Source organism: Paraburkholderia jirisanensis (genome assembly GCF_054782355.1).
This window is the reverse complement of record NZ_BAAGSQ010000025.1, coordinates 711667-827009: the sequence shown is the minus strand read 5'-3', so window position 1 is coordinate 827009 and position 115343 is coordinate 711667. Positions and strand designations below refer to the sequence as shown.

95 protein-coding genes (1 of these 95 running past the window's edge) are annotated in these 115343 nt (G+C 64.8%); 55 read left to right on the top strand and 40 right to left on the bottom strand.

The window, feature by feature from the left end; all coding sequences use genetic code 11:
- The 5 genes from ACYVNQ_RS15360 to ACYVNQ_RS15340 all read right to left on the bottom strand — a co-directional run.
- Window positions 1–512, bottom strand: partial view of a DEAD/DEAH box helicase gene (locus ACYVNQ_RS15360; protein ID WP_460903355.1) — the beginning only. 4081 nt of this gene lie to the left of the window's left edge; the window shows 512 of its 4593 coding nt (coding positions 1–512); it begins with the start codon at window positions 510–512; the stop codon falls past the left edge of the window.
- 137 nt (window positions 513–649) lie between these two features.
- The gene (locus ACYVNQ_RS15355) at window positions 650–3949 is read right to left on the bottom strand and encodes an autotransporter outer membrane beta-barrel domain-containing protein (RefSeq protein ID WP_460903354.1); all 3300 of its coding nucleotides are present in this window, start codon (window positions 3947–3949) and stop codon (window positions 650–652) included.
- A gap of 252 nt (window positions 3950–4201) precedes the next feature.
- A complete protein-coding gene (locus tag ACYVNQ_RS15350; RefSeq protein ID WP_460903353.1) occupies window positions 4202–4573 on the bottom strand; it encodes a DUF3175 domain-containing protein in 372 nt (123 codons plus the stop codon).
- Window positions 4570–5076 (bottom strand): PRC-barrel domain-containing protein, encoded by a 507-nt coding sequence (locus ACYVNQ_RS15345; RefSeq protein ID WP_460903352.1) that lies wholly within the window; start codon window positions 5074–5076, stop codon window positions 4570–4572. Before ACYVNQ_RS15345 ends, ACYVNQ_RS15350 begins: the two co-directional genes overlap by 4 nt.
- A gap of 161 nt (window positions 5077–5237) precedes the next feature.
- On the bottom strand, window positions 5238–5912 hold the full coding sequence (locus ACYVNQ_RS15340) for an HAD family hydrolase (RefSeq protein ID WP_460903351.1): 675 nt from the start codon (window positions 5910–5912) through the stop codon (window positions 5238–5240).
- 269 nt (window positions 5913–6181) lie between these two features.
- Between ACYVNQ_RS15340 and ACYVNQ_RS15335 the strand changes: the two genes are divergently transcribed.
- The 3 genes from ACYVNQ_RS15335 to ACYVNQ_RS15325 all read left to right on the top strand — a co-directional run bounded on the left by ACYVNQ_RS15335 (window position 6182) and on the right by ACYVNQ_RS15325 (window position 7258).
- Window positions 6182–6499 (top strand): hypothetical protein, encoded by a 318-nt coding sequence (locus ACYVNQ_RS15335; RefSeq protein ID WP_460903350.1) that lies wholly within the window; start codon window positions 6182–6184, stop codon window positions 6497–6499.
- Between the two features lie 51 nt (window positions 6500–6550).
- Entirely contained in the window at window positions 6551–6763 is a 213-nt protein-coding gene (locus tag ACYVNQ_RS15330) for a hypothetical protein (RefSeq protein WP_460903349.1), read from the top strand.
- A gap of 201 nt (window positions 6764–6964) precedes the next feature.
- Complete coding sequence (locus ACYVNQ_RS15325; RefSeq protein ID WP_460903348.1) at window positions 6965–7258, top strand: hypothetical protein; 294 nt, start codon at window positions 6965–6967, stop codon at window positions 7256–7258.
- A gap of 36 nt (window positions 7259–7294) precedes the next feature.
- Here the strand turns inward: ACYVNQ_RS15325 and ACYVNQ_RS15320 are convergent, their stop codons facing one another.
- Window positions 7295–8560 carry a DNA topoisomerase IB gene (locus ACYVNQ_RS15320; RefSeq protein ID WP_460903347.1) on the bottom strand — a complete coding sequence of 422 codons (1266 nt, stop codon included), beginning with the start codon at window positions 8558–8560 and terminating at the stop codon, window positions 7295–7297.
- Window positions 8561–8859: 299 nt separating this feature from the next.
- Here ACYVNQ_RS15320 and ACYVNQ_RS15315 point away from each other — a divergent pair, with 299 nt between their 5' ends.
- From ACYVNQ_RS15315 to ACYVNQ_RS15305, 3 genes are all read left to right on the top strand, one after another.
- Window positions 8860–9408: a type 1 glutamine amidotransferase domain-containing protein gene (locus ACYVNQ_RS15315; RefSeq protein WP_460903346.1), complete on the top strand. Its 549-nt coding sequence runs from the start codon at window positions 8860–8862 to the stop codon at window positions 9406–9408.
- Window positions 9409–9478: 70 nt separating this feature from the next.
- On the top strand, window positions 9479–9823 hold the full coding sequence (locus tag ACYVNQ_RS15310; RefSeq protein WP_460903595.1) for a DUF1488 family protein: 345 nt from the start codon (window positions 9479–9481) through the stop codon (window positions 9821–9823).
- Window positions 9824–10432: 609 nt separating this feature from the next.
- Window positions 10433–10882 (top strand): PA2169 family four-helix-bundle protein, encoded by a 450-nt coding sequence (locus tag ACYVNQ_RS15305; RefSeq protein ID WP_460903345.1) that lies wholly within the window; start codon window positions 10433–10435, stop codon window positions 10880–10882.
- Between the two features lie 71 nt (window positions 10883–10953).
- On the opposite strand, the gene ACYVNQ_RS15300 is transcribed toward ACYVNQ_RS15305, so the two are convergent.
- Window positions 10954–11298, bottom strand: coding sequence for a BON domain-containing protein (locus tag ACYVNQ_RS15300; RefSeq protein WP_460903344.1), 345 nt, complete (start codon window positions 11296–11298; stop codon window positions 10954–10956).
- Between the two features lie 415 nt (window positions 11299–11713).
- Here ACYVNQ_RS15300 and ACYVNQ_RS15295 point away from each other — a divergent pair, with 415 nt between their 5' ends.
- The 6 genes from ACYVNQ_RS15295 (at window position 11714) to ACYVNQ_RS15270 (ending at window position 17580) form a co-directional block, all read left to right on the top strand.
- Window positions 11714–13222: an RNA polymerase factor sigma-54 gene (locus ACYVNQ_RS15295; protein ID WP_460903343.1), complete on the top strand. Its 1509-nt coding sequence runs from the start codon at window positions 11714–11716 to the stop codon at window positions 13220–13222.
- Between the two features lie 315 nt (window positions 13223–13537).
- Window positions 13538–13981, top strand: coding sequence for a universal stress protein (locus ACYVNQ_RS15290; protein ID WP_460903342.1), 444 nt, complete (start codon window positions 13538–13540; stop codon window positions 13979–13981).
- A 185-nt stretch (window positions 13982–14166) separates the two neighbouring features.
- The gene (locus ACYVNQ_RS15285; protein WP_460903341.1) at window positions 14167–14649 is read left to right on the top strand and encodes a cupin domain-containing protein; all 483 of its coding nucleotides are present in this window, start codon (window positions 14167–14169) and stop codon (window positions 14647–14649) included.
- Between the two features lie 16 nt (window positions 14650–14665).
- Window positions 14666–15358, top strand: a complete 693-nt coding sequence (locus tag ACYVNQ_RS15280; protein ID WP_460903340.1) for a response regulator transcription factor — start codon at window positions 14666–14668, stop codon at window positions 15356–15358.
- Between the two features lie 660 nt (window positions 15359–16018).
- Window positions 16019–16552: an RNA polymerase sigma factor gene (locus tag ACYVNQ_RS15275; protein WP_460903339.1), complete on the top strand. Its 534-nt coding sequence runs from the start codon at window positions 16019–16021 to the stop codon at window positions 16550–16552.
- Between the two features lie 11 nt (window positions 16553–16563).
- A complete protein-coding gene (locus tag ACYVNQ_RS15270; RefSeq protein WP_460903338.1) occupies window positions 16564–17580 on the top strand; it encodes an anti-sigma factor in 1017 nt (338 codons plus the stop codon).
- Between the two features lie 107 nt (window positions 17581–17687).
- Here the strand turns inward: ACYVNQ_RS15270 and ACYVNQ_RS15265 are convergent, their stop codons facing one another.
- Complete coding sequence (locus ACYVNQ_RS15265; protein WP_460903337.1) at window positions 17688–18242, bottom strand: VOC family protein; 555 nt, start codon at window positions 18240–18242, stop codon at window positions 17688–17690.
- Between the two features lie 469 nt (window positions 18243–18711).
- On the opposite strand from ACYVNQ_RS15265, the gene ACYVNQ_RS15260 reads away from it, so the two are divergent.
- Window positions 18712–19623 (top strand): LysR family transcriptional regulator, encoded by a 912-nt coding sequence (locus tag ACYVNQ_RS15260; RefSeq protein ID WP_460903336.1) that lies wholly within the window; start codon window positions 18712–18714, stop codon window positions 19621–19623.
- 27 nt (window positions 19624–19650) lie between these two features.
- Here ACYVNQ_RS15260 and ACYVNQ_RS15255 read toward each other — a convergent pair whose 3' ends face one another.
- From ACYVNQ_RS15255 to ACYVNQ_RS15230, 6 genes are all read right to left on the bottom strand, one after another.
- Window positions 19651–20529: an MBL fold metallo-hydrolase gene (locus ACYVNQ_RS15255; protein ID WP_460903335.1), complete on the bottom strand. Its 879-nt coding sequence runs from the start codon at window positions 20527–20529 to the stop codon at window positions 19651–19653.
- A 221-nt stretch (window positions 20530–20750) separates the two neighbouring features.
- Window positions 20751–22055, bottom strand: coding sequence for a sugar efflux transporter (locus tag ACYVNQ_RS15250; protein WP_460903334.1), 1305 nt, complete (start codon window positions 22053–22055; stop codon window positions 20751–20753).
- Window positions 22056–22173: 118 nt separating this feature from the next.
- Entirely contained in the window at window positions 22174–24141 is a 1968-nt protein-coding gene (locus ACYVNQ_RS15245; RefSeq protein ID WP_460903333.1) for a beta-galactosidase, read from the bottom strand.
- Window positions 24142–24170: 29 nt separating this feature from the next.
- A complete protein-coding gene (locus ACYVNQ_RS15240) occupies window positions 24171–25022 on the bottom strand; it encodes a carbohydrate ABC transporter permease (RefSeq protein WP_460903332.1) in 852 nt (283 codons plus the stop codon).
- A gap of 9 nt (window positions 25023–25031) precedes the next feature.
- Window positions 25032–25943, bottom strand: a complete 912-nt coding sequence (locus ACYVNQ_RS15235) for a carbohydrate ABC transporter permease (protein ID WP_460903331.1) — start codon at window positions 25941–25943, stop codon at window positions 25032–25034.
- A 59-nt stretch (window positions 25944–26002) separates the two neighbouring features.
- Window positions 26003–27244, bottom strand: a complete 1242-nt coding sequence (locus ACYVNQ_RS15230; protein WP_460903330.1) for an ABC transporter substrate-binding protein — start codon at window positions 27242–27244, stop codon at window positions 26003–26005.
- Between the two features lie 311 nt (window positions 27245–27555).
- Here ACYVNQ_RS15230 and ACYVNQ_RS15225 point away from each other — a divergent pair, with 311 nt between their 5' ends.
- The 3 genes from ACYVNQ_RS15225 to ACYVNQ_RS15215 all read left to right on the top strand — a co-directional run bounded on the left by ACYVNQ_RS15225 (window position 27556) and on the right by ACYVNQ_RS15215 (window position 32964).
- Complete coding sequence (locus ACYVNQ_RS15225; protein ID WP_460903329.1) at window positions 27556–28575, top strand: LacI family DNA-binding transcriptional regulator; 1020 nt, start codon at window positions 27556–27558, stop codon at window positions 28573–28575.
- 215 nt (window positions 28576–28790) lie between these two features.
- A complete protein-coding gene (locus ACYVNQ_RS15220; RefSeq protein ID WP_460903328.1) occupies window positions 28791–30074 on the top strand; it encodes a vWA domain-containing protein in 1284 nt (427 codons plus the stop codon).
- Between the two features lie 55 nt (window positions 30075–30129).
- Window positions 30130–32964, top strand: a complete 2835-nt coding sequence (locus ACYVNQ_RS15215) for a hypothetical protein (RefSeq protein WP_460903327.1) — start codon at window positions 30130–30132, stop codon at window positions 32962–32964.
- Window positions 32965–33113: 149 nt separating this feature from the next.
- On the opposite strand, the gene oxlT is transcribed toward ACYVNQ_RS15215, so the two are convergent.
- The 3 genes from oxlT to ACYVNQ_RS15200 form a co-directional block, all read right to left on the bottom strand.
- Complete coding sequence (oxlT, locus tag ACYVNQ_RS15210) at window positions 33114–34412, bottom strand: oxalate/formate MFS antiporter (protein WP_460903326.1); 1299 nt, start codon at window positions 34410–34412, stop codon at window positions 33114–33116.
- A 631-nt stretch (window positions 34413–35043) separates the two neighbouring features.
- A complete protein-coding gene (locus tag ACYVNQ_RS15205; RefSeq protein ID WP_460903325.1) occupies window positions 35044–35958 on the bottom strand; it encodes a S66 peptidase family protein in 915 nt (304 codons plus the stop codon).
- A 189-nt stretch (window positions 35959–36147) separates the two neighbouring features.
- Complete coding sequence (locus ACYVNQ_RS15200; RefSeq protein ID WP_460903324.1) at window positions 36148–36396, bottom strand: hypothetical protein; 249 nt, start codon at window positions 36394–36396, stop codon at window positions 36148–36150.
- Window positions 36397–36852: 456 nt separating this feature from the next.
- On the opposite strand from ACYVNQ_RS15200, the gene ACYVNQ_RS15195 reads away from it, so the two are divergent.
- From ACYVNQ_RS15195 to ACYVNQ_RS15160, 8 genes are all read left to right on the top strand, one after another.
- Window positions 36853–38475, top strand: coding sequence for a complex I subunit 4 family protein (locus ACYVNQ_RS15195; RefSeq protein ID WP_460903323.1), 1623 nt, complete (start codon window positions 36853–36855; stop codon window positions 38473–38475).
- Between the two features lie 265 nt (window positions 38476–38740).
- Window positions 38741–40384, top strand: a complete 1644-nt coding sequence (locus ACYVNQ_RS15190; RefSeq protein WP_460903322.1) for a methyl-accepting chemotaxis protein — start codon at window positions 38741–38743, stop codon at window positions 40382–40384.
- A gap of 357 nt (window positions 40385–40741) precedes the next feature.
- Entirely contained in the window at window positions 40742–42343 is a 1602-nt protein-coding gene (locus ACYVNQ_RS15185; protein ID WP_460903321.1) for an MFS transporter, read from the top strand.
- 191 nt (window positions 42344–42534) lie between these two features.
- Entirely contained in the window at window positions 42535–44463 is a 1929-nt protein-coding gene (locus ACYVNQ_RS15180; RefSeq protein ID WP_460903320.1) for a VRR-NUC domain-containing protein, read from the top strand.
- Window positions 44460–46742 carry an ATP-dependent DNA helicase gene (locus tag ACYVNQ_RS15175; RefSeq protein WP_460903319.1) on the top strand — a complete coding sequence of 761 codons (2283 nt, stop codon included), beginning with the start codon at window positions 44460–44462 and terminating at the stop codon, window positions 46740–46742. The genes ACYVNQ_RS15180 and ACYVNQ_RS15175 overlap by 4 nt, the downstream gene beginning before the upstream one ends.
- 341 nt (window positions 46743–47083) lie before the next feature.
- Window positions 47084–47842 carry an acetoacetate decarboxylase gene (locus ACYVNQ_RS15170; RefSeq protein WP_460903318.1) on the top strand — a complete coding sequence of 253 codons (759 nt, stop codon included), beginning with the start codon at window positions 47084–47086 and terminating at the stop codon, window positions 47840–47842.
- Window positions 47843–47884: 42 nt separating this feature from the next.
- Entirely contained in the window at window positions 47885–48667 is a 783-nt protein-coding gene (locus ACYVNQ_RS15165; RefSeq protein WP_460903317.1) for a 3-hydroxybutyrate dehydrogenase, read from the top strand.
- 17 nt (window positions 48668–48684) lie between these two features.
- Window positions 48685–49944, top strand: a complete 1260-nt coding sequence (locus ACYVNQ_RS15160) for a DUF3734 domain-containing protein (RefSeq protein ID WP_460903316.1) — start codon at window positions 48685–48687, stop codon at window positions 49942–49944.
- Window positions 49945–50016: 72 nt separating this feature from the next.
- Here the strand turns inward: ACYVNQ_RS15160 and ACYVNQ_RS15155 are convergent, their stop codons facing one another.
- Window positions 50017–51126: a phytoene/squalene synthase family protein gene (locus ACYVNQ_RS15155; protein WP_460903315.1), complete on the bottom strand. Its 1110-nt coding sequence runs from the start codon at window positions 51124–51126 to the stop codon at window positions 50017–50019.
- Between the two features lie 357 nt (window positions 51127–51483).
- On the opposite strand from ACYVNQ_RS15155, the gene ACYVNQ_RS15150 reads away from it, so the two are divergent.
- Entirely contained in the window at window positions 51484–51885 is a 402-nt protein-coding gene (locus ACYVNQ_RS15150) for a DUF3597 domain-containing protein (RefSeq protein WP_460903314.1), read from the top strand.
- A gap of 196 nt (window positions 51886–52081) precedes the next feature.
- On the opposite strand, the gene ACYVNQ_RS15145 is transcribed toward ACYVNQ_RS15150, so the two are convergent.
- The gene (locus tag ACYVNQ_RS15145) at window positions 52082–52219 is read right to left on the bottom strand and encodes a DUF3563 family protein (RefSeq protein ID WP_460903313.1); all 138 of its coding nucleotides are present in this window, start codon (window positions 52217–52219) and stop codon (window positions 52082–52084) included.
- A 106-nt stretch (window positions 52220–52325) separates the two neighbouring features.
- Complete coding sequence (locus ACYVNQ_RS15140; RefSeq protein WP_460903312.1) at window positions 52326–53465, bottom strand: porin; 1140 nt, start codon at window positions 53463–53465, stop codon at window positions 52326–52328.
- A gap of 398 nt (window positions 53466–53863) precedes the next feature.
- Here ACYVNQ_RS15140 and ACYVNQ_RS15135 point away from each other — a divergent pair, with 398 nt between their 5' ends.
- Both ACYVNQ_RS15135 and ACYVNQ_RS15130 read left to right on the top strand, forming a co-directional pair.
- Window positions 53864–54580, top strand: coding sequence for a response regulator (locus ACYVNQ_RS15135; RefSeq protein WP_460903311.1), 717 nt, complete (start codon window positions 53864–53866; stop codon window positions 54578–54580).
- A gap of 5 nt (window positions 54581–54585) precedes the next feature.
- A complete protein-coding gene (locus ACYVNQ_RS15130; RefSeq protein ID WP_460903310.1) occupies window positions 54586–56061 on the top strand; it encodes an ATP-binding protein in 1476 nt (491 codons plus the stop codon).
- A 134-nt stretch (window positions 56062–56195) separates the two neighbouring features.
- Here ACYVNQ_RS15130 and ACYVNQ_RS15125 read toward each other — a convergent pair whose 3' ends face one another.
- The 4 genes from ACYVNQ_RS15125 to ACYVNQ_RS15110 form a co-directional block, all read right to left on the bottom strand.
- A complete protein-coding gene (locus tag ACYVNQ_RS15125) occupies window positions 56196–59171 on the bottom strand; it encodes a mechanosensitive ion channel family protein (protein WP_460903309.1) in 2976 nt (991 codons plus the stop codon).
- Window positions 59172–59793: 622 nt separating this feature from the next.
- Window positions 59794–61638, bottom strand: a complete 1845-nt coding sequence (locus ACYVNQ_RS15120) for an MFS transporter (protein WP_460903308.1) — start codon at window positions 61636–61638, stop codon at window positions 59794–59796.
- Between the two features lie 170 nt (window positions 61639–61808).
- Window positions 61809–63293, bottom strand: a complete 1485-nt coding sequence (locus ACYVNQ_RS15115; RefSeq protein ID WP_460903307.1) for a sigma-54 dependent transcriptional regulator — start codon at window positions 63291–63293, stop codon at window positions 61809–61811.
- A gap of 1 nt (window position 63294) precedes the next feature.
- The gene (locus tag ACYVNQ_RS15110; RefSeq protein WP_460903306.1) at window positions 63295–63528 is read right to left on the bottom strand and encodes a hypothetical protein; all 234 of its coding nucleotides are present in this window, start codon (window positions 63526–63528) and stop codon (window positions 63295–63297) included.
- A gap of 833 nt (window positions 63529–64361) precedes the next feature.
- Here ACYVNQ_RS15110 and ACYVNQ_RS15105 point away from each other — a divergent pair.
- The 14 genes from ACYVNQ_RS15105 (at window position 64362) to ACYVNQ_RS15040 (ending at window position 79152) form a co-directional block, all read left to right on the top strand.
- On the top strand, window positions 64362–64553 hold the full coding sequence (locus ACYVNQ_RS15105) for a Flp family type IVb pilin (protein ID WP_460903305.1): 192 nt from the start codon (window positions 64362–64364) through the stop codon (window positions 64551–64553).
- A 102-nt stretch (window positions 64554–64655) separates the two neighbouring features.
- Complete coding sequence (locus tag ACYVNQ_RS15100) at window positions 64656–65192, top strand: A24 family peptidase (RefSeq protein ID WP_460903304.1); 537 nt, start codon at window positions 64656–64658, stop codon at window positions 65190–65192.
- 260 nt (window positions 65193–65452) lie between these two features.
- A complete protein-coding gene (locus ACYVNQ_RS15095) occupies window positions 65453–66949 on the top strand; it encodes an ATP-binding protein (RefSeq protein ID WP_460903303.1) in 1497 nt (498 codons plus the stop codon).
- Window positions 66950–67025: 76 nt separating this feature from the next.
- A complete protein-coding gene (cpaB, locus tag ACYVNQ_RS15090) occupies window positions 67026–67847 on the top strand; it encodes a Flp pilus assembly protein CpaB (RefSeq protein ID WP_460903302.1) in 822 nt (273 codons plus the stop codon).
- 198 nt (window positions 67848–68045) lie between these two features.
- Window positions 68046–70082 (top strand): type II and III secretion system protein family protein, encoded by a 2037-nt coding sequence (locus tag ACYVNQ_RS15085; RefSeq protein ID WP_460903301.1) that lies wholly within the window; start codon window positions 68046–68048, stop codon window positions 70080–70082.
- A gap of 34 nt (window positions 70083–70116) precedes the next feature.
- On the top strand, window positions 70117–70410 hold the full coding sequence (locus ACYVNQ_RS15080; RefSeq protein WP_460903300.1) for a hypothetical protein: 294 nt from the start codon (window positions 70117–70119) through the stop codon (window positions 70408–70410).
- Window positions 70411–70483: 73 nt separating this feature from the next.
- Window positions 70484–71683, top strand: coding sequence for an AAA family ATPase (locus ACYVNQ_RS15075; protein WP_460903299.1), 1200 nt, complete (start codon window positions 70484–70486; stop codon window positions 71681–71683).
- Window positions 71684–71733: 50 nt separating this feature from the next.
- On the top strand, window positions 71734–73116 hold the full coding sequence (locus ACYVNQ_RS15070; RefSeq protein ID WP_460903298.1) for a CpaF family protein: 1383 nt from the start codon (window positions 71734–71736) through the stop codon (window positions 73114–73116).
- 24 nt (window positions 73117–73140) lie between these two features.
- On the top strand, window positions 73141–74118 hold the full coding sequence (locus ACYVNQ_RS15065; RefSeq protein WP_460903297.1) for a type II secretion system F family protein: 978 nt from the start codon (window positions 73141–73143) through the stop codon (window positions 74116–74118).
- Window positions 74119–74170: 52 nt separating this feature from the next.
- Window positions 74171–75148: a type II secretion system F family protein gene (locus ACYVNQ_RS15060; protein ID WP_460903296.1), complete on the top strand. Its 978-nt coding sequence runs from the start codon at window positions 74171–74173 to the stop codon at window positions 75146–75148.
- A 73-nt stretch (window positions 75149–75221) separates the two neighbouring features.
- Entirely contained in the window at window positions 75222–75719 is a 498-nt protein-coding gene (locus ACYVNQ_RS15055; protein ID WP_460903295.1) for a TadE/TadG family type IV pilus assembly protein, read from the top strand.
- A 1-nt stretch (window position 75720) separates the two neighbouring features.
- A complete protein-coding gene (locus ACYVNQ_RS15050) occupies window positions 75721–76404 on the top strand; it encodes a TadE/TadG family type IV pilus assembly protein (RefSeq protein WP_460903294.1) in 684 nt (227 codons plus the stop codon).
- A 24-nt stretch (window positions 76405–76428) separates the two neighbouring features.
- A complete protein-coding gene (locus ACYVNQ_RS15045) occupies window positions 76429–77778 on the top strand; it encodes a vWA domain-containing protein (RefSeq protein WP_460903293.1) in 1350 nt (449 codons plus the stop codon).
- Between the two features lie 183 nt (window positions 77779–77961).
- Window positions 77962–79152: a patatin-like phospholipase family protein gene (locus tag ACYVNQ_RS15040; protein WP_460903292.1), complete on the top strand. Its 1191-nt coding sequence runs from the start codon at window positions 77962–77964 to the stop codon at window positions 79150–79152.
- 187 nt (window positions 79153–79339) lie between these two features.
- Here the strand turns inward: ACYVNQ_RS15040 and ACYVNQ_RS15035 are convergent, their stop codons facing one another.
- Window positions 79340–79762: a response regulator gene (locus ACYVNQ_RS15035; RefSeq protein ID WP_460903291.1), complete on the bottom strand. Its 423-nt coding sequence runs from the start codon at window positions 79760–79762 to the stop codon at window positions 79340–79342.
- A 470-nt stretch (window positions 79763–80232) separates the two neighbouring features.
- Here ACYVNQ_RS15035 and glgX point away from each other — a divergent pair, with 470 nt between their 5' ends.
- Window positions 80233–82434, top strand: coding sequence for a glycogen debranching protein GlgX (gene glgX / locus ACYVNQ_RS15030; protein WP_460903290.1), 2202 nt, complete (start codon window positions 80233–80235; stop codon window positions 82432–82434).
- 167 nt (window positions 82435–82601) lie between these two features.
- On the opposite strand, the gene glgA is transcribed toward glgX, so the two are convergent.
- The 3 genes from glgA to ACYVNQ_RS15015 all read right to left on the bottom strand — a co-directional run bounded on the left by glgA (window position 82602) and on the right by ACYVNQ_RS15015 (window position 85976).
- A complete protein-coding gene (gene glgA, locus ACYVNQ_RS15025) occupies window positions 82602–84287 on the bottom strand; it encodes a glycogen synthase GlgA (protein ID WP_460903289.1) in 1686 nt (561 codons plus the stop codon).
- 528 nt (window positions 84288–84815) lie between these two features.
- Window positions 84816–85406 carry a BPSL1445 family SYLF domain-containing lipoprotein gene (locus ACYVNQ_RS15020; RefSeq protein ID WP_460903288.1) on the bottom strand — a complete coding sequence of 197 codons (591 nt, stop codon included), beginning with the start codon at window positions 85404–85406 and terminating at the stop codon, window positions 84816–84818.
- Window positions 85407–85508: 102 nt separating this feature from the next.
- Window positions 85509–85976 (bottom strand): response regulator, encoded by a 468-nt coding sequence (locus tag ACYVNQ_RS15015; RefSeq protein WP_460903287.1) that lies wholly within the window; start codon window positions 85974–85976, stop codon window positions 85509–85511.
- Window positions 85977–86259: 283 nt separating this feature from the next.
- On the opposite strand from ACYVNQ_RS15015, the gene ACYVNQ_RS15010 reads away from it, so the two are divergent.
- Entirely contained in the window at window positions 86260–86607 is a 348-nt protein-coding gene (locus ACYVNQ_RS15010) for a hypothetical protein (protein WP_460903286.1), read from the top strand.
- A gap of 78 nt (window positions 86608–86685) precedes the next feature.
- Entirely contained in the window at window positions 86686–88833 is a 2148-nt protein-coding gene (locus ACYVNQ_RS15005; RefSeq protein WP_460903285.1) for a phosphocholine-specific phospholipase C, read from the top strand.
- 342 nt (window positions 88834–89175) lie between these two features.
- Here ACYVNQ_RS15005 and ACYVNQ_RS15000 read toward each other — a convergent pair whose 3' ends face one another.
- Window positions 89176–91134, bottom strand: a complete 1959-nt coding sequence (locus ACYVNQ_RS15000) for an AI-2E family transporter (RefSeq protein WP_460903284.1) — start codon at window positions 91132–91134, stop codon at window positions 89176–89178.
- Window positions 91135–91554: 420 nt separating this feature from the next.
- Here ACYVNQ_RS15000 and ACYVNQ_RS14995 point away from each other — a divergent pair, with 420 nt between their 5' ends.
- Complete coding sequence (locus ACYVNQ_RS14995; RefSeq protein WP_460903283.1) at window positions 91555–93270, top strand: aminotransferase-like domain-containing protein; 1716 nt, start codon at window positions 91555–91557, stop codon at window positions 93268–93270.
- A gap of 86 nt (window positions 93271–93356) precedes the next feature.
- On the opposite strand, the gene ACYVNQ_RS14990 is transcribed toward ACYVNQ_RS14995, so the two are convergent.
- From ACYVNQ_RS14990 to ACYVNQ_RS14975, 4 genes are all read right to left on the bottom strand, one after another.
- Window positions 93357–93929 (bottom strand): PIN domain-containing protein, encoded by a 573-nt coding sequence (locus ACYVNQ_RS14990; protein ID WP_460903282.1) that lies wholly within the window; start codon window positions 93927–93929, stop codon window positions 93357–93359.
- A 3-nt stretch (window positions 93930–93932) separates the two neighbouring features.
- Window positions 93933–94394 carry a helix-turn-helix domain-containing protein gene (locus ACYVNQ_RS14985; protein WP_460903281.1) on the bottom strand — a complete coding sequence of 154 codons (462 nt, stop codon included), beginning with the start codon at window positions 94392–94394 and terminating at the stop codon, window positions 93933–93935.
- Between the two features lie 131 nt (window positions 94395–94525).
- On the bottom strand, window positions 94526–94858 hold the full coding sequence (locus ACYVNQ_RS14980; RefSeq protein ID WP_460903280.1) for a hypothetical protein: 333 nt from the start codon (window positions 94856–94858) through the stop codon (window positions 94526–94528).
- Between the two features lie 202 nt (window positions 94859–95060).
- Window positions 95061–95807 (bottom strand): NAD-dependent epimerase/dehydratase family protein, encoded by a 747-nt coding sequence (locus ACYVNQ_RS14975; protein WP_460903279.1) that lies wholly within the window; start codon window positions 95805–95807, stop codon window positions 95061–95063.
- 235 nt (window positions 95808–96042) lie between these two features.
- On the opposite strand from ACYVNQ_RS14975, the gene ACYVNQ_RS14970 reads away from it, so the two are divergent.
- The gene (locus ACYVNQ_RS14970) at window positions 96043–96531 is read left to right on the top strand and encodes a hypothetical protein (protein ID WP_460903278.1); all 489 of its coding nucleotides are present in this window, start codon (window positions 96043–96045) and stop codon (window positions 96529–96531) included.
- Window positions 96532–96559: 28 nt separating this feature from the next.
- On the opposite strand, the gene ACYVNQ_RS14965 is transcribed toward ACYVNQ_RS14970, so the two are convergent.
- The 4 genes from ACYVNQ_RS14965 to benA all read right to left on the bottom strand — a co-directional run bounded on the left by ACYVNQ_RS14965 (window position 96560) and on the right by benA (window position 100447).
- Complete coding sequence (locus ACYVNQ_RS14965) at window positions 96560–97345, bottom strand: 1,6-dihydroxycyclohexa-2,4-diene-1-carboxylate dehydrogenase (RefSeq protein ID WP_460903277.1); 786 nt, start codon at window positions 97343–97345, stop codon at window positions 96560–96562.
- Between the two features lie 17 nt (window positions 97346–97362).
- The gene (benC, locus tag ACYVNQ_RS14960) at window positions 97363–98439 is read right to left on the bottom strand and encodes a benzoate 1,2-dioxygenase electron transfer component BenC (RefSeq protein ID WP_460903276.1); all 1077 of its coding nucleotides are present in this window, start codon (window positions 98437–98439) and stop codon (window positions 97363–97365) included.
- A gap of 98 nt (window positions 98440–98537) precedes the next feature.
- The gene (gene benB / locus ACYVNQ_RS14955) at window positions 98538–99065 is read right to left on the bottom strand and encodes a benzoate 1,2-dioxygenase small subunit (protein ID WP_460903275.1); all 528 of its coding nucleotides are present in this window, start codon (window positions 99063–99065) and stop codon (window positions 98538–98540) included.
- The gene (gene benA / locus ACYVNQ_RS14950) at window positions 99062–100447 is read right to left on the bottom strand and encodes a benzoate 1,2-dioxygenase large subunit (protein ID WP_460903274.1); all 1386 of its coding nucleotides are present in this window, start codon (window positions 100445–100447) and stop codon (window positions 99062–99064) included. Before benA ends, benB begins: the two co-directional genes overlap by 4 nt.
- A 161-nt stretch (window positions 100448–100608) precedes the next feature.
- On the opposite strand from benA, the gene ACYVNQ_RS14945 reads away from it, so the two are divergent.
- Complete coding sequence (locus ACYVNQ_RS14945; protein ID WP_460903273.1) at window positions 100609–101538, top strand: LysR family transcriptional regulator; 930 nt, start codon at window positions 100609–100611, stop codon at window positions 101536–101538.
- Between the two features lie 25 nt (window positions 101539–101563).
- On the opposite strand, the gene ACYVNQ_RS14940 is transcribed toward ACYVNQ_RS14945, so the two are convergent.
- Entirely contained in the window at window positions 101564–102958 is a 1395-nt protein-coding gene (locus ACYVNQ_RS14940; protein WP_460903272.1) for a dihydrolipoyl dehydrogenase, read from the bottom strand.
- Between the two features lie 177 nt (window positions 102959–103135).
- Here ACYVNQ_RS14940 and ACYVNQ_RS14935 point away from each other — a divergent pair, with 177 nt between their 5' ends.
- The 7 genes from ACYVNQ_RS14935 to ACYVNQ_RS14905 all read left to right on the top strand — a co-directional run bounded on the left by ACYVNQ_RS14935 (window position 103136) and on the right by ACYVNQ_RS14905 (window position 110669).
- Window positions 103136–104131, top strand: coding sequence for an AraC family transcriptional regulator (locus ACYVNQ_RS14935; RefSeq protein ID WP_460903271.1), 996 nt, complete (start codon window positions 103136–103138; stop codon window positions 104129–104131).
- Between the two features lie 322 nt (window positions 104132–104453).
- Window positions 104454–104972, top strand: coding sequence for a carboxymuconolactone decarboxylase family protein (locus tag ACYVNQ_RS14930; protein ID WP_460903270.1), 519 nt, complete (start codon window positions 104454–104456; stop codon window positions 104970–104972).
- Between the two features lie 52 nt (window positions 104973–105024).
- The gene (gene grxC, locus ACYVNQ_RS14925; RefSeq protein WP_460903269.1) at window positions 105025–105285 is read left to right on the top strand and encodes a glutaredoxin 3; all 261 of its coding nucleotides are present in this window, start codon (window positions 105025–105027) and stop codon (window positions 105283–105285) included.
- A gap of 407 nt (window positions 105286–105692) precedes the next feature.
- On the top strand, window positions 105693–106919 hold the full coding sequence (locus tag ACYVNQ_RS14920; protein ID WP_460903268.1) for an ABC transporter substrate-binding protein: 1227 nt from the start codon (window positions 105693–105695) through the stop codon (window positions 106917–106919).
- 118 nt (window positions 106920–107037) lie between these two features.
- Window positions 107038–107913 (top strand): branched-chain amino acid ABC transporter permease, encoded by an 876-nt coding sequence (locus ACYVNQ_RS14915; RefSeq protein ID WP_460903267.1) that lies wholly within the window; start codon window positions 107038–107040, stop codon window positions 107911–107913.
- On the top strand, window positions 107910–109850 hold the full coding sequence (locus ACYVNQ_RS14910) for a branched-chain amino acid ABC transporter ATP-binding protein/permease (protein ID WP_460903266.1): 1941 nt from the start codon (window positions 107910–107912) through the stop codon (window positions 109848–109850). The genes ACYVNQ_RS14915 and ACYVNQ_RS14910 overlap by 4 nt, the downstream gene beginning before the upstream one ends.
- An 84-nt stretch (window positions 109851–109934) precedes the next feature.
- A complete protein-coding gene (locus ACYVNQ_RS14905; RefSeq protein ID WP_460903265.1) occupies window positions 109935–110669 on the top strand; it encodes an ABC transporter ATP-binding protein in 735 nt (244 codons plus the stop codon).
- Window positions 110670–110771: 102 nt separating this feature from the next.
- Here the strand turns inward: ACYVNQ_RS14905 and ACYVNQ_RS14900 are convergent, their stop codons facing one another.
- On the bottom strand, window positions 110772–111008 hold the full coding sequence (locus ACYVNQ_RS14900; RefSeq protein WP_460903264.1) for a hypothetical protein: 237 nt from the start codon (window positions 111006–111008) through the stop codon (window positions 110772–110774).
- A gap of 353 nt (window positions 111009–111361) precedes the next feature.
- Between ACYVNQ_RS14900 and ACYVNQ_RS14895 the strand changes: the two genes are divergently transcribed.
- Window positions 111362–114142 (top strand): ATP-dependent Clp protease ATP-binding subunit, encoded by a 2781-nt coding sequence (locus tag ACYVNQ_RS14895; RefSeq protein WP_460903263.1) that lies wholly within the window; start codon window positions 111362–111364, stop codon window positions 114140–114142.
- Window positions 114143–114298: 156 nt separating this feature from the next.
- Here ACYVNQ_RS14895 and ftrA read toward each other — a convergent pair whose 3' ends face one another.
- Complete coding sequence (gene ftrA, locus ACYVNQ_RS14890) at window positions 114299–115300, bottom strand: transcriptional regulator FtrA (protein WP_460903262.1); 1002 nt, start codon at window positions 115298–115300, stop codon at window positions 114299–114301.
- Between the last annotated feature and the right edge of the window lie 43 nt (window positions 115301–115343).

Here is a 115343-nt window from a genome sequence, read left to right as displayed (position 1 = left end):
TACAGCGATTCCGGCGTGGTCACGAGGATATGCGGCGCGCGCTTGCGCAGCGCGGCGCGCTCCTGCTGTGTGGTGTCGCCGGTGCGCACGGCGGTGCGGATTTCGAGCGGCGGCAGCCCGTGCTGCTCGAGTTCGCGCGCGATGCCTTCGAGCGGCACCTGCAGATTGATGCGGATGTCGTTCGACAGCGCCTTCAATGGCGAGATGTATACGACCAGCGTCTGGTCGGGCAGTGTGCCGCCGTTGTCGAGGCCAACGCGCACGAGCTCGTCGAGTGCGGACAGGAATGCGGTGAGCGTTTTGCCCGAGCCGGTCGGTGCGGCGACCAGCGTCGAATGGCCGCTGCGGATCAGCGGCCAGGCGGCCACCTGCGCATCGGTGGGAGCGGGGAAGGTTTTCGCGAACCAGCCGGCGACGACCGGATGGAAATCGGCCAATGCAGCGGTCAACGCAGCGGCCGGCGCAGCAACCCGCGCGCCGCTTGTCGCGGCGAAGTCTGAGACGGAATTCATGCGGCCGTAAATGGGGGCGCGGCGTGCCATATCCAGTGGGCGGCATGCCGCCCGTTTGCGTCTTCAAGCGCAAAGTCTCGCAGGTTTCGCGCCTGGCCGCCACGCGCGAAGCAGGGGGCGGATCGGAAGTGCAAGTATCACCACGTCCAGCGTGCGCCCGCCTCGCCGCCGATGCCGCGCTGATGCGAACCGCCGAGATTGGTCACCCAGCTCGCGGTGGCAAACAGGCTGGCGTTTTTGCCAACCTGCGCAACCACACCCGCGCCAAGCTGTGCGACGGTTTGCCCGACCTCGCTGCCGATTACCGTGGTGGCTGCGAAGGTCGCGCGATCGTCGCTGCCGAATGCGCGCAGCACGCTGGCGCGCAGATACGGCGCGAGTGCTGCGCCGCCAGCATCGAAATGGCCTTGCAGCCGCACACCGAGCCGCGCGACCACGGTGTTGCCGCTGTTGAACGTGACGTTCGATACGCCATCGTTCAGATCGTCAAGCGCCAGATGCTGCCAGATCAGTTGCGCCTGCGGTTCGAGCGTGACGCTGGCAGCGATCGGCACCGGCAGCCCGCCTTCGAGCGAGGCGGCTACCGCGTCGCCATGCGTGCTCGCGCCGATGCCGTCGCGCGAGTACGGATCGACGGTCAAGGCACTGCCCATCAGCAGTGCGTCGGTGTACCAGCCGCTCGCGCCGACATGCGTCCAGTAGCCGCCGACGCTGTACGCGTCGATGGCCAGATGCCCGGCGTCGAGATTCGGCGTGCTGAGCGCGAAGCCGCTGATGTCGCCGGCAGCGTGCGCGAAACCGATCAGGATCCCGTAGTGGTCGCGCGTGCCGCTCGCATCGCGAGTTGCATACAGATCGTGGCCGGCCTGCACGCCGTATAGCGTGCCGTCGAAACGGGCATCGGCCGCGCCAGGCTCATGAAGCGTGCTGTGGCCGCCCCAGACGCGGCCCCATGCGGCCGGGAGCTTGCCGTTGCCTGCCAGCAGTGCCTGGTCGCCCTGGCGGTCGTGAAAGGTGTCGACCTGCAGCAGGCCCAGTTGCCGCGCGACGCCGGGGGCTGCAGCGTAGAGCGGCACTTCCGGCCGGTACAACGGCAATGCCGCGGCACCGGCCGGCGGTGCCGCGGGCAGCGGCGGCGTGCCGGCGGCCGCCAGCGGCACGCCCGGCATCGGCGTCTGCGCGTCGGGTGTCGTGGCGGCCGGCAGCGGCGCAACGGTATTGCGCAGGAACCAGTCGCTGGCGGTGCCGGCCGTTACGCCGCCCTGCGCAAGGTAGTACGTATACGCGCCAGCTTTGACTGGCGCGGCGAGAACGAACGCAGACGGCTCGCTGGTCGCACCCTGCGCCGCTTCGACTATCCGGATACCGTTTGCGATGGTTTGCGCACCATTACCGCCGACATTGGCGATCTGCAGCGCCGTCGTGCCGCGCGCACTGCCGCCGTCGATCACGAGGCGATCGGATGGTGCGCCATCGGCGCCAAGCGTCGCATTCAGCGCGAGTGTGCCGCTCTGCCCGACATAGTCGCCCACCACGCGCAGCACGTTGCCGGGCGCACGCTGTCCGGCACCGAGACTCACCTGTGCGGCGTTTGTCAGCGTGCCGTTCACGGTAAAGCTACCGTTCGGTCCACCAGCGAACGCGGGCAGTGCATTGGCGACGGCCAGCGTGCCGCCGTTCTCAACCGCTCCGCTAACCGCGCCGTAGCCGCCGAGCGTCGCGCCAGCCGTAACCGTGATGCCGCCGTTGCCGGTGAGCGCGGCGTTAGTATGGGCCGCGTCGCCGATCGCGAGCGTGCCGGCGGCGACCAGGGTCGGGCCGCTGTAGGTGCTGACGTTGGTCATCGACAGCATGCCGCTGCCGCTTTTGGTCAGCGCGCCATTGCCCGTGACGGGCTGCGCGAGTGTGGTGGTGAACGACTGCGTATCGAAGGTGCCGCCGCCCGCGTCGAGTGCGATTGCCCGGGTCGGCGCGACGTCGAAGCCTTGCGCGAACTGCAACGTGCCGCCGTCGAAGTTGATGCTGCCGCTGGCCGTACCGAGCGCAGCGTCGGTGCCGACTGTCAGCGTGCCTTGCTGCAGTGTCGTACCGCCCGCATAGCTGTTTCCAGCTACGGGCGCCAGTGTCAGCGTGCCGGCGCCGGTTTTGCTGAGCGCGCCGCTGCCGGCAATCGAGCCGCTATAGGTGCCGTTCACATCCTGCTGGAAGCGCACGAGCCCGTTGTCGGTCACGTTGAGCGGCAGATTCAGCGCATTGGCTTGCAAGGTTGCGTGCGCATCGATCGTCGTCGCCACCGACGAGGTCGCGCCCAGCGAGCCGGTGAGGACCAGTGTGCCGCTTTGCACATGCGCTGACGTGAAGTTGCCGCTGCCGTTCCAGTCCCATGCGCTGCCTTGCATCAGCAGCGTCTGGAAGTTCGCGAACGCATTCGTCGCCGCTCCGGTGCCTTGCAGCGTGACGGTGTTGGTGCCCGCACCGCCGTCGGCCGTGCCGATGATCGTCGAGCCGGTTTGCAGGATCAGCGCATCGTTGCCGCCGCCCATCGCGATGGCCGTGCCGGCATTGCTCTGCACGAGGCCTGCATTGATCACCGTACTGTTGCCGTTCAACGTGCGGATGCCTGCCGCGCTTTGGGACACGATCTGTCCGCCCGCGCGGTTTTCGATCAAGGCGGTAAACGACGCGCCGGCCGTGTTCGAGAACACCGCGTCGGAGCCGGCGCCGCTTGCCCTGATCGAGCCGGTGTTGATCAGGTGATCGTTGTTGCCCTGCAGGTACGCAGTGGGACTTTGCGCACCGCTAGTGGTGAGCGTGCCGCGATTGTCGAGCGTACCGCTGCCGCCGAGAATCGACGCCGCGCGCGCATTGCTGCCGGACGTGCTCACCGTTCCGGCGTTGAGCAGCGTGTTATTCGACTGCCCGACGTTGGTTTGCCCCCATGCCGCGGTCATGCCATAGGCGTTGGGGCCGGTCGTCGCGATCGTGCCCAGGTTGGTCAGCGTGTTGCCGCTGCCGTTGGCGGCCATGCCGTCGTTGAATGCACCGCTCGTATTGAGCGTGGCGTTTGCTGCATTGGTCAACGTGTTGCCGTTAGCGTTGCCGAGCAGCACGGCACCGCGCATCGTGCCGCTGCCGCCCGAGCCGTTGAGTGTCAGCGTGCCGGCATTGGTAACGGTGCTGTTCTGCTCGACGCTAATGACAAGCGGGTTCGTCGCGTGTGCGAAAGTGCCGGATGCGCCCGCTGCGATCTTGACCGTGACGTTGGTGCTGCCCGGTTGCGCAAGTACTGCTGCAACGTCATTGCCGGTGCATGCCACCAGCGTGCCCGACGATGGCGCGCTGTTCGTGCACGCGGCCTGTGCATCGCCGAAGCTATCGGCGAGCAGCAGCGTGGCACCGATGCCAACCGTGCCAAGCGTCAGCACCTTGCTCTTCACCGGTGTTGCCCTCGTTGCGAACCTGCTTGATGTCCAAGACAACGCGCGCTATTTTCACGAATCGCGCTGTTGTGCCGGTGTATTCCGCGCGTTGGTTCGTGCTTTGGTTCGCGCGTTGGTTCGATTACCTATGGCCGGCGCGCGGCACTACGCCAGCTGCGTTGATTTATATGACACAAGTGCACCGCCCGCAACGAACAGGCTATTTGCAACGCAATATGAAGAGGCTCGCTCGACTCGGCCAACGCATGCTCACGGCGCGCGGCCGAACGCCTCGCGCAACTTGCGTTTTGCCTGCTGCAGCGTGTCACGACGTCCCTTCGGCAGGTTGCGACCCGCGCGGTTGATATAGAAGTTAAGCATCGACATTGCCGACTGGAACGGGGTGCTCTTGCGTCGCTTGCTATGCGTCGACGAGCGCTTTAGCGAAGCCGCAATATCTTGCGCGCTGCCGGTCTTGAAGATGTCTTTCTCGAGGTCCATCGCATCGCTGGTCGCCATGACGCGATGCGACCAGCGCCTCTGCTTGCCGGCCGCCGCCGGCTTCGCGCGCTGTGCGGCATGCGCATGGCGCTGACGCGGCGGACGGCCGCTCTTGCTGCGAGTCGATGGATGCGTCGTCATAGCTTCACTCCGCCTGCTTCGGGCGCGCGTGACGAGCCTGCAGGGATATCGCCGACACCGAACCTTACCGATGTTTCGTTGTTGTTGTTCCAGTACGGCTCGCGGCCGTAGTACTGGTGAACGGAGCTGGCCCATGTCGCATCGGCCATCGACGGCCAATGGGCCTTGTCGAAGCCCGGCGCATTCTTCACGCGTGCCGACGACATCGCCAGCAGAAAGCATTTGCGGTCCACGTCGAGCGTTAGCGCGCCCCATGGAATGGCGAGCAGCTTGTCGCCGATGCCGAGAAAGCCGCCGGTCGACAGCACCGCATAGGCGATACGTCCTGAGCGGACGTCGAGCATGATGTCCTTGATCTTGCCGATGTCGTCGCCATCCGCGCTCAGCACGCGGTCGCCGTCTAGTGTGGTGGCGGCCATGACTTCCGGGCCGGGACCTGTTGTAGTAGCGGTGTCGCGACGCGAGCCGACAATATCGGCGCCTTGATGAGTTGCCTGAGTCATTTCGGTTCTCCGAACGATTGCGATGCTTTTCGTCCAGCAACCGGTGTTCCATACGTGACGGTGGCGGTGGCGACGCGTCGCGGCAGCGCTTTACGGCTTCGCGTCACAGCCTGGCTCGAGTGCTTGCGTCGCGTCTGCGCGTCACCTCCGTGCTTCCCGCGTCAAGGCCGCGCGGCAATTTCGTCCAGATGCAGCAGCAAATCGGCCGGATCTTCATAGACCCGCAGTGCGCCGGCACGCTCCAGTTCTTCCTGCCCATAACCGCCCGACAGCAGACCGACGCCCAGCGCGCGGCAGCGGCGCGCGGCGAGCATATCCCAGATGCTGTCGCCGACCACCACCGTCTCTTCAACCGGTACGTTGAGCCGCGCGGCCGCCGCGACGAACAGATCCGGATCGGGCTTCGCGTACTTGACGTCGTCGCGCGTCACCACCACCGATTGCGCCGGGTCGACCCCCAGCGCGGCAAGATTGACAGCCGCCGTTTCCATTCGCCCGCTCGTGGCGATCGCCCATTTGGTACCGCTCGCGTTCAGCGCATCGAGCAGCGCACGCGCGCCAGGCAGCGGACAAACCTGCGCGTGCAATCGACGATAAGCCTGCGCATGTGCCTGGCGCAGCCGCTCGACGCGCTCGGCACTCATGCCGCCGCCGGTCTCGCGCAGCAGCTGATGCGTGAACAGCCCGCCGCTCATGCCGATCTTGCGGTGAATTCGCCACACCGACAATTCGATGCCCTCCTGATCAAGTGCTTCTTTCCACGCGAGCACATGTTGATAGACGCTATCGACGAGCGTGCCGTCGAGGTCGAAGAGAAACGATGTGGTAAGGCGCATGGCGTGATCCTCGAGATTGAAGGGCTGGGTGCCGCATTGATGCCGCAGCATGAACGATTTGCGTCGCGCCGCGATGCTCAGGCGCTGCGGCGCGCCGTCAGATCAGCTCAAGTGTATCTGCATGAGCCGACGCCGGCGATGCGGCGCACTGGCGCACGCCGCTGCCGCCGCGGCGCGGGGCACAGTGCTTGCTGAATCGTAGACGAGTCTGACGGCATGCATGGCGGTATCGGCTGCCATCAGTTTTCTACGACGATGGGAGAGACAACATGAAGCACACCAGCACATGGATTGCAGCGGCACTTGTCGCGCTTTCGGGCGCCGCTTTCGCACAGGGCGGCGGCGCCGGTGGCGCGGGCGGCGGCGGGGGCTCAACGGGGGGCGGTGGTGCCGGCATGGCGACCGGCAACGATACCGGTGCACAGAAAGCCGGCCCGAACGGCAGCGGCGCCAACGGTATGAACGGCATGAGTTCGTCGTCGTCGAAAATGCAGCACCATTCGACCAAAACCAAGCAGAAGAAGCCGATCAACGACACCACCAACATGCCGGGTGCCGATGCAAGCAGCGACACGAAAGGGCAATAACTGACGCCCGGCCGTGCCCGATCGGTCGAGAGACCATCAGGAGGTGAAGCGATGAGTACGATCTTGCGAAATACGTTGATTGCGGCATCGGTGATTACGCTGGCATTCAGCACAACTGCCTGCAAGAAAGCGGACACCGGTAGTCCAGATACAAGCGCCGCAACGGGCGGCAGTGGGGCGATGAGCGGCAATGCGGTGACCAACGGGCCGCTTGGTGCGAGCGGCGCGCCCGCTGCGGATGCGGCTTCCGGCGCCAGCCAGTAATAGCTGGAAGCGAGCAGGAAGCGAGCACGAAGCGGTCGACGCAATGCCCGTCGGCCACCGCGAACGCGTCACGATCCGCCGCTAGCCAACGCATTCGAGCAATGCGTTCGGACTTGCGGCGATCCATCGCACCGCACGCGAGCGTTTGAGAAAAACTGCGGCGTCAGGCGGACGGCGCGCGTTGCTTCTGGAGAGGAAATCATGCCGTCACCGGTTCACTATCAGGCCAATTTCTGCGGTGGAGACTTCCAGCACGTACAGGAATGTTTCGACCAGTGGAAACAGCAACCGGTGGTGTGTCACCAGGGCCAGACGATGTTCGAAGGCAAGCGCGAGGTTAGGCGGCTCGGCGGTGGACGTGTGTTCGACAGCAGTGAGGTCGCGCATCACGTGCTTGCGCTGACCTGCAGCCCGCGCGACCCCTATGCGCTGGCGGCAGAGATTCACGATCGTGGCCGCGGCATGTGGCTCGTGATGGCTTCCTACGACGACTGACGCCGAGGTACCCGGCAGCGGTCGTCAGGGTCGTCATCAGGCCGCGTTTGCCCGCGTCTCTTTCTTCTTGTTGCGCAGCGATTTCTTGAGCAATGTGCTGAGCCGTGCGTCGTCCACGCAACGCGCGATCTCTTTTCGTTGTTGCGACGTGGCTTGCGCGGTACTCCTGCGGCCGGAGGCGCGAGCCAGCTTGCGCTGCGCGACGCGCGTGCGCTTGCTCGCCTGCGCAAGCAGCGCGACAAACGCTGCTTCATCGACTTTCAGGCCGCGTAACGTGGCTTTTGGCAGCAAGGTGCCCAATTCGCCCGCCTCGAATGCCGAAATGATTTCGGGGTGGATGTAGCAGCGCTTGCATACCGCGGGCGTATTGCGCAACATGGCCGCGACTTCTTTCACCGTGGTCACCACATGCCGGTGCGCGTCGGCTGCACTTTCGCAGACCAGCTGGCGCAGCGCGGCCAGCGCGAATACGCTGCCGGCCCATGTGCGGTAGTCCTTTGCGGTGAAGTCGGCCTGGCTCGCCTCACGCAGATAGTCGTTGATATCGGCTGACCCGACTGCGCGGCGTGTGCCGTCGTCGTCGAGGTACTGAAACAGGTCGTGGCCCGGCAGTTCGGCGCAACGCCGCACGATGCTGCCGATGCGCGGATGGTCGACGGTTACGTCGTGTTCGATGCCGCTCTTGCCGGAGAAGCGAAAACGTACCTTGCCCGCTTCAATTTTCAGGTGCTTCTTGCGCAGCGTCGTCAGGCCGTATGAGCGATTCTCGCGGGCGTATTCGACACTGCCGATACGAATCAGGGTGCTGTCGAGCAAATGGACGATCGCCGCGACCACTTTCTCGCGCGGCATCCCTTCGCGACGCAGGTCGCGTGCGACGCGGGCGCGGATGCGCGGCAGCGCGCGAGCGAAGGCAGCCATCCGATCGTACTTGTCGGCGTCGCGGGTTTCGCGCCACAGCGGGTGATAGCGGTATTGCTTGCGGCCGCGCGCATCGCGGCCGGTGGCCTGCAGATGGCCGCGTGGATCAGGGCAGATCCATACGTCGGCGTACGCGGGCGGAACGGCCAGCGCATTGATGCGGGCGATTTCGTCAGCGTCGCCGATGCGCACGCCGTTCAGATCGAAGTAGGCGAAGCGATCGCCGACGCGCTTGCGCGTGTAGCCAGGCTTTGTGTCGTCCGCGTGCCGCAAACCTTGTGGTAGCGGGGCAGCAGGTCTTGGCACCGCCACGACAAGTGCCTCGCGCGCGGTTTGTGCGTCGGCTTGTGCGTCCTTACCGCTCGTCGTTGTTTTCTTCATGGCTGGTCTCGCGTTTCGGTGGCCGGTTGTGTCTTTCAGGCAGTTGCGCATGTGCGAACCGCGTCGAGCGCACGTGTCGTCTCGTATGCAAGCGCGATGCCAATCACCGCACGCGAGTGTCGACGGCCTGCGCCTCGATGCCGGCGGCGGAATTGCGCTACCGGCTTCGGCACCGGTTTTCCATGGCGGTTGTGTGATTGGCACTGCTCTTGCTCATCCAATGGCAAGCCCGGTGCGCGACATCGCTTGCTCGCGGCACCCAGATCAGAATGCTCGACGATTTAAAGGGAGATCGACCCATGACGAATCAGTTAAAAGGCTGCCGCGTAGCGGTGCTGGCAGTCGATGGATTCGAGCAGGCAGAGCTTGTCGAACCGAAGCGCGCGCTCGCGGAGCACGGGGCAACGGTCCACGTAATTTCTTCCAGGCCCGGGAAAATTCAGGGCTTCAAACACGTCGACAAGGCAGACGCAGTCGACGTCGACTTGACGTTCGACAAGGCAGTCGCGTCGGACTACGACGCGGTCGTGCTGCCGGGTGGCGTCGTCAACGGCGACACGATCCGTACGCTGCCGCAGGCGCAGGCCTTCGTAAAGGCAGCCGACGCTGCGCACAAGCCGATTGCCGTGATTTGCCATGGTGGCTGGCTGCCGATTTCCGCCGGCCTGATGAAGGGCCGCACGGTGACCAGCTGGCCGAGCCTGCAGGACGATATTCGCAACGCGGGCGGCACGTGGGTCGACAAGGAGGTGGTGGAGGATGGCAATTTCATCACGAGTCGCAAACCCGACGATCTAGCTGCGTTCAACAAGGCGTTGATCGCGCAACTGTCGCGCAAGGCAGCATGAACATGGCCGCGCTGGCGCGCCGCGCCCGCCGTCTGGCGGGTGGTACCGGAGAAGCCGCATGAACGCGATCCTGAGGCCGGTGCTGCCGCGCGCGGCGTACGAGGACTCTCTTATGCACATCACGTTTAGCGACGACGCGCCGCGGTTCGACGGCGCGAATCTGACGGTGCGCTTTGCAGCGTGTGTCGACGGCGACCCGGTGAGCTGCGCGATCAGCGCGGAAGCGCTGGAAGATCACTTCGGCGCGCAGTCGCCGCGCGAAGAGGATCTGTTGCGCGCCTTCCAGAGCGGGCAGGTCCGCATCCGCTCGGTCTGTGCCGAAGCGCTGGACCAGAACGACGGCGGCGCCGTGTTGCTGCACAGTGGGCTGTTTCGTGTGGAAGGAATGGAGCCGGAGCGCGGTGTAAAACGCTGATTGCGCCCAGAAGGCTTAGGGCGGTTTCATGCTTGACAGCGACGTCGGGCATTACGCGCGCTGCAAACGTGGCAATGCTGCAAAAAGACGGCGGCCCGGAAGTGCGGCCGCCGCGCGCTCAAACCCATAACGCGATGCGCTGCATCCGCCGGGCACCGGTGCGCTGCGGCGTGTCGACGCCGGTTTCACCGCACGTGACTGAATGAATACCTGCCGATGCCGGCGCGCATGGCACACGCCGCTGCGCATCGGATTGCGCATCAGGCCGTGAAGCAGGATGCGATTGCGCCGCGGCAAAGCGCTCGCGAATCTGCATTGCGCCGGCCGACGCGATGATTGCAACGAATAACAGGCATTCCGCGCTTCGAATCCTCACGATGACTTCTCCCTTGTCGATGTTGCTGTTTTTCTCTATCCGTTGCAGCCTCGCGGCTTCGTTGCTCGCAACGGACGGTTGCGGTATAGCTTTGCGCGAAACTTGAGCAAGCCACGTGCCTAAGGTGTGAAGAATCGTTTGCAGGCACGACTACTGCATCGCGTGCAATACGCCGTCGCGCGTTGTCTTGCAGCGGTGCTGCATCCGCTAACCCAGCATGAGGAGGTGATCGAATGTCCACCAACGTCATTGCCGTACTGAACGAACTGATCGAAACATCGAAGGACGGAGAGCGCGGTTTCCTGAAGGCAGCCGAGGACGCACACGATCCGGCCTTGAAAGAATTGCTGGGATCGCGCGCCGACGCCTGCACGCAGGGCGCCCGCGAGTTGCAGGACCTCGTGATGCAATTGGGCAGCCAGCCGGAAAGCGGTGGCAGCGTCAGCGGTGCGCTGCATCGCGGCTGGGTCGATCTGAAATCCGCGGTGAGCGACCGCAGCGACCACGCAATCCTCGCCGATTGCGAGAAAGGCGAAGACGTCGCGAAGAAGCGCTACCAGGACGCACTGCAAAAAGATTTGCCCGCGGATGTGCGCGCCGTGGTCGAACGGCAGTTCGATGGCGTGCTGCGCAATCACGACACGATCCGCGATTTGCGCGATCAGCACGCGACGCGCAAATAAGCGCTGCCCCTGGCTCCAAAAACACAACTGGCCCGCAGCGCGGGCCAGTTGCATTGACGCATCACCGGCGATTATTCGCTGGCGATCTTCAGATGGTTCTTCACACCCTTGACGCCGGACACGTTCTGCACGACGTCGGCGGCGGCCGACTTGTCGTCGGCCGACGGCACCGAGCCGCTCAGCCATACGATGCCCTTGCGGGTCTTCACGTGAATATGAGTCGACTTGACGTTCTTTGCGGCAAGCAGATCGGCTTTCGCCTTGGTCGTGATCGTACCGTCGTCGATATGCTGGCCGACACTCTCGGACGACGCGGACGGCGGCGTCGAGGTTTGCGCGGTGGCGTTGACGGCGTTCAAAGCGAATGCGACGCAAGCGATGCTGCCGGCGGCCTTGAGGAAGTGGGTGGTTTTCATAGTTGCTCCTTTTTCCCTGAAAAAACGGATGCGTAATGTGCTGCGATAAGTGCTGCGGTAGCTGCGTGTGTGTGTCTATCCGCCCCAACCGTTCAGCAAGGCCTGTGCCCAGACGGCGGCGACGAACCCGACATCGTCGTCAAAGCGTGCGGTAGCGCATGCTGCAACGCGACGCGGGCGCCCTTCGCGCGCGGCGCGAGCGCGCTGAAAAATATGTCGCCCACGGCATGCGTATTTTCCTGGCGTGTGTAAAAAGCGCGTGCGGTGGCGCTTCCGGCGCTGCTGGGCAAAACCTCAAAGGCGATTAAAAACAGCGCATTGGCGGAGCTGGTACGACAGTTGCTCTAGTCGTAGCAGAACGCTTTCTACAATTGATCTTTGCGCACTTTCGATCACCAACAGGACCATGCCCACAATGCCGCCTTCAATTGAACTACGTGCGCGACAGTCGTTCGCGCTCACGCCGCGTCTGCAGCAGTCCGTGCGGTTGTTGCAATTGTCGTCGCTGGAATTTCAGCAGGAACTGCGCACGGCGCTCGATACCAATCCTTTCCTCGAATACGATCCGTCCGCGCCCGAAGAGGGCGGCGTCGACGCGGCGACCGCGGCCGAGAGTCCTGCTGCAGTCGATACGCTGCCGGCTGTCGAGCGCGATCCCGCACTTGAAGGGGCCTCTGCCGAGACGCGTAGCGACGGCAACGACAGCAGCGGCGCTGAAGACGGTGGCGGCGATTACTCGAGCGACTATTCCGGCGAATACTCCGGCGATTCGTTTGGCCGCGGTTCATCGCGCTACAACGGCGACGCCGAAGGCAGCGACCCATCGGAATGGGCGCGCGTGCAGCCCACGCTGCATGAGCAACTGCATGACGCTTTACGCCTGTACCGGCTTGACGAACGCGACCGCGAAGCGGCGCGCGTGATCATCGAGGCGCTCGACGACGACGGTTATCTGCGCCAGGATCTCGCGGACCTGACCGACATCGTGGAACTCGACCCGCCGATGCTCGAAGAGGAACTGGTCGTCGCGCTGCGTCTGGTGCAGACACTCGATCGCCCGGGTCTCGCGGCCCGCTCGCTGTCGGAATGTCTTGCGCTGCAGATCGATGCGTTACCGGAGGACACGCCGGGACGCGCGGTCGCCCGCAAAGTGGTCGAGCAGCATCTGGATCGTCTCGCACGGCGCGAACACGCGGAACTGCAAAAGCAGGTCGGCTGCGATGCGGAAGAATTGCGCATTGCCTGCGCGCTGATCCGCAAGCTCGATCCGAAGCCTGGCAACTCGTATGGCCGCAGCGACGACAACTACATCGTGCCGGACGTGCTGGTGCGCCAGGTACGCAATAAATGGGTGGTGACGATCAACCCGGCGGTGCTGCCGCGCGCGCGGATCCACCGCATGTATGCGGAACTGTTCGCGCAATCCGCGGGGACGAGCCGCTCGCCGCTTGCACAGCAACTGCAGGAAGCGCGCTGGCTGATCCGTAATGCACAGCAGCGTTTCGACACGATCCAGCGGGTCGCCGAATGCATCGTGACGCACCAGAAAGCCTTCTTCCAATACGGTGAGATTGCGCTGAAGCCGCTGGTATTGCGTGACGTGGCAGACGAACTGGGTCTGCATGAATCGACGATTTCGCGCGCGACGGGCAACAAGTATATGGCGACGCCGCGCGGCATCTTCGAATTCAAGCACTTCTTCCCGCGCGAGTTGGGCACCGAAAGCGGCGGCACCTGTTCGGCCGCGGCGGTGCGCGCGCTGCTCAAGGAAATGATTGCTGCCGAGAACGTGCGCGATCCGCTGTCCGACGTGACGCTCGCGCGCATGCTTGCGGACCAGGGCGTGCTGGTGGCGCGACGTACCGTCGCGAAGTACCGGCGCCTGATGAAGGTGCCGCCCGCGGAAATGCGTCGGCAGATCTAGACGCATCACGTCAGCGCGCGCCTTTCCGGGGTTTTCCGGGTATTTCATCTGGCAGTCGAAAAACGCATAGCCGCTTGCCGGCTGTGCGTTTTTTTATTGCCGTCGCGTTGGGTCCACCGCGCCGCGAGTCGTGTATAGCCTGTATACAGACTGTTTGCAGTTTCACCTCGTGCATTTTCCCCGCCATCACCGGCCGACGCACCGCACGGCCAGTGGAATATCGCTGCTACATCAGGCGTTCTGGCAAAGACCCCGCACATTCCGACAAACGAGAGCAGCTTGCCGGCGTGTGCCACCCTTTGCAGCGAGTACGCCATGCCCAAACCTTCGAAAATCCTGCTGTATTACGACGGCACCCGGGAAGCCAAAGGCGCCTTACATCGCGCCGGTGAGCTTGCGCTGGCGCTCGGTGCGCATGCGGACGTGCTCGCCGTGGTCGATACCGTGTCGGCCGTGGCCGCCAGCGGCTGGTATTTGTCGGACCTTGCGTGCGCTTGCGTGCAGGACGCTGCACTGCTGACGCTGCGCGAGGCGCTCGACCATCTGGAGGGCAGCGGCGTACCGGTGCGCGGCCATATGGCGTGCGGCGACGTGGTGGACAGTATTTCGACGCACGCCGGCATGCTCGACTCGGACATTCTGGTGGTCGGCCACCGCACGCGCACCGGCCTGTCGCGCTGGTGGAACCGCGGCGTCGCGCACGACCACCTGATGGCGCGCTGTAACGGGCGCCTGGTGGTGTCGATTCCATGCGGTTGAGTGTCGGCCCCGCGCACCCCCGCGTCCGCGGCCGGATGCGGCGCGGGGCTTTCCTGACGTTGGAATAACATCCCGGCCCCGCGTGTTATCGGAGAAGCAGCTTGAAAGTTCGACGTCCGTATTGCGGAGCAGGTCCGGCCAGCGAGGCTTCGCGGGTGCGTGCGACAAATCGAAGCAGGAGAAACATGATGACGGATACGGTGAGCGAACTCGCGCCGGCATGCCACGTGGTGCGGCCGGGTGAAAGCACCCAGGCGAAGCAGCATCTGCTGCACGCAGCGGGCATTTCGGCGCAAACGGTCGGCGCCCAGGGCATTCATATGCAGCTGGTGACGATCCCGCCGCTCGCGCGCGCCAAGGCGCACAAGCATGCGGGCCACGAAACCGCGATCTACATCCTGAGCGGCCGGTCGGGTGTCTGGTTTGGCGAGGAACTGGAGCAGCACCTGTTCGTCGGCGCCGGCGAGTTTCTTTATATCCCGGCGAACATGCCGCACCTGCCGTACAACCCGGGCGACGCCGACCCGTGCGTTGCGGTGGTGGCGCGCACCGATCCGAACGACGACGAAAGCGTCGTGCTGCTCGGCGAGCTCGACGCGCTGTTCGAGCAGCCGGTGAGCGCAAAGGGGCTGTCGCGCACGAGCCCGGACGCCTTACCGCAGCGCTAACGGGCGAGGCAAGACGATGACGAGAACGCGAGTGTTGACGATCGACGACGACCCGAAAGCCGGTTTCGAAATTGTTTCCGAGCTGAAGAACTACGGTTTTGCGGTCGATTGGGTAGGCGATGGGCGCGAGGCGCTGGCGCGCGCAATGGATGGCGGTTACGACGCGATTACGCTCGAGCGCAAGCTGCCGGACATCGACGGCCTGAGCATGCTGAGCGCGATTCGCACCGTCGGCGTGCAAACGCCGGTGCTGATGTTGAACGTACGGGACGATCGCGACGAGCGCGTGCGCGAGCTACGCGCGTGTGGCGACGACTACCTGACCTGTCCGTTCAACTCCGAACAGCTGATGGCGCGGCTCGAAGGTCTGATCCGGCGCAGCCAGGAGCCGGCGGCGGCGCGTGCTGTGGACAATCTGTTGCAGGCAGGCGCGTTGTCGCTCGATTTGCGGGAGCGCAAGGTTGCGCGCGATGGTGTGGAAGCCGCACTGCTGCCCACCGAATGCCGCGTGCTCGAATTCATGATGCGCCATGCCGGCGAGACGGTGACGCGGATGATGCTGTTCGAGGCAGTGTGGAGTTACAACTTCGATCCGGGCACCAACCTGATCGAGGTGCATATGAGCAAGCTGCGCAAGAAGATCGATGCGCCGGGCAAGATGCCGCTGCTAAAGACGGTGCGCGGCGAAGGCTATCTGTTGGCGCCTTGAGCATGCGGCTGCGGGCTCGAACCGCATACTGAAGGTTGCATATGCAACGAGTTCGGATGACAACGCTGGCAAAGATTGCCGGCGATGAGATTTTTTGAGGTTGTGTGAGGTTGTGTGAGTTTGTATGAGCTTGTTTGCAAATGCCTGACATATGCATGGCTTTGCATAGTGCGCTGCGCCGGTCCTGATTTCGTTAATGCGACAGGGTGTTTCGTATTGAAAGAATAAGCTCGAGTTAAAACGTGGCGACGGATCGCTGTGGCAGGCTTTATCGCGCTTTAAGCGGCGATTCGCTGCGCCGGGTAGAACAGGCAAATACGAATGTTGTTAAGCAAATTGGATATTTTGTGCGACGCCGTGCCAAAGACTTTCGCAACTGCTTGCGACGCCTTACGCCGCACGGGTTTGCGCAAAACAGCCGAGGTCGTGCGCGGCCTACGCAAACACGCGGCATGGCCAGCGTTCGCCGAATCGGCGATGCGCAATTCGACGGGTGATCAGTAATGACCGCGGTAGATTTTTTTATTAATTGTGTTAGCCGGACCCGGAAAGTCCACATCAGCAAACGTTTGCGATCGACGCTAAACTTCGTCAGCCGCCGATCTCTGTGCCGCATGACAGGGTCGACAGAACAGAAACGTCACGCGAGGAATTACGCCGATGAGCGTCGCAGATTTTCCCAGCATCCTTCCAGAACTGCTGCCGAGATTGTGGGCGTTCGCGCTGCGCATCTCAAGAGATCAGCACGATGCGGAAGATCTGGTGCAGCGTGCGTGCGTGCGCGCTCTCGAGCGTGCCCATCAGCTAAAACCCGATACGTCGCCGTTGAGCTGGATGTACTCGATCGTACACACCACGTGGATCAACGAACTGCGCGCGCGCAGCGTGCGCAGCCGCACCAGCGCGGAGTGGGACGACAGCTATCTGGAGACGGTGGCCGATCCTTCGGCACCGAATCCCGAGACCGATGTATTGAACAAGCAGATCGTCAGAGCTGTTGAACGATTGCCGGAAGCACAACGGACCGTTATGCTGTTAGTAGTTGTCGAAGGGTTGAGTTATCAGGAAGCAGCCCAGGTGCTCGGAGTACCAGTGGGGACCATCATGAGCCGTCTGTCGCGTGCGCGGCAGGCAGTAGGCAGCCAGTTCGGCACGCGACAAGACCAAAAAGTGAAAGACAGCATCAAAGGGTAAGGAGACGGGGAATGAAGATTGACGACATCCTGTTGTTGTCGTACGTCGACGGCGCGCTGTCGGCCGATCAGAAGCAACAGGTCGAAGAAGGGATCGGGTCGTCCGCCGAGCTCGCGGAGCGCGTCGCTTTGCTTCGCGCGTCTCGTCTTCCTTATCAGCATGCGTTTGCGCACCAGAAGCTTCCCGAGGTGCCCGGCAGCCTCGTGGCGCTGGTCGGTCGCCTCGCGCAAGGCGGCGGCGCCGGTGTACAGGCAGACGTACGCAGCGATGCTGACGAAGACAGTGACGATCACGAAGACAGCAGTCAGGAAACGAAGTTTACCTACAAGCCACATGCCACGCATTGGGGGCAAGGGCCCGGTGGCGTGCTCGGCAAGCCGTCGGTTGCGGCGACGCCGGCGGCTGCGCCGCGTCGTTCATTTCGTATTGCGCCCGCATGGCTTGCCGTGGCATTTGTGGCCGGTGCGTTTTGCTGGGGTGTGGGCTTCAGGCTGACGGGCGATTTGCGGCAGCCGGCGTTGAGCAGCATGGCCTTCCAGACGGTGCCGGCCGGCACGTCGCCATGGGTGCTGGCCGCTGCGGGTTATCAGCAGCTCTATGCGCATGAGACGCTGGCCGAGATCCAGCCGGACATGGCGCAATCCGCGCGCACGGTCGACGAAATCCGCCGTGAAGACGGGCTCGACGTGCATGTGCCCGATCTGAGCTCGGCAGGCCTCCAGTTCAAGCGTGTGCAGCGGCTCAGCTTCCACGGCAAGCCGCTCGTGCAGATCGTCTATCTGCCCGCCAAAGGCGCGCCGGTCGCGCTGTGTGTGATCAGGGACAAGAAGCCCGACGTCGCGGTCGCGCAGCAGGACATCGAAGATATGAGCGTGTTGACGTGGCGGCGCGGCGACCTGGGCTATGCGCTGATCGGCAAGCGCGACAATACTTCGTTGCCCGATCTTGGCCGCATGCTGGCGGAAAACAAAAGCGGCCAGCTGTTCAGCAAGGCCGCGCTCGACTCCTTGCTGGCGGCGATGACCTGAGCACGCTCAGGTCACATGTGCTTTGCAATCCGCGGTGATGGCGCTGCGGATTGCCCCCTCCCTGGCTTGCCGCCCGCAGCACGCGCTTACGCGCGGCCTCTGCGTGACTACGCAACCATATTGAACTGCGGCAGCCTCGGCATCTGCCTGCCGCCTTGCATCCAGTCGCGCACTGAAGCAGTCATCTCTTCGACCGCCCCGAATGTGTCTTCATGATCGACGCTGAACTCGAGCGTGAGGCCATTCGGATCCTTGATGTAGAGCGACGTGCAAAAGCCGTGCTCCAGCATCAGCGGCTCGAGGCCGGCACGCGTCAGACGCTGTTCGATTTCGCGCAGAACCGCGCCTTCGACCAGCAGCGAAATGTGCACGAATTGCGACTGCTCCTTTTCCTTCCACGCGGCTTGCCTCGCCGGGTCGTCGAAAGTGAAGAAGGCCAGCGTGCTGCCGTCGCCGAGCGCGTAGAACGCGTGGCCGACGTCGAGCCATCCATCGCCGATCCGCTCGCGCTCCACGTCGCATGCAACGAGCGGTAAGCCCAGCACGTTTTCATAGAACTGGCGCGTACGCTGATGGTTGTCGGTGGTGTGCGCGTGATGATGCAAACGCGTCGGAAGTTTCGTGAGCGGCCGCATGGCCTTGTCTTTTGACGAGAGATTCATTGCTTGCACTCCTTTGCTGCGGAATGAAAACGCGACAGGCCGGCGCGATTTGCGCCGCTGAGCCGAACGGTAAGGCAGCGGGACGGGCAACTCGCGAAGTTCGGGTCTTGCCTGACGCAAAAACACGCTGCTCCGTTAAAACAACCGGCGCGGGAAAATATTCCTGCTGATGCAGATGTCGTGTGTGCGAAGGGCTGCGTTATTCGTGAAGACGGCCGCGTGCACATGTGCGCATGTTTCGACGCTTCGACGTTTCGATATGCCACTGCGTCAGTGTTATCACGCTTGCGTGAAATCTGCGTTGCCGTGCGCTTGCGATAACGGTACAGCGTCTTTACGCCCTTCCTTTTTCTGGTTCTATTTCTCCTGGCTTTCCTGACGATCGTGTCCGCGAGCGAGTGGCTACCGCCGCGCAATCGCGCCGTCATCCGCCGGGGCGCTATCATCGCGGCACAGGAGGAGCACAGCGATGGATCGTTTGACGGCGATGGAAACCTTTGTCAGTGTGGTCGAGGCCGGATCGTTCTCGGGTGGTGCGCGTCGCCTGAACGTCGGTCAGCCGGCGGTATCGAAGTCCATCGCACAACTGGAGGAGCGGCTTGGCGTGCGCCTGCTGATGCGTTCGACGCGCGGCCTCACGCCTACCGAAGCAGGCCAGCAGTTCTATGAACACGCCAAACGCGCGATCGACAACGTCGACGAAGCCGAAGTGGCTGCGCGCGGCACAGCCTCGGGTCTGACCGGGCGTTTGCGTGTCTGCGCGGCGGTCACCTTCGCAAGGCTGCATATCGTGCCGCACCTGCAGGGTTTTCTGATGCAGCATCCGGAGCTCAACGTCGAGGTCGTGCTGGACGATCGCAATGTCGACCTGCTCGAAGAGGGTATCGACGTCGCATTCCGGATGGGCGTGCTCGACGATTCGAACATGACGGCGCGCAAGGTCGCGCAAAGCCGCCGCTTCGTGATCGGCACGCCCGCGTATTTCGCCGCGGCCGGCATGCCGCGTACGCCGGCGGACCTCGCCGCGCATCAGGCGATCGTCTACGACCGGCGTGGCGGTGGCACCACGTGGTCGTTCACGCGCGGCGGCGCGCAGACCTCGGTGGTGGTCGGCGGCCGGCTACGTGTGACCGCCGCCGAGGGCGTGCGCGCCGCGGTGCTGGCCGACATGGGCGTGGCCGTGGCGTCCGCGTGGATGTTCGGGCCGGAGCTTGCGAGCGGCGCCGTGCAAGCGGTACTGACCGACTGGACGTTGCCGCCGATGGACCTGTGGGCAGTGTTTCCGGGCGGGCGGATGGCGAGCGCGAAGGCGCGTGCGATTACGACATTTGTCGAGGACATGCTGGGAGAAGCGGCGGGTGAGGAGCCGGCGGCGCAATAGCGCTGCTCTTGCATGCTGCGCGCTACGCTACGCGCTATAGCGCCACGCAAAGCCATCGCCGCTGCGCACCACGCGCCCAGCCGAGGTTTCAGGAAAGTGCGCCGATAGAACCAGCGCGCCGCGATCCGCCGCACGCGCGAGCAACCAGCGGCGCGACTCGCACGCACGGCGTTCGTCGAGCGCATAGGTCGAGCTCCATGCCGGCCGGTACACCTGCAGCGGGTGATGCATCACGTCGCCGCAAAACAGCGCCTCTTCGCCCTGCGAACGCATTGAGATCGACATGTGTCCGATGCTGTGTCCGGGCGTCGGATGAAACGCGATGCCGTCCAGAAACTCGCCGCCGCAATCGGGCACGAACATCGCCTGGCGCGCGTCGATCACGGGCCGCACGCTGTCTTCGTAGACCATGCGGCGGTTCATGCCCGCGCGCGTCGCGAAGAATTCGCGCTCGGCCTCCGGAAACAGGTACCGTGCGCGCGGAAAGGTCGGCACCCACGCGCCGTCCACCTGCTGCGTGTTCCAGCCGACGTGATCCGCATGCAGGTGGGTGAGCAGCACATAGTCGACGTTATCGGGCGCGACGCCGGCTTCTGCAAGCCGCGCAATAAACGACGTATGCAGCTGGTCGAAGCGCGCGCTGAATGGGCGGTGCTTGCCGTTGCCGATGCCGGTATCGACCAGCAGCGTATAGCCGCAGGCGCGCACGACCCAGGTGTGCACGCTGAGCAGCGCTTCTTGCTGTTGCACGTCGAGCGAGGCTGGCGACAGCAGCCTGCCGAGTTCCGCGCTGCAGATCGCGCGCCAGCTCGGATACAGGAACGATAGCGGCAGCGTGAAGCGGGTTTCGGTGACACGGGTGATGGTCATGTCGCCGATCTTGTGGGTGACCGTGGTGAATGCCAATTTGTCCTCGGGACAGTACGCGGCAGCGTGGGGCGCGCGTCGCAGGACGTGCGCAACTGCCGGTCTCCAAAGGCGCTATTTTTGGCGCTCGCGGCGCTGCGCGTTTGCGCAATCGCACGGGTTTCGTTGAATCCGCAACGAAGCCGGGCAGGTGTGCGCATCTGCTGGCAAAAAATCGCGTGCAGCCTTCATGCAAGCTTCGTGCAGCCTTCGCATACCCGTCATGCGCCGTGCGGCGGCTCACGCTGCACACGCGAGCGGCGTGCCCACTGCAGCATCTGCCGCCACGGCGGATCGGCGAACAGCACGAATGCCCCTGCAGCGAGCGCGCCGCAGACCAGAAACGTGCCGCGATAGCCGACGCTTGCCACCAGCAGCCCCGACAGCACGCCGGACAAAATCGAGCCAACCCGCGACGCATTGAAGAACAGCGCAGTAGCGGCGCCCGGCGCACGCGGCATCAGATCCTGGATGTAGGTCATGCCAAGACACGACGTGACCGCGACCACAAACGCACTGAGCGCCTGCATCGGAATCAGCGTATCGATCGAACCGGCCGCGGCCATCGCGATGAAATAGATCACATGCACGATGCAGCACGCGGCCAGCCAGCGCATCTTGTTCAGGCGTGCGCTGCGTGCACCAAGCGCGAGCATCATCGGAATCTCGAGAAATGCGCCGAGGCCCAGCATGATCGATACGTCGATGCGCGCGCCATGCAGCCCGTGCACGATATAAAGCGGCAGCACGATCATCGTCGCGTTGGCGGCGAGGCCGCTTAGCGTCAGCGCCAGCACCGAGCGCCAGATCTGCCGTTGCGGCGCGCTCGCGTGCGTGTAATCGGGTTGCAGCGGCACTTCGGGCTCGGTGAGCGTGGTGACTTCGAGCGACGAAGCGGGGTCGCCCGCCACGTGCCCAGGCGTGCTGTGCAGTGCGCCTCCGGGCGCTTCGTGCATGCGCCATAGGATCATCGCGCAGCCTGCGAAGCTTGCCGCCGCAAACAGAAAGAGCCCGTGAAAGCTCGCCGCCGCCAGCACCAGCGCGCCGAGCGACGGCCCAAAGACCCACGCCACCGACAGCAGCGTGCGCAGCGTGGCGGTCGCAAATGCACGTTCGGCTTCATCGCGCACCGGCAGTACCGCACGGCCGAATGAAAACACCAGCGATAACGCCGAACCACCCGCGCCGAGAAACGCGACGCCGATCACCAGCAACAACCGGTAGTCGCGCACGAAGCACAGCAGCAGATAGCCGAGCGCGGCAAGGACCAGCGCGGCAAGCAGCAGTGGCCGGTGATGGCCGCGCCGGTCCGACCACTTGCCGGCCCACGCGCTCGCGGCCACGCCGCTCGCGGCGATCAGCGTCATGAACAGGCCGAGCATCAGCGGCGTCATCGCGGCCTGTTCGACGCCGAACAGCGACAGATACGGCGCAGTGAAAGACATCGCGACACCGAGCATCAGCGTCGCGGCGGAGAGGGGCACAAAAGACGGAATGCGGGCGAGTTCGGCGAGGCGGGAGTTCATCGATACCCTGAGTCAACGCACGCCGCGCGCATGAAAAACGCACGGCGTGCACACGGCGGGCTTCGCATGCGGTGCAGCGCGCATCATGCGCGCTGCATGGCGCAGCCGGCGCGACGGCTCAGGACGTTTCGATCCATGCCGCCACGTCGGCCGGGCCGACTTCGCGGCTGCCCAGCACGAAATGGGCATTGTCCGGCGCGCTTGCGCGCCATGCAACCTCGCCGTAGTTGAAAGCGAAGTGCAGTGGGCCGAGACGTCTTAGCCGTACGCCTTCGGGCAGCCGTTGTACCGCGAGGCCGGCGTCGCGCGCGCTACGTTCGAGCAGTGTGCGCAGCAGTGCCGCGTCGAAGCACGCGGTGGCCATGCGCACGCGGCCTGCTTCTGCTTCGACCACAGCCGGTACGCCGTCGTCGCAGGTGGCGCTGACCGTTGCGCCCGGGCCGGCTTCGACATGGTCGCGCCATGTATGGGCGTGGCCGCTCTCGCCGTCGAGCGTCACAGCGGGGCGCAGCGTCGGACGCAGCGATTCGCTTTGCGCAACGCGCACGTTCAGCACGGCCTGCAACGGGCCGGGCGGCAGCGTTGATGGAATCGTGAAGTGCGAGGTCTTCGAACCGGTACGCGGTCCGAACAGCCAATGTGCATCGCCGTTTCGAATCTGCGCCACCAGCGCATCCGGCACGACCGGCAGCGACGGCGCGACCACCAGCCGATAGCCGGATACATCCGCGTGCGGCGAGCACAGGTCGACGTCGAGCCCCATCGCGCGCAGACAGCTGTACCACTCGAACACCAGCCGCTGATAATCGAAGTCGGCGCCGTGCCGTTGAATCTGCACGATCCAGTCCGCTTCGTAGTCGAACAGCAGTGCGACCGGCGCGCGTTCCGCGCGCAACCGCGTCTCTTTGGGGAGTGCGGCGACTTCGCGCGCCACGCGCGCGATTTCATGGCCGCCGGCGCTCAGCTGGTCGTCAGGCGTGTTGATGCCCGAATGCATCTGTTCCTGCGCGAACGGCGCCTGGCGCCAGCGGAAGTACGACACCAGTTCCGCGCCGTGCGCGAAGGCCTCCCACGTCCAGAGCCGCACCATGCCCGCGCGCGGCACCGGGTTGTACGGCGCCCAGTTGACCGGCCCGACCTGCTGCTCCATTACGCACATGCGGCCGTTGCCGACGCCGCGGTACAGGTCGTGGTTGAACGCCGGAATGTCCGGATGGCCACTGCGTGCCCAGCGATGTTTGACAGCCTCGTCGAACCACAACACCTCGGTGCGCGGCAGCGGGTAGCTGTCCCACGCGGCCACGTCGAGGCCGCTTTTCGCAAACTCGTAGTGATCGAAGTTGGTAAAGAAGCCCATGAAGTTATGCAGCAGGTCGCGCCCAGGCGCATGTTCGCGGATCAGTTCGCCCTGCAGCGCATGAAAGCTTGCGACTTCGCTCGACATGAAGCGCCGGAAGTCGAGCCAGTGGCTCGGGTTCGCATCGGTCGGCGTGCGGTTCGGCAGGCCGATTTCGTCGAAGCCGCGATACTCCATGCTCCAGAACACATTGCCCCATGCGTCGTTCAGCGCGCCGATTTCGCGGTATTGCTGCGCGAGCCATTGGGTGAAGCGCACCCGTGCGGCTTCGGTGTAAGTCGGCACGGTCTCGTGGCAGCCCAGTTCGTTGTCGGTCTGCCACGCGACGACTGCCGGATGCCTGCCGTAGCGCCGCACCATCTGGCCGACGATGCGCGCGCAATGCTCGCGGTACACGCTGCTCGAGATGTCGTAGTGGCGGCGCGAGCCGAAGTTGTACACGAGGCCGTTCTGCGCAACCGGCAGGATCTCCGGATGCTGCGCGACGAGCCAGCGCGGCGGCGTCGCGGTCGGCGTGCCGAGCACGACTTCGAGGCCCTGCGCGGCGAGCACGTCGATCACCGTGTCGAGCCATGCCCATTCGTAGCGGCTGGGCTCCGGCTCCATGCGGCTCCACGCGAATTCGGCGATACGCACGCGGCGAATGCCGAGTTCGGCCATCCGCCGTGCATCGCTTTCCCATTGGTGCTGCGGCCATTGCTCGGGGTAGTAACAGACGCCAAGAAGCATGAGTTTCTCGTTTGAATGATGGGCCAAGGTCAGCCCTTGGTCGCGCCGAACGTCAGGCCCGCGACGAAGTGCTTCTGCATTGCGAAGAACATCAGCACCGACGGCAAGGCCGCCAGCACCGAGCCCGCCGACACGAGATTCCACGCGGTCGTCCATTGGCCGCGCAAGGCGGCCACGCCGACCGTGATCGGCGCCGCGTCGTCGCCTTGCGTCAGGCACAAGGCCCAGAAGTAGTCGTTCCAGATGAAGGTGAACACCAGAATGCCGAGCGCGGCGAGCGCCGGCCGCACCAGCGGCAGCACGATGCGCGCGTAGATCTGCCATTCGCTCGCGCCTTCGACGCGCGCCGCTTCGATCAGCTCGTAAGGCAGCTGGCGGATGAAATTGCGCAGAAACAGTGTGCAAAAGCCGGTCTGGAACGCGATGTGAAACAGCATCAGCCCCCACACCGTGTTGTACAAACCGAGGTCGAGCGTCAGCTGCCGCACCGGAATCATCAGGATCTGCACCGGCACGAAGTTGCCCGCGACGAACACCGCGAGCACCAGCAGGTTGCCGCGAAAGCGATAGTTCGCCAGCGCGTGGCCTGCCATCGACGCCAGAAAAATCGACACCGCCACCGACGGCAGCGTGATCAGCACGCTGTTCATGAAGTAGTGCAGCATCGGCGTTTGCGTCAATGCAACCCGGTAGTTCTCGACCATCGCGAACTGCTGCGGCCAGCCCCAGTAGTTGCCGGCGGACAGTTCGTCGCTCGAGCGGATCGACGTGATCAGCACCGCGAGCAGCGGCAGCAGCCACAACAGCAGCGCAAACGGCAGCGAGATCTTGTATAGCAGGCGGTTGCCGGGCCGCCACCGCGAAACAGGCATCGGATACATGGCGGCTCCTTACGTTTCGCTGCGCACGAGACGGCGCAGCTGCCAGACGATGAACATCAGCATGATCAGGAACAGCACCACCGCAATCGCGGCCGAATAGCCTTCGCGGTAGTACTTGATTGCTTGGTCGTACATGTAATAGGCGAGCACGGTGGAGCTGTCGAACGGACCGCCGCCGCTCATCACCGAGATCAGGTCGAAGCTGCGCAGCGCGCCGATCACGGTCAGCACGAAGGCCATGAAGGTAGCTGGGCGCAATTGCGGCAGGATGATGTGCCACAGCAGCTTGAAACCGCGTGCGCCTTCCATGCGCGCGGCTTCGATGATCTCGGCATTGATGCCAGTCAAACCCGTCAGATACAGGATCATGCAGAACGGGATCTGCGGCCACAGCGCGGCGAAAATGATGCCGTAGGTCACGTAGTGCGGGTCGCCGAGTACCGGGATGCCATGGCCGAGAATCAGCTTCAGCAAGCCGAAGGTCGGATCGTAGAACCAGCTGAACACGAGGCCGACGACTACGCCCGGCAACACGAACGGTGCGAAAAACAGCGATTTGACGAGCCGGATGCCGCGCACGTCCTGGTTCAGATACAGCGCGAACACAAGGCCGACCGGCGGCGCGAGCAGGAACAGCACCAGCCACAGCACGTTGTTTTTCAGCGCGACGTAAAAAGTGTCGGCCTGCAGCAGCTCGGTGTAGTTGGCGATACCGACGAAGGTACGCGGTGTCATGCCGTCCCAGTTGTAGAAGCTGAGCACGATACTGCTCAGCACCGGATAGACGACATAGATGACAAAAATCAGCGCAGCGGGTAGCAGAAACAGCAGCGCTGCGCGGTTGCGGCGGCGGTTCAGCGGTGTTTTCGCCTTGCGGCGCACCGCGTTCACGGCACCGGCTTCGGACATCGTCGTGGACATTCAGGCTCCTCGTCCGGAAAGACGCGGCGCGGGCGCTACGTATAGCGCCCGCGCGCCGATCACTTCTGGTAAATGCGCTTGCGAGTCTGTTCGAGACGGCTCAGGATCGCGTCGATCTGATTCGGGTCGTTGAAGAACTGCTGCATGCCCTTCATGCCTTCGTCGGCCATTTCCTTCGTCATGTCGCGATCGTAGAACTGCGCGACACCGCCCGGCGTATTCGACAGGATCTTGAAGCCGATCTTCGAAATCGGGTCTTGCGGTTCCTCTGCCTTGTTGTTCGACGGCAGCTGGCCCCAGCCTTTCGCGAGTTCGCCGTTGATTTCAGGCTGCGCCATGAACGCGAGCAGACGGTGTGCGTCTTTCTTGTTCGCGGCTTTTGCCGGAATCATCAGGATGTTGACCGGACCGTCTTCGGCGAGCGGCACCTTGGCGTCGAGCACCGGGAAGCGGAAGTAGCTCATCTGGTCGCGCGTCGCGGCAGGCAGGCCGGCCGAGAAGAACGTGCCCATCAGCATCATCGCGGCCTTACCGTTCACCAGCAGCGGGCTCACCGAATCGACGTCGTACGACAGCGCGTTATCGACGAAGTATTTGTCGTCGATCAGCGTTTTCCACGTCGTGTAGACCTTGCGCACGCGCGCGTCGGTGTACGGGATTTCGCCGGCCATCAGCTGCTCGTGGAACGCATAGCCGTTGATGCGCAGGTCGAGATAGTCGAACCACGCGGCAAGTGTCCACGAATCTTTGGCGGGCACCGCGATCGGTGCGATGCCGGCGGCCTTCAGCTTCTTGCAGTCTTCGAGGAACTGTTCCCAGGTGGCCGGTTCAGTGGTGATGCCGGCCTTCTGGAACAGGTCCTTGCGATAGAAAAAGCCGTACGAATCGTAGCCGAGCGGCGCCGCGTATTGCTTGCCCGCATACGTCGAAGGCGGCTTCACCGACGCGTAGGTCTGGTTCCAGCCGTCTTTCTGCCAGTCCGGGCTCAGGTCGTCGAGCAGACCGCGCTTCGCGAAATAGGCCATCCGTTCGCCGTTGTGCCAGCTCAGCACGTCAGGCGGATCGGTGGCGAGCCAGCCGGAAATCTGCACCTTGTACGCTTCTTCGCCGACGTACGTGACCTTCAGGTCCACGTCGGGATTGGCTTTCGCAAACTGGTCGAATGCGCTTTGCCATACCGCGCGCTGGTTGCCGCGCGCCGATACGTTGACTTTCAGCGTCGCGGCATCGACGTATGCGGTGGCGCTGAGCATGGCGCATGCCACACCCGCGAGCAGCCAGCGGCCTGCCTTGAAGTTCATCGTCGTCTCCTATGTTGATCTTATGGCGGCGGCCTATGAGCCGTCCGCTTGCTGCTGTTGCAGCTTACAGTGCGAAAACGGCGCCGGATTTAAGCGCTTAAATTTTCGCTGACAAAACGCCGCTTTGCATTAACATGAGCGACGTCTCGTTCGGATAAAAGGTAGCTGAGCCGTTCCACGTACGCAACCTTTGGAATGGCGTCTTAGTATATGGGTTATATGCATCACATCACGCTGCGGCCGGCCACGCGATTGCGTATGCGGGGCTGCGTGCGCACCCTGGAGCCGTTTTTCCTGCGAGTTTGTCTCGTATGGTGACGCTCGCCGAGGTCGCGCGCGAGGCGCAGGTCACGGCGGCCACCGTGTCGAACGTGTTGCGCAATCCGCAGAAAGTGCGGCCGGCCACCGTCGAGCGCGTGATGGCCGCTGTGCGCGAACTGGGCTACCGGCCGAACCTGACGGCACGCGCACTGGCCGAGGGCCGCACGTCGACGCTCGCGCTGATGCTGTCCAACATCTCCAACCCGTTCTATCCGGAGTTCGTGCTCGAAGCCGAAGCGGCGGCGCGCCGGCACGGCTATTTTCTGCTGGTGTGCAATACCGACGACGACCCGTCGATCGCGCGTGCGTACCTCGACAAGATTGCCGGCACGCTGGCCGCCGGCGTGATCGTGATGAACACCGATGTCAGCGCGGACGAACTCGCCGGCATTGCCGCGCGCGGTTCGACGCTCGCACTGTGCATGTGGGAAGGGGCGAAAACATCGCGTGCGCTGCCGTGCGTGACGGTCGACTACGCTTATGCCGGGGCGCTCGCTGCCGAACATCTGGCGGGTCTTGGCCATCGCCGTATCGGCACGCTGCTCGGCGAAGGCTCGGGCGGGCCGCAAGCGCTGCGTCTGAACGGTTTCGTCGATGCGCTGGCGGCGCGCGGCATCGGCGGGCAAGCGGTACAAAACGCGGCGTGTCCGGATTCGATCGAAGGAGGGTATGCGGCAGCACGTCAACTGCTCGAAACCCACTCGCGCTTGACGGCGCTGTTCGCCACCAACGACCTGATGGCCATCGGCGCGATCCAGGCGGCATCCGATTGCGGGCGACAGGTGCCGCGTGATCTGTCGGTGATCGGCCTGACTAACATCCACCTCGCGCATCAGTTCCGTCCGGCGTTGACTACCGTCGGTTTTCCGACCGCAGCGATCGCTTCGATTGCGGTTGCGGTGACGATCGATCGCATCGAAGGCCGCAAGCCAAAGCGCGACGCGTATAAGGTGCCGTTGCCGGAGCTCGTGGTGCGCGACAGCACCGGACCTGCGCCGCGCCGGCGCTGACGGCGCAGCGGCCAGCTCACGCGTCTGACCCGGACGTCCATGCGTCAACCGTGATGTCGCATCGCATCGCATTGCGCTGTGCCGCGTTTGCGGTTTGCGGTTCGCGCGACGCATCAGCGGTTTTCTTCCGGGTAGATAAGTAGGACCTCCTCACAAATCGCATAAATAGAATCGATCCAACAGTTCAGCGAACGGACACGCACGGGAGCGGATCGATGGGAGTTTCATTGCATGGCTGCCAGCCTGATGCCGGCAGCGTTGACGACGTCGTCGAAGATCGGTCGCAGAGGCCGGCGGTGCACGTCTCGCGAGCCGCCGATTCGCGCGCCGCAGCAAGCGGCAGCGAACTCACGCAAACGCGCGGCAGTTCGCCGGGGCGTCCGGTGGAGCGCGCGCCAGGCGGCTCCGGCTATCACGGTCACTGGTTAGGCGTCGGCATCGCTTCTCTGCCCGGTAGCGTCGAGCAGGCGAGGCGCTATCCGGAGCCCGCTACCATCGCGAATGCGTCTTCGATCAGCCTGTCGACGGTGGGCGAGTTGACCAGCGTATTCAACTCCACCGGCAGCAAGGCACTGACACGTGGAGCGGGTGGTGCACTGGTAGCGGGAGCGATGATCGGGGCAGGGCTCGCGGTCCATCAGGTTGCTAACGACGCAGGCGAATACGCGCGCAATCCGCAGTCGGAAGACGCAAAGTGGCGCCTCGCGAACAGCGGTTTGCAGACCGGTGTCGGCATCGTGGCGCTGGCTGCCACGCCATTTATCCCTGCTGCGGGACTGGTGCCGCTATTCATGCCGGACATTGCACAAGCAAGGCAGGCTGTGCAATTGCACGGCGAAGAACAGACGCTGCAGCAAAACGGTTTGACGACAGAAGCGCAGGCGGTTCATCAGCAGTATGTGGAAGCGGCGTTGAACGCCACGCCGATAGTGAACTGGTTCGAGTCGTACTACGGCGAGCGCGTGCGGCCCGCGATCGAACAATTCGAAGCGTCGCAACGCAATTTCGACGGCGCACCGCCCAAAGGCGAATTACCGCCAGCCACACGTACCGATCCGCGCGTGGCCGACTTCTATGGTTCGGCGATGCGCGAGCGCCTCGACCGGATGAAGCAGGCGCAGCAGGGCTTTCTCGCCGACCTCGCGCGTCGCGAGGGCCGTGATTCGGTCACGCTCGTTTCGCGCGCGCCGCAGGTTTTCAACTGGCCGGCGAGCGGCCGGCCGATGCGCGTATTCGATCGGGCAGTGGCGCTGACCTGGTCGCGCGCGACCGGCTGCGTCAGCGGCACTTTCTTCGCTCCGGACGCGGACGGTATCTATCGGCTGCCTGTGCTGAATGAAGGTACCGCGTACGGACCCGGCAAGCGGAGCCTCGTGGTGATTTCCGATCAGCTCGACAGCAGCAGGCAGCCTGTGAAATTCGATCTCGCCGCGTACCGCGCCTTGCCGGCCGGATCAGTCGTGTTTCGCGATCCGAATGGTTATGGACTGATGGGTTGACGGTGCGCAGGGTACGCAAACCCGGCTATGGATCGAAACGGCGCGGACATCAGATATGCTTCCACTCACTTCTTCCGGTATGACCCAACCCGCGGCCCAACCCGCGGTTAAATCTGCGATCCAGGTCGGTGACCACGACTCGAGCACCAACTCGCTCGCCAAGCCAGGCAGCGAAATCAGGCCACCCGACTTTGCGCTGCCGCCGCAAACCGAAGCAGTCAGCGGCTCGATCCCGCCTCCGCAGGCAAATAGCCTGCAATTCAAGGCGGGCAGTCTCGGTGTTGCGCTGTCGACTTTCAAGGGCAGCTTGCCGCTGCCGGATTTCATCGGGCGCGCGAATCTGTTCGTCGCGGCACATCGCGTCGGCTATGCCGGCAACGGTTTGCTGGGCAATGCGACGCGGGCTTTGGCCGGCATCGGGCAACTGTTTGATCCGTACGCGCCGGCCGATACGCTTTCGACCGTGTTGCGAACCGTCAAGGCGTTGGGTAATGCGGGTGGCTATGCGATCGATTTCTCGCGGGTCGACGACAAGCGGGCGGCGGCCCGCAATTATCTGTGCGCACCGCGTCGTCAGGGCGGCTACATGCTGGCCGGTGAGGCTGACCTGCGCGAGGCGGTGGAACTGCGCGCGCTGCGTGCGAAGCCGCGCAATGCAGCAAACCAGACGACAGCGCCCGCACGCGGCGACGCCAGCACGCAAACGGGCACGCATACGAAAGATGCACACGCGCAGGTGCAAGTGCGGCAAGTGGCAACGGACACGCAGACGCCTGTGCGCACTGGCGTGCAAATCGGCACCCAGGCGGGCCCGGTGCTGCGTGAGCGCGATGTGCAAACGCAGAACGGCGCACGCGATAACGGTGCGCAAACTGATGCGTTGCTTGCGCGACATGCCGTGCCGTTGCAACCGTCTGCGCAGCAGTTCGCACTGCGCTCGACGCAGCAGTCGGCCAGCGCCACGGCGGGGCTGTGGGCGGAAGCAATGGCCAGGCTGCCTCATGTGGACCGGCCGGTACAGATCGACGCGGCACGGCGGGTGGACGCTGGCGTTCAGAACCCCACGCCAGAGCGCGTGCACCGGGGCACGCAAGCCGCGCCGCAGCACGGCGCTGTCGCGACGCAGACCCCGGAACCTGACGGTGCCACAAGAGGCAGTCAGTCCGGCCTTGAGCGCAGCAATGCGGCGAGCCAGACGGTGCGCCACGCCACGGACCGCTCCACACAAACCGGCGCGACACAAACGGCCCGCGTCGAGCCCAGCACATCGGCACACTCGCACCACGAGCGTGCTTCGCAGACACCCACGCACAGCCGCAACGAATCAGCGCAAACCGATCGGACGCAGCTTGTCGAGTTGGGGATTCAGGCCGCGCCGAAACTGACTGAACGCGGGGCGCAGGCGCAAATCGATAGCACTCGCGCGGCGACCCAGGTCGTCGGGCCGGACACCGTCAGTCGAAGCGCGCAGGCGGTCCCGGTGCGCATTGGCAACAACAGTTCGCAAGCCGTATTGACGCTTCAACGCGGCCCGGATTGGCATAGCGATCCATCGCGCGCTGCCGTTGAGAAAGATGGCCCTCGTCTGTCGCGTGCGGACCGCGCGACGCAAACCCCCGTCGCGACTCATCACCATGTAACAAGCCAGACCGAAGCGAAACCGGTAGCAGCTGTCGCCACGCAGACCACAATCGACAGCATGGCCAGAGCCACACAAAACACCGTGCAGACGCACGAACTCGATTCCGCATTGAGTGCGCGTGGGCGCCTGCCCACAGCAGACGTGCACGTGCCGGCCAGCGTGAAGGGCAATGTGCACTGGCTGCCGATCGACGCCGTGGCGCTTGCTTCGAGCGGGCACAACGCGCGCATGCATGCCGGGCCCAACGACGTCGCTAATCTGTCTTCCGATGCGCTCGGTCTTGCGGGCGACGCCGCGGCGACGGTCAACGTCAGTGCGAATCGCGTCTTTGCGGTGGGCGCCAAAACGCTATCGCTGCTGTCCACCGCGGTCGGGCTTGCACCGTCGGTGGCGCAATTGTCGTCGGATGTCATCGAACTGATTCGCCACCCCGACAGCGCACAGGCGAAATGGAACGTGGCGAACGGCGCGCTGCAACTTGGCGCGGGCTTCGCGGCAGCCGGGGCGTCGTTCGTGTTTCCGCCTGCCGCGTTGGCGCCGTTGCTGTTTCCGAACCTGGCCGAAATCGGTCGCGCGCTCGATCTGCATCGCGATGAACAGGCCTTGCGGGCGAACGCGCTCGCGACCGAGGCTGATGCGGTGTATGGCAAATACGTGACTGCTTCGCTCGATGCGACGCCGCTGATCAACTGGTTCTCGTCCTTTTACACGCGCAGTTTGCGGCCGGAGATCGAGCGTTTCGAAATGAGCCAGGGCAACCGGCCGGGCGCGCCGCCGATGGGTGAATTGCCGCCGGCAGCACGCAGCGACCTGCGTGTGGTTGACTTCTACGGGCAGGCATTGCGCGAGCGCATGCACATTCTCGAGGGTGCGGCCAGGACGTACCTGCAGCAAATCGCCGATACCGCGCAGCTCGACTCGGTGACGCTGGTGTCGCGTTCGCCGCAGATGTTCGGCTGGCCGGCGAACGGTCAGCCGATGCGCGTGTTCGACCGGGCCGTCGCGCTGACCTGGTCGCGCGCGAGCGGCACGGTGCACGGCGTGTTTTTCGGCAAGGACGTCGACGGGGTTTTTCGCCTGCCGGTGCGGACCGAAGGCGTTACGACTGCGGCCGGGAAGAAGAATCTGGTCGTCGTGTCCGACATGCTGGACAGCGAGCGGAAGGCGGTTCGCTTCGATCTTGCGGGGTTCAGGGCGGATACGTCGGGGAGTGTCTGCATCTACGATCCGCGCGGCTACACGGTGTGAGCGAGACCTCGCGGCAGCAGGCGAGGGTGTGCGTGACCTGCGCTATCTGGCGTAACGAGCAACGCCGCCTTGCAGCTCTGCCTTGCAAAAACAACGCGCGTGCGCTTTGCAACGCATGCGCGCTATGGGTCACATGCCGAGCGTCAGCCTCAGGCCGCGCGGCGTCCAGCGCCAGCGACGAAACGCGCGCGCCACGGCTTGAGCACCGCGAAGGCCAGCAGTGCAGTAGCGATGTCGAGCGTGATCGCGCAGCCGAACACCGGCACCCAGCTGCCGGTATGCTGATGCAGCAGCGCGGCGAGCGGGCCGCCAAAGATCGAGCCGACGCCGAACGAAATGTACAGCCAGCCATAGTTGGCGGTGGCGAAGCGCGTACCGAACGTATCGGTCAGCGTCGACGGGAACAGCGAGAAAATCTCGCCCCAGCCGAAGAACACCACGCCCGACAGCAGCACGAACAACACCGCGTTGTCGCGCGTCAGCAGCCACAGCGCCATTGCCACGCCTTCCAGCGCAAAGGCGAACGTCATCGTCTGTTCGCGGCCGAGGCGATCCGAGATCCAGCCGAACAGCGGACGCGTCAGGCCATTCGTGAAGCGGTCGATGGTCAACGCCAGCGGCAGCGCGGCGAGACCGAACACCAGCACCTTGCTGACGCCGAAGTCGGCGGCGAAGCTGGCCATTTGCGAGGTGACCATCAGGCCCGAGGTGGACATCATCGTCATCATCGCGAACATCAGCCAGAAGATCGGCGTCTTCAGCATTTCGGCGGGGCGATAGTCGCGCACGCCGTGCGAAGCATGCGCAGCGGAGCTGCTGGAGGCGCTGCCGGCCGCGGGCGGCGTGCGCAGCCCTTGCGCGGCGGCAAAGCCGATCACCGCGAACACGATGCCGTACAGCCACAGCGTCGACTCGACGCCATGCGCGGCGAGCGATGCCGAGATCGGGAAAGTCGTGACGATCGCGCCCATCCCATAGCCTGCGGCCACCGCGCCGGCCGCGAAGCCGCGACGGTCCGGAAACCAGCGCACCATCAGCCCGACCACGCCGACATAGACGATGCCGGTGCCCAGGCCGCCGATGCAGCCGTACGTGACGTACAGCAGCGTGGTGCTGGTCGCGTACGACGCGAGCGTCCAGCTCAGGCCGGCCAGCAGCGTGCCGATCGAGATCAGCCGGCGCGGGCCGAAGCGGTCGATCAGCGCGCCCTGGAACGGCGAGAAGAACGCCTGCAGAAACACGAGGATCGAGAACGTGACCTGCACTTCAGGCAGCGAGATGCCGAGCTTGGCCATCAGCGGCTTGGTCATCAGCGTCCACACGTATTGCGGGCTCGAGATCGTCATCATGCAGACGAGGCCGAGGGCAAGCTGGACCCAGCGGGTCGAGGTGGCGGTCTGTACGCCGGGCGCGGCGGCGTGCTCGAACGACTGCACAGGGGTGTTCATCGGGTGTTTCTCCGTTTCAGGATTGCGTGTGGGTCATGCGCGTTACGGCCTGCGGCATGCGGAAAAGCGCCGTGCGCAGGTCTTGTTGTAGCCGCTGGGCGAAGCGCGGCGCGCAGTTGTCGGCGACCTTCGTTGCAGATCAGGACGTGCGAGACGCCGGGCTGCAACGTGCAATTCGAAACGATGCGGAAAGGCTAACGACAGGTGAGCGCGCGCGGGAACCAGCGGGCGCCCGACTAGAGCGAGAAGCATGCCAATCGCGTTGGCGAGGCGCGTGGCGCGCGTCGGCGATTTGTCTGTGGCGGCACGTAGATCCGGTGAGATGCCCACGGATGCGTATGGATGCATATCGGCGCGGCGCAGCGCGGTGCGTCGCGGGCGCGCGCTATCGGCGCGTGCAGATGGGCGCAGCGGCGGCCGCGGGCCGGGCGCACACGGTGCGTCGGCCCTTTGCTGGTGCGTTCAGGTGCGTGGCGGGTTCATTGCTGGTGCGCGCGAGATGCGCAGGATGGGCGCACGATGGACGCGACGAGCGGGCAAGGGCGGGCGTGACACGTGGCATGCCTTGCATTGCGTGGTTTGTTGTTTGGCGCGTGAGCGACGGTGTAACGCTGCGCTGCGCAGCGCAGCGTTATGCGCGAAACACCAGCTGATCGTTTTCGATGCGGGCGTCGGCGCCGTACGTCCACGCGTAATTGCGTTCGTCGTGTCCGATCGGCAGCCCGGCGAAGACCGGCACACCGAGCGGCTCAAGCAGATCGACCAGCATCTCGTGCAGCGTGAAGTCCGCGTTGGGCGGCAGCGGGCAGCGCACGAAATCGCCGAGCACGAACGCGCGCGCACCTGCGAAGGTGCCGCTTTCGATCAGCAGTGTGAGGCTGCGGTCGAGCCGGTACGCCAGCTCGGTGATGTCTTCGAGCAGCACGATCGCGCCGCGGCAGTCGGCCTGCCAGCGCGTACCGGCAACGCTTGCCAGCGTCGTGATGTTGCCGCCGTGCAGGCGGCCGCCGACGGGTGCGTCGGTGCCGCACAGACGCTGCAGCGCGAGCGGCGCGGATGCAGCGCACGTGCCGGACGTTTCAGACGCTACGGATGTCTCGACGGTCGCGGGCGCAAGTGCGCTCAGCATGCGCTGTCGTGACGCGTCGTCGACGCGCGCCGCGAGGCTGCCGAGCGTCGGCCCATGAATCAGCCGCGCGTTGGGGAAGCGGCTGAGTCCACAGAACAGTGCGGTCGCATCCGAGAAGCCGACCACGGTCTTGGCGCGCGGCAACGCGTCCGGCAGCACAGGCAGACAATGCACGCTGCCGTAGCCGCCGCGCGCGACCCAGACGATATCGATCGACGGATCGTTCAGCGCCCACAGCAGATCGGCGCGGCGCTGTTCGTGCGTGCCGGCGAAATAGCGGAACCTGTCGCGCACGTGCGCGCCGATGCGCACCGTGGCACCCCAGCTTTCGAGCAGTTCGATGCCGTGCGCGACGCGCTCCATGTCCGGGATGCCGGCCGGCGCGATCACGCCGACGGTTTGCTGGTGCAACTGCATGTCGTGGAGCCCCTGTTTTAATTGTCGAACCGGCGAAGTTCGCGTTTTCGACGCCCGCTATTGTGCCGGACAGGGGGACGGAAAGGGGCTGCGGGCCGTGCTCGCGCCGTGCAGGCGCATCGCGCGCCCGCACCGGATTCGTATCTCGCGAATGGGTCTGTCCGAAATAAATAACGGCGGCGATACGCGTTAGTCGCGCGCCACCAGCGTGCCCACCTGTGCCCGTCCGGTGACGAAGCAGTTCGACTTGAACGCCTCGCCCTGATTGCTCGCGGCCGCATCCGAGAAGCCTTTGCTCAGCGCGCCGAGCCGTACCGCTTCCGCACCGTCGCTGCAACTGATCGAGCCTTGTTCGTGGGCTTGCACGTGCATGACGGCGCGATCGGCGATCAAGGCGCCGACCAGCACGGTGACTGCGATATTGAAAGCTCGTCTCATGGGTTTGTCTCCTCCCTTGCTGAAGCCTAACGCGATCCATCCCCGTGACGTGCCAGGGATTTCCCCGCTGCGAGCGGTTTTTTTGAGCAACCGGCATGCTCGATGCGTGGCGAATCGCCGACACGATGCGCGGCGAATCGTCTCGCTGCCCACGGTCGCCGCACGCGCTGCGACCCCGCCATTGCTGCCAAAGCCTTGCGGATTGTGCGAAGCACAACGGCAGCACGTCTGGCAAGCCCCCAACACGCAATGATTCGTTGCTTGCCTCACTAATTTTTGGTGCGGTGCAAAATGTGCTGGGAGCGAGTATGCTCGTAAACCCTTGACGGGCCACTCACGCAGGTTCGTCGATTCCCTCGCGTGCCGTACCGGTTTCCACAACCCATTTGTAATCAATCTGCTTTCGGTGACGACAGCGTTGCTGCCGTCGTTCGTTAAAAGTCTTAGACAAGCCCCATGCAACTGCCTCCGTTACTCAGCCAACTGATCTGGATTCCGATCGTGGCTGGCCTGGTCGTGCTGCGCGCCGGTTCCGACCGTGCGCTAAACCGTACTCGCTGGATCGCGCTGATTGGCGCACTCGCCGGACTCGCGCCGGTCATTCCGCTGGTGCACGGCTTCGAGAATCACGCCGTCGCGCTGCAGTTCGTCGAAAACGCACCGTGGCTGCCTTCGTTGGGCATCGCATGGCATCTCGGTGTCGACGGCATCTCGCTGTGGTTCACGGTGCTCACCGCGCTGACCACCGTGATCATCGTGATCGCCTCGTGGCAATCCATCACCCGTCGCGCCGCGCAGTATTTCGGCGCGTTTTTGCTGTTGTCGGGCTTTATGCAGGGCGTCTTCACCGCGCAGGACGGCATGCTGTTCTTCGTGTTCTTCGAAGCGACGCTGATCCCGCTGTATCTGCTGATCGGCACGTGGGGCCAGTCGAACCGCGCGCACGCGGCGCTGCGCTTTTTCCTGTTTTCGCTGACCGGCTCGCTCGCGATGCTCGCGGCGATGATCTACCTGTACGCGCAGGCACACAGCTTCGACCTCGCGCAATGGCGCGCGCTGCAACTCGACTTCTGGCCGCAGCTGCTGGTGTTCCTGTGCTTCTTCGCCGCGTTCGCGGTGAAGGTGCCGATGTGGCCGCTGCATACGTGGCTGCCCGACGTCCACCTCGAAGGGCCGACCGGCGCCGCGGTGCTGATGGGCATGCTGAAGATCGGCGGCTACGGCCTCGTGCGCTTCGTGTTGCCGATCGTGCCGCAGGCCAGCCACTTCTTCGCGCCCGCCGTTATCGCGCTGTCGCTGGTCGCGGTGATCTACGCAAGCCTCGTCGCGCTGGTGCAGACCGATATCCGCAAGCTGCTCGCGTATTCGGCGATTGCGCACATGGGGCTCGTCACGCTCGGCCTGTTCGTGTTCACGCGCATGTCGATGGAAGGCGCAGTGGTGCAGATGCTGTCGTACGGCATCGTGTCGGGCGCGATGCTGCTGTGCTCGGGCATGCTGTTCGACCGCACCCAAAGCGGCACGATCGACGCATACGGCGGCGTGGTCAACACGATGCCGCGCTTCGCCGGGTTCCTGATGCTGTTCTCGATGGCCAATGTCGGCTTGCCGGGTACCTCGGGTTTTGTCGGCGAATTCATGGTGTTGATGGGCGCGATCCAGTTCAACTTCTGGATCGGCGCGCTGGCGGCGCTGACGCTGATTCTCAGTGCGGCTTACACGCTGTGGATGTATAAGCGCGTGATTTTCGGCGCGATCGCGAATGCGCGCGTCGCGAAGCTGGCGGACCTCGGCAAGCGCGAGTTCGCGCTGCTCGGCGCGCTGGCGATGATGGTGCTGGCGATCGGTATCGATCCGAAGCCGTTCACCGATGCGATCGACGCAAGCGCGGGCGTGGTGCTCGCGCAAGCCGAAGGCAATGCCGCGAATCCGGCCGCACGCGTTGCGCAGACGCACGACACGCCGGCACCGGCTTCCGCTTCGGCATCGGCCTCGCCATCCACGTCGACAACCTCGTCGACGTCCACGTCGGCATCGACCTCGCACATCGCGCAAGGCCAGGATCGCCCGCGCGGCTAAGCCGTGGTCTGACCAATCAACGCGCGGCGCGAGTTCATACGAGCTTGCGCCGCCGCACCGCGCGTCCTCTTCTGTGCACGCGCTTCACCTTTGTTTGCCGCATTGACGCGAAACAAGGGTTTCCCTCTACAAATCCGCAAGCCGTCCTGGTCGATATACGGAACAGGCGATTCCCAATTTGCGCCGCGCGCGGCCGGCGCGGTCTGCAAATGCGCCTGACAAAAAGCGTGGTTCGATCCGAAACCACCATAACAATGGAGACGCAATGCACAAGCTCAGCTTTGCGCAGAAGCTCTGGCTGCCGCTCGCGGTCAGCCTGATCGCGCTGCTGCTGGTATCGGTATCGGCGGCGTGGCTGTCGCGGCAAACGCGCATCGAGGAACGCAAGCACGATCTGGTCAACGTCGCGCACGTCGGCCTGTCGATCGTCGACGAGTATGCGGCGCTCGCGCAAAAAGGCGCGCTGTCCACCGCCGCGGCGCAAAAGGAAGCACTCGAGCGGCTACGCGGCATCCGCTACGGCGAAGACGGCTATCTGCTGGTGATCGACTCGACACCGCGCATGATCATGCATCCGATCAAACCGGCGCTGAACGGCCGCGATCTCGCGGGCACCGCCGATGCCGACGGGCGGCACCACTATGTGACATTTGCAGCGGTCGCGAAGGATCCGCAAGGCGGTTTCGTCGATTACGTGTTTCCGCATCCGAAGGCGGCTGCGACCGACGTGGTCGGCAAGCTCGGCTATGTGGTGCGCTACGCGCCGTGGGACTGGATCATCGCGACCGGCGCCTATGTCGACGATATCGACGCGGCCTTCATGCGTTCCCTCTATGTGGTCGGCGGCGTGTTCGCGGTGCTCGCGCTGGTGCTCGCGGCGCTGGTCGCGGCGATCAATCGCAGTATCCAGCGCACGATCGGCGGCGATCCGCGCTACGCGGCGCGAGTGGCCGGTGCGATCGCCGAGGGCGATCTGACGGTCGCGATCGTGCTGGGCCGCGCCGGCCGCGATGCGTCGAGCCTGCTGGCTATCATGCAGCGCATGCGCGGCGCGCTGTCCGGCACGATCCGCAGCATCGGCACGGCGGCCGACAGCGTGGCCACCGGCGCGCGCGAGATCGCGAGCGGCAGCGCCGATCTGTCGTCACGCACCGAGAACCAGGCCGCGTCGCTCGAAGAAACCGCGGCCAGCATGGAACAGATCACCTCGATGGTGCGGCAGACGGCCGAGAACGCGAAGAGCGCGAGCCGGCTGGCCGTGGATGCCGCACAGATCGCCGGCGACGGCGGCGCACTGGTGGCGCAGGCCGTCACGACGATGCGCGATATCTCCGGCGCGTCGCAGCGGATGGTGGAGATCATCGCGGTGATCGAAGGCATCGCGTTCCAGACCAATATCCTCGCGTTGAATGCTGCCGTCGAAGCGGCGCGCGCCGGTGAGCAGGGGCGCGGCTTCGCGGTGGTCGCCGCGGAGGTCAGGTCGCTTGCGCACCGCAGCGCCAGCGCGGCGAAGGAAGTGCGCGAGCTGATCGGCAATGCGGTCGGCAAGGTGGGCACCGGCGCCGAGCTGGTCGAGCGGGCCGGCGGCACGATCGACGGCGCACGCGCGGCGATCGCCAAAGTGAGCGGCGTCGTGCAGGAAATCGCGTCGGCTGCGGCCGAACAGAGCGCGGGCATCGAGCAGGTGAATATGGCCGTCACGCAGATGGACGCGCTGACCCAGGAGAACGCGGCGCTCGTCGAGCAGGCGGCCGCCGCCGCGCAATCGCTGACCGAGCAGGCGGTGATCATGCAGACGGCGGTACGCGCGTTTCGTCTGGCTGGCGAGTCACAGGACGACTCAGCGCACTTCGGTGGCGAGCTGGGCGTGAATGCGGCCGGTGCGTACGCGCTTGCTGCGGCGACCTGAGGGCAACCTGAGGGCGGCATGAGGGTGGCATGAGGGTGGCATGAGGGTGGCATGAAGGTGGCACGAGGGTGGCACGAGGGTGGCACGAGGGCGGGCACGAGGGCCGGCACGAGGGCGGGCATGAGGGCGGGCATGAGGGCGGACATGACGACACCCGGCCGCGGCAAATGACTTGCCGTTTTGCAGCGGCAGTGCGACATTCGCTGGAGTTCCTTTGCTCGAGCCGCGGGAATATTTCCGCGCTTCGCGTGGTTTGCACAGGCGCGCTGACGTTTCGCTTCAGCGTTAGCGGCGCACCGTGAAGCACCGCGTCTCCCGCAGCGAAGAACGGCCTCCCTTTTGCGCGTGTGCACCATCATGATTCCTGCTATTGCGACCAGTTTCGATCCAGGCAGGCAGTTGCTGCCGTTTCGCGAATCGCTGCTGGCCATGCTCGGCATCGCGCTGGTTGCGATGCTGGTCGCGCTCGATCAGACCATCGTCGGCACCGCGCTGCCGCGCATCGTCGCGGATCTGAAGGGCTTCGATCTGTACGCGTGGGTCGCCACGTCCTACATGCTGGCCTCGGTGATCACGATCCCGATCTTCGGCCGGCTGGGCGATCTGTTCGGCCGCAAGCCGTTCCTGCTGGCCGCCATCGTGCTGTTCACCGGTGCCTCGCTGCTGTGCGGCGTCGCCTCCAGCATGCTGTTTCTGGTGCTCGCGCGCGGCCTGCAAGGGATCGGCGGCGGCATTCTGATCGGTACCGTGTTTGCCACCGTCGCCGATCTGTTTCCGGATCCGAGGCTGCGGCTGCGCTGGCTGGTGTTCGTCACGTCGGCGTTCGGTCTGGCCAACATCGTCGGGCCGACGCTCGGCGGCATGCTGACGCAGATGGCCGGCTGGCGGCTGGTGTTCTTCGTCAATCTGCCGGTGGGCCTCGTATCGCTGCTGTTCGTGCTGCGCTTTCTGCCGCCGCTCACGCAGTTGCGCCGCGCGGGGCCGGTGCAGCTCGACTGGGTCGGTGCTTCGGTGGTGGCGCTGACGTTCGGCGCACTGCAACTGCTGATCGAACTGCTGCCGCGCGACGGCCTCACGCCGTTGACGATCGCGCTGGCGGTCCTTGCGGTTGTGTGCGGCGGCGTGCTGTGGTTCTGGGAGCGGCGCGCCGGTTATCCGGTCGTGCCGATCGAACTGCTGTTCGACCGGCGTCTTGCGCCGCTGTTTGCGATTTCCGCGCTGGGCGGTTTCGCGCTGTTCTCACTGGTGTTCTATGTGCCGCTGCTGTTTCAGGGCGGCTATGCGATGTCGCCGCACGAGTCGGGCATGCTGATTACGCCGCTGCTGTTGGGGACGACGGTCGGCAGCATGCTGAACAACCGCATCGTCACGCGGATCCGGCGCGCGAATGCGCTGATGCATATCGGCTTTGCCTGCTTTGCGGCGGCCTGCATCAGCCTCGTCGAGCTGACCGGCCATCAGCCGCATTACGTGTGGATGTCCTGCATGGCGTTGAGCGGGCTCGGCCTCGGGCTGGTGGCGACCAATGTGACGATCTGCGCGCAGCAGATCGTCGGGCGCGATCATCTGGGCGCGGCCACCGCGTTGCTGCAATCGCTGCGTATCTTCGGCGGCATGCTGGGCACCGCGCTCACTGGTGCGGTGCTGAGCCACCTGTACGTGAACGGCGTGCACCGCTCGCTCGATTCGTTCCAGGCCACCCAGTGGCTGCAGTCGTTCTCGAGCCCGGATCTGCGCGTCGATCATTCGCAGCAGGCGGCGCTGATCGAACATCTGATCATGGCCGGCCACGCGGATGGTCCGATGATGAAGATGGCGCGCGACGCGCTGGTGGAATCGATCCATGTCGGGTTGTCGCTTGCCGCAGCGGCGGCGCTGCTCGGCCTGTTTCTCGCGTGGTTCGTGCCGGCGGTGTGTGTCGGCGATCAGGAACTTGCGGCGCCGCGCGCCGAAGTGTGACCGGGGTGTGGTGATTGCTGCGGGCGTGCCGCGCCCAGCCTGGCATGCGCGTTGCGCGTTGCGCGCTGCGTGCTGCGGGCGCCCTAGGCGCACCGCGCCCGGGCGGGCGTGTGCGTCAGGGGTTGGCACCTGGGCGCGTTTTGCTATGATGACTGTATAAATATACAGTCCATCGTTCATCAATCGCCGCCGTGCCGCAAGACGCCCCGGATCCTCTGTACTATCTGCGCAACTTCGAGCGTGCCCTGCAATGGCTCGCGCAACGCTATGGCGATCTGCTCGGCGATGCGGAGCTCGCCTTCGTGCACGGCTTTGCGAGCCTGCCCGAGGCATCGCGGGCGCTGCTGGTGCGCATGCTGATGCGCAAAGGCGTACTGTTTCGCACGAGCCGGCTGTCGTACGGCGAAATCGGCTGTGCCGAGGCAGCCGCTGCGCCGCTCGTCGAAGCCGGTTGGCTCGAAGCCGACGTGCCGGTCACCGTCGATGAACTGTTCGCGCTTTGTACGCGTGCGGAATTGTTGACGTGCTTTTCCGCGCAGCTCGCAGGTCTGAAAGCCGCCCGCAAAGACGAATGGCTTGCGCCATTGCGCATGCAGTGCGGCGACGCGCGGCCTTACGCGGGGTGGTATCCACATGCGGCCGAACAGGTGCTGCACGTTGCCGTGGCGCCGCTGTGCGAGCGGCTGCGGCTGATGTTCTTCGGCAATCTGCAGCAGGATTGGTCTGAGTTCGTGCTGGCCGACCTCGGTGTGCATCGGTACGAGCAGGTCGCGTTTGCGCCGTCGTCGCGCGCGTTTCAGCAGCGCGAAGATGTCGACCTTTACCTCGCGTTGCACGCGTGCGGCGCGGCGCTCGAACAACTCGCCGCTGACGATCCGCTGCAGTCGCTGGAGCCGCTGCTTGCCGTGCTCGATACGCTCGACACCGGCAATGCGTGGCTTGCTTCGCGGCGCGCGAAGCTGCTGTACCGCATTGGGTATCACGCGGAACGGCATCAGCAGTGGGATGTTGCGCTGGCGGTCTATCAACGCTGCGCGTGGCCCGGTGCGCGGCACCGGCGTGTGCGCACGCTCGAATGTGCGGGGCGCGAAGGCGCGGCGCTGACGCTTGCGCTGGAAGCCGCCGCCGCGCCGGAAAGCGAGGAGGAAAGCCAGCGCATTGCGCGTATGCTGCCGCGACTGCGGCGCCGCGCTGGCAGTGGGTCAATGCGGCGTGTGTCTGCTTCTGCGGCTGCGGCTGCGCCCATGTCCATGCCAGTGCCAGTGCCAGTGCCAGTGCCAGTGCCAGTGCCAGCGCCAGCGCCAGCGCCAGCGCCAGCGCCAGCGCTCGAGCGTGGCGTGTTGATGCTGGCGCGGCCGGCGCATCCATCGGCCGTCCAATCCACGGTCGAATACGTCGTGCGTGATCACCTCGATGCACCCGACGCACCGGTGCATTACGTCGAGAACGCGCTGATCAATTCGCTATTTGGTCTGCTGTGCTGGGAGCCGGTGTTCGCCGCGCTGCCGGGGGCGTTTTTTCACCCATTCCAGCGCGGCCCAGCCGATCTGCACGCGCCGGACTTTTATGCGCGCCGCGCGCCGCTGTTTGCGCAGTGCCTCGCGCAACTCGACGACGACTCTTACCGCGTCACGATCCTGCGCCACCTCGACAGCAAGGCTGGCGTGCAGTCGCCGTTCGTGTTCTGGCCGATGCTGACGCGCGAGTTGCTCGACGTCGCGCTGGCTTGCATTCCCGCGGCGCATCTGAAGCTGTGGTTCGAGCGGCTGCTGCGCGACGTGCGCGGCAATCGCTCGGGGCTGCCCGATCTGATCCGCTTCTGGCCGCGCGAGCGGCGCTACGAACTGATCGAGGTAAAGGGGCCGGGCGATCGTTTGCAGGACAATCAGATCCGCTGGCTGACGTATTGCGCGCAACACGGAATGCCGGTGCGCGTGCTCGATGTACGGTGGTTGGAGGAGGGTGCCGGGCAGAGCAATGGAGGCACTGAGCGCGATGCCGCCGATGCGGTCAACGCGGCCAACGCAGCCAACGCAGCCAACGCAGCCAACGCAGCCAACGCAAGCACCGCGGACAAAGCACGCCACGCACTCACCGATGCGCAAGAGGCGGGCGCATGACTTACGTAGTCGCAGTGCGCGCGCTGTGCGAGTTCACCGCCAAACGCGGCGACCTCGATCTGCGCTTCACACCCGCCCCCACGGCCGCGCAAGGCATCGAAGGCCACGCGCTGGTCGCCGCGCGGCGTGCGGGCGGCTACGAGAAAGAGCTTGCCCTGTCGGGCACGTATCGCGACCTGACAGTACGCGGTCGCGCGGACGGCTACGATGCCGCGCTCAACCGTCTCGACGAAATCAAGACATATCGCGGCGATCTCGCGCGGATGCCGGACAATCACCGCGCACTGCATTGGGCGCAGGCGCTGATCTACGGCCATCTGCTGTGCGAGGCGCGGGCGCTGCCGCAGCTGGAGATCGCGCTGGTCTACTTCGACATTGCCAGCCAGAAAGAAACGCTGCTGACACAAACGCAGAGCGCCGCGCAACTGCGTGCCTTTTACGAAGCGCAATGCGAATGCTTTATCGGCTGGGCGCAGCGCGAACAGACCCATCGCAGTGCGCGCGACACCTTTCTCGCCGCGCTGCAATTCCCCTATCCATCGTTTCGCAGCGGCCAGCGTGAGTTATCGGTTGCCGCGTATCGCGCCGCGCGCGATGGCCGTGCGCTGCTCGCGCAGGCGCCAACCGGCATCGGCAAGACGCTCGGCACGCTGTTCCCGTTATTGAAGGCCTGCGCATCCGGCCATCTCGACCGCATTTTCTTCCTGACCGCGAAAACGCCGGGCCGCGCGCTGGCCTTCGATGCAGTCGACGCACTCGCGCACCACGCCGGCACCTGGCCGGTGCGCGTGCTTGAACTGGTAGCGCGCGACAAGGCGTGCGAGCATCCGGACAAATCCTGCGACGGCGCATCGTGCCCGCTGGCCCGCGGTTTCTACGATCGTGTCGCGGCCGCGCGCGATGCCGCGCTTGCCACGCCACGTCTGGACCGTAGTGCCGTGCGCGCCGCCGCGCTCGCGCACGATGTGTGCCCGTATTACCTTGCGCAGGAACTCGCACGCTGGTGCGACGTGGTAGTCGGCGATTACAACTACTACTACGACGGCAGCGCGTTGCTCTATGCGTTGACGCAGGTTTATCAATGGCGCGTCGCGGTACTGGTCGACGAAGCGCACAACTTGCCGGACCGCGCGCGCCGCATGTACACGGCGACACTCGAGCAGTTCGCCTTCAACACCGCGCGCAAAACCGCGCCGGCTTCGCTGAAAAAGCCGTTCGAACGCGTTCATCGCGAATGGCTGGCGCTCGTGCGTGAGCGTGCGCAGTCTTACGAAGTGCTGGAGGCCGTGCCCGCGCGCCTGCAGTCGGCGCTGCAGAATCTGACCGCGGCGATTAGCGATCAGCTTGCCGAAGCACCGTTTAATCTGAATGACAGCGCGGAAGATGGCAGTGTGCTGCGTTTCTACTTCGACGCGTTGCATTTCACCTCGCTTGTCGAACAGTTCGGGTCACATTCGATTTGCGACGTCACGCTGGCTGCCGCGCGGGTGCCGCGCGCCAAAGCCACGGCGTCGCTATGCGTGCGCAATGTCATTCCCGCGCCGTTTTTGCAGCCGCGCCACGAAGCGGCTCAAACGACCGTGTTTTTTTCAGGCACGCTGGGTCCGCAGCGTTTCTACCGCGATACCCTCGGCATTGCCGACGATGCGCAATGGCTAGAAGTAGACGGCCCGTTTCGCGCCGAGCAACTCGCCGTGCACGTGGCGAGCCATGTGTCGACGCGCTGGCGCGATCGCGAGCAATCGCTTGCGCCGATCGTCGAGCTGATCGCGCGGCAATATGCGGCGCGGCCCGGCAACTATCTGGGTTTTCTTAGCAGCTTCGACTACCTGCAACGGGTGGTCGAACGGTTGCGCGCGCAACATCCGCAATTGCCGGTGTGGGCGCAACAGCCCGGTATGGACGAAGCGGCGCGCGATGCGTTTCTTGCGCGCTTCGACACGCAGACGGGCGGCATCGGCTTCGCGGTGCTGGGCGGCGCGTTTGCCGAAGGCATCGATCTGGTCGGAGATCGGCTGATCGGCGCATTCATCGCCACGCTCGGCCTGCCGCAGATCAACGAAATCAACGAGCAGATGCGACGCACGATGCATGCGCAATTCGGCAACGGCTACGATTACGTGTACCTGTACCCCGGTTTGCAGAAAGTCGTGCAGGCCGCCGGCCGCGTGATTCGCACCGAGCGTGACGAAGGCGTCGTGCATCTGATCGACGACCGCTATCGGCGCGCCGACGTGCGGCGCCTGCTGCCGCGCTGGTGGCGCGTGCAATCTGTCTAGGCCTTGAACGCGTCATTCCGGACTGTGTGGAATACGATTCATGATTGCACGCATATGCCGCAATGATGGCCGGGCAAATGCGCCATCGCGGTGCGTAACTGCTTAGTATCCGGCATCAATGATGACAAAATCACGACGCGCGATATCGATGCATATCGACAATGGACTATCGCGCAATCCACTAAGAATCGGCTAAGACTACGACCTTACAATGAAGCGCATCTAATGCCACTGCGCGTTGCCTACCCTTCACTGTAGTTTTTTGTGATTTGCGTGATACTCGGCACATTGATCGTTTACGATCCCGCTGTGCGTTATGCACTCAACCGACGAGGAGCTTCATGGACATCGAGTCGATCCGCAAAGCCGCCTTTGCGATGCCCGTTCATAATCCCGCCTATCCGCGCCCGCCGTTTCGTTTTCGCAATCGCGAATACTTCATCATCTCGTACGAAACGGATCCCGACGCGCTGCGCGCCGCGGTGCCCGAACCGCTGAAGCCCGAAGACAATATCGTCCACTACGAATTTATCCGTATGCCCGATTCGTCCGGCTTTGGCGATTACACCGAAAGCGGTCAGGTGATCTCCGTGCGCGACCTCGACGGCAAGCTCGGCAGCTACACGCATTCGATGTATCTGGACGATGAAGGTCCGATCGCCGGCGGCCGCGAAATCTGGGGCTTTCCGAAGAAGCTCGCGCGTCCGCGCCTCGCCGTCGACGGCAACGATACGCTGCTCGGCACGCTCGATTATGGTACGCAGCGTATCGCCACCGGCACGATGGGCTACAAGCACAACGTGTGCGATATCGAAGCTGAACAGCACAAGCTCGGGCATACGCCGAACTATCTGTTGAAGGTGCTTCCGCACGTCGACGGTTCGGCACGCGTGTGCGAACTGGTGCGTTTCTTCCTGCGCGACGTCACCGTGCTCGGCGCATGGAGCGGCCCGGCCGCGCTCGAACTGCGTCCGCATGCGCTCGCGCCGATCGCCGATTTGCCGGTGCGCCGTGTAATCGGCGCACGTCACCTGATTGCCGACCTGACGCTCGACATCGGCGAAGTCGTGTACGACTACCTCGCCCCATCGAATCGCTAAGCTCGCAGTCGTCGTCCATCTATCTCTTTTGAGGAACCCTATATGTCGTTGGAGAACAAAGTCGCCGTCGTAACCGGCGCAGCAAGCGGGATCGGTGAACAGTGCGCACGCAAGATGGCCAGCCTCGGCGCCAAGGTGGTGATCGCCGATCTCTCGCTGAAAAGTGCGCAACAGGTTGCGGCCAGCATCAATGAAGGCGGCGGCAAGGCCTTTGCCGTCGAGATGAACGTCGCCGACGAAGACGCGGTGAACCGCGGCATCGACGCAGCCGTCGAGCAGTTCGGCAGCATCGACGTGCTGGTGTCGAACGCGGGCATCCAGATCGTCAATCCGATCGAAGACTTCGCCTTCGCCGACTGGAAAAAGATGATGGCCGTGCACCTCGACGGCGCGTTCCTCACCACCAAGGCTGCAATCAGGCATATGTACGCGGCCGGCCGCGGCGGCGCGATCATCTATATGGGCTCGGTGCACTCGCATGAGGCGTCGAAGCTGAAGTCCGCTTACGTGACGGCCAAGCACGGCTTGCTCGGTCTCGCGCGTGTGGTCGCGAAAGAGGGCGGTTCGCGCGGCGTGCGTGCCAATGTCGTGTGCCCGGGTTTCGTGCGCACGCCGCTGGTCGACAAGCAGATTCCGGAGCAAGCCAAGGCGCTCGGCATCAGCGAGGCCGACGTGGTGAAGAACGTGATGCTGCACGAAACGGTAGACGGCGAATTCACCACGGTCGAAGACGTCGCGAATACGGTCGCGTTTCTGGCGGGCTTCGAATCTGCGGCACTGACGGGGCAGTCGGTTGTCGTCAGCCACGGCTGGTTCATGCAATAAGACATCGGGAGAAGTGCATGAGCAGCGTTACCAACAATAACGCGAACAGTCGGCCCGCGGCATTCGTGCCGACGGGCTATGACGAAATCGCGCTGGTTTTGCAGGGCGGCGGCGCGCTGGGCTCGTATCAGGCAGGTGTATATGAAGGGCTCGCCGAAGCCGGCGTGGAGCCGCACAAGATTGCGGGCGTATCGATTGGTGCATTGAATACCGCGATCATTGCGGGCAATGCTCCAGACAAACGCGTTGAAGCGTTGCGTGGCTTCTGGAACGCGATCTGCCATCCGCGCGGCTGGCTCGACAATCTGTACGCGTGGGCGGCGCCGGATTTCACGCAGCACGATATGGTGCGCAAATGGTCGAGCATGTTCGCGGCCAGCCGCGCACTGACCGAAGGGCAGCCGGGCTTTTTCGCGCCGCGCTATCCGCTGCCGTTGGCCGGCTTCGGCAAGGTGAGCCCGAGCGAAGTCAGCTACTACACCACCGCCGCGCTGAAGGAAACGCTGCTCAGATTCGCCGATTTCGATCGCATCAACGACGGCGGCATCTGCGTGACGGTGGGCGCGGTGAACGTGCGCACCGGCAATCTGACCAACTTCAGCAATCGCCGCGAGCGCCTTACGCCTGAACATTTCATGGCGTCGGGCGCGTTGCCGCCGGGTTTCCCGGCAGTCGAGATCGACGGCGAGTTCTACTGGGACGGCGGCCTCGTGTCGAATACGCCGCTCACAGAAGTGCTGCGCGAATCCGATCAGAAGGACACGCTGGTGTTCCAGGTCGACTTGTGGAGTGCCGTGGGCGGTTTGCCGGGCGATTTCCTCGACGTGTCCGAGCGTGCCAAAGACATCCAGTATTCGAGCCGCACCCGCGCGGTAACCAATATGCTGGCTGAGCGGCAGAAGAACGCGTGTTTCATCAAGGAACTGTTGAAGCACGTGCCTTCATCGGTGATCAAGGCGGATCCGCTGTTCCGTCATGCGCAGAAACTCGCCGACGGCAGTGCGATCAACATCGTGCATCTGATCTACAAGAACAAGTCCTACGAAGGGCACTACAAGGACTACGAGTTCAGCATCGACACGATGGAAGAGCATTGGGACAGCGGCCTCGAGGACATTCGCGGTTCGTTCCTGCATCGCGAATGGTTCGATGTGCCGAGCCGCGACGTCGGCTTCGTCACGCATGACGTGCACCGTCCTGCTGGTAAAAAGCCGGAGTCGGAACGGGAACTGCATGAACTGCGCGACGACGATGCGCAGCGCGAACAGGCGGCTTGATAAATAGCCAGCAGGGATCGCCGCATGCAATGCCGGCGCAGGCCGGCGTTGCATGCAGCGTGTTGAAGCGTTTCAGGGTTGCGGCGCGGCGGCTGTGGTCGATGCAGTTGCGGTCGCCGTGATTGCCGCGATTGCCGAAATACGCGCTTCGATGCGGGCGATCAGCTTGCTGGTCCAGTTGCGCAGCAGCGCATCGGACAGCACCGCCGGCAGCGAGGCCGCCATCATCCGGTACACCGCGCCGCGCTTCACTTTCGATACTTTCGACGGGTCGAGCCACGCGTCGTTATCCACCAGCAGCACCAGCGTTTCAAGGCCTATCACGATCGGCCACAGGCATGCGAGCCGCAGGCGCACCGCGGATGCGGGGATCGCCAGCATGTAGTCGACGGCGGCACGATAGTGTTCGAGCGCCACGCCGAGCAGTTCAGGCAGCATCGGTTTCGCGCGTAACGACGCGGCAGGCGTCAGCAGATCCTGCGGCGTGAGGTTGAAACACTCGAGCAGCACCGACGGCAGATAGCAGCGGCCGATGCGCAGGTCCTTGCCGCAATCGCGCAATACGTTGGTCAGCTGCAGCGCCTTGCCGAAGCGCACGCCACGCTGCACCATCGTGTCCGGCGCTTCTTTCAGCGTGCCCGGCAGATGAGCGTAAGTCATCCGGGTCCAGAACTCGCCGACGCACCCGGCCACCAGGTACGTGTACAGATCAAGTTGATCCCATACGGGCAGCGCGACGATGCGCCCCGACTGTTCGTCAGGAAAGGTGCGCAGGTCGAATTCCATGCCCTGGGTGAGCGTCGTGACGATGTCGCGCACGGCGATGCGATCGGCTTCGCTCAATTGCTCGAGAATCGCGAGCGCCGGCTCGAGCGATTCGAGCAGCAGCTTTTCATCGGATTGCGTTTGCTGGGCGGCCATCTGTTCGGCCATGCGGCGCAAATGCTCCGTTTCGCCGGCCGCGCCGTTCACCGCGGCGCGCAGCGACAGCACCAGCGCGAGGCGTTGCGCGGGCGGTACGAGGGCGGTATCTGCAATCGTGTCCGCGGCGCGCGCCAGCAGGTACGCAAGGCCAATCGGATCGCGCATGCCGACAGGCAGGATGCGCAGTGTCAGATAGAACGAACGTGAAACGCCTTTCAGCAGCGGGCCGAGAAGGAAGGCCCGGGTTGGGGTGGACATGTGTGAAATCGGTCGATGCGGGTCGGGTTATGACGGCTGCCGCATTGTATACGGCAATGCGGACAAGGGCAGTGTAACGGCCACCCGGCGTGGGACGCGGTGGTATTGGCGCAGCCTGCGCCTGGCCCCGAATCCGTTCCGCTCTTGCGGATCGCGCGTCAATTTGTGTTGCTGTCATCGGAGCGGCATGTTCGATCTGCTATCCTTACAAATCGCCAGGTCACGCTTTCATTGCAGCGTTTTTCCGTCCATGCGTGCACTTCGACCCAATCGGCATCGAAGGCCTCGCTGTGGCGCGCACAGCAGTTCGTCTGACCCATCCGCTGTTCACAACTGTCTGTCTTTGTGGAGAAAGCCATGAGCATTTTCAGCACGATACTCAGCAAGATATTTCCCGTAGGTCATCCCGCGGCCCAGGCCGCTGCCGCACCCGCGCCCACCCCTGCGCAACAGGCGGCCAGCGATACGCCCGCCGCCGCGCCCGCTGCCGCCGCTGCGCAACCGGTCGATGTCGAAGCCGTATTGACCGACCTTGCAAAGAGCCATTCGGAGACGTTGAACTGGCGCACGTCGATCGTCGATCTGATGAAACTGCTCGGTCTGGACAGCAGTCTCTCGGCGCGCAAGCAACTGGCCGAGGAACTGAATTTTCCCGGCGACATGAACGATTCCGCGCAGATGAACATGTGGCTGCAAAAGCAGGTCATGACCAAGCTCGCGGAAAACGGCGGCAAAGTGCCGGACGACCTGAAGAACTGACGTTTCGTCCAGCGCAGATACAGAAGCGGCGCCGCGTGAAAACGTGGCGCCGCTTTTTACTTGCGCGCGCAACCACCGGAAACTTCTTCGGGGTCGCGCGGCCAACCGGCAAACGATGCATGCATGGCGTCCTACGCTGCGGCGCTGCGGGTGGTTGCTCAAGTGCCTTGAGGCGCGCTTGATCGCTTCGATCACTTCAATCGCGCGCATTGAGCACATGAATCCGGCGTTCGAGTTCTACGAAATCGGTCGCGCCCGCCAGATAGCGGTCGCGGCGGCGTTGTTCGTTGCTATCGAGCCAGCTGCTGAACTTTTCGATCAGATAGGCAAACATGATGTTCTCCGGTGACTGGGTGAATGAGCTGTCTATGGAGATGCATCGTACTGGCCGAAAATGAGCGGAAAGTGAGCAAGTGCAGGCGCCGCGTATTTTTGCTGTGTCAGAACCGGTGCCGCATGCCGACCGCCACCACCACCTGCTCGTTCGTCGACGACGGGCTTTGCGCGGCAATATCCGCGGTCAGACCCGAGCCGTCGGCTGCAATGTGCTGATACGTGGCCTGCAGATACACGTCGGTGCGCTTCGAGAACTGGTAATCGGTCTGCACCGACACTTCATGCCACTTCGGATGATGGCCGCCGCTCGCAGTGGACAGCGCGCCGTCCGTATACGTGTACTCGCCGCTCACGCTGAGCGCCGGCATGATCTGGTAGCTGGCGTTGACCTCATAGTTGCTGAAGCTCGCGCCCTGGCCGTTTTGCACGAGGCCCAGACTGTTCGGGCCATTGATCATATCGAGCCCGCCCAGCTGCGTGCGGGTCCACACCGCACCGAAGCGCGCCGGGCCGACCGCATACGCGGCGCCTACGCCGTAGGTGCGCTGCAAGGCCGCGATGAAGGTGCGGTCGGTCAGCGTCAGCGCGCCGTTGGTGTTGCTGTTGCTGCCGGCGTTGTTCGCCTGGAAGTAGCCCGCGGCGATCTGCAACGGCCCCACGCTATACGAAGCGCCGAAGCTGTACAGCCGGTTGTTGTCGAAACCGGGGTCGTTCGAAAAGCCGTACAACGCGCCGAACTTGATACCTGCGTACTCGTTGCTCGCGTACTTGATCGAGTTGTTCACACGAAACGAGTTGTTCAGGTTGTCGTTGTCGTACGGGTGCGCGGACAGGTTGTTGCCGCCCGGATGCATGCCGGTGAAGCTGGTCGGCGCGAGATAGTCGACCACCGAATCGTACTGGCGCCCGAGCGTGATCGTGCCGAAGCGCGAATTGGCGAGCCCCACGTAAGCCTGGTAGCCGAACTCGCGGCCGCCCTGGCGCAGCGAGCCGTTCATCACACTAAAGCCGTTCTCGATCTCGAAGATCGCCTTGGTGCCGCCGCCCAGATCCTCGCGGCCGATCAACCCCCAGTGGCTGCCCGTCACGTCGCCGCTGCCGGCCTGCCACGCGCTATGGCCCTTGACGTTATTGGTGTAGAAGAGTCCGGCATCGATCAACCCGTACAGCGCAACCGACGATTGAGCCTGCGCCTGGCAGGCGTATCCCGCCGCGCATGCGGCAAGGATGACAACGCGCTTCATGATTTCCCCTGTTCGAAAAGCGGTCGCACCGGCACGCGTGCCGCGGCACGCCGGATCAAGCGGCGAGCGGCGGCGCAGGTGCACACTGCGCGGATCTACGGCAGACGGGTTGGCTGGGCCGCTTCAAACGTCGGCTGGCTGTGCCCTGACGAACGCCCGCACGTACCGGCTCGCTGCGGCCTGCAGCCACGCTTTGCGGGCGTCGCTGAAAGCCGTGGAATCGGCGTGCTATAGTCGTTCTTAATGAGAATGATTGCGATTTGCGCGGTAACTTTAGCCGCGCAATGTAATGGCAATGTGTTGAGCCGGCCCGCTTTTGTAATGGAATGTGTTGGCGCAGCCGGCGCCTTGCCGCCATACGTGCGCGAAGCGCATCCAGCAAGAACCTGATCCCAACGATGGACCACATACTCGTCGTCGACGACGATCCGAATATTCGCCAGTTGCTGCGCGACTACCTGCACGGCATGGGCTACCAGGCAAGCGCCGCCACCGGCAGCACACAGATGAAACAGGTCTTGCGCACCGCGCAGGTCGATCTGGTGGTGCTCGACCTGATGCTCGAAGCCGAGGACGGGCTCGACCTCACGCGCGAATTGCGTCGCGAGCACGACGTGCCGATCATCATCCTGAGTGCGCGCGGCGCGCTGCTCGATCGCATCGTCGGGCTCGAGATGGGCGCCGACGACTACCTGCCCAAGCCATTCGATCCGCGCGAACTGGTCGCGAAAATCAAGACGGTGCTGCGTCGCGCACGTGGCACGCCACGCGCGAATCGCGGCGAACGCAGCGCGTTCGTCGGTTTTGCCGGCTGGCGGCTCGACACGCGGATGAAGCAGATGTTGTCGCCCGATGGCGTCGTGGTGTCGCTCGGCGGATCCGACTATCGCGCGCTGCGCACGCTGCTCGATCATCCGAACCGGCCGCTGTCGCGCGAGTTTCTGCTCGATCACGTGTTCGGCAAGGAGCACACGCCGCTCGATCGCTCGATCGACGTCTGCGTGAGCCGCCTGCGTCATCATCTGAAAGACGAGGCACGCAGTGCGGGGCTGATTCGCACGGTGCGCAACGAAGGCTACATGCTGGTGGCGGACGTCGTGTACGAGGCGCAGTAGCGGCGATGAAACTGCGTCTGTGGCCCGACACGCTGTTCGGGCGGCTGGTGATGATTCTCGCGATCGGCATGTTCGCGGGGCAGTTGCTGACCAGCACGATCTGGTTCGATACGCACGAGAACCGTGCGCTCGAGATGCCGGCGCGGCTGTTTGCGAACCGTCTGGCCGATTCGATCCGGTTGCTCGAGCGTGCGCCCAGCGATGCCGCGCGGCGCGTGCTCGCGCAACAGCTCGGCGACGAGCATTTCCATTTGCAGGTGATCGGTGCGCCTTCTGCAGCGCAGGCGGCTTCGGCGGAGCGCGATCTGCCGGTGGTCGAGCGCGCGGTCGGCGACCTGATTGGCGATGTGCTGCAGCACCGGCTCGGCGAACCGGTCGACGTGCGCCTGCTCGACGTGCAACTGCGCGATCGCGAAGGCGACCACACGGGGATTCTGACGCTGTTCAATACGAACATGCCGACTGGCGATTTTCATCTGCAGGTGAAGCTGCCGTGTGGTGCAAGCAGTGCAAGCAGCGCAAGCGGTGCGGCCGTAAGCGGCGCCGACGACGCGAACGATACATGGCTCGACGTGCGCGCCAACGAAGGGCAGGCCGGCCTGCAATCCGTGCCGCGCTCGCTGGTGCTCGACTACCTGGTGCGGATCTATCTGATCCGACTCACGGCCGTTTGCCTGCTCGCGTTCGTTGCAGTGCGTTTCGCGGTGCAGCCGCTGCGGCAACTGGCGAAGGCAGCCGACGCGCTCGGCCGCAACATCTACCGCGCGCCGCTGCCGGTCACGGGCCCGATCGAAGTGCGCAGCGCGGCGCAGTCGTTCAATTCGATGCAGCAGCAACTCACCGAAAGCCTCGCGCAGCGCACCCGTTTTTTGACAGCGGTGTCGCACGATTTGCGCTCGCCGTTGACGCGTCTGCGGCTGCGTGTCGAGATGCTGCCCGACGCGCAATGGCGCGAGCGGCTGCGTGCCGATATCGACGATATGGAAGCGATGGTGCGCACCACGCTCGATGCGGTGCAGGGCGTCGAAGTGACCGAGACGCGGCACGACATCGATGTCGATTCGATGCTCGAAGGGCTCGCTGAAGATGCGCGCGAAGCGGGGCATGCGGTAACGGTCGAAGGCAGTGCCGGGCGGCCATTGCCCGGTTATCCGCGCAATCTGAAACGCTGTCTGCAGAATCTGCTCGACAATGCGATCCGTTACGGCGAAAGCGCGACGATACGCGTGACCGATGCCGGCCGCAGCGTGCAGATCGTGGTGAGCGACCGAGGCCCCGGCATTGCCGATGCGAAGCTGCTCGAGCAGGTGTTCGAGCCGTACTTCCGGATCGCGGCGTCGCGCAACGAGGCGAGCGGCGGCACCGGGCTCGGGTTGACGATCGCGCGTAGCGTGGCGGCTGCACACGGTGGCACGCTGACGCTGCGTAATCGCGCGGAGCGCGGGCTCGACGCGGTGCTGACGCTGCCTCGCGAGGGATGAGCGCAGCGCCGGCGCAGGTGATATCAGGGATCGGAAACCGCGCAACCCACGCAACCCACGCAACCCACGCAACCCACGCAACCCACGCAACCCACGCAACCCACGACCTGCGCCTGCGCCTGCGTCCCCGATCTTTAATGCGCCGCTGGTTTCCGAGGCGCCGCGTCTCTGCTACCGTCCGCCCCTGACCGATCGTCAGGGCGGTTCACATCGCCGCTGCCCGCTGCGTTGTCCCCGTCGTCGCGATCGTTTGAATCGTCGGCGTCATTCGCCTGCCCAGCGCGCGCGCCGTGCCCATTCAGCGCCGCGCCTGGCTGCCAGCCGTCCGGCGGCACCACGACGGTACGCTGCGGATTCGCAATCTGGATGCCGCGCGCGCTGAACTGCTCGAAGATGCGGCGGTTGAATTCGCGCTGCACGCCCCAGCGCCCGCTGTCGCGGCACTGCACCTGGCCGGTCAACGTGAGCGCCGAGCCGTCGACGCTGTCGACGCCCCAGAACGCGAAGTCCGACAGGATGCCGTCCTTGAACTTGTCGTCGGTGCGCAGGGCGGCGCCGATTTCCTTCAACGTATCGATCGCCAGATCGAGATCCTGGCCGTATGCGATGCTGACCTTGACCGCTGCATTGCCGAGCCCGCGATTCGTATTGTTCACCGTCGACACGGAACTGAACGGCACCGTATAAAGCGAGCCGTCGCCGCCGCGCAAACGCACGGTGCGGATCGACAGATATTCGACGGTTCCCGATACACCGGCGAGCGTGACCCAGTCGCCGACCTGCATCGCGTTTTCCATCAGCAGGAAGATGCCGGTGATGAAGTCCTGTACCAGCTTTTGCGAGCCGAAGCCGAGCGCAACGCCGAAGATGCTGGCGCTCGCCAGCAACGGCGCAGTGTTCACGCCGAGTTCGCTCAAACCGGTCATCACCACCACCAGCGCGATCACCACGAACAGCGCGCTGCGCAGCATCGGCAGCAGCGTGCGCAGGCGCGCGGCGCGGGTCAGATCGCCGCTCGCGGTCCAGCGTTCGAGGCGCTGCTCGACCGACACGTTGGCCACTTCCCACACGAACAGCGCGAACACCGCCGCGACGAAAATCGTGGCCAGCGCGGAGGCAAGCCGATGTCCGACCGTGCCGCGCTGGAAGAATTGCCAGACGTCGACGTGCCATACCTGCAGCAGCACCAGCACGGTGATCGCCGCGATGATCGCGTACACCACACGGCGCAGCAGCGGGTAATAGCGGTACGCATGCTGATGGGCGAGCGAGCGGTCCGCGTCTTCGTCGCGATGGAACAGCCGCCCGAGCGCGCCGAACACGACGATCGACACCACCCGTGCGGCGATCAGCACGCCCACCGAAATGCCGCCCAGATGCAGCAGCGTCTCGTAGCCGTTCTGCACGTCGAGCGCCCACACGAACCACAGCGCCATCACGATAAACACCGCGATGCCGGCCCACAGGTCGACGAAGCCTTCGCCGAGCCACGTGATCGGCCGGTTGTTTTGCGCGCCGTCGCGCACCAGTGCGGCGATCGGCTTGCGGCATTGCAGGATCATGATCGACAGCAGCACGTGGCCGGCCAGCGCGACGAGTTTCACCAGCGCGGTATGCGCGGAGTCGGACAGGCCGAGGGCGAGGGCCGTTTCGACCAGCGCGGCGCCACCGCCGATCGCGCAGACGATCCACACGATCCAGCGCTGCACGAAGCTCGCCCAGGTGTCGGGCATGCGCAGCAGGCGCAGCGCCGGCGCATCCGGCTGCAGGAAGAAGCCGCCTGCAATCGCGATCGCGCGGCACAGCACGTAGAGGTCGATCAGCGTGCTGAGCGCGCGGTCTTGCGGCGTGCCGTCGTCGGCGAAGATCGACATCAGTACGCTGGCCGCGGCGACGAATACGGCGAGCGGCAGCAAGCGCAACAGCAGATGCAGCGCGGCGCCGGGGAGCCGCTGCAGCAGCGTCCAGTGTTGCGCGGCGTTGTTTTTCGCGCGGGCTTCCCTGGCGTTTTGCTGGCTGGCGGTGGCCGGGGAGGCGGTGGGGTTCGCGGTGGGCGACGGGATTGCCGCGGCTGGCGGCGTGCTCATGGTGGCCGTCGAAGCCGTGGACCTTGATGCGGTAGAAGCCGCGGCTGACGCTGCGCTTGCGGCCTGCGCAGGGGCGAAACCTGCGGCTCGTGCGGCGGCCTCGTCGTCTGCGTCTTCGGTGGTTGTGTCAGCGGCGTTGGCGGTTGCTGCGATTGGCAGCCCGGTTTGCGGCTGGGCGGTTGACGGGCCTGGTTTGGTCGTGTCGGTCTGTGTCGAGGCGCTGGCGCTGCCGGTTTGGGTTGCCGGCTGACGCGAAGGTCCGGCGGCGCTGCCAGATCGCGCTGCGGCCTGAGCCAAAGGTCCGGCAGTGCTGTCGGCTTGCGTCGCCGCTTGAGCCGAAGTCCCAGCCGTAGCGTTCTGCGTCGCTGTCTGCGTGGAAGCCGCAACTGCGCTGCCCAGTGGAGCAGCCTCAGCCAGATGCCCCGTCGTGTCCGCACGCGCGCTCGCATACCCGTGTTCGCGATGCGAGCGCCGCGCTGCAATTGCCTCGCGCGCGCGGCGCAGCAGCCGGCGCGCAAGCCATTCGAGCGCGAGCGCCGGCAGGATCGTCGCGAGGATCGCAAACAGGATCGACGCAAGCCTTGCGCGTTCCTGTGGATTCATCACTTCGCCGCGCCACCAGTCGCGTACCGACGCGGTGTCGAGCAGCACGCTCAGCGAGCGCTTGACCGACGCGGCGCCTTGTCCGAGCCAATGTGCGCCTTGCCGCGCGAGCTGTGCGGCAAGGCCGTTCGACTTGAATGCGAGCGGCGCGCTCGCCGCCGCGGCAGCAGATGCGGTAGCGGGCGCGGAGGCCGTCGCCGGCGGTGCAGCAAGCGCACCGGCTGCGGCGATCGCATGCAGCGTGTCGGTTACCTGTGCGCGGCGTTGCGGATCGTTCAACACGTCGAGGGCCTGGCGGGCCTGATCGGGCGTCAGCGAGACGGCGGGGCGCGACGCGGCGGATGGGGTGCCCGCAGGCGCGGCAGCAGGGGCGGCTGCGGCAAGCGCAGGCAGTAGCAGGACGGCAAGAAGCCAGCTCAACAGGGGTTTCAATAGTTTGCGCATGGAGGACGGGGTGCGGCGGCGTTGCGGCGCCGGGCGACGGGATCCGATGTAAGTAGAAGAAGAACGATGGTCAGACGTGAATGTAAAAACGACAGCATGCGCGCGTGCAAGTTCCGCCTGGAGGGCGCAAACCTTGGTCGGAATTGCAATTGATGTGCCTGACGGCGTTATGGGAGGCCGAAGGCGGTATCGGAGGGCGCGGCGCGCTTTCAGGCGGGCCGAGGGTCTCGCCGATGCGCGACGGGCTCGCAGGCGGGCAGCTGTGTCGCGAGTACGCGGCAATCTCGCGCACACGCGGCGGCAGGGGCCGGACAAAGTGGCACTCTACCAGACACGATCGCCGAAGCCTCTGCCGCAGGAACAAACGGCCTTTCGATGCGGATGGAGGCGCAGCATCTCGCATGGCACGCCAATGTTCCGCAACCCGCCGGCGCAGCGCCACGTGCCCATCTGCGCGTGATTGGCAACGTCGTGCACACGGCGCTCGCAGTATGTGCCTGTGCCACCGCACGCAAGCGGGCTTGCCGCTGGCTACGCAGCATCCCGCGCGGAGTGCAGATGGCCGGGAACCCGCGCCTCGCGGCGTGGCGCGACGCGCTTACTTGCGTGTGATCGTCAACGCCGCGCACGCCGCTGCGCAAAACGCGCTCACGGCACACACCAGCGCTACCGCGCGAAATCCTGCGTCGATCGCATCGGCGTCGGCGCGGGCCATCACCGCGTCGAGCGGTGTCGCGGCGTTGGCCGCGAGCTTTGCGCCGACTGCGCGGCCTGCGCGCGCCGTGTGGCCCACATCCGGTGCATCTCCCATCGGCGGCGTGTGGCTCACATCCGCGGCATCTCCGGCGCGCGGCGCGTGGCCCACATTCGCCGCATCTCCGGCGCGCGCCGCGTGGCTCACATCCGCCGCATCTCCCACCGGCGCCGCGTGGCGCGCGCCCACCGCATCTTCCGCGCGCGCGTCGTCAACGACAGTGTCGTCGCCACCCGGCTCGAGCGAGCGCCCCAGCGCACTCGCCTGATGCGGAATATGCAGCGCATCGAGCCGCGCGGCCAGCGACGCCTCATGCGCCCACGTGAACACGATGCCCAGCGCCGCGACCGCCACGAGGCTCGCCACCCGCGCCACCGCGTTGTTGATGCCCGACGCGACACCCGTGCGGGCGGCCGGCACCGAAGCCATCACGGTGGTCGTCAGCGGTGTGACCGCGAGCGTCATACCGAGCCCAATCAGCGTCAAGGCGGGAAAGAACCCGCTCCAGTACGACACGTCGCCAGCATGCGCGCGCGGCAGCGCGAACAGCGCAAAGCCGAGCCCCGCGATGCAAGGCCCCGCGATCAGCAGCATGCGCGGCCCGCTGCGGTCCGCCACGCCGCCCATCACACGCGACAATCCGCCGATGATCACCGGCAGCGGCAACAGCGCCGCACCGGCCTCGGTCGCGGTATAGCCATGTGCGCGGATCAGTGTCAGCGGCAGGAAAAACAGCGCGCCGCCCAGACCGAAATAAAGCAGCAATGTGACAAGATTGGCGCCGCTGAAGTCGCGCGATTGAAACACATCAAGCGGCATCATCGGCTGCGCGCTGGCCGCTTCGAGCGCGACAAAGCCGACCAGCACCAACCCTCCACCCGCTACCGACGCGAGCACCGCCGGCTCTGCGAAGCCGTGCGCCGACGCGCGCGTCAAGCCGTACGCCAGTGCGCCGAGCCCGACTGCGGCGAGCGCGGCGCCGGCCCAGTCCATCCGCTGAGGCGCGCCGCTCTGGCGGCTGTCGGGCACGGCCAGCAGAGCCAGCACGAGCGTGGCCGCGGCGACCGGCAGATTCAGGAAAAAGATTGCACGCCATGAAAACGCATCGACCAGCCAGCCGCCCGCGACGGGCCCGAGCGCCGACGTGATCGCGCCGAATCCGGCCCAGATGCCGATCGCGCGGCCGCGCTCGGACTCGTCGAAGACCGCGCCGAGAATCGACAGGCTGCCTGGCACCAGCAGCGCCGCGCCGATACCTTGCACGGCGCGCGCCACGATCAGCGCGGCCGAGTTCGGCGCGAAGCCGCATGCGGCCGATGCGAGCGTGAATAGCACGATGCCGGTCACGAAGATGCGGCGCCGTCCGAAGCGGTCGCCGAGCGCGCCGCCGACCAGCACCAGCGACGCCAGAAACAGCAGATACGCATCGACCACCCACTGCATCGCCGCGACGCTCGCGCCGAGTTCGTTCTGCAGCGACGGCAGCGCCACGTTGACCACCGAGCTGTCGATGAACGCCATGCTCGAACCGAGGATGGTGGCGGCAAGCGCGAGCTTCTTGCGGCGGCATGGGCTGACGCGGTCAGTGGGCTGCGCGCCGATCACGAGTGCGTCGCAGGGGCCGGCCTGGGCCGGGGCGGCGGCAGGCCGATGTTCAGGTCGGGGTGCGGGGAGATCGGAGTCAGCCAAGTTCGCGTCCGTGCCGGTGTGCGGGGGTACGCACAAGCATAGCAACGGCGGGGCAGCCTCGCAGCGAGTCGAACGGGGAGGGGCGGCGCATCCGTCGAAACCGGACACGCGAAGATGCAGCGCATCAGCGCATTCAACGCATCAACGGATTCCGCAGCCTCCCGCCACCTTCACCCCGCCGATGCCGCCGCCGCAGGCAATTGCCCACCGGGCTCATCCTCCGTGGGGTCGTCGCCGGCATTCGCCGCATCGCCGCCGCTCTCCTGGCGGCGCATGCGGATCTGCCGCATCGAATTCACGTCGGTCTGCATCCGGTTCGCGTTCATCAGCCGGTACAGCGTCGCACGCGACACGCCGAGGTCCGCAGCCGCGCCGGACAGGTTATGTCCATGCCGCCGCAGCGCTTCTTCGATCGCCGCGATTTCGGCCTTCATGCGAATTTCGGCCAGCGTCCTGGTGCGTTCGGCCGAAGCGGCCGGCAAGCCGAGATCGGCTTCGGTGATAAAGCGCCCCTCGGCCATCACGACCGCGCGGCGCACGCAGTTGATCAGTTCGCGCACATTGCCGGGCCACGCATAGTTCGACATCGCGACCATCGCGCCGCTGGAAAAACCGCGAATCTTGTGCGTGCCGTCCTGCTTGTACATGCTGAGCGCGTAGTCGGCCAGCAGCCGGATATCGCTGCCGCGCTCGCGCAGCGGCGGTTCGTCCAGACGCAGCACGCACAACCGGTGATACAGGTCCGAACGGAAGCGCCCATCGGCCACCGCCGCCTCAAGATGCACGTGGGTTGCCGAGATCACGCGCACGTCGACCTTGATCGACGCATTGCCGCCCAGCCGTTCGATGGTGCCTTCCTGCAGAAAGCGCAGCAGCACGGCCTGGCACTCGTGCGGCATATCGCCGATCTCGTCGAGGAACAGCGTGCCGCCGTTCGCATGTTCGATCCGGCCGATCTTGCGCTGTAGCGCGCCGGTGAACGCGCCGCGCTCATGGCCGAACAGCTCGGCCTGCAGCAGCGTGGGCGGAATCGCCGCGCAATTGATCGCCACGAAACCCTGGTCCTTGCGCGCCGAGCAATCGTGCACGGCGCGCGCGGTGAGTTCCTTGCCGGTGCCCGACTCACCGGCGATAAACACCGGCGCATCGGTCTGCGCGCATTTGTCGAGACGCCGGTAAAGCCGCTGCATCGCGTCGCAATGGCCGACCATCCCGTGCTTGCCGAGCGACGGCTTCGGCGCCACGCTCGCGCGCCGCAGGTTCGACAGCCCGTGCGCATGACCGAGCGCGAAGATCAGCCGTTCGTTCATGCACGGCTTGGTCACGAAGTCGAAGCAATAGTCGAGGATGAAGCGGCTGGTCAGCTCGTCGTCTGCGCGGCCCGGTGCGATCTGCGCGATCCAGTGGGTTTCGCTGTTCTGCATACAGGCTTCGAGCGCGGAAAACTGCTGCGCGGTGCAGTCTTCAGGCAGATCGATCAGGCCGACCTTGATGTCGCCGCTGCGTTCGAGCAGGCGTTCGGCGGCGCTGGTGTTCTTCGCGTGCAGCACGTTCCAGCCGGAGGCCATCAGAAAGGCCGCGAGGCTTTCGTCCGGTACGGGCGAAATACAGAGCACATTGCGCTCGTTGGTGAGTGGTGCAGAAGTGGAACTCATGTTACCCCCGGTTTGGATGTTGCCCTTGCGCCGCGGCAGCGTCGCAAGACCAATGTCCTTCGACTTCTACTCTCATCTTGATAACGGCTCGTCTTTGCGAACCTTTTGCTGCCTTCATCTGACTTGCGTGCGGCAGCGTACGAAACCGCAACGCCAGTTGCTGCCAGGTGCCGCCGCTTGCCAACTGCTTGCCGGGATTGGCCACCTTATCAAGCTTGTATGCCGTGACAGGCATGGACTTATCGTCGCACGAATACGGCATATGGAGCAAAAGATAAATGAAAAGCAGCCGGCGTTTGAATCAGCAGAAATCATGATCGGGTCTACCCCGCCTGCGCGCGCGGTCTGGCCGATTCATCGATGAACGTGGCGCAGCCTTGCCAGGCAAGGCTCGTGTGCTTTCGCGTATCGGGCGCGGAGCGTTTTGGCCACGCGAGTCGACGGCTGTCTCAATGTTGCGACAGGTTTGGCCGGGCATGCCGCGCAGTATGCGGGACCACACGCAGCACGGCATTTTTGACCTCAAACCCATAGCCAGCGCGGCTCACGCGCCTGAAGAAAGTTCTTTTTACCGCCTCAAATGCACGCTGGAACGCGTATGCATAACGCTTAACAGTGTCGCAAAAATGTTTCTGGTGCGAAACGCGCACACCGCGCAGACCCCGCCAAAGCATGTGCGCCAGCTAACAGATCACGGCGCGACAAGGGTTTGATGCCTCATGGCACACCCGTTGCAATAGCGATGTCACGAGGAATTCGTTGCTGACGGCAGGCGCCAGACAGAGGCCGACCGGCAGCGACAACGGGGACTTCGCGATCGTGGCCGGGGATTGCCAATACGGTCGTGAGGCGGCGGCGGGGCCAATTGGGGGCGGACGTCAGCAGAATAGTGGGGCGAATGGTTCGTACGGGGTACGGATCATTCGCCACCACAACGACGCAGCCAGAGGCATTGCCGATTGTGGTCCATCCGGTTTTTTGCCGGCGGACCTGAAAAGCCAAAGCGGGTATCTAAAAAGCACGCAGCGGCATGTTTCGGTAGTTCCACTTCACCTACGGGGGTTAGCAATGAAGAACGCAATTCAACAATTTCTGCAAGACGAAGAAGGCGCAGCGGCAGTCGAGTACGGCCTGCTGGCCGGTCTGATCTCGGTGATGATCATCGCCGGCGCGACCTTGATGGGCACGAACCTGAAGGCCCTCTTCAATACGATCGGCGGCGTGCTCGGCACCGCGTCGTCCAACGCGACGACCCGGTAACAGGGCAAGGCACGGTCCGCACCGCCCGGCACGCCTCGCGGCTGGTTGGCGAGGCAGGGCGGTGCGGCCGGCCCGACGATCATCTTGCACAGCGGAGTTTTCATGGACAGCGTTTTCTTTCCAGTTGGACCGTGCGTGCTTGCGCTAGTCGCGCTAGCTGCCGCATGGGACTGGCAAACGCGGCGCATTCCGAACTGGCTGGTGGCGAGCGCGCTGCTGGTGGCGCTGCCGGTGCAGTGCTGGCATGGCGGCTTCGGCGGCCTGCAGGTGTGGTTGACGGGTGCGGTGGCCGGCGGATTGATGTTGCTGCCCGGTTACCTGTTGCGGATGGTCGGTGCCGGTGACGTCAAGTTGATGGCCGCGGTGGGCGCGCTGTGCGGCGCCACGCTGGCAGTAGAAGCAGCAGTCGTAGCTTCGGTGGTGGGCGGGGTGTGGTCGTTGGTGATGATGTGGCAGGGCAGGCAGCTTCGCGCAGGGTTGAGCAATACGTTTTCTCTGCTGTGGACGATGGCAGGCGGGTTCCGGCAGAGCGGCGCGCAGAACGGGGAAGTACGCGCGTCGCTCGGACGGATGCCGTTCGGTGTGGCGATCACCGCCGGCACTGTGTTCACGGTGATGACGAGCGTAGCGGGTCGTTGAGCAGGCGAATACGGCAAGCCGTCGCAGCACGGCGCCACCAGAAAAGCATACGGGGAAGTACGGGGGAAGCAGTAGACCAGATGACCCAAGCCTCCACAGAGAGGCTCAGGTCACGGTGGCGCGGGAACTCAGCAGGTGAACCCAGCGCGGCAAGCAGGTGCAGGAACCCAAAATAACAGCGGCTCGCGTGCACCGCACGCGGACGCAAACAGGCAGCACAGGCCAGTCAACCAGAGCTGGGCAGTTACGGGGGAAGTCAGATGAACAACGCTCACGGACCGGGCGAGGTTGTGTCGTGCGACGACGGTGCGCACGATCGGACAGTCACGCGGCGCGCGCCTTTGCGCGTGAGCCAGACCGGACTCGATCTGCCGTTTCTGGCCGAACTGACCGCGAAGGCGGCGGCAGTGGTCGGCAAGGTGAGCCTCGCGCAGCTGGTCGAGCGCCTGAAGCTGCCGATTCCGGTACTCGACGAAATCGCGGGCTTCATGATCCGCGAACGCCAGCTGGAAATCGTGCATCGCGGCGCGGCCGACTTCGACGTGCACTATCAATTGACCGACGAAGGCCGGGTCCGCGCGATCGGCTATCTGGCGCGCTGCTCGTATGTCGGCCCCGCGCCGGTCACGCTCGATGCCTATAAGGATGCGATTGCGGCCCAGTCGGTGAACCGCCTGCGGGTGTCGCGCCCATTTGCCCGGGCCGCGCTCGCCGGCCTGACGATCGGCGATGCGCTGATCGACGAACTGGGCGGCGCGGTGAACTCGGGCCGGCCGATCCTGTTCTACGGCCCGGCGGGCGGTGGCAAGACCCATCTGGCGGAATCGCTCGCGAAGCTGATGCCCGGCACGGTCGACGTGCCGTACGCGCTGCTGATCGATCGCGCGATCGTGCAGGTGTTCGATCCGCTGATTCACGTGCCGGTCGCCGGGCATACGGTCGGTCACGCTGTGGGGCAAAGCGCGGGACAAACCGCGGGACAAACCGCGGCGCAAACCGCGGCACAAACCGCGGCACAAACCGCGGCACACGCCGCCGGCGCACCGTTCGCCGCACCTGCCGACCGCCGCTGGCAGCGCTGCCGCCGTCCGGTGGTGATGGCGGGCGGCGAACTGACGCTCGACATGCTCGAGTTGCGCTACGACGAAAGCAGCGGCTTCTACCAGGCGCCCGGCCATATGAAGGCCAACAACGGCCTGTACATCGTCGACGACCTCGGCCGCCAGCGCGTCGCGCCGCAAGAACTGCTGAACCGCTGGATCGTGCCGCTCGGGCGCGGCACTGAAACGCTGGCGCTGAACAACGGCGCGCGCTTCCAGCTGCCGTTCGACGTGCGGCTCGCATTCTCGAGCAACCTCGAACCCGGTCAGCTCGGCGACGAAGCCTTCCTGCGCCGCCTCGGCAGCAAGGTGTACGTCGGGCCGCTCGCGCAACACGAATATCAGACGCTGTTCGAGCACTGCTGCCGCGAGCTGGGTGTGCGCGCCGACCGCGACGCATTCGAGCACCTGATTCACCGGCTGCACCAGCCGGCCCGCAAGCCGCTGCTCGCGTGCTATCCACGCGATCTGCTGGGGCTGGTGGCGGCGCACGCAAGTTACCGCGAGGAGGCGCCGGTGGCGACGCCCGACACGCTGCAGCACGCCTGGCACAGCTATTTCGCGCGGACTGGCGAGGCCGACACAGCCGAAGCCGACCGGCCGTCGCCGCGCCATGACCAGCCAGGCGAAGTGATTCACCGGTTTGCCACCGCCTGATCGGGCGCATCGATCACGACATTGACCACTACATCGACCGCGCCGCTTCGCAGCGGGTCGAAAGCCGGAGACCGAAATGAACAACTCACGTGCGATTTTCATATTGCTGCTGGCGACCGCCGCCGGCCTTGCCGCCGTCGTGTTCGGCTCGCGCTGGATGGTGTCGCAGAACTCCACGTCCACCGGCAGGGTGGTGGTTGCCACCGCCGACATCAGCCTTGGCCAGCGCCTGACGCCGGACGTGCTGAAAGTGGTCGACTGGCCGGCGGGCAGCGTGCCGGCAGGCTCGTTCGTCGACCCGCAAAAACTCGATGGCCGCGTGCTGAAGGAAAGCACGCTGCGCGGCGAGCCGCTGATCGAAGCGAAGCTGTCGCCGGTCGGCACGCTCGGCGGACTGTCGGCGGTGATCAACGAAGGCAAGCGCGCGATCACGGTGCGCGTGAACGACGTGATTGGCGTGGCCGGCTTCGCGCTGCCGGGCAACTACGTCGACATCATCGTCAATACCGAGAAAGACCCGAATACGCAGCGCGACCAGCACATCTCGAAGATCGTGCTCGAAAAGATTCTGGTGCTGGCCGTCGCGCAGGAAGTCGGACGCGACGAGACCAAGCCGAAGGTCGTCGATGCGGTCACGCTCGAAGTGTCGCCCGACCAGGCAGAAAAGATCGACCTCGCGCGCAGCATCGGTTCGCTTTCGCTGGTGTTGCGCAACCAGGTCGATCCGCAGGCGACTTCGACGCTCGGCGCGACCCGCGCCACGCTGCTGAACGTCGCGGCGGCCGTACCGGTCCCGGCCAGCGCGCCGGAACGCGTGGTGCGGCGCGCGGTAGCGCGCGAGCCGGCCAATTGCGTGCGGGTGATCGTCGGCGGCGATGCGACGAAGGAATGTTTCTGAGCGGGGTTTCCTGCGTGCGGCGTCGGACCACGCTGCACGCGGAGCTTCGCGGCAAACAGCACAACAGGCAGGCCGGCAACAAGCGAACAGGCAGCACAAAAAGAATCGCAAAAAGCAGCACCCAGGCACCACAAAAAGCAGCACCACTCATAAGCAGCACATAAGCGGAACAAGGCAGCACCTGAACGGGGGAAGGACATGAACGCGAAATCGGCTCGTCTGGCGCATTGGTCGCCGCGGCGTGAAGCGAGGAAGCAACGACCGGCGGCAGCGCACTTCGCACTGAGCGCCATTCTTGGAACGGTCGGCGCATTCCTGTGGGTGTTACCGACTCAGGCCGAGGGCCTCGCCGATCCGTCGGCGAGCGTCGGCATGGTCGCGGCGAACCAGGTCGCGGGCGGCACGATGCCGCTGCCGGCCGTACCGCTGACGATCGCGGCCAACGGCGCGAACCGCACCGGCGCCGGCACGGCTGCTGCCGCGATGGCCGGCAGCGCCGGCAAGGGCCCGAACTGCCGCGGCCGGGTCGACGCGCAAAGCACGGTCAGCGTGCCGCTCGGCAAGTCGACGCTGCTCAATCTCGACGAGCCGGTCCGGCAGCGCACGGTCGGCAATCCGGCGATCGTGCAGACCATGCTGGTGTCGCCGCAGACGCTGTATCTGCTCGGCGCGGACATCGGCACGACCAACATGATCGTGCAGGGCAAGAGCGGCGCTTGCAGCGTGATCGACGTGGTAGTCGGCGCGGATCCCGGCGGCCTGCAGCAGACCATCCTGAAGCTGCTGCCCAACGAGCGCGGCGTGGTGGTGACGGCTGCGGGCGATTCGCTGGTTCTCACCGGAACGGTGACCGACACGATCGCCGCCCAGCGCATCGTCGAACTCGCGCAAGCGTTCACGCAGCGTTCGAATAACGCGCTGCCCGCGCCCGGTGCGCGCGGTGGCGCCGCCGCGGCCGGCCCGCTGCCGATCGGTGCGGTAGGACCGATGGCGTTGATGGCGCCGATGGCGGGGCTGGGGGGCGCAGCGGGCGGCGACAAGTCGCAGCGCGTGATCAACATGATGCAGGTCGCCGCGCCGCAACAGGTGATGCTCGAAGTGAAGGTGGCCGAAGTGTCGAAGACGCTGGTCGACCAGCTCGGCGCGCAGGCTAACCTGCAGGGCAGCATCGGCACGTGGAGCTTCGGCCTGCTCGCGCAGTTCCTGTCGGGCGGCCTTGGTGCGGTGGCCGCGTCGAAGGCGAACAATCTGCCGCTCAATCTCGCGATCGACGCGCAGAAGTCCGACCAGCTCGTGAAGATTCTCGCCGAGCCGAACCTGATGGCGATCAGCGGCCAGGAAGCGAGCTTTCTGGCGGGCGGCAAGGTGTTTATCCCGGTGCCGCAAAGCAACACCACCAACGGCACCACCATCACGCTGCAGGAAGAGCTGTTCGGGGTCGGCCTGACCTTCACGCCGACCGTGCTCGAGAACGGCCGCATCAACCTGAAGGTGGCGCCGGAGGTATCCGAGCTGTCGCCGACCGGTGTCGCGGTCAGTGCGGCAGGGGTGAGCACTACCGCGATCCTGCCGCTGATCACCACGCGCCGCGCCACCACCACGCTGCAGGTGTACGACGGCCAGAGCTTCGCGATCGGCGGCCTGATGAAGAGCAACGTCACGGGCACGCTGAAGGCGCTGCCCGGCATCGGCGAAGTGCCGGTGCTCGGCGCGCTGTTCCGCAGCACCAACTTCCAGGAAGACAAGACCGAGCTGGTGTTCGTCGTCACGCCGCGTCTGGCCAAACCGCTGCCGCGCAACTATCCGCTGCCGACCGACACGTTCGCGAACGTCAACGAAGCGGCGGTCTACGCGACCGGCAACATGGAAGGCACCAAACCCGCGGTGCCGGTCGATCCGGCCTCCGGCGTGCAGGTGGCGCCGTCGCCGGCTGCGGGTAACGGAACGTTGCCGCCCGCAGGTACCAAGGCTGGTGCGCCGGCTCCGGCACCGGTCGCGGCGCCGGCACCGGCCGCCGTTCCGGCTCCGGTACCCGCGCCAGTACCTGCGCCGATGCCGGCGCCGAGGCACGCGCCGGTGGCCGATTCCGCGCTGCCCACCCGTGCGACCAGCGTCGCGATGACAACGCTCGCGATCAGCGATTCGCACGACCCGCGCGATCCGCATCACTCGATCGATGCGGGCCCGGCGGCCGGCGCGCCGTCCACCTCGTCCGCGCCGTCCAGCGCGCCTTGACGCCACGCCGCGCCTCGCACTCACGGAGACCAACATGAATACGAACCAGACCTTGCTGCGCATCGCCGTCGGCCTTGGCGCCTGTGCGGCGCTTGGCGGCTGCCTCAGCACGACGCCGAACTGGGACCGCAACTTCGGCAACGCGGTTTCGCAGATCCGCCAGATGCAGACGCTCAACCCGGATGCGGACAACACCGACCCGGTATCCGGCGTCGACGGGCGCACCGGTGTTGCCGCGCAAACCACGTACAACAAGTCGTTCACCACGCCGACGCCACCGACCAATGTGTTCACGATCGGCGTCGGCGCCGGTACCGTCGGCAACTAGCGCGGCGCGCGCAGCGGGCCCAATGGGCGCTTCGACAGAAGCGCCCGGATTAGAAAGGTGAGGGAGAGTCAACATGATCGATATTCTTTTGGTGGCGGCGAGCGACGAGCGCGCCCACGAGATCGGTGCGCTGCTGCGCGACAGCGGCGTCGCGCATAGCCTGCGCAGCGAAGCGGGTGGGGCGCGTCATCTGGCGCGCCACGCCGCGTACTTCAAAAAGATCGATTTGCTGATTATCGAAGACGGCGCGCTGGCCGGCGCCGATCTCGCCGTGATCGAACAGGCCAGCACGCACGCGCCGAACCTGAGCTGCATGCTGGTCACGCCGGCGCTGTCGACCGACATGCTGATGGCGGCGATGCGCGCCGGCGTGCGCCACGTGCTGTCGTGGCCGCTCGACGGCAACGCGTTCGCCCGCGAGCTGTCGCACGTAGCCGGCAAGAAACACGCGCAGACGCGCCGCGCCGGGCGCGTGCTGTCGTTCGCGGCCGGCAAGGGCGGCGTCGGCACCACGCTGGTCGCGGCGAATCTCGCGTATGTGCTGGCCGCCGCGCGCGACAAGCGCGTGCTGGTGATCGACCTGAACCAGCTGTTCGCCGACGCGACGCTGCTGCTCACCGACAAGGCGCCGCCCGCGACGCTGCACGATCTGTGCACGCAGATCGACCGCCTCGACGCCGCGTTCTTCGAAGCCTGCGTGGCGCGTGTGCATCCGAATCTGGACGTGCTGGCGGGCGCGGGCGACCCGGTCAAGGCCGGCGAGCTGCGTGCGCCGCATCTGCAGCGTGTGCTCGAGCTGGTGCGCGAGCGCTACGACCTCGTGCTGTGCGATGTCGGGCAGGAAATCAATCCGCTGTCGATCCAGGCGCTCGACCAGAGCGAGGCGATCTGCGTGGTGCTGCAGCAGACCATTCCGCATCTGCATGCGAGCCGCCGGCTGCTCGATCGGTTCGGCGAGCTCGGTTACGCGCCGAACAAGACGCGCCTGATCGTCAACTGTTACGACAAGCGCGAACAGGTCGGGCTCGACGACATCGCGCGCACGCTCGGCGCGCGGCCCGCGCATCTGCTGCCGCAAGACGACAAGAGCGCGCGCCACGCGGTGAACCAGGGGGTGCCGCTCGCGGTGGCGGCCAAGGGCAGCCCGCTGACCAAAAGCATCGACGCGCTCGCCACCGCGCTGTGTCCGCCGCAGCACGAGCCGGCCAAACGGTCGCTGACGCGTCTGTTCGGGCCCAGGGCCGGCGCCGCGCAACTGAAGCCAGGCCACTAGGCCCACCCAACGATTGATCGATTTGCGGCAACCCGCACGGAGAAACCACCATGTCACTGCGCGAACAACTCCTGATGCAAAGCGACCTCGCGGTGGCTGACGCACCGGCGGCCGGCGACAGCGCGCCCATCGCGGCGCAGGATACGAAGGCCGCGCGCCAGGCGTATCAGCTGCTGAAGATGAACATCCACCAGACCATCATCGAGCGCGTCGAGCTGGACAAGCTGCAGCGGCTGTCGCCGGAACAGGTGAAGCGCGAGCTCGCGCAACTCGTCGAGCGCATCGTCGACGAGGACAAGGTGCCGATGAACGAGCTGGAGAGAAAGCGTCTCGTGCAGGACGTGCAGGACGAAATGCTCGGCCTCGGCCCGCTCGAGCCGCTGTTGAAAGACCCAACGGTGTCGGACATTCTCGTCAACACCTCGCAGCACGTGTATGTGGAGCGGCGCGGCAAGCTCGAGCACACCGACATCACCTTCTACGACGATGCGCATCTGATGAAGGTGATCGAGCGCATCGTGTCGCGGGTCGGCCGGCGCATCGACGAATCGACACCGATGGTCGACGCGCGGCTGCCCGACGGCTCGCGCGTCAACGCGATCATTCCGCCGTCGGCGATCGACGGTCCGCTGGTATCGATCCGCCGCTTCTCGGTCAATCCGCTGACCGTCGACGACATGCTGAAAAACCGCAGCTTCACGCCGGCCATGGCGCAGCTGCTCGAAGCGCTGATCCAGGCGAAGCTCAACGTGCTGATTTCAGGAGGCACCGGCAGCGGCAAGACCACGCTGCTGAACCTGCTGTCCGGCTTCATTCCCGGCGACGAGCGGATCGTCACGATCGAAGACGCGGCCGAACTGCAGCTGCGCCAGCAACACGTGCTGCGCCTCGAAACGCGGCCGCCGAATATCGAAGGCAAAGGCGAAATCTCGCAGCGCTCGCTGGTGCGCAACGCGCTGCGGATGCGCCCCGACCGCATCGTGCTCGGCGAAGTGCGCGGCGGCGAAGCGCTCGACATGCTGCACGCGATGAACACCGGCCACGAAGGCTCGATGGCGACGCTGCACGCGAATACGCCGCGCGACGCGCTGACGCGCCTTGAAAACATGGTGTCGATGGCAGGCATCGCGATGCCCGCCAAGGCGATGCGCCAGCAGATCGCTTCTGCCGTGTCGGTGGTGGTGCAGGCGTCGCGTCTGACCGATGGGCGCCGCAAGCTGATGAGCATCCAGGAAATCACCGGCATGGAAGGCGACGTGATCAACATGCAGGAGATTTTCACGTTCAAGCGCACCGGCGTCGATCAGGACGGCACGGTGCGTGGCTATTTTTGCGCGACCGGTGTGCGGCCGAAATTCTGCGAGCGTCTGGCGGCTTTCGGCCTCGCGTTGCCGGACAACGTGTTCGATCCGGCCCGGCATTTCGAGGCCTGAGCGACGGCGACCCAGGAGCCAAGCATGAATACGTCGTTTATCGGATTTGTCGTGCTGCTGTTTATCGCGACGGTGTTACTGATCGAAGGCCTGTACCTGTACTGGCACACGCGCCACGGCAAGGCCGTGAAGCGTCTGAAGGCACGGGTCGGCGCGCTGGCGGCCGCACGCAGCGAGGCGAGCGAGCCGCTGTCGATCCTGAAGAGCGGCCAGGCGGGCGAAGGCTCGCTGCTCACGCGCCTGCTGTTCAACGCGGCGCGTGCACAGGCGCTGCACCAGCTGCTGTTGCAGGCGGGTCTCGCGTGGACCATCGGGCGCTTCACGACCTATACCGCGAGCGGCGCCGTGCTTGGCTTGCTGCTGGGCCTGATGCTGCATCAGCCGCTGCTGGTCGCGCTGCTGTTCGCCGCGGCCGGCGCATTGATGCCGTTGCTGTGGGTACGCCGCAAGCGCGCGAAGCGCATGGCGCTGATCGAACAGCAACTGCCCGAAGCCGCCGATCTGGTGGCGCGCGCGATGCTCGCCGGCCATTCGTTTCCGAGCGCGCTCGGCATGGTCGGCGATGAAATGCAAAAGCCGCTCGGCGCCGAATTCAAGCTGGCGTTCGACGAAATCAACTTCGGCGCATCGATGAGCGATGCACTGGAAAACATGGTGCGGCGCGTGCCGCTCGACGATCTGCGCTACTTCGTGATCGCCGTGCTGATCCAGCGCGAAGCCGGCGGCAATCTCGCCGAGGTGCTCAACAACATCAGCGCGATCATCCGCGAACGGCTGAAGCTGCTCGGCAAGGTGCGCGTGCTGTCGGCCGAAGGGCGGCTGTCGGCATGGATCCTGTGCCTGCTGCCGTTCGCGCTGTGCGGCGTGATCATGCTGATCAATCCGGATCTGATGCAGGTGTTCTGGAGCGATCCGACCGGCATCCGGATGGCCGGCGTCGCGCTGGTGTTCATGCTGTTCGGCATTCTCTGGTCGCGCAAGATCGTGCGCATTCACGTATGAGCCAGAGCTTTCATTCACGCTGGAGCGAGGAGGGCGGGGCCACCCGCAAGCCATGAGAATCGATCAGATTGCGGTACTGGCGGTGCTGTTCGTCGTGGTGTTCGCGGCGGTGCTGAGCGGCGTGAACCTGCTGCGGCCGGCGCCGCTCAAACGCCGTCTCGAGCAGATCCATACGACGGGCGGTGTCGCGGCAGCCGGCGGCATGGCGGGCGCCGACGCTGCCGCCGACGACGACGGCAAGTGGGCCGAGAAGCTCGCGCAGGTGTCGTCGCGCGTCGCCAGATTTTCGCTACCGGGCGACGACTGGAACAGTTCGCTGCTGCGGGTGCGTTTTCTGAATGCGGGCTTGCGCAGCGAAGCCGCGCCGTCGCTGTACTTCGCCTCGAAGACGTTGCTCGCGCTGGGGCTGCCCGCGCTCACCCTGCTCGCGCTGGCCGGCCAGTTCAACGACACGCCGCGCATCTACCTGCTGGCGCTGGCACTGTGCGCATCGGCGTTCGGTTTCTACCTGCCGAACGGCGTGCTGGCGCGGCTGATCGAGCGGCGTAAGCGCGCCTTGTTCGAAGACCTGCCGGACGCGGTGGACCTGATGACGGTATGCGTCGAGGCCGGCCTCGGCTTCGACGCCGCGCTGTCGCGCGTCACCGACGAAATCGGCATGCGCAGCAAGGCGCTGCACGACGAGTTCGAACTGGTGCTGCTCGAACTGCGCGCCGGTTCGGGGCGCGACAAGGCGCTGCGCAATCTGGCGCTGCGCACCGGCGTCGAAGACATCGACACGCTGACCACGATGATGATCCAGGCCGACCGCTTCGGCACCAGCGTTGGCGATTCGCTGCGCGTCTACACCGACAACCTGCGCACCAAGCGGCGTCTGCGCGCCGAGGAAACGGCCGCGAAGATTTCGCTGAAGCTGCTGTTTCCGCTGGTGTTCTTTATTTTTCCGGCGCTGATGATCGTGATGCTCGGACCGGCTGTGCTGCAAGCGGTGCGCACGCTGATGCCCACCATGACGCACATTTCGGGCTGACCCGCGAGGCCAGCTCATGACAACCACAGCGCACCGATCTTCAGCTTCAGGTGCCCGCGCAACAGGAGGCGACATGAAAGCGTCCCAGCCAACCCGGCGCCTGCGCAGCAGGCAGCGCGGCGCGACCGCGGTGGAATTCGCGCTGGTTGCGCCGGTGCTGTTCCTGTTGCTGCTGCTCGCACTCGATCTCGGCATTTCGCTGTGGGTGAACCTGACGATGCAATACGCGGTGCGCGAAGGCGCGCGCTATGCGGTGACTGGGCAAAGCAATCTGGATCCGAACGCGAAGAACCAGCAGCGTTATCTCGCGATCATCCAGGAGATCAAGAACAACTCGATGGGCCTGTACAACATGGTCGCGCCGAGCTACACGGTGACGGTCAACGGCAAGCCGCAGAGCTATGCGAACCAGGGCAGTTATTCGAGCGGTATGTTCGGCCAGGCGGGCGACATCATCGTGCTGCAGCTCAATTGCGCGTGGCCGATGCTCACGCCGCTCGCGCGGCCGTTCTTTGCCGCCGGCACGTATTCGTTCAGCGTCGCCGCGACGATGCGCAACGAGGGGTTTTGACATGAACCAGCCACGCTTTCGTTCCGGCGGCACGCTCGCCCGTCGCCGCGCTCGCACCCACGCTCACAGCCCGGCTCGCAGCAGGCAGCGCGGCGTTGCCGCCGTCGAGATGGCGGTGCTGCTGCCGTTGCTGATCGCGCTCGCGCTGCCGGTAGTCGATTTCGCGCGCAACCTGCAGGCGCAGATGATCCTGATCAACGTGAGCCGCGAGGGCGCCAATCTGTCGTCGCGCGCATCGCTGACGTTCCCGATGCAGACCATCATGTCGTCGCTATCGGCCACCACGCCGCCGCTGAAGATGAGCGCGAACGGCATGATCTACATCACGGAAATCGTCGGCACCAACAACTGCAATTCGGACGGCAACGGCTGCACCGGCACGGTCGCCGCGCAATACCGCTGGACCGGCGGCAACTATCCGTCGGCGGCGAGCAAGCTGTGGAACTGCGGCAGCGGCGGCACCAGCTGGGCCACCGATGGCACGGGCGGCTGCTCGGGGCTCGGCGCGGCGGGCAATACGCCGCCCACCGTCACGCTGCTGCAGGGCCAGCTGGCGAATGGGCAGATCGCGTATGCGGTCGAGTCGTTCTACTACCAGCCGCCGCTGATCGGCGCACTCAATCTCGGGTTCGGCATCACGACGCCGGCGCTGTCGCCGAACCTGTATGCGATGGCTGTGTTCTGAACGGCACGGCAACGGGGGCAAGCGATGAAAACAAGATCGACACCATCAAGAAAACGCGAACGCGGCGCGGTGAGCGTGCTGGTTGCGCTGGCGCTGATCGTGCTGCTCGGCGCGGCGGGGCTCGCGATCGACGCAGGCCTCGGCTACATGAGCAAGGCCAGACTGGATGCGGCCGCGGATGGCGCGGCGATCGCCGCGGGCCAGGCCGTCACGCGCGGTAACGACGAGGCGACCCAGACCACCAACGCGAAGAATGCCGCCAAGGCGTTTTTCGCGGCGAACTATCCGGCCGGTTTTCTGAATTCGACGGCCACGCTGGCGGATCCTTCGATCACCTTCGACAAGGGCACCGTGACGATCGACATCGCCGCGCAGGCGCAGGTGCCGGTGACGCTGATGAAGGTGCTGGGCTTCAACGTGCTCAATGTGGCGACCACCGCGCAATCGGTGCGGCGCGATCTGGATATGGCGGTGATCATCGATACCACCGGCTCGATGGCGGTCGATCCGAAGGTGCCGCCGGCGGTGCAGTCGGCGGCCATCACGTTCCTGCAGCAATTCGATCCGATCACGGACCGCGTCGCGCTGCTGCATTTCGCCTACGGCACGGTGGTGGATGCGCCGTTCAACGGCGACAACCGCGGCTTTAACCGTACCGCGATGAACAAGGCGATCAACGGCTACACCTTCTCCGGCAGTACCAATTCGTCGGAGGCGTACTGGAACGCGCTGTCGCAACTGAAGGACACGATCAAGACGCCGTCGAGCCTGCGCGTGATCGTGTTTTTCTCGGACGGCGCACCGAACAGCTTCGGGTCGATTTTCAGCACCAACTCGTCGTCGTGCGGTACGACGGCTGGCACGGTGACGAGCGGCGATTCGCCGAACACGCCGACCGCGCTGTACCGTATCGATGCGGTGAGCCAGAAGATGGGTTCGCCGTGTTACGACAACAACGCGTCGAACGTGATCAAGCAGATGCCGACGTTCTACAACGCGCACAACACCAGCTGGCTCGACGACAAGACGATCCCTGTGCAGACCAACACGCCGCGCGTGGTCGGCAAGACCGTGAACTACACGAACGTGAACAACGCGGCGCGCAATGTCGCGGAGGCGCTGGCCAACTATGCGCGCAGCCAGAACATCTATGTCTATACGATTGGCCGCGGCTCCGAACTGCTGACGCCACAGGGCGCCAACAACGAGATCGGCGAGGACATCCTGAAGTGCATGGCCAACACCACCGATTCGCTGTCGCGCTGCTATAACCCGGCGCAACCGGTGGGCGTGTACTGCCGCGCGCTGACGACGGCGGATCTGACGCCGTGTTTTTCGAAGCTGGCCTCGGAGATCCTGCGTATTTCGAAGTAGGCGCGCATTGCTTCGTGTCCGGGTCCAGGTCCAGGCCCGTTCGAAGCGGCCCGGTTCGTAGTGCATCGTTCGCAAGACTGCAGTTGCCACCAAGGTACGCTATCGTGTGACAGCTCATGGGTTCCGCCGTGCCGTGCACGACCGCATCCCCATGAGCGTGTTCTCATTGACGGAGAAAGCACGATGGCAAATCAGGCAGGCCGCGGTGCCGCGCCGCAGCCGCACGACGACAAGCCGCAAGACGACGCCACCGGCGCACGCGCCGGCCACGCGGTACGCCCCGACATCGCCGGCCAGGTGGTGCTGGTGCTGCAAGGCGGCGGCGCGCTCGGCGCGTATCAGGCGGGGGTCTATCAAGCACTGCACGATGCCGGCATCGAACCCGACTGGGTGATCGGCACGTCGATCGGTGCGATCAATGGCGCGATTCTCGCGGGCAATCCGGTCGAGCGCCGGCTCGAGCGTCTGAAGGAATTCTGGGAGCGCGTCGCGTGGCAGGGCGGTGGGATGGCGGACATGCCGTTCGGCATCGGCGAGTGGCTGCGCGATATGTCGATCGTCACGCAGGGCATTCCGGCGTTTTTCAAGCCGCGCTTCGATGCATGGTTCGGTCTGAATGCGTCGGTCGGGCCGGATCGCGCGGCGTTCTATCACACCGAGCCGCTGCGCGAGACGCTGCAGTCGCTGGTCGACTTCGATTGTCTGAACGCGCAGCAGATGCGTTTGACGGTCGGCACGGTCGGCGTTGCAAGCGGGCATATGCATTACTTCACGAATCGCGATGCGCCGCTTGCGGTCGATCACGTGATGGCGTCGGCCGCGTTCCCGCCCGGGTTTCCTTCAGTGCGGATCGACGGCGAGGTGTTCTGGGACGGCGGCATCTATTCGAATACGCCGCTCGAAGCGGTGCTCGACGACCGGCCGCGGCGCGACTCGGTGATCTTCACGGTGCAACTGTGGCCGGCGCATGGTCCCGAGCCGATGTCGATCGGCGAAGCGATGAGCCGGCAGCGCGACATCCAGTATTCGAGCCGCGCGGAAAGCCATCTCGAACGGCAGCGGCAGATTCACCGGTTGCGTCATGTGATCCGCGAGCTCGGCGCGCATATTTCGGCGGAAGAGCGCGACTCGGACGCCGTGCGGAAATTGCTCGACTGGGGCTGTGGCACGACGATGCAGGTGATCGAACTGGATGCGCCGCGCTCGTGCGGCGCGGACCTGCATAAAGATATCGATTTTTCCGCTTCGGGCATTGAACGGCGCTGGCGCGCCGGTTACGACGACACGCGCTGCATGCTGGCACGCGAGCCGTGGCGTGAAGCGCTGGACCCGATGGAAGGGCTGGCGATTCATCGGTCGGATCCGCAGGCTTAGGGCGGTCTGTCAGCGACCGGTGAACGGTCGCCACGAGCGACTGCCGCGAGCGCGTGCGGCAAGCGACCGGGGCAGTAAATGTGGAAGCAAGCGCGGCAAGCAAGCGTGGCGAACAGCAGCGGCAAGCAAGCGCGGCATACAGCGGCGGCAAGCTACGCGCGACGCCTGCGCGTTTTCGCCATGCCCGCTAGCGCCGCCGCGCGCTCGGCCGCGGCGCGCCAGTGCATGGCGCGCTCAGCAGCCCCTGCACGTTCGACAGCAGCGTCTCGCGCGTAACCGGCTTGTGCAGCGTGCATTCGCAGCGCACGTCCGACGGAATATCCACCGATGCGCTCCACAAGATCAGCGGCACATCGTCGAGCGACGGATCCGCGCGCAGCGCGAGGCACACCTGCGCGCCATCCATCTCCGGCATCATCAGATCGGTGATCACCAGCGCGGGGTGCAATCGATGCGCGAGTTCGACGCCTAGTCGCGCCTCGACGGCCGTCACCACATGAAATCCCTCGAGTTCGAGCAACAGCGCCCATGCGGAAAGCAGGTCCTGTTCGTCGTCGATCAGCAGGATCGTGGGAAGGCGTGTGTCCGAAATTGCGTTGGCATCCATCATTGCTTACTGTCTAATGCGCATCTGCTGATGCGGCGAATCGGCGGGTGAATTGTGCAGACCGCACGCATGGTGCGTGCCATGCACGCGCCGCGCACCGGGCCGCGCCACGGGCGCAAGCGCGCTTTCCTTTGCTGCAGCTTGCTGACAGCCCGATTCGATGACCGCCGGATGACACCGCCAGCGGGCCACCATCGCGCGCCGCATCAGGCGCAGGCTCTGAAGCACTTACGGTGCATCGGCAATTTCTATCGTGATTTGTAAGGCGGTAACGCCGCGTGGCGCGCCTCGCGGCGCGCCTACCTTGCGACGCGCCCGGTGTGCGCACCCTTTGCGTATTCCGCGCGCATCCCACATGTGCGTCGCGCCTACCCATCCAGCCATCCACGCATGACCGTGCAGGCACACGGCTTGCGACATCGATGCGCCGCCCGCATCGCCTTCCTTTCCCCTCATCGTCCATCAAGGTTCCCATGCCATACGACCGCCGCATCTCCGAGGGCTCACCGTTCCCGCTCGGAGCCACCTGGGACAGCAAAGGCGTCAATTTCGCGCTGTTTTCCGCGCACGCGACCAAGGTCGAACTGTGCCTGTTCGACGACAAGGGCGAGCGCGAACTCGAGCGCATCGAACTGCCCGAATACACCGACGAGGTATGGCACGTACATGTCGCCGGCCTGCCGGTCGGCACCGTGTACGGCTACCGCGTGCACGGCCCGTACGAACCGCAAGCCGGACATCGCTTCAATCCGAACAAGCTGTTGCTCGACCCGTACGCGAAAGCGCACGTCGGCTCGTTGCGCTGGCATCCGTCGTTGTTCGGCTACACGCTGGATACACCCGGCGATGAGCCGGACCTGAGCTTCGACGAGCGCGACAGCGCCGAGTGGATGCCGAAGTGCCAGGTTGTGGACCAGTCGTTCAACTGGACTCACCCGACCCGCATCCGCGTGCCGTGGGAGCGCACCATCGTCTATGAAACGCATGTGCGCGGCTATACGAAGCGGCATCCGGCGGTGCCCGAGAAGATGCGCGGCACCTTCGACGGTCTTGCGCAAAAGGCGGTTGTCGATCACATCCGGCGTCTCGGCGTCACGACGGTCGAACTGCTGCCGATTCACGCGTTCGTCAACGACAGCCAGCTGCTCGACCAGGGGCTGACCAACTACTGGGGCTACAACACGATCGGCTTCTTTGCGGCCGACCCGCGCTATTTCGCGCGCGGCCCGGGCGCGGTCGCCGAGTTCAAGGAGATGATCGACCGGCTGCACGACGCGGGGCTCGAAGTGATACTCGACGTGGTGTACAACCACACCGCCGAGGGCAACGAGCGCGGCCCGACGCTGTCGTTTCGCGGTATCGACAACGCGTCGTACTACCGGCTGATGCCGGACGAAAACCGCTACTACATCAACGACACCGGCACCGGCAACACGCTGAACCTGTCGCATCCGCGGGTGCTGCAGATGGTCACCGACAGCCTGCGCTACTGGGTCACCGAGATGAACGTCGACGGTTTCCGTTTCGATCTGGCCACCATCCTCGGCCGCGAGCCGTACGGCTTCGACGAAGGCGGCGGCTTTCTCGACAGTTGCCGGCAGGACCCGGTGCTGGCGAGCGTGAAGCTGATCGCCGAGCCGTGGGACTGCGGCCCGGGCGGCTATCAGGTGGGCGGCTTTCCGCCGGGCTGGGCCGAATGGAACGACCGCTTCCGCGACACGGTCCGCTCGTTCTGGAAGGGCGACGAAGGCTGCTCGGCAGATCTCGCGACGCGCCTGACCGCATCGGGAGACTTCTTCAACCGGCGCGGCCGGCGGCCGTGGGCGAGCGTGAACTTCATCACCGCGCACGATGGCTTCACGCTCAACGATCTCGTGTCGTACAACGAACGCCATAACGACGCGAACGGCGAGAACAACAACGACGGCCACAGCGACAACCGTTCGTGGAACTGCGGCGCCGAAGGCCCGACCGACGACGCCGAGATCCGTGCGCTACGCGAGCGGCAAAAACGCAACCTGCTGGCGACGCTGCTGATGTCGCAAGGCACGCCGATGCTGCTGGCCGGCGACGAGTTCGGCCGCACCCAGCAGGGCAACAACAATGCGTATTGCCAGGACAACGAAATCAGCTGGGTCGACTGGCCGGGCATCGACGACGACGGCCGCGCGCTGGCTGGCTTCGTGCGCAAGCTGACCGCGCTGCGCCACGCGTTGCCGGTATTGCGGCGCGGACGCTTTCTGGCCGGCGAGACGCGCTCGCTGGCCGGCGACGGCGACGAAGACCTGCAGGTGAAGGACGTCACGTGGCTCAGCCCGGCCGGGGTCGAGCTGAACGACGAGCAATGGGGCGACGCGGCGATGCGCTGCTTCGGCCTCGTGATCGACGGCCGTGCGCAGGCGAGCGGGATTCGCCGGCCGGCTTCGGACGCAACGCTGCTGATCGTCGTCAACGCGTATCACGACGTGGTCGAATTCAAGTTGCCGGAAGTGCCGGGCAGCGATCAATGGAGCTGTCTGATCGACACCAATGCGCCGGAACGCGACGAGTTGCCCGAGTTCGGTTCGGGCGACACGTACCAGGTCACCGGGCGCTCGCTGCTGCTGTTCGCGTTGCATGCGCAGGGCGAGACGCAGCACGTGTTCGATCGGCTCGAAGAGCGCTTGACGGGGTAGGCGCCAGGTCGGGCAGATTCGGCCGCAACGGAAACGAAGCGGGCCCGCAGCGATTGCTGCGGGCCCGTGTTTTTTAGTGGCTGCGTGCGCCGCGTTTGCCTGGGTGCCGCTTGGGCGTCAACATGCAGCGAGGCCATGGAGACGCCACCAGCAAACGGGCCGCAGTTTCAGGCGCGCCGCGCGATATCTTCGTGCGCGCCTGCCGGGTTGCCGTTCCACGCGCCGTTGGCCTGCGCGGTTTGCGGCGTTGCCGTGCTGCGCGCCGCGGCGCGGCGGCGCTGCACGACCTGCACGCTGCTATCGGCTGCCGCGTTGTCCGCATTGACTCTTTCAGCGGCGTCGGCCACATCGGCCAGTACGCGGCGTGCCGGCCGCGCATCGGTCAGTTCAGCGTACAGCTTGATATAACGCTGGGCCGGCCGCATCCAGCCGGACTCGCGTTGCATCGCATTTTTCTGCAGCGCGTGCCACGTCGACGGCCGCATGAACGCTTCCAGCGCGCGCTGCAGTGCTGCCGCCACGTCGCTGGCCGTTTCTCCATCGAACAGAAAGCCGGTCGCGCCGTCTTCGGGCAGGCCGAGTTCGGGTGAACGCGCGGGCGCGTAATCGACGATCGTATCGGCGAGGCCACCCACGCGCGAGGCGACCGGAATCGTGCCGTAGCGCATCGCATACAGCTGCGTCAGACCGCACGGCTCGAAGCGGCTGCCGTGCAGCAGGATGTCCGCGCCCGCATGCAGACGGTGCGCCGTCGCTTCGTCATAGCCGATTCGCACGCCGACGCGTTGCGGCCACAAGGCGGCGAGTGTGCGCGCCGCTTCTTCGAGATGGGCGTCGCCTTTGCCGAGCAGCGCAACCTGCAGACGCGGATGACGTGCCAGCAGCGCCGGCAGCGCAGCGATCACCACGTCCGCGAGCTTCTGCGAGGTCAGCCGGCTGCCGATCGCCACCAGCGGCGCGAACGGGTCGACTGCGAGGCCGAACGCCTGCTGCAGATCGCGCTTGCAGGCCTGCTTGCCGCGCACGTCGGCCGCGGAATAGGCGCGCGCGATGTGCGGGTCGGCGGCGGGGTTCCACGTCGCATCGTCGATTCCGTTGGTGATGCCCGACAGCTTGTGCGCGTACGCCTGCAGCACGCCTTCCATGCGGTGCCCGTGGTGCGGCGTCAGAATCTCGCGCGCGTAGTTGTCGCTGACCGTGGTCACGCGGTCGGCATGCACGATACCGGCCTTCATCGGGCTCAGCGTGTCGTAGAACTCGATGCTGCGTTCGTCGGAAAGCGCCGGCGCCAGCAGTTCGCCGGGCACGCCGAGCCAGCTGCCGAGCGCGAGCGGGCAGTTGCCCTGGAACGCGAGATTGTGAATCGTGAACACGCTCTTCGCCGGCACGCCGGCGAGCTTCATGTAGAGCGGCGTGAGCGCCGCGTGCCAGTCGTGCGCGTGCACGACGTCGGGCCGCTTGACGCCGCGTACGCCGCGCGCAATGCGCGCCGCGGCGGCCGCCAGCGACGCGAAGCGCACGGTGTTGTCGAGGAAGTCGCGGCCCTGCGTATCGACGTACAACTGCTCGCGCCTGAACAGATGGTCCATCTGCAGCAGCAATACCGGCACACCAGAGCCCGGCATCTGCGCGCGCAGCAGGCGCGCATCGCCGCCGGGCAGGCCGCTGATGCGGCACACCGGCGTCACGCCGACCGCGCGCTCGAGTGTGCAAGGGTAGGCGGGCAGCAGGATCGACGCGTCGACTCCCGCGTTGCGCAACGCGGCTGCATACGCGCTCACCATGTCGCCCAGGCCGCCAGATTTTGCTAGTGGAACGGCTTCCGAAGCGACGAGTAGGACGTTGAGCGTCAAGATTTGACTCCGGGCGAAAGAGTAGGGGGAAGCAATTAGCAATACGCAATACGCATCGAGCGCGCATTCAGCGTGACAGCGGCGCAGCGCGAAATCGGCCGTGCGGGTGTGCACGACGCTAGCGCACGACGGTGACAACTATTCCGTTGCAATGCATCCGCGGACCGTCTCGCCGGGGAACGCAAATCATATGCCATCGTTTTTGTGATCGTACAAAAGGTGCTGGAAGCCCGCTGCTGCGGGGCCCGGCGCGGCGCGCCGCGGGTTGCTCCGCCTTGTTCCCGGGCATCGCGCACCATGCGCGGCCGGATGCGCCTTTCAGGTGAATTGCAGACCGGATGTTCCGGTGTACCCGTGACGAATGTAACTTCCACTTACCAGTGCGGCGTCTTTTACACAGATGAATAACATCGTCGCGTGGCGCAGCAGTGAACCACCCGCAAAAAAAAGCACGGGCGGCTGCGATGCCGCTCGTGCTGTCTGTCGCTGGCGATGCTGCAGTCTGCTATCTCACGCGGTGCGCGTGGATCAGATATCGAGCTTCGACACCTTCGTGCCTTCCAGCGAAACGCCTGCCATCAGGCCCGCGTTGGTCAGCACAAATGCCTCGACCGGCGCCGTGGCGGTCGACGAATCGATGTTGCCGTTCGCGCCGACCTTGACCGCTGCGACCGTCGCGTCGCCGCCCACCGCCCAGCCGTTGCTGTTGCGGAAGTCCTCGAGCGCCTTTTGCGTCATGAAGCAGAAGATCACCGCCTTCGACTGCGCGCCGATCTGCAAGCCGAACGAGCCAGCCGCGGTGCTGTAGTAGCCGGCCGTCTGACCGGCCACGCGCAGCGCGCCATTGCCGTATTGACCGCCGACCCAGAAGCCCGCCTGCACGACCGACGGGAACACCAGCACGCCGCGCGCCTTGCCAACCAGTTCGCGCGAGCCATTGACGGTGCTGTAAAGGCGCGACAGCGTCGCATCGATGTCGGAGTTGATGGCGCGGCGCTTGTCGGCGTTGCCGGCATTGCTGGAGGCCGAGTTTTGCCCCGTGGTCGTGCAGCCGGCCATGGCGAGGCCGCTGGCGGCAAACACCGCACCGGTCGACAGCATGAAACGTCGTCTTTGCATAGTTGTTCTCCTGGGGTAAGTCACAAATCTCAAATGAGTCGCGCCAATCGTCATACGCAATCAGGGTCTGGCTGTCTCAGCAGGATGCGTGCCCGGGCGTCGTCACGGCGGTGCGCCGGGCGCTCCGGGCGTGGCCACCGCCTGCTTCAGCAGCGCTAACAGCCGCTGCGGCGTCAGCGGCTTCGCGCAATGCGCGTCGAAACCGGCCGCCCGCGCCCGCTCGCGGTCGAGCTGCGACGCGTAGCCGGTACACGCCACCAGCAGCATGTGCGCGGTGTCCGGCGTCGCGCGCAGCCGGCGCGCCAGCTCGAGGCCGTCGAGCCCCGGCATCGCGATGTCGAGCACCACGGCGAATGGCTGCCACGCGGCGGCGATCGTACACACTTCATGCGCGTCGTGCATTGCACGGCAGTCGAAGCCATTCGCATCAAGCAACAGCTGCAGCGCGTCGGCGGCCTCCGCGTAGTCGTCGACCACCAGCACGCGACGGTGATCGGCCAACGCGCCGCTGACCGGCCGCCATTGCAGTTCGTCTTCGCTTTCTTCGAGGTGCGGTATACGGCTGGGCATGTCGGTCTCCCCGTTTCGCCAGTCGCCTGCGGTTCGCTCGTTCAGCAAACCTTGGACCCAATACGTCGCTGCGCCGCTTTATTAACGTTTTATTTATTTTTCATTTATTTCTAAAAATGATTCTTCGGGAGTGATTGTTTATTGAAAATTTTCAGAAAGCTTTTGCGTAGCCATTTCACAATTGTTTCTTAATTTAAAGTGAGACTGCATGCCATACGAATTACCGCGCGAATTACCGAAGTGCGGCCGGCTTTCGGATTCTTTACGGAATGGGATGCTGAAAATGTCCAGAGACAATACTGCGGGCGCATTGGCTGCATGCGCGATCCTCGGCTCGACCCTGATGCTGGCCGCCTGCGGAGGATCGGACAACGCCGCAAGCGCGGCCCAGAACCAGAGCGACGCCGCGCAAGCCGGCGTATCGCCGGGTATGACGAGCTATCAGAACAACGCGCTGCAACTGGCGGCGGGCGCATCGATACCGCTGTCGCAATTGCAGGCGCCGCCGCTGGTTTCCGCTGAAGCGGGCAGCGCGGTCGCGAGCGCGCAGGCCTCGATCGCCGCCGATGCGCAGCAGTTCGCGCCGGTCATGCACTACGCGCCGGGCGACGGCCCCGATAGCGCTCAATAGCGCTCAATGAATCTTGCGTACCACACGCAAACCGCTGTTTCACCCCCCCCGCCACAACAAAACGAAGGTCACATAACTATGACTTCACCAAGCCGTCGTCGTTTTTTGCAATCCGTCGCATCGTCGGCAGGTGCTGCCGCGGCCATGACCGCGCTGCCCGATTCGATCCGCAAAGCCCTCGCCGTGCCGGCTGCGTCGCGCACCGGCACCATCAAGGACATCGAGCATATCGTTGTCTTCATGCAGGAAAACCGTTCGTTCGACCACTACTTCGGCCATATGCGCGGCGTACGTGGTTATAACGACCGCTTCCCGATCCCGCTGCCGAACGGCAACACCGTGTGGTCGCAACCGTCGAAGGCCAATGCCGCCAAGCCGGTCGTGCCGTTCCACCTCGACACCACGACCACCAGCGCGCAGTGTCTGGGCGACCTCGACCACTCGTGGTACAAGACGCACTCCGCGATCAACAACGGCATCTACAACGCGTGGCCGGCGAACAAGACGGACATGACGATGGGCTACCATCTGCGTTCGGACCTGCCGTTCCACTACGCACTGGCTGACGCGTTCACGATTTGCGACGCGTACTACTGCTCGATGCCCGGCCCGACGCACCCGAACCGCGCGTACCTGATGACGGGTATGGTCGATCCGGACGCGACGCAGGGTGGCCCGCTGCTCGACAACAACGACTTCGTCGACGGCGACAAACCGCCCCAGTATCAGCTGCTGTCGTGGGAGACGTTCCCGGAAGTGCTGGAAAAGGCCGGTGTGACGTGGCAGGTGTATCAGCAGGGTACGGATGGCAGCGACCCGCTGACCGGCAACTACGGCACCAACATCCTGCAGAACTTCACCAACTTCATCAATGCGCAACCGGGCTCGAGCCTGTACGAGCGCGCGCAGACGGTGCGCACGATCGACCAGCTGAAGGCCGACGTGCTGGCCAACCAGCTGCCGCAAGTGTCGTATTTGTGCCCGCCGGCCGCTTACTCCGAGCACCCGTCGTACACGCCGGCTTACGGCGCCGAGTACACGTCGATGATTCTCGACGCGCTCACGTCGAACCCGGAAGTGTGGAGCAAGACGGTTCTGCTGATCATGTACGACGAGAACGACGGCTTCTTCGATCACGTGCCGCCGCCGCAAGTGCCGACCACGCGCGCCCAGGGCATGTCGACGGTCACCACCGAAGGCGAGATCCACAACAAGATCAACCCGGCTGGCCGTCAGGGTACGTACACGGTCGACAACCTGCCGTACGGCCTCGGCACGCGCGTGCCGATGACGATCGTGTCGCCGTGGACCAAGGGCGGCTTCGTGTGCTCGGAAGTGTTCGACCATACGTCGGTGATCCGCTTCATCGAAGAGCGCTTCCACGTGAAGTGCCCGAACATCACGAAGTGGCGTCGTGCGGTGTGCGGCGACCTGACCTCGGCATTCGACTTCCGTACGCCGGACGCGACGGTGCCGGCGCTGCCCGATACCAGCAACTACAAGGCGATCGCCGACAACCAGTGCGCCACGCAGCCGAAGCCGGTGGTGCCGGCGGTGCCGGGTCTGGTCGATCCGCAGGAGCCGGGCATCCGTTTCGCCCGCGCGCTGCCGTACGAAGTGCATGTCAACGCCAAGCTCGACACGAAGCGTAATGTGCTCGAACTGAACTTCGGCAACACCGGCTCGGTCGGTGCGCACTTCTACGTGTACTCGTCGAACCGCACCGACGGCCCGTGGCGCTACACGGTCGAACACGACAAGTCGCTGTCGGACGAATGGGACCTGTCGCTGACCAACGGCGAGTATCAGTTCACGGTGTTCGGCCCGAACGGCTTCGTGCGCCGCTTCAACGGCGACGTGACAGCCGACGTGCAGGCCGCTGCGAAGGGCCATCACAAGACCAAGGTCGCGCTGCCGGAAGTCAAGGCGCAGTACGACGTGGCCAACGGCAACCTCGTGCTGAAGTTCACCAACAAGGGCGACAAGAATGCGCGCCTGTCGGTGGCCGACAACGCATACGGTGCGCGTACGAAGCCGGTGATCGTGCCGGCTGGCGAGACGGTCGAGGAGAAGTGGGTTCTCGCGTCGAGCCACCACTGGTACGACCTGACGGTGACCGACAACGACGACGACGCGTTCCAGCGCCGTCTCGCCGGCCACATCGAAACGGGCAAGCCGAGCATCACGGATCCGGCCGCAGTCGCGCCGGTGATGACGGCCTGGTAAGCACGCGGCGCGCGCGGCCTGGTATGCGTTAAGCGCGCGACACGAGTGACAGCATTACCCCGCAACGGCTTCGATGTCGTTGCGGGGTTTTTTGTTTTCGTGGGGCGGTTTTAAAGGCGGGATAATCCGCGCAATGGTTCGGAGATAAAGCACCGGATTAATAAAGCGTGATGATTTTTTGCTGACGGAGTTGTAATTTATAAGGCGCTATTTTTAATAAATATGTAGGCTTATGTTGTCGGGAAGTTAGTTAAATTTCACATGAATTTTTGGCGTATTTCCCAGCACGCATATTGCGTGAAATTACATATTTCTTTCATTCCGAAAACTGCGCATAGTCGATCAATTGGTCTGCTCGACCAGCCGAGGCGGCGACGGCGCCGCATGGGTTGCCGCCGACACGCATTGCTCCACCAGCTCCGCGAAACCACTCACGTTGGCGGTGCCGCTCAGCGCGTTCACTTCGTCTTCACGCTCGGGCTGGCCGCCGCCAATACCGACGATCAGCATCGCGGCCGGCACCCGTTCGCGGATGCGTCGCACCAGGTTGCGCAAATAGGGCGGTGCTTCGGACGCGTCGAGGGTCACGATGCAGATGATCGACGCACCTTCGATTGCGTTCGAATCGACGCTGCCTTTGCGGAACTGCGCGTACTGCGCGGAGGCTGTCGGAATGCCGCAGCGTCCGAGCAACTGCACCGCGATCGTGGTGCAGACTTCGTCGAATGCGCCGCGGCCGGCAATGCAGACCACGCGCACGCCGGGTAGCAGCGGCAGGTCGGCGGGAGCGGCGGTAGATGTATCGGCTGCGTTGGCCGCATTAGCGGCGTTGGCGGTGCCCGCGCCGGTTTCGCGAGCCGCCGCCGAGGCTTGCGCATCGGCGCGCACCTGTGCGGGCGTATCCACCTGCTCCAGGTTTTCGACGATATCGAGCAGTGTCTCGTTCATCCGCGCCAGCTGTTCGGTCGCGAACACGCCGCGCAGCGCGTCGTTGCGTGCGAGGCGCAGGCCTTCGCGCGCAACGTCGTCGTAGTACTGCACCAGCGGCAGCTCCTTCAAGATCCGGTCGGCCTGCACGATCGCCTCGTGCGGATCGTCGGCGAGCAGGCGCTGGTAGAAATTCTGCGCGGGCGTCAGCGCCGGCTGGTCGCCGAGCAACACGGTCAGAAAGCGCAGGCGCTCCGCGTAGCGGCCGAGCGTGACGAGGCATAGCGTAAGCGGCGTCGACAGCACGAGGCCGATCGGCCCCCACAGCCAGCTCCAGAAAATCGCCGCCACCACCACCGCGAGCGGCGACAGCCCCGATCGGTGCCCATACAGCAGCGGCTCGACCACCTGGCCCGCCACCACGTCGACCACCACGAACATGATCAGCGTCGTGACTGCCAGCGTCCATTGCGGCTGTATCGCGGCGGCGAAAAACACCGCGAGGATCGCGGCGATCCACGTGCCGATGTACGGCACGAAGCGCAGCAGCGCCGTGAGTACGCCGAACAGCAGCGCGCCGGGCACACCGATGACCGCCAGACCCACTGCGATCACCGCGCCCGCGCCGACATTGACGCCCAGCTGCGCGACAAAATAGCGCGACAGGCGGCTGGCCGCATCGTTGATCGCGGTGGTGGTGCGATGCAGATCGCGCGCGCCGAACAGGCGTATCAGACGGTCGCGCAGGTCTTCGCGCTGCAGCAGGATGAAGATCGTCACCACCAGCACGATGAAGGTCGTTTCGATCGGCCCGACCACCGGCGTGAATACTTTCTGCGCAACCTGCAGCGGCGACGGAATTGGTTCGTGCACCTCGACCGGCAACGGCGCGGCGACCGTCGGTTTCTGCGAACGGCCGGCTTCGTGCGGCACCACCGGGTGGTCCGGCGTGATGCGCGACAGCGCGCCTGCCGCGCGTGCAAGCAGCGCGTCGGCGCGGCCGACGGTTTTCTCCTGCACGGTCTCGATCTTTTCTTCGATGGCCGCCTGGTATTGCGGCAGCGAGCCGGCAAGCTGCGCGATCTGGGCGGCGATCAGCGCGCCGATGGCCAGCAGCGAGACCAACGCGACGATCACGGCGACGAAGATCGATGGCAGCTGACCGACGTGCAGCCGTCGCAGCAGGCTGACGAGCGGCGCGAGCAGAAAGCTGAGCAACACCGCGAGCGTGATCGGAATCAGCACTTCGCGGCCGAAGTACAGGCCGCACACCAGCACTACCGCCGTGATGACCGAGGTCAGCCCTTGCAGACCGGGCGTGCCGGGCGGGTAGACACGATTGGGCGGTCGTTGCGGCGTCAGCGGCAGTTTCATTGGAGTGGCCTGGGTGCCTTGGATTGAGCGCATGCGGCCGGCGTTGCCGGCCGTGGCCTGAGCGGCGCTGTGCGGTGAGTAGTGAAGCAAGAGGTGCGCCTGGCACCAGACGTTATTCGCGGAGCGTCTTGCAGGCGCTCGACGTGATGGTGGCGACCTGCTGATTTCCGGCCTGCGCAGGCGCGGGGCGAGCCGCCGGACGCATGGGGGTTGCTGCATTTGCTATGAGACGCGGTCCCGTGGCGCCGTGCCGACACATGCTGCCGCGTGCCGTTCGCCTGGCATAATCGCGACAATGGATCGCAAATTTACCGGTTTGCCGACTGGATCGAACGGCGTCGGGGCGGCGCTGGGGTGCGATGCCTGATTTTGCTGGCTGCTATTTTTTGTTGTGGGCTTTGGGGCGGGGGAAAAAGGACGATGCGGCAAACCATCGATGTCGATATCGCGCTCGCACCGCGGCCCGACGGCATGCCGTTGCAGCGCTGGCTGCACGGCGAGCTGCGCGCGGCCATCGTCAGTGGGCGGCTTGCGCCGGGCGTGCGGCTGCCCGCGACGCGTGAGCTCGCCACGCGCTTGCGCTTGTCGCGCGGCACGGTGCTGGGTGTGTTCGCGCAGTTGACCGCAGAAGGCTATATCGAAGGTGCAGTCGGGCGCGGCAGTTTCGTTGCAGCGGAGTTGCCGGACAGCCGGCTCGAAGCGCCGCCGCGTGTGGGGCATGGTGAACGCGGTTCAGACATGTCGGCGGCGCAGGCACGAGAAAGGTGGGCCGGTACGGGTCCGTCAGCAGCCGTGCGTGATGCTGAGCTGGGCTCAGGCCTCTACGCAGATCCGGTTCTGGATCGTTGCGCAGCGCAAGAAGTTTTGCCGCAAGAATTTTCTTCGTTGGGCAGAGGTGCAGCGGGTGCACGTGACGCAAACGGTGCAGCGCCGGCCAACGCAACCGTCGGTCTGTCCGCACGCGGCAAGCTGCTCGCGCGCAGCGCGTTCGCGCTCGACGGGCGCCCGCTGCCCGCGCGGGCGTTTCGCGCCGGCCAGCCCGATCTCGATGCGTTTCCGTTTGCGTTGTGGGCACGGATTGCGGCGCGGCGCACGCGGCTGTTGCACCGTTCGATGCTGGCCGACGGCGGTGCGTGCGGCTACTGGCCGCTGCGCGAGGCGATCGCCGCGCACGTGCGGATGGCGCGCGGCATCGCGTGTTCGGCTGCGCAGATCGTGATCGTTGCGAGTGTGCAGCAGGTGCTCGACCTGTGCGCGCGACTGCTGCTCGATCCGGGCGATAACGTGTGGCTCGAGGATCCTGGCTATCCGGGCGCGCGGCTGGTGTTCGAGGCGGCGGGCGCGCGCATCGTCGGCGTGCCGGTCGATAGCGGCGGCATGGACGTTGCGGCCGGTATTGCGCGCGCGCCGTCTGCAAAGCTCGCGTATGTCACCGCGGGGCGTCACGCACCGCTCGGGCCGCCGCTCGCACCCGAGCGCAGGCTCGCGTTGCTCGGCTGGGCACGTGCGCACGGCGCGTTCGTGATCGAGGACGACTACGACAGCGAATACCGCTTCGAAGGCCGGCCGCTCGCGGCACTGAAGAGTCTCGACGACAGCGGCCGGGTGATCTATTGCGGCACCTTCAGCAAGCTGTTGTTTCCGGCGCTGCGGATTGCGTACGCGGTGCTGCCCGAGCGGCTGGTCGAGCCTTTCTCTGCGGCACTTTCGCTGACGAGCCGCCACGTGCCGCTCGATCCACAGGCGACGCTGCACCAGTTCATCGCCGAAGGGCACTTCGGGCGGCATGCACGCAAAATGCGTCTGTTGTACGGCGAGCGTGCGGCGGCGCTGCGCGAGGCCGCGTCGCGGCATCTGGCGGGCATGCTCGAGGTGCCGCCGATCGTCGCGGGGCTCGATGCGCCGGCGTGGCTGCCGCCCGGCACGGACGATGCACGCTTGGCGGAGCGGGCTGCGCTGGCAGGGATCGAGACGCGGCCGTTGTCGGCTTATGCGGTGCAGCGGGCAGCGCCGGCAGGGCTGGTGCTGGGGTTCGCGTGTGTCGAGGTGGCGCAGATCGAAGCGGGCGTGCGAGGGTTGGCGCAGGTGCTGGGGAGCATCCGGGGCAATAGCGAACGGAGTGCGAAATCAGGGTAACGCGATGTGTGGCTGAACGCGTGTGCGCCGCGCGCACAGCGAAAGACCATCTGGCATTACTGCGAGAGGATTGGAGTCAACGACTGCTATAAAGCACAGGAGAATGGCCCCAGCACGTTTGCTGTCTGCACGAGCCCCTGTGTTGCCAGCATGTCGAGATACGCGCCGACGGACTTGGGCGGCCGCGTAAGCGCGTTGCGATGCGTCGCAGCGGCTTCGAGCACTTTGGCAGCGTGCAGGTCGAACAGATCGAAAATGAAGTCGTCCGGGTGTTGCGCCGATACGCCGTGCTTGTTCAGCACCTCTGCAGGAAAATCCTTCAGGTTGAACGTAACGATCACCTCTGCGCCGGCATGCATCGCCGCAGCCAACACATGACGATCGTCCGGATCGGGAAGCTCGATTGTGGGAATCAGGTGTTCGAAATTCTCGACGAGTGCTTCACGCACATGCGCATCCATCAGCCGGCGCGTACGCGCGATTGCTTCAACGTTCAGATCCTTGCGGTTTTCCAGCACATTGCGGGTCCACTCGTCGTGAATCATGTTGCTCCACCTGGCGCGATACAGGTCCGTTAGCGCGAGACGCATCAGCAAGTCGCGTAACGGAGCCGGATAAAGCACGCAGGCGTCGTAGACTACGGTGAAATTCGACGCCATTGATCAGTAACCCATCCCAAGCTCCTGAGCCTGGGCCGTCAGTTCATCCAGTGCGCCGACACGAGCCTCGTCGATGCGCTTCTTGTATTCGATCACGTCCTGGTACCGCACGCGGCGATGCGTGTTCACGCGCCGGAACGGAATCTTTCCCTTCTCGAGCAACTGCACGAAGTACGGCCGCGATACGTTCAGCAAGTCCGCCGCTTCCTGCGTGGTCAGTTCCGCGTGAATCGGGATGATCGACACGGCGTTGCCCTGGCCGATTTCCGCAAGGACGTCTACCAGCAGCTTTACAACTGTCGTGGGCAATTGGATGCTGCGCATTTCTCCGTTGTCGTCCTTGAAATCGAATTGCTGGGTGTCGGCGCGGCTGGTTAGCGCGACGGCCAGGTTGCGGCTGGATTCCCGCGCTATCTCAATTTCGCGCGCGGAAGGTAATTCAGTTGAGGGTGAGGTTGTGGTCATGGTGGGGGTTCCGGTCTGCCATGCAGAATTCTAATTCGAATTAATCGAAACGCGCAACAGATTCGAAATATCCGAAACGGGTGTTTTTTCCCACGACGCGTCAAGCCAGACGCTGGAAGGGGTGCCTCGCGTCAATGCGGCTGGGTCAGCTCCATGCACGCCAGCTGCGTAGTTCGTGCCGGCGCGGCGACTTCTTCCGTGCACCGATAGATGCTTTGGTCGCGTTGCAGGTAAAACTCACGGTTCAGCACAGGCCCTGTCTGATAGACGGCCGCCGACACGAGCCGGTAGCCGTTTTGAACGAGAGTCTGCATCGTGGTCAGATCATCCGGCTCCTTCCATTGGAACGCGTGGCCTGGCGTCGCAACCGGCCTTGCCGGCGAGGTGGGTTCCACCGTTGTGGATGCGGCGAAAAGCGGCAGCGCAACTGCGTTGAGTGCGATGGCGGCAAGGATTCTCTTCATCGGATCTCCAATGCGAGGCCGGGCGGCGCCGGGGAGGGCCGCATGCCGGCATGCGGGAGATCGCCAGCTGGCAGCACAATCGGCTACCGTGAACGACCCCGCTTCGGTTCCATTGTGACCGGCATGTGTCGTACAGGTTTCGCGATGGACGTGAACTGCCTTGGGAGCGAGGCCGCTTAAACACGTAAGCCGAGGCAACCGTTCATCGGTTATGCGATCGATTCACCTGTCGCCACCCCGCATTCCACCCCAACACCCGCTGCGCCTTCACACTGCTCACCAGCGCATTGTCTTCCGCAACATTGAAAACCCCGCCTACCGCGCGCTGCAGCGCAAGCAGCGCCGCATGTGCCGCCGCCTCGACATGCACCGGCATCACCCCTTGCGGCGCATCGAAGCCGGTGCCCGGCCCGTAAAGCTGGCCATAGCGCAACACCGTGCCCACCAGCGGCGGCGAGTCGAGCACGCAGGTTTCCAGCGCGGACACGCCGCGCACCGTCACGCTGCGTTTGCCCTCGGCCTGCAGATCGAGTGGTTGCGTTTCGACGTACGGCTGCGCGCCTGGCGCATACGCCCACCCGACGCTCTGCGCGACGATCGTGCTGCAGCCCGCCGCGAGCGCCGCGTCGACCAGATTGCGGGTGCCTTCGTCGCGGATCCGCGCATTGTGTTCGGCCGCGCGCTCCATCCTCGCTGGGTCGAGCGCTGGCGGCAGATCGGTCAACTGATGCAGCACGTGCTGGGCGCCGCTACGCTTGAGCGCTTCGGCCAGCGCCGCACGGTCGAACACATCGACGATCACCGGTATCGCGCCGGCCGCTTCGAGCTGCTGGGCGCGTTGCGCGCGGCGTGTCGTGCCGTACACCGTGTAGCCCGCACCAATCAGCATCGGTACGAGCGCCGTGCCGACCGCGCCGGCTGCGCCGGCCACAAAGACTTTCTGGCTCATTGCATGCTTCTCCGTCTATGGCGAGCGAATTTGACGCTTGTGTGAAAAATAGCCCGTAAAGCATAGCGGCGACGCGCACGCGGCTAAAGCGCCAATATCGACAATTGGATTGAGCCATTCCGGCTGAGCGAGCGCGTGCGCCAAGCCATCGCGCATCATGTGCGGGCTCGCGTTAAAGAATCTGCACGCCGGCGCCGATATGACGTTCAACCCATGTCATAAGAGGTGCACAACAATGATCACTCAAGGCATTCCTGGTATCGGTGCGGCTGCAGCCGCGGCATCGGCCAACGCGGATCCGTCGAACGCGAAAAACAGCAAGCCTGCCGGTGCGGCGGCGCAAGACACGACCAGCACTGCGAATGCATCGGGTAGCGCCACCGCGCAGCCGGGTACGCCAGCCAGGCCGGCCGGCGCTCACAAGGCCGGCGGCGGAGGAGGCGCATCGAGCGCATCGAGCGCGGATTCGGCCCCGACGGATCCGGTGGCAGATAAACTGAGGCAGCTGATCGAGCAGTTAAAGAAACAGATCGCGTCGGTGGCCGCGAAAATTACCGTTGCGTCCAGGCAGCGGGGGCCCGGCGGCGGTCCGAACCCGATGGTAGAGGCGTTGCAGGGCCAACTGCAGTCGCTGGAGGGCGCGCTGTTGCAAGCGACCGCGGCGCTCATTGAATATCTGACGAAGTCGGGGCAAAGCACCGGGTTGCTCAACGAACAGGCGTGAGCGTGCCGTGCGGCACTCACTGCCGCCGCTATCCCTGATCCCCGCCACCGACCGGCAGCACACTGCCGGTGATATACGAAGCTTCATCCGAAGCGAGAAACAGAATCGCACCGACCTGTTCGTCGATCGTGCCGTAGCGGTGCATCGGGCTCGACGCGAGCGTCTGTTCGACGATGTCCTGATACCAGCCGGCTTCCTGTTCGCCTTGCGCGTCGCTGTTGCGCGGCACGCGGCGCGGCGGCGCCTCGGTGCCGCCGGTCGCCACCGCATTTACGCGGATGCCGTTACCCGCGTGTTCGAACGCAAGGCTCGCGGTGAGCGCGTTCACGCCGCCCTTGGCGGCCGCATACGGCACGCGATGGATGCTGCGCGTCGCAATCGACGACACGTTGACGATCGCGCCGCGCTGCTGCGCGATCATCGCGGGCAATACGGCGCGGCTGCACCATAGCGTCGGAAACAGCGAGCGGCGCACTTCGGCTTCGATCTGCGCGGCGTCGTAGTGCTGATACGGCCTGGTCCAGATGGTGCCGCCGACATTGTTGATCAGGATATCGATGCGCCCGAATGCATCGAGCGCGGCGCGCGCCAGCGCAGCGGCGCCGTCCCAGGTTTCGAGATCGGCGAGGTACGCGAGGCAACGCGCACCGGTCACGGCGATCTCGGCCGCCACTTCGTGCACGAGCGGCGAGCGGTCGCACAGCACGACAGTCGCGCCTTGTGCGGCGGCCTTGCACGCCACCCCGCGGCCGATGCCCTGCGCGGCACCGGTGACGATCATGACCTTCTGGTCGAAACGTTTGGTCGTATTCATCGCAATCCACTTCAAGATCAGACTGCCTCGGCGGTGAGCGCGGCAGTGGCGTTTGCCACGCCACCGGCGACCGCTGCGGCTGAGAATTTTTCGTAGAAAAAGCCCGCAGGCACGACACCGATTTCGTTCAGCCAGCTGCGCACCGCATCGACCATCGCGACCGGGCCGCACAGATAGATATCGACGTCGCCGCCGTTCAGCCAATCCGGATCGACGTGCGCGGTCACATAGCCTTTGCGCGGATGCGTGCTCGCCGGATCTGCCACGCAGGTGCGGTATTCGAACGAAGAAGCGAGCTTGCGCTGCGCGTCGTCGAGCTGTGCAAGCGCGACCAGATCGATCTCTTGCGTGACGCCGTACACCATCCGCACCGGCTGCGCGACGTTCTGCATGTTCCGTGCAGCGAGCACGTCGAGCATCGACAGCATCGGCGCGATGCCGGTGCCGCCGGCAAGCAGCAGCAACGGGCGCCGCACGTCGCGCAGATAAAACGCGCCGTACGGGCCGGAAAACGCCACCCGTTGCCCGGGCTGCGCGTGCTGGTCGAGCCACGTGCTCATGCGGCCGTTCGGCACGTTGCGCACCACGAACGACATGCGTGTGGCGCCCGGTGCCGAGCTGAACGAGTACGGACGCGACACGTCGCCGCCGGGCAGTTCGACGTTCACGTATTGCCCGGCGAGAAAGCGCAACGCATCGGGCGCATCGACGTCGATCGAAAAGCCGATGGTCGAAGCGGACAGTTTCTCGACCTGCGCCAGCGTGCCTTCGTGCCGCGCGACGCCGGTCTTGCAGGCGGCCGATGAAGCCGGCACGCGAATCACGCAGTCGGAGCGCGGCCGCGTCTGGCACGCCAGAATGTGGCCTTGCGCGGCATCGTCGGCAGTGAGCGCTTCGTCGATGTAGCTCGACTCCGGCAGATCGTATTGCCCGGACTCGCACTGGCCGCGACAGGTGCCGCACGCGCCGTCGCGGCAGTCGAGCGGGATGTTGATGGCCTGCCGATAGGCGGCGTCGGCGAGCGTTTCGCCGTCGCGGCAGCCGATAAAGCGGGTGACGCCGTCTTCGAACTGCAATGCGATGCGGTGTTCCATGGGGAAACTCCTTCGATGCGGCGCTGCGCACGACCGAATGACAACGCGCACCAATGCGTGACAATGCGCGGCGCCCGGATGTCGCGCGGACGCGTTGCTCAGATGTGGTAGATGTCGATGACCTGATTGATGTAGTCGTTCTTCAACACGACATACTTGTTCAGGATCTGCGCGCGTTCGCCGCCAAAGTCGATCACGTAGCGCGACATGCCGAAGTAGCTGTAGTTGGTCTTGTAGCGATGGCTCATCGTGTGCCAGTTGAAGCGCACCGTCACCACGCTGTGGTCGGCCTGTTCGATTTCGATGTTCGACAGGTTGTGGCTGGTGCGCGTATCGGGCATCGTCGCGCTCGAGCGTTCGGTCTTGATGCGGAACACGCGGTCTTCGAGGCCCTGGCGGTCCGGATAGTAGATCAACGAAATCTCGCGCTGCGGGTCGGTGACGAGCTGGTCTGAGTCGTCCCACGACGGCATCCAGAACGATGCATCCTGGTGATAGCAGGCAAGCCAGTCGTCCCACGCTTCGTCGTCGAGCAGGCGGCACTCGCGATAGAGAAACGCCTGAATCTGCGTAAGGGTCGGCGTATTGACTGCCGCACTCATCTGCGTATTCATCGGCGCATTCATGCTGCGCTCCTCGCGGGAACGCCAGCCGCCTCGACCGCAAGCGCCCGGCGGATCGTCTGCACCCAGTAGCGGTGCTGGATCGTATAGAGGCCTTCGTCTTCGGTCTTCACGCCGCTCAACACCGGCTTCAGGCCAATGCGCTGTGCCGCGTCGTCGGCGCCTTCGATCCAGTGCGTGGCGCCGCGGCACATGTCGTTCCATTCGACGGCGCGCGCCGCGTAACCCTGCTGGCACGCGCGGAATTCCTCCAGGTCGTCCGGCGTCGCCATGCCGCTCACGTTGAAGAAGTCCTCGTACTGGCGGATCCTGCGCGCGCGCGCCGCATCGCTTTCGCCCTTCGGCGCGATACAGTAGATCGTCACTTCGGTCTTGTTCACCGCCAGCGGCCGCAGCACGCGGATCTGCGAACCGAACTGGTCCATCAGATAGACGTTCGGATACAGGCACAGGTTGCGCGAGTTCTGGATCATCCAGTCGGCGGTTTCGCTGCCGCAGCGCGCGGCAAACTCGTCGCGCCGGCTGAAGTTCGGCCGGTCCTGCGGATTCGCCCAGCGCGACCACAGCAGCATATGGCCATGTTCGAACGCATAGAAGCCGCCGCCCTGGCGGCCCCAACTGCCTGCATCCATCGCGCGGATCGAATCGGTACGCGCGTGTTCTTCCTTGCGATGGCTGGTCGTGGCCGCGTAGTTCCAGTGCACGGCCGACACGTGGTAGCCGTCTGCGCCATTCTCGGCGGTCAGCTTCCAGTTGCCCTCGTACGTGTACGTCGACGAGCCGCGCAGCACTTCGAGGCCGTCTTCGGACTGGTCGACGATCATGTCGATGATGCGCGCCGCCTCGCCGAGAAAATCGGCGAGCGGCGGCACGTCTTCGTTCAGGCTGCCGAACAGGAAGCCGCGATAGTTCGCAAAGCGCGGCACGCGCTTCAGATCATGCGAGCCCTCGTGATTGAAGCACTCGGGGTAGCCCGCTTCGTTGGGGTCCTTGACCTTCAGCAGCTTGCCGCTGTTGTTGAAGGTCCAGCCGTGGAACGGGCACGTGAAGGTGGCCTTGTTGCCGCGCTTGTAGCGGCACAGCATCGCGCCGCGATGCGTGCAGGCATTCATCAGCGCCTGCAGGTCGCCCTGGCGGTTGCGCGTGATCACGACCGGCTGGCGGCCGATGTGGGTCGTGTAGTAATCGTTGTTGGCGGGAATCTGGCTCTCGTGCGCGAGGTAGATCCAGTTGCCTTCGAAAATATGCTGCATCTCCAGCTCGAACAGCGCGTCGTCGGTGAAGGCGCTGCGGTGCAGGCGGTAGTCGCCGCGCGCCTTGTCTTCGACGAGGTAGTCGTCGATCCGCTTGAGCGGCCGGCTGCGGTCCGGATAGATCGGGATCATGGGCTTGTCTCCTGAAGCTTCCGCGGTCTTTCCTGGATCGGTGTTCGATGCCTGGAAGGTATAATCTGTCGAGGCGGAAGCGGTGAAAGGAGAGTAATCGCCGCAGGTTCAGGCCGTCCAACACTGAATGAGTATTGCGTCCATATCCTGGAGGTATCGTCATGGAGCTGCGTCATCTGCGCTACTTCGTCGCGGTGGCCGAGGAGCGCAATTTCACGCGGGCCGCAGAGCGGCTGCATATCGCGCAGCCGCCGCTGAGCCGGCAGATGCAGCAGCTCGAAGAGGTGCTCGGCGTCGCGCTGTTCGTGCGCAATGCGCGGCCGGTCGAGCTGACCGACGCGGGCCGCTTCTTTTACTCACACGCGGTGCAGTTGCTTGCGCAGACCGCCGAACTCGAATCGATGACACGCCGGGTCGGCAAGATCGAGCGCAGCCTGTCGGTGGGTTTTGTCGGTTCGACGCTGTACGGCATGCTGCCGAAGATCATCCGGCGCTTTCGCAACGAGCATCGCGCGGTCGAGCTGACGCTGCACGAAATGTCGACGATGGACCAGATCCAGGCGCTGAAGGATGGGCGCATCGACGTTGGTTTTGGGCGCATCCGTCTGGAAGATCCGCGCATCCGGCGGGTCGTGCTGCGCGAGGAGAGGATGATCGTCGCGTTGCCCATCGGGCATCCGCTGCTCGATGCAAAACCGGCGCTGTCGCTGCACGACTTGCTGGGCGAGACGCTGATCATCTTTCCGAAGGCGCCGCGGCCGAGCTATGCGGACCAGGTATTGGCGGCGTTTCACGATCGCGGGTTGAAGCCGGAGCGCCTGTACGAAACGCGTGAGCTGCAGATTGCGCTGGGACTCGTCGCGGCCGGCGAGGGCGTATCGGTGGTGCCGAGCAGCGTGTATGGGTTAAAGCGCGACGATGTCGGCTACAAGGAACTCGACGATCCGAAGCTGGTGTCGCCGGTCATCATGATCATGCGGCTGCTCGACGAATCGGAAGACCTGCGCGCGATGCTCGAGCTGATCTACCAGTTGTATGACGAAGCGAAGATGGAATATTTGCCGCCGGATGACGAGCGGGGCGGGGCTTGATGCCCCGCCACGCTTTACCGCCGCCTTATTCTGCCGGCTTCAGTTGCGCTGCCGCGCTGCGCAGCGCGGTACGCAGGCCTTCCTCCACCACCGGGTGGTAGAACGGCATTTCCAGCATGCCGTCCACCGTCAGGTTCATCTGCAGTGCCCACGCCAGCAGATGCGCGATGTGTTCGGCATCCGGCCCGAGCCACTCGGCGCCGACGAAGCGTCGCGTTGCCTTGTCGACGTACACGTGCATCAAGCCGCGGTTGCGCAACATCACGCGGCTGCGGCCCTGATCTTCGAAGCTCACTTCGCCTGCCACGAAGCTGCCAGATTCCAGATCGACATAGCGCGCACCGACCATCGCGATGCCCGGGTCGGAAAACACCACCGAGATCGGCGCCCGGCGCACCAGCCGGCTGACCAGCGGATAGTGCGCGGCGTTGTTGCCGGCCGCGCGGCCTTCGTCCGCTGCTTCATGCAGCAACGGCAACACGTTGTTTGCGTCGCCAGCGATGAACACCGCGTGGCTGCCCACCTGCAGCGTGCGCGGGTCGTACACCGGCACACCTTGCGCGTCGCGTTCGAGCGTGGTGTTTTCAAGCCCCAGCTGGTCGACGTTCGGCCGGCGGCCCGCGGTGACGAGCACGTAGTCGAAGCTATCGTCGACCACCTTGCCGTCGCCCGTGCGATAGCGCAGACGCACGACGTCGCCTTCGCGCGTGGCCGCTTCCACTTCGGCGCGCGGCTCGAAATGCAGCGCGTCGCTGAAGGTCTTCTCCGCGTACTGTTTGATCGCCGGATCGGTCAGCGGGCCGACGCTGCTACGCGCCAGCAGCGTGACGTCCACGCCGAGCCGCGACAGCGCCTGGCCGAGTTCGAGGCCGATCACGCCGGCACCGATCACCGCGACCTTGCGCGGCAGGTCGTCCCAGCTGAACACGTCGTCGTTGACGATCGCCCGGTCGCCCAGCCCGCGGTACAGCGCCGGCAGGAACGGCGACGAGCCGGTCGCGATCACGACACTGCGTGCTTGCACGCGGGTGTGGTCGCCGACCTGCAGCAGATTGTCGTCGACGAATTTTGCGTAGCCGGTCAGCCGGTCTTCGGCGGGAATCCCTTCGACGCTCTCCACCACAAAGCCGACGAAACGGTCGCGCTCGCTCTTCACACGCTGCATCACCTCGCGCCCGTCGATGCGGATCGTGCCGTCGACATGCACGCCGAAGGGCGCGGTACGGTGCACCGCATGCGCCGCTTCCGCCGCTGCGATCAGCAGCTTCGACGGCATACAGCCAACCCGCGCACAGGTCGTGCCGTGCGGGCCGCCTTCGATCAGCAGCGCCGAAACGCCGGCTGCCTTTGCCGCGCGGTACGCGGAGAGTCCGGCGCTGCCTGCGCCGATTACTGCAACATCGATCTGAATCGTCTTCATGTTGTTGCTCCAATCCGTTATGCGCCCGGTGCCTGTCGCTTGCGGCTTTGCGCTGTCTGACTGCGGCGCCGGGCTGTGGTCCAGTAGAATCCACCTGCATTGCTTATGGCCACTTTACGGCGTGCGCCCCGCCGCTTGAATCCCCGAACGGATCAACAATTTGCTCAAACGTCTCATATGGATCTGTTAAGTCGTTTTCTTTCGCTGACGCCGGTCAGTGGCCGCATCGACGAGCGCTGCCATTTCGGCTCGCCATGGGCGATCGAGGTGGGCACAGTCGGCGTGCATGAAATCCAGTATCACGTGCTGCTGGCCGGCGAAGCCACGCTCGAAGACGGCAACGGGCCGCCGCAGAAGCTGAGGAGCGGCGACGTGATCCTGTTTCCGACGCGCAGCCCGCACCGACTGCACGACGGCAGCGGCGCGGCGCCGGTACCGGCGGTCAAGCGGCGCAATATCACGCTGACGGTGGCCGAAAATGGCGCTTCGGGTATTGGCGGCTCAGGCGCCAGTGCTGACGTGCTATGTGGCCGCCTGCTGCTGGGCGCGGTGCCGGACCGGCTGCTGCGCGACCATCTGCCGGCGCGGCTGGTGGTGAGCACCGAGCCCGCGCAGCAGCAGGAAGCGGCCGCGGCTGCGCTCGCCGACTCAGGCGCGCCCGGCAGTGCGGCCGGCTCGCGGCTCGCGCGCATCGTCGGGCTGATGCGCGAAGAGGCCATCGACGAAAGCCCCGGTAGCGAATGCCTGATCAACTATCTGTCTGCCGCGCTGTTCGCGCTGACCTTGCGTTTTGCCAGCGAGCGCAGCGCGCCGCCGCAGGGGCTGCTTGCGCTGTCGCGGCAGCCGCGTCTGCAGGCCGCGCTGTCGGCGATGTTCGACGCACCGGGCGAACCGTGGACGCTCGACCAGTTCGCCGCGTTGTGCAATATGTCGCGCGCCACGTTCGTGCGCCAGTTTCAGGACGCGATCGGCCGCTCGGCCACCGACGTGCTGACCGAAGTACGCATGACACTGGCGGGCCGTGCGTTGTTGCAGACCACCGATTCGGTCGGCGAGATCGGCGCTTCGGTCGGGTATCAGTCGGAGGCTGCGTTTCAGCGCGTCTTCAAGCGGCAAATCGGCGTGACGCCTGCGCGCTGGCGTGCAACGGGCGGCAATCTGCAGGCGCCGTGAGTTCACGCCGCGATCTCTTCTGAAGGTCTTGCGCGCCGCTCTTTCGGGCGGCGCGACACTTTTCGACTTCCGCTTTGCAGCGCTTCTGTCCTGCTTCTGTCCCGCTTCTGTTCGTCGGGAGAGGCGCTTTGCTGCGCGTGCCGCGCCTCTGCCGCAAGCGTCTTTCGGGCGGTGAGCCGATCGAGCAAATTCTTGATCCGGGCCGCGATTAACGCACGCCAAGTCAAATCTTATAGTTCATTCACGCCGCCAATCACGGCACAACGAATCGCCAGGCCGACTCGTTGCAGGTTCAACAATTCACTGTCTCTGGAGAAACATCATGGCACGCATTCCGGCACTTTCGATCGGTCAAGCCCCGGCTTCCGCGCAAACGTCGCTGCACGCCGTCGAAAAGGCGATGGGCTTTTTGCCCAACATGTTCAAGACGCTCGCGCATTCGCCGGCGGCGGTCGGTGCTTATCTGCAGGCGCAGCAGCAGCTGGCCAAGGGCGAACTGCGCGCACCCGAACGCGAAATCGTCGCGTTGGCTGTATCGCAAGTGAGCGAGTGTGAATATTGTCTCGCCGCGCATTCGTTGTTTGCCGGCAAGGCAGGTTTGTCGGAAGACGAGATTCGTGCGGCACGCAACGGCGAAGGCAGCGCGATTGCGCAACTGGCTAGCCAGATTGCGCAGAAGCGCGGCCGCGTCAGCGATGCCGACCTCGCGACAGCGCGCGCTGCAGGCCTGACGGACAGCAAGATCGTGGAGATTGTCGCAGTAGCTGCACAACTGACTTTCACTAACTACCTTAACAACCTGGCAGCAACGGACGTAGACTTCCCCGCTGTTCCAGCCTGAGCGTCGACGTCAGTTGGCAATGCATGATGTTCACCACTCATCGGAGATAACGATGCCTGAAATCACGATCTACACGAAACCGTCTTGCCCGTATTGCATCGCTGCGAAGACGTTGCTGCGCGGTAAGGGTGCTGCGTTCGATGAAGTCAATATCGAAAGCGATCGGCAGAAGGCGCTCGCGATGATCGAGCGCACCGGCCGCCGTACCGTGCCGCAGATCTATATCGGCGCGACGCATGTTGGCGGTTTCGACGATCTGCGCGCACTCGATGCACGTGGCGGTCTCGATCCGCTGCTAGGCGGTAACGCCTGAGGCGTTTAACCACTTGCGGTAGTTAGTCACACCAACCGTTGCGCCGGCATCGTTTTATGCGATGCCGGCGCAACGCGTTTCTGGGCTTCACCTGGCCCTCAATGCCGGGTAGCGTCTCTGTCCCGCTGGCGTGTTGTCGCGACATCCCATACGCATTTACTCCTGCGTAAAGCAGCTGCGCAATCCGTGCGGCCGCACACCCACCCACATCGTTGCGCAAACAACCAATCGCCTTTCGCTGCGCTTACGGGTAACTCCGCATGGTGACGCCGAGCTTACGATTTCTATACTGGGTACCGGAATGAAGTGCCCTGTGCAACACGCTGCGCGCGGCCTTCACCCGATCGCGGCGGCAGTCGTCGAACTGCCGATGCACCAAAAAACAGCATAAAGCTACGGAGACGACGATGAGACTTCGCCTGAAAAGCGTTGCAGGTGCGCTCGCACTTGCATGTGCGATGTGCGCAACCACTGGTTATGCCGCAGATCCGATCAAGATCGGAGTCGACGGGCCGTTCACCGGAGGTTCGTCGTCGATGGGCGTCAGCATGCGCGACGGCGTGCGTCTCGCGACTGCCGAAATCAACAAGGCTGGCGGTGTGCTGGGCCGGCCGATCGAACTCGTCGAGCGCGACGACGAAGCGAAGAACGAACGCGGCGTGCAGATCGCGCAGGAACTGATCAACAAGGAAAAAGTGGTCGCGGTGGTCGGCTATATCAATACCGGCGTCGCGCTCGCTTCGCAGCGCTTCTTCCAGGAAGCGAAAATCCCCGTGTTCAATAACGTCGCGACCGGCAGTATCGTGACGAAACAGTTCGCCGATCAGCCGGAAAACTATGTATTCCGCAATGCTGCGGCCGACCGTATCCAGGCGCCGATGATCGTCGAGGAAGCGGTGGTCAAGCGCGGCTTCAAAAAGGTTGCGATCCTGGCGGACTCGACCAACTACGGCCAGCTCGGCCGCGAAGATCTGGAAAAAGCGCTCGCCGCGAAGGGCGTGAAGGCCGTCGCCGTCGAGAAATTCAACATCAAGGACGTCGACATGACCGCGCAGCTGCTGAAGGCCAAAGAGGCCGGCGCGCAAGCGGTGCTGACGTACGGCATCGGCCCTGAGCTTGCGCAGGTTGCGAACGGCATGGCCAAACTCGGCTGGAAAGTGCCGCTGATCGGCAGCTGGACCTTGTCGATGGCGAACTATATCGACAACGCGGGCGCGAACGGCGAAGGCGCACGCATGCCGCAAACCTTCATTCAGGAGCCGAACACCGCGAAGCGCAAGGCGTTTATCGAGGCTTACCTGAAGGAGTTCAAGCCGAAGAACAACCGCATCGATTCGCCGGTGTCGGCCGCACAAGGTTACGACTCGGTTTATCTGCTAGCGGCTGCGATCAAACAGGCCGGCACCACCGATGGGCCGAAAGTGCGGGCAGCGCTCGAAAACCTGAACACGAAGGTCGACGGCGTGGTGATGGTGTACGACAAGCCGTTCACGCACGACGATCACGAAGCGATCAGCCCGAACGTGCCGGTGGTCGGCGAAGTGAAGGGTGGGCGCGTAGTGTACGCGTACGACGCCGACAAGCAGGGTGGCGGTCAGCTGCGCACCAAGCAGTCGACCTCGGCAGCCAACTGATTGCGCATCGCGTGTTGACGAGCCGCGTCCGCCTGCCGGCGGGCGCGGCTTTATGTTGAGCCTTGATCAAAGGCGTTTCCCTGACGTTGTTGCTTGTTGAATTCGCGGCGAATCGACCATGGCCATCCTGCTTCAGCTGATCTACAGCGGCATCGCACTCGGCATGATCTACGCGGTGATCGCGTTCGGTTATCAACTCACTTTCGCCACCTCGGGCACGCTGAATTTCGGCCAGGGCGACGCGCTGATGCTGGGCGCATTGGTCGGCCTCACGCTCGTCACGCTGGGCGTCAACTACTGGCTGATGATTCCGCTGGTGTGCCTGTTCGGCCTCGTACAGGGCGCGTTCGTCGAACGGATCGGCGTGCGGCCGGCGCTCAGGATCAAATCCGAGTTCGGCTGGATCATGTCGACGATCGCGCTCGGCATCATCTTCAAGAATGTCGCGGAAAACATCTGGGGCCGCGACGATCTGCGCTTTCCGTCGCCGCTGCCGGAAGCGCCGCTGCATCTGTTCGGCGCGAATATCCTGCCGATGGAATTGCTGGTGGTAGGCGGCGCGCTGGTGATGATGCTGGCGGTCGAGTTCTTCAACCGCAAGACGATTTTCGGCAAGGCGGTGGTCGCCACCTCCAACGACCGCGACGCGGCCGCGCTGATGGGCATCAACACCGGGCTCGTGATCACCTTCTCATATGCGCTGTCGTCGCTGACCGCGGCGTTTGCTGGCGTGCTGATCGCGCCGCTCACGCTGACCGGCGCGACGATGGGCGCGGTGCTCGGGCTGAAGGCATTCGCGGTGGCGATTATCGGCGGCTTGTCGAGCGGTATGGGCATCATCGTCGGCGGCGTGATTCTCGGCATTGCCGAGACCACCACCGGCTTTTATCTGTCGACCGGCTACAAGGACGTGCCGGGTCTCGTGCTGCTGCTGATCGTGCTGGCGATGAAGCCCGCGGGCCTGTTCGGCAAGACTGCGATCAAAAAGGTATGAGGTCCGCCGTGAAGAAGAAAAAGCTGGTCGCCATCGTTGCGGGACTGATTGTGCTGGCGGTGTTTCCGCTGCTGTCGGGTAATCCGTATTACATCCATCTGGTCGAGACCATCATGATCTACGCGATCCTGTTGTTCGGTCTCGACATCGTGGTCGGTTATACCGGGCAGGTGTCGCTCGGGCACGCGGGGCTGTTCGGTGTCGGCGCATATACGGCCGGCGTGCTGTTCATGAAGCTCGGCATGCCGTTCTACGTGACTGCGCCGCTGGCGATCGTGGTGACCGCCGCGTTCGGCGCGATTCTCGCGCTGCCGGCGTTACGCGTGTCCGGCCCGTATCTGGCGATGGTCACGCTCGCGTTCGGCACGATCATCCAGATCCTGATCAACGAAATGGATTTTCTGACGAGCGGCCCGCTCGGGATCAAGATTCCGAAACCGGCGTTCGGCGGTGCACCGATGAACGAAACCCAGTACTACTGGCTGGTGGCCGCGTTGCTGGTGCTGTCGCTGGTGGTGGTACATCGCGTGCTGAAGTCGCATCTCGGGCGCGCGTTCGAAGCGCTGCGCGACAGCCCGATCGCATCGGACTGCATGGGCGTTTCGGTGTATCGCTACAAGGTGTACGCGTTCGTGATCAGCGCCGGTTTCGCCGGGCTCGCGGGCTGCCTGTATTCGTATTCGGAGCAATACATCTCGCCGAATACGTACAACTTCGAGCTGACCATCCTGTTCCTGCTCGCGATCATCATGGGCGGGCGCAAGACACGCACCGGCGCGCTGCTCGGCTCGACGATCATCGTGATGCTGCCCAAACTGCTCGACGATATCGCGTCGTTCCGCGTGGTCGCGACGGTGCTGGCGGCGGCGGTCGTGATCGGTGCGTTGGTGGCGCTCACGCGCAAATCGTCGACGCCGCGCAAGGTTGCAATTCCAGTGCTCGGCACGGTCGGCCTCGCGGCGTTCTCGTACACGATCTCGGCGCTGACCGACTGGCGCCTGACGATTTTCGGCCTGATGATCCTGCTCGTCGTGTACTACCTGCAGGACGGTGTGGTCGGCTTCGTGCGCAAGTTCTTCACGCACGGCCGTGTGCGTACCGTGACTGTCAGCACCGAGGCGCCGACCGACATCACTGCGGATGCGATCGTCGCGGTACGCAGCGAAAGCCGCGAAAACATCCTGAACCTGCGCGGCATCGTGATGCAGTTCAGCGGCCTGAAAGCGCTCAACCAGGTCGATCTGGCGGTACAGCGCGGCACGATTCACGGCCTGATCGGCCCGAACGGCTCGGGCAAGAGCACGATGATGAATGTGCTGACCGGCATCTACATTCCGACCGCAGGCACGATCGAATATGCGGGGCAATCGCTCGCCGGACGCACGTCGGCCGAGATCGCGCTGTCCGGCATCGCGCGCACCTTCCAGAACGTGCAGCTGTTCAGCGAGATGACGGCGCTCGAGAACGTGCTGGTCGGGCTGCACCACACATTCCGGTCGAATTTTGCGGACATCGGCCTGATGAGTGGCCGTTATCGCGCCGAGGAACACGCAGCGCGCTTGCGTGCATTCGGCATGCTGCGCTTTGTCGGGCTCGAGGATGTGGCCGGCGAGGAAGCGCGCAGCCTGCCGTACGGCAAGCAGCGTCTGCTCGAAATCGCCCGTGCGCTCGCGCTCGATCCGAAGCTGCTGCTGCTCGACGAACCGGCCGCGGGGCTCACCGCGCCGGACATCAAGGAACTCATCACGATCATCCGCAAGGTACGCGATCACGGCATTACCGTCGTGCTGATCGAGCATCACATGGATGTTGTGATGAACGTATGCGATACGGTGTCGGTGCTCGACTTCGGGCAGAAGATCGCCGAGGGCAAGCCCGCCGAAATCCAGGCGGACCAGAAGGTGATAGACGCGTATCTGGGCGGCATGGCCGCGTAAACGTGAGCATGAAGCAACGACGCACGCAGGGTTACGCAGACCACCTACGCGGTCCAGACAACACGCATCGACAGGGATAACGCCATGCTTTCGATCCGGAATCTGCATGCAGGCTACGGCAAGGTAAAAGTGCTGCACGGCATTTCGATCGACGTGCCGAAGGCTTCGGTGGTGACGCTGATCGGCTCGAACGGTGCCGGCAAGACCACCACGATGCGCGCGATCTCCGGCATGATCCGCGCGAGCGAGGGCGAGATCACGATGGGGACCGGGGCCGACGCGAAGCGCATCGACGGGCTCGACTCGCATCGCATCGCGCGGCTCGGCCTCGCGCATTCGCCGGAGGGGCGGCGCGTATTCGCGACGATGTCGGTCACCGACAATCTGTTGCTAGGGGCTTTTCCGCGTCTGACGTGGTCGCGCCCGCGCGGCGACGTTGCCGCGGACCTCGAGCGGGCGATCGACATGTTCCCGCGCCTGAAAGAGCGGCGCCATCAACTGGCCGGTACGTTATCGGGCGGCGAACAGCAGATGCTGGCGATGGCACGCGCGGTGATGCTGAATCCGGACCTCGTGCTGCTCGACGAACCGTCGATGGGGCTTGCGCCGATTCTGGTCGACGAGGTGTTCCGCATCATCGCGCGCATGAAGGAGCAGGGCGTGACGATGCTGCTGGTCGAGCAGTTCGCGGCGGCCGCGCTGAACGTGGCCGACTACGGTTATGTGCTCGAAAACGGCAAGATTGCGACGCACGGCACCGCGGCGCAGTTGAAGGGCGATCCGCTGGTCAAGGCGGCGTATCTGGGTGCCAGCCATTAGCGGGTCGATCGCGTTGATTGAGCGGCATGAACTGCGGCGGCACGCGTTGATTTCCGCCGCCGCGCGGTCGTGCCGCATGGTGCACGCGCACACCCGCGCGCATCAAACGCGGCGTTTCTTCCACGCATAGCCCGGCGCCGCATCGGCCGCGCCCGCCTTACCGACCGACTGCGGGTTCTCGCTGCACAGCGAGACGAACGCGACATCTTCGCCGGCGGCCTGCCGTTTGCGCAGCGCTTCGGCAAACGCGAGCGCTTGTGTCAGCGCGTCGTCGCCGAACTTTTCGAAGCGCGCCGCGCTGTCCGCGCCGCCTTGTTCGAGCCAATACACGACGAACATAGACCTCCCTGTAGTTACCTGTTGTTAGACCTGCTGCCGCCTTACGCGCGTCGACCCAAGGGGTGACTGCGCGCGCCGCAGCGTTCAGGTAGCATCGAATTTTTATCGGACGCGTTGCGCGGGCGCCGCGCAGGGCTTCGAGGTGCCGTTGCGCTGCCGCATGCAGCGTGTGGCATGCCGCAGCGTCGCGCAAGCAGCATGCAATACGGCGCCGCGCCGCAAGCGCCATCGTGGCAAAGGTCCAGCGCCCGGCGCACGGCGCGATGCGGTGCAGCGAGCGGCACCGCGCAGGCGCTTGCAATCCGCGCGATGCGCACCATCTCCTTACGCATCATATCTATAGGGAGCTTCACATGGCACGGCAAGTCTGTGACATCTGCGGCGTCAGGCCCGCGAGCGTAAGGCTCGCGGTGCTTCAGAGCGGCCGCCGGCGGATTCTCGACGTATGCGACTATCACTACGAGCAGTTGACGCGGCATCAGCGCTCGCTGTCGCCGCTCGAAGCGCTGTTCCGCAGCGCGCTGCCCGATCAGCTGGAAGAAACGGCCGACCCGGTCGCGAATTTGTCGCGGCAAGCGCCGCCGCCGCGCATCGAAAACCCCGAAGCGGTGGTCAATATCGAGCGGCACTTCAGCGACCTCGCGAAAGAGATGCTGCAGCGCGCCGCCGAGCGCGCGGTGCAGTTCGGCCGCCGCGAAGTGGACACCGAGCATCTGCTGTACGAGCTGGCCGACAACGCGGTGATCATTTCGATTCTGAAGAGCCTCGGTATTTCGTCCACCGACGTGCGCGCGTATATCGACGCGAATGCGCCGAAGCGCAACGACGCGCCGCCGATGACCGGCGAACAGATGGGCGTCACGCCTTGCCTGAAGAGCGCGCTCGAGCGCGCGTTCCTGGCCTCGCGCGAACTGGGCCACAGCTATGTCGGCCCCGAGCATCTGCTGATCGGCCTCGCCGAAGTGAACAATAGTTTCGCCAGCAACCTGTTCGTGAAGTACGGTCTCGACACGCAGGCCTTGCGCCAGCAGACCGGGCAGGCCATCGGCCCGAGCGCGAAGCGCGACAGCGTGGCGCCGCCGTCCAACACGCCGCAGCTCGACAAATACAGCCGCGACCTCACCGCGCTCGCGCGCGACGGCCGGCTCGATCCGGTGATCGGCCGGTCGAGCGAGATCGAGACGCTGGTCGAAGTGCTCGCGCGGCGCCGCAAGAACAACCCGGTGCTGATCGGCGAACCGGGTGTCGGCAAGACCGCGGTGGCCGAAGGGCTCGCGCAGCGGATGATCAACGGCGACGTGCCGGAATCGTTGCGCGACAAGCGGCTGGTCGAGTTGAATGTGAACTCGCTGGTGGCCGGCGCGAAATTCCGCGGCGAATTCGAAGAGCGCGTGAAGCAGCTGGTCGAAGAAATCGCGGCGAATCTCGATTCGCTGGTGCTGTTCGTCGACGAGGTGCATACGATCGTCGGCGCGGGCCAGGGCGGCGGCGAGGGCGGCCTCGACATCGCCAACGTGTTCAAGCCGGCGATGGCGCGCGGCGAGCTGAACCTGATCGGCGCGACCACGCTAGCCGAGTACCAGAAGTACATCGAAAAGGATGCGGCGCTCGAGCGGCGCTTCCAGCCGGTGCTGGTGCCGGAGCCGAGCGTGGTGCAGACCATCAACATCCTGCGCGGGTTGCGCGACCGGCTCGAAGCGCATCATCGCGTGACGATCCAGGACGACGCGATCATCGGCGCGGCCGAGCTGTCGGACCGTTATGTCAGCGGGCGTTTCCTGCCGGACAAGGCGATCGACCTGATCGACCAGGCGGCGGCGCGCGTACATCTGTCGGCCACGTCGCGGCCGGCGGCGATTCTCGAACACGAGGCGGAGCTTGCGCAACTGCATCGCGAGCAGGATTACGCGGCCTCGCGCAAGCAGTTTGAGCGTGCACATGCACTCGACACCGAAATCGCCGACAAGCAGCGCGCACTCGCTGAGGCCACCGATGCCTGGAAGACCAACGTTGGCGCGAACACATCGCACGTGACGGTGCAGCAGATTGCCGAGATCGTCGCGAAGCTGACCGGTATTCCGGTCGCGCAGCTGACCACCGAAGAACGCGAGCGTCTGCTGAAGATGGAAGAGCGGCTGCATCAGCGCGTGATTGGCCAGGATCAGGCGGTGTCGGCGGTGAGTGACGCGGTGCGTCGTTCGCGGGCCGGTTTGCAGGCGCGGCACCGGCCGACCGCGGTGTTCCTGTTCCTCGGGCCGACGGGTGTCGGCAAGACCGAGCTCGCGAAGGCGCTCGCCGAAGCGGTATTCGGCGACGAAGAAGCGATGTTGCGCATCGACATGAGCGAGTACATGGAGCGTCATTCGGTAGCGCGGCTGATCGGTTCGCCGCCTGGTTATGTCGGCCACGACGAAGGCGGGCAACTGACCGAGCGCGTGCGGCGCCGCCCATACAGCGTGATCCTGCTCGACGAGATCGAGAAGGCGCACCCGGACGTGTACAACGTGCTGCTGCAGGTATTCGACGACGGGCGTCTGACCGACGGCAAGGGGCGGGTGGTCGATTTCAGTAATACGCTGATCATCGCCACCAGCAACCTCGGTTCGGAAGTGATCGCGGGGCAGACGCGTTCGGGCCCGGGCTTCCTGAGCAACGATGCGAACTCGAGCGTGCAAAGCGGCGTGATGGGCGTGCTGCGTCAGCATTTCCGGCCGGAGTTTCTGAACCGGATCGACGACATCATCCTGTTCAAGGCGCTGGGCCGCGAAGAGACGCGGCACGTGGTGCGGCTGCAGCTCGAGCAGGTCAAGCGTCTGGCGAGCAGCCAGGACATCGTGCTTGAATTCGACGATTCGGTGGTCGATCATCTGGCGACCGAAGGCTATCGGCCTGAGTACGGCGCGCGCGAGTTGCGCCGGCAGATCCGTCAGCAGATCGAGAACGAGCTCGCCAAGGAGATGCTGAAGAGCGACATCGGCGAAGGTTCGCACGTGCTGTGCTCGTACGATGCGACCGAGCATCGGGTGGTGTTCCGTACCACGTCGGTGGACGCGGCGCATAAGCCTGAGCGGATCGGCAACGTGGTGCCGCTTGAAACGGTCACGCATCCGCCGTCGGAGCAGCCGGAAGTGTGACGCGGCGTCGTACAGCAGTGGCTTCGCCAGGCCGGCGAAATGCGGTTGATGACCGCGTTTCGCCGGCTTTTTCATGCGGTGGCGCAGGCTCGCGCGTGCTCGTGGTTCCGGCAACGCATGCGTGCCGCGGGGGCCGCGCGTCGTTGCCGCTTCGCCTCAGCGCTCGAGCACCGGTTGTTCCGCCGGATTTTCGCTGAATCGCGCGCGGTAAGCGGTCGGACTCGTCAGCACGATGCGCCGGAAGTGGCGCCTGAACGATTCTTCCGAGCCAAAGCCCGCCAGTTCGGCGATGCGCGCAATCGGCGCGTCGGCGCGCGATTCCAGCATGTCGCGCGCCAGCGCTACGCGCTCGTGCACGACCCATTCATAAGGTCCCATGCCGGTGGCGTCGCGAAACTGCCGCTGCAGCGTGCGCGGGCTCATTGCCGCTTTTGCCGCAAGCGACTCGACGCTGTGCGCGAGCGCCGGGTTGGCGCGCACCCAGTCCATCAACCTCGCGACACGGCTTTGTTCGTCGTGCGGCATCGGCCGCGGCACGAACTGCGTTTGTCCGCCTTCGCGGTGCGGTGGCACGACCAGCCGCTGCGCGACGCGGTTTGCCACCGCGCCGCCGTAGTCGCGGCGCACGACGTGCAGCAGCATGTCGAGCCCGGCCGCTGAGCCGGCGGACGTGAGGATTTGCCCTTCATCGACGTACAGCGCGTCGGGCTCGACGCGCAACTCGGGATAGCGTGCCTGCAACTGCTGTGCGTAGCGCCAGTGGGTGGTGACCGTCTTACCGTGCAGCAGGCCCGCGGCTGCCAGCACGAACACGCCGGAGCAGATCGAACACAGGCGCGCGCCGCGCTGGTGTGCCGCACGCAGCTTTTTCAGCAGCGGTGCCGGCGGAATTTCGTCTGGGTCGCGCCAGCCGGGGATCACGATGGTCTGCGCGCGATCGAGCAGCGCCAGCGTGTAGGGCGCCGCGACCGTGATGCCGCCGGCCGCACGCAGTGGGCCGCGTTCGGCCGCGCATACCGCGAAGCGATACCAGTCGACGCCGAGTTCCGGTCGCGGCAACGCGAACAGTTCAGTGACGCAGCCGAATTCGAAGGTGCAGAGCCGGTCGTAGACGAGCGCGGCGACCAGATGCGGATGGTGTGCGTGTTTCGAGGTCATGGCGCGATGTTACCGGAGATTGTCGATTGCGCCGCTGTCGTGC

What these genes read in the sequence shown, in the direction of transcription:
- ACYVNQ_RS15060 (WP_460903296.1), top strand. Translation starts at nt 74,171, where the DNA reads ATGAGAATCGATCAGATTGCGGTACTGGCGGTGCTGTTCGTCGTGGTG.
- ACYVNQ_RS15110 (WP_460903306.1), bottom strand. Translation starts at nt 63,528, where the DNA reads ATGCCTGTCACGGCATACAAGCTTGATAAGGTGGCCAATCCCGGCAAG.
- ACYVNQ_RS15280 (WP_460903340.1), top strand. Translation starts at nt 14,666, where the DNA reads ATGACGAGAACGCGAGTGTTGACGATCGACGACGACCCGAAAGCCGGT.
- ACYVNQ_RS15285 (WP_460903341.1), top strand. Translation starts at nt 14,167, where the DNA reads ATGATGACGGATACGGTGAGCGAACTCGCGCCGGCATGCCACGTGGTG.
- ACYVNQ_RS15300 (WP_460903344.1), bottom strand. Translation starts at nt 11,298, where the DNA reads ATGAAAACCACCCACTTCCTCAAGGCCGCCGGCAGCATCGCTTGCGTC.
- ACYVNQ_RS15215 (WP_460903327.1), top strand. Translation starts at nt 30,130, where the DNA reads ATGCTTCCACTCACTTCTTCCGGTATGACCCAACCCGCGGCCCAACCC.
- ACYVNQ_RS15080 (WP_460903300.1), top strand. Translation starts at nt 70,117, where the DNA reads ATGAATACGAACCAGACCTTGCTGCGCATCGCCGTCGGCCTTGGCGCC.
- ACYVNQ_RS15265 (WP_460903337.1), bottom strand. Translation starts at nt 18,242, where the DNA reads ATGAATCTCTCGTCAAAAGACAAGGCCATGCGGCCGCTCACGAAACTT.
- ACYVNQ_RS14970 (WP_460903278.1), top strand. Translation starts at nt 96,043, where the DNA reads ATGATCACTCAAGGCATTCCTGGTATCGGTGCGGCTGCAGCCGCGGCA.
- ACYVNQ_RS15205 (WP_460903325.1), bottom strand. Translation starts at nt 35,958, where the DNA reads ATGCAGTTGCACCAGCAAACCGTCGGCGTGATCGCGCCGGCCGGCATC.
- ACYVNQ_RS15325 (WP_460903348.1), top strand. Translation starts at nt 6,965, where the DNA reads ATGCCGTCACCGGTTCACTATCAGGCCAATTTCTGCGGTGGAGACTTC.
- ACYVNQ_RS14930 (WP_460903270.1), top strand. Translation starts at nt 104,454, where the DNA reads ATGGCACGCATTCCGGCACTTTCGATCGGTCAAGCCCCGGCTTCCGCG.
- ACYVNQ_RS15045 (WP_460903293.1), top strand. Translation starts at nt 76,429, where the DNA reads ATGAAAACAAGATCGACACCATCAAGAAAACGCGAACGCGGCGCGGTG.
- grxC (WP_460903269.1), top strand. Translation starts at nt 105,025, where the DNA reads ATGCCTGAAATCACGATCTACACGAAACCGTCTTGCCCGTATTGCATC.
- ACYVNQ_RS15150 (WP_460903314.1), top strand. Translation starts at nt 51,484, where the DNA reads ATGAGCATTTTCAGCACGATACTCAGCAAGATATTTCCCGTAGGTCAT.
- ACYVNQ_RS15335 (WP_460903350.1), top strand. Translation starts at nt 6,182, where the DNA reads ATGAAGCACACCAGCACATGGATTGCAGCGGCACTTGTCGCGCTTTCG.
- ACYVNQ_RS15035 (WP_460903291.1), bottom strand. Translation starts at nt 79,762, where the DNA reads ATGATGGATGCCAACGCAATTTCGGACACACGCCTTCCCACGATCCTG.
- ACYVNQ_RS15330 (WP_460903349.1), top strand. Translation starts at nt 6,551, where the DNA reads ATGAGTACGATCTTGCGAAATACGTTGATTGCGGCATCGGTGATTACG.
- ACYVNQ_RS15070 (WP_460903298.1), top strand. Translation starts at nt 71,734, where the DNA reads ATGTCACTGCGCGAACAACTCCTGATGCAAAGCGACCTCGCGGTGGCT.
- ACYVNQ_RS15295 (WP_460903343.1), top strand. Translation starts at nt 11,714, where the DNA reads ATGCCGCCTTCAATTGAACTACGTGCGCGACAGTCGTTCGCGCTCACG.
- ACYVNQ_RS15240 (WP_460903332.1), bottom strand. Translation starts at nt 25,022, where the DNA reads ATGTATCCGATGCCTGTTTCGCGGTGGCGGCCCGGCAACCGCCTGCTA.
- ACYVNQ_RS15225 (WP_460903329.1), top strand. Translation starts at nt 27,556, where the DNA reads ATGGTGACGCTCGCCGAGGTCGCGCGCGAGGCGCAGGTCACGGCGGCC.
- ACYVNQ_RS15145 (WP_460903313.1), bottom strand. Translation starts at nt 52,219, where the DNA reads ATGTTTGCCTATCTGATCGAAAAGTTCAGCAGCTGGCTCGATAGCAAC.
- ACYVNQ_RS15275 (WP_460903339.1), top strand. Translation starts at nt 16,019, where the DNA reads ATGAGCGTCGCAGATTTTCCCAGCATCCTTCCAGAACTGCTGCCGAGA.
- ACYVNQ_RS14940 (WP_460903272.1), bottom strand. Translation starts at nt 102,958, where the DNA reads ATGAAGACGATTCAGATCGATGTTGCAGTAATCGGCGCAGGCAGCGCC.
- ACYVNQ_RS14965 (WP_460903277.1), bottom strand. Translation starts at nt 97,345, where the DNA reads ATGAATACGACCAAACGTTTCGACCAGAAGGTCATGATCGTCACCGGT.
- ACYVNQ_RS15345 (WP_460903352.1), bottom strand. Translation starts at nt 5,076, where the DNA reads ATGACTCAGGCAACTCATCAAGGCGCCGATATTGTCGGCTCGCGTCGC.
- ACYVNQ_RS15100 (WP_460903304.1), top strand. Translation starts at nt 64,656, where the DNA reads ATGGACAGCGTTTTCTTTCCAGTTGGACCGTGCGTGCTTGCGCTAGTC.
- ACYVNQ_RS15200 (WP_460903324.1), bottom strand. Translation starts at nt 36,396, where the DNA reads ATGAGACGAGCTTTCAATATCGCAGTCACCGTGCTGGTCGGCGCCTTG.
- ACYVNQ_RS15245 (WP_460903333.1), bottom strand. Translation starts at nt 24,141, where the DNA reads ATGCTTCTTGGCGTCTGTTACTACCCCGAGCAATGGCCGCAGCACCAA.
- oxlT (WP_460903326.1), bottom strand. Translation starts at nt 34,412, where the DNA reads ATGAACACCCCTGTGCAGTCGTTCGAGCACGCCGCCGCGCCCGGCGTA.
- ACYVNQ_RS14990 (WP_460903282.1), bottom strand. Translation starts at nt 93,929, where the DNA reads ATGGCGTCGAATTTCACCGTAGTCTACGACGCCTGCGTGCTTTATCCG.
- ACYVNQ_RS15340 (WP_460903351.1), bottom strand. Translation starts at nt 5,912, where the DNA reads ATGCGCCTTACCACATCGTTTCTCTTCGACCTCGACGGCACGCTCGTC.
- ACYVNQ_RS15220 (WP_460903328.1), top strand. Translation starts at nt 28,791, where the DNA reads ATGGGAGTTTCATTGCATGGCTGCCAGCCTGATGCCGGCAGCGTTGAC.
- ACYVNQ_RS15075 (WP_460903299.1), top strand. Translation starts at nt 70,484, where the DNA reads ATGATCGATATTCTTTTGGTGGCGGCGAGCGACGAGCGCGCCCACGAG.
- ACYVNQ_RS15290 (WP_460903342.1), top strand. Translation starts at nt 13,538, where the DNA reads ATGCCCAAACCTTCGAAAATCCTGCTGTATTACGACGGCACCCGGGAA.
- ACYVNQ_RS15170 (WP_460903318.1), top strand. Translation starts at nt 47,084, where the DNA reads ATGGACATCGAGTCGATCCGCAAAGCCGCCTTTGCGATGCCCGTTCAT.
- ACYVNQ_RS15175 (WP_460903319.1), top strand. Translation starts at nt 44,460, where the DNA reads ATGACTTACGTAGTCGCAGTGCGCGCGCTGTGCGAGTTCACCGCCAAA.
- cpaB (WP_460903302.1), top strand. Translation starts at nt 67,026, where the DNA reads ATGAACAACTCACGTGCGATTTTCATATTGCTGCTGGCGACCGCCGCC.
- ACYVNQ_RS14980 (WP_460903280.1), bottom strand. Translation starts at nt 94,858, where the DNA reads ATGAAGAGAATCCTTGCCGCCATCGCACTCAACGCAGTTGCGCTGCCG.
- ACYVNQ_RS15085 (WP_460903301.1), top strand. Translation starts at nt 68,046, where the DNA reads ATGAACGCGAAATCGGCTCGTCTGGCGCATTGGTCGCCGCGGCGTGAA.
- ACYVNQ_RS15130 (WP_460903310.1), top strand. Translation starts at nt 54,586, where the DNA reads ATGAAACTGCGTCTGTGGCCCGACACGCTGTTCGGGCGGCTGGTGATG.
- ACYVNQ_RS15040 (WP_460903292.1), top strand. Translation starts at nt 77,962, where the DNA reads ATGGCAAATCAGGCAGGCCGCGGTGCCGCGCCGCAGCCGCACGACGAC.
- ACYVNQ_RS15115 (WP_460903307.1), bottom strand. Translation starts at nt 63,293, where the DNA reads ATGAGTTCCACTTCTGCACCACTCACCAACGAGCGCAATGTGCTCTGT.
- ACYVNQ_RS14995 (WP_460903283.1), top strand. Translation starts at nt 91,555, where the DNA reads ATGCGGCAAACCATCGATGTCGATATCGCGCTCGCACCGCGGCCCGAC.
- ACYVNQ_RS15190 (WP_460903322.1), top strand. Translation starts at nt 38,741, where the DNA reads ATGCACAAGCTCAGCTTTGCGCAGAAGCTCTGGCTGCCGCTCGCGGTC.
- ACYVNQ_RS15010 (WP_460903286.1), top strand. Translation starts at nt 86,260, where the DNA reads ATGTCCAGAGACAATACTGCGGGCGCATTGGCTGCATGCGCGATCCTC.
- ACYVNQ_RS15140 (WP_460903312.1), bottom strand. Translation starts at nt 53,465, where the DNA reads ATGAAGCGCGTTGTCATCCTTGCCGCATGCGCGGCGGGATACGCCTGC.
- ACYVNQ_RS15020 (WP_460903288.1), bottom strand. Translation starts at nt 85,406, where the DNA reads ATGCAAAGACGACGTTTCATGCTGTCGACCGGTGCGGTGTTTGCCGCC.
- ACYVNQ_RS15270 (WP_460903338.1), top strand. Translation starts at nt 16,564, where the DNA reads ATGAAGATTGACGACATCCTGTTGTTGTCGTACGTCGACGGCGCGCTG.
- glgX (WP_460903290.1), top strand. Translation starts at nt 80,233, where the DNA reads ATGCCATACGACCGCCGCATCTCCGAGGGCTCACCGTTCCCGCTCGGA.
- ACYVNQ_RS14935 (WP_460903271.1), top strand. Translation starts at nt 103,136, where the DNA reads ATGGATCTGTTAAGTCGTTTTCTTTCGCTGACGCCGGTCAGTGGCCGC.
- benB (WP_460903275.1), bottom strand. Translation starts at nt 99,065, where the DNA reads ATGAATGCGCCGATGAATACGCAGATGAGTGCGGCAGTCAATACGCCG.
- ACYVNQ_RS14920 (WP_460903268.1), top strand. Translation starts at nt 105,693, where the DNA reads ATGAGACTTCGCCTGAAAAGCGTTGCAGGTGCGCTCGCACTTGCATGT.
- ACYVNQ_RS15315 (WP_460903346.1), top strand. Translation starts at nt 8,860, where the DNA reads ATGACGAATCAGTTAAAAGGCTGCCGCGTAGCGGTGCTGGCAGTCGAT.
- ACYVNQ_RS15160 (WP_460903316.1), top strand. Translation starts at nt 48,685, where the DNA reads ATGAGCAGCGTTACCAACAATAACGCGAACAGTCGGCCCGCGGCATTC.
- ACYVNQ_RS14985 (WP_460903281.1), bottom strand. Translation starts at nt 94,394, where the DNA reads ATGACCACAACCTCACCCTCAACTGAATTACCTTCCGCGCGCGAAATT.
- ACYVNQ_RS15005 (WP_460903285.1), top strand. Translation starts at nt 86,686, where the DNA reads ATGACTTCACCAAGCCGTCGTCGTTTTTTGCAATCCGTCGCATCGTCG.
- ACYVNQ_RS15105 (WP_460903305.1), top strand. Translation starts at nt 64,362, where the DNA reads ATGAAGAACGCAATTCAACAATTTCTGCAAGACGAAGAAGGCGCAGCG.
- ACYVNQ_RS15015 (WP_460903287.1), bottom strand. Translation starts at nt 85,976, where the DNA reads ATGCCCAGCCGTATACCGCACCTCGAAGAAAGCGAAGACGAACTGCAA.
- ACYVNQ_RS15135 (WP_460903311.1), top strand. Translation starts at nt 53,864, where the DNA reads ATGGACCACATACTCGTCGTCGACGACGATCCGAATATTCGCCAGTTG.
- ACYVNQ_RS15350 (WP_460903353.1), bottom strand. Translation starts at nt 4,573, where the DNA reads ATGACGACGCATCCATCGACTCGCAGCAAGAGCGGCCGTCCGCCGCGT.
- ACYVNQ_RS15320 (WP_460903347.1), bottom strand. Translation starts at nt 8,560, where the DNA reads ATGAAGAAAACAACGACGAGCGGTAAGGACGCACAAGCCGACGCACAA.
- ACYVNQ_RS15235 (WP_460903331.1), bottom strand. Translation starts at nt 25,943, where the DNA reads ATGTCCACGACGATGTCCGAAGCCGGTGCCGTGAACGCGGTGCGCCGC.
- ACYVNQ_RS15095 (WP_460903303.1), top strand. Translation starts at nt 65,453, where the DNA reads ATGAACAACGCTCACGGACCGGGCGAGGTTGTGTCGTGCGACGACGGT.
- ACYVNQ_RS14895 (WP_460903263.1), top strand. Translation starts at nt 111,362, where the DNA reads ATGGCACGGCAAGTCTGTGACATCTGCGGCGTCAGGCCCGCGAGCGTA.
- ACYVNQ_RS15000 (WP_460903284.1), bottom strand. Translation starts at nt 91,134, where the DNA reads ATGAAACTGCCGCTGACGCCGCAACGACCGCCCAATCGTGTCTACCCG.
- benC (WP_460903276.1), bottom strand. Translation starts at nt 98,439, where the DNA reads ATGGAACACCGCATCGCATTGCAGTTCGAAGACGGCGTCACCCGCTTT.
- benA (WP_460903274.1), bottom strand. Translation starts at nt 100,447, where the DNA reads ATGATCCCGATCTATCCGGACCGCAGCCGGCCGCTCAAGCGGATCGAC.
- ACYVNQ_RS14900 (WP_460903264.1), bottom strand. Translation starts at nt 111,008, where the DNA reads ATGTTCGTCGTGTATTGGCTCGAACAAGGCGGCGCGGACAGCGCGGCG.
- ACYVNQ_RS15055 (WP_460903295.1), top strand. Translation starts at nt 75,222, where the DNA reads ATGAAAGCGTCCCAGCCAACCCGGCGCCTGCGCAGCAGGCAGCGCGGC.
- ACYVNQ_RS15305 (WP_460903345.1), top strand. Translation starts at nt 10,433, where the DNA reads ATGTCCACCAACGTCATTGCCGTACTGAACGAACTGATCGAAACATCG.
- ACYVNQ_RS15050 (WP_460903294.1), top strand. Translation starts at nt 75,721, where the DNA reads ATGAACCAGCCACGCTTTCGTTCCGGCGGCACGCTCGCCCGTCGCCGC.
- ACYVNQ_RS15260 (WP_460903336.1), top strand. Translation starts at nt 18,712, where the DNA reads ATGGATCGTTTGACGGCGATGGAAACCTTTGTCAGTGTGGTCGAGGCC.
- ACYVNQ_RS15195 (WP_460903323.1), top strand. Translation starts at nt 36,853, where the DNA reads ATGCAACTGCCTCCGTTACTCAGCCAACTGATCTGGATTCCGATCGTG.
- ACYVNQ_RS15230 (WP_460903330.1), bottom strand. Translation starts at nt 27,244, where the DNA reads ATGAACTTCAAGGCAGGCCGCTGGCTGCTCGCGGGTGTGGCATGCGCC.
- ACYVNQ_RS15155 (WP_460903315.1), bottom strand. Translation starts at nt 51,126, where the DNA reads ATGTCCACCCCAACCCGGGCCTTCCTTCTCGGCCCGCTGCTGAAAGGC.
- ftrA (WP_460903262.1), bottom strand. Translation starts at nt 115,300, where the DNA reads ATGACCTCGAAACACGCACACCATCCGCATCTGGTCGCCGCGCTCGTC.
- ACYVNQ_RS14975 (WP_460903279.1), bottom strand. Translation starts at nt 95,807, where the DNA reads ATGAGCCAGAAAGTCTTTGTGGCCGGCGCAGCCGGCGCGGTCGGCACG.
- ACYVNQ_RS15065 (WP_460903297.1), top strand. Translation starts at nt 73,141, where the DNA reads ATGAATACGTCGTTTATCGGATTTGTCGTGCTGCTGTTTATCGCGACG.
- ACYVNQ_RS14910 (WP_460903266.1), top strand. Translation starts at nt 107,910, where the DNA reads ATGAGGTCCGCCGTGAAGAAGAAAAAGCTGGTCGCCATCGTTGCGGGA.
- ACYVNQ_RS15165 (WP_460903317.1), top strand. Translation starts at nt 47,885, where the DNA reads ATGTCGTTGGAGAACAAAGTCGCCGTCGTAACCGGCGCAGCAAGCGGG.
- ACYVNQ_RS14915 (WP_460903267.1), top strand. Translation starts at nt 107,038, where the DNA reads ATGGCCATCCTGCTTCAGCTGATCTACAGCGGCATCGCACTCGGCATG.
- ACYVNQ_RS15250 (WP_460903334.1), bottom strand. Translation starts at nt 22,055, where the DNA reads ATGAACTCCCGCCTCGCCGAACTCGCCCGCATTCCGTCTTTTGTGCCC.
- ACYVNQ_RS14945 (WP_460903273.1), top strand. Translation starts at nt 100,609, where the DNA reads ATGGAGCTGCGTCATCTGCGCTACTTCGTCGCGGTGGCCGAGGAGCGC.
- ACYVNQ_RS14905 (WP_460903265.1), top strand. Translation starts at nt 109,935, where the DNA reads ATGCTTTCGATCCGGAATCTGCATGCAGGCTACGGCAAGGTAAAAGTG.
- ACYVNQ_RS15185 (WP_460903321.1), top strand. Translation starts at nt 40,742, where the DNA reads ATGATTCCTGCTATTGCGACCAGTTTCGATCCAGGCAGGCAGTTGCTG.